Annotated in this window: 118 protein-coding genes and 10 pseudogenes (1 of these 128 running past the window's edge); 52 read left to right on the plus strand and 76 right to left on the minus strand. The window is 33.8% G+C overall.

Going from position 1 to position 115,343, the window contains the following annotated elements:
* A pseudogene (locus BLT48_RS00300) lies at window positions 1-301 on the plus strand (IS66 family transposase); the annotation flags it as partial.
* A 212-nt stretch (window positions 302-513) separates the two neighbouring features.
* Here the strand turns inward: BLT48_RS00300 and BLT48_RS00305 are convergent.
* The 16 genes and pseudogenes from BLT48_RS00305 to BLT48_RS00380 form a co-directional block, all read right to left on the minus strand.
* Window positions 514-1,510, minus strand: a pseudogene (locus tag BLT48_RS00305) (ornithine cyclodeaminase family protein).
* A gap of 119 nt (window positions 1,511-1,629) precedes the next feature.
* A pseudogene (locus tag BLT48_RS00310) lies at window positions 1,630-2,483 on the minus strand (sulfite exporter TauE/SafE family protein).
* Window positions 2,484-2,506: 23 nt separating this feature from the next.
* Window positions 2,507-3,307 carry a TrmB family transcriptional regulator gene (locus BLT48_RS00315; RefSeq protein WP_089974315.1) on the minus strand — a complete coding sequence of 267 codons (801 nt, stop codon included), beginning with the start codon at window positions 3,305-3,307 and terminating at the stop codon, window positions 2,507-2,509.
* Between the two features lie 589 nt (window positions 3,308-3,896).
* Window positions 3,897-4,754 (minus strand): conjugal transfer protein TrbL family protein, encoded by an 858-nt coding sequence (locus tag BLT48_RS00320; protein WP_089974317.1) that lies wholly within the window; start codon window positions 4,752-4,754, stop codon window positions 3,897-3,899.
* Window positions 4,755-4,756: 2 nt separating this feature from the next.
* Window positions 4,757-5,257 carry a hypothetical protein gene (locus tag BLT48_RS00325; RefSeq protein ID WP_089974319.1) on the minus strand — a complete coding sequence of 167 codons (501 nt, stop codon included), beginning with the start codon at window positions 5,255-5,257 and terminating at the stop codon, window positions 4,757-4,759.
* 16 nt (window positions 5,258-5,273) lie between these two features.
* Window positions 5,274-6,791, minus strand: coding sequence for a VirD4-like conjugal transfer protein, CD1115 family (locus BLT48_RS00330; protein ID WP_089974321.1), 1,518 nt, complete (start codon window positions 6,789-6,791; stop codon window positions 5,274-5,276).
* Complete coding sequence (locus BLT48_RS00335; RefSeq protein ID WP_089974323.1) at window positions 6,788-7,249, minus strand: hypothetical protein; 462 nt, start codon at window positions 7,247-7,249, stop codon at window positions 6,788-6,790. Before BLT48_RS00335 ends, BLT48_RS00330 begins: the two co-directional genes overlap by 4 nt.
* A 21-nt stretch (window positions 7,250-7,270) precedes the next feature.
* Window positions 7,271-7,816: a hypothetical protein gene (locus BLT48_RS00340; RefSeq protein ID WP_089974325.1), complete on the minus strand. Its 546-nt coding sequence runs from the start codon at window positions 7,814-7,816 to the stop codon at window positions 7,271-7,273.
* 29 nt (window positions 7,817-7,845) lie between these two features.
* Window positions 7,846-8,901, minus strand: coding sequence for a lysozyme family protein (locus BLT48_RS00345; protein ID WP_089974327.1), 1,056 nt, complete (start codon window positions 8,899-8,901; stop codon window positions 7,846-7,848).
* 17 nt (window positions 8,902-8,918) lie between these two features.
* Window positions 8,919-10,283: a hypothetical protein gene (locus BLT48_RS00350; protein ID WP_089974329.1), complete on the minus strand. Its 1,365-nt coding sequence runs from the start codon at window positions 10,281-10,283 to the stop codon at window positions 8,919-8,921.
* 14 nt (window positions 10,284-10,297) lie between these two features.
* Window positions 10,298-12,268 (minus strand): VirB4 family type IV secretion system protein, encoded by a 1,971-nt coding sequence (locus tag BLT48_RS00355; protein WP_089974331.1) that lies wholly within the window; start codon window positions 12,266-12,268, stop codon window positions 10,298-10,300.
* Between the two features lie 25 nt (window positions 12,269-12,293).
* Window positions 12,294-12,962 (minus strand): TrsD/TraD family conjugative transfer protein, encoded by a 669-nt coding sequence (gene trsD / locus BLT48_RS00360; protein ID WP_007723199.1) that lies wholly within the window; start codon window positions 12,960-12,962, stop codon window positions 12,294-12,296.
* A gap of 11 nt (window positions 12,963-12,973) precedes the next feature.
* Window positions 12,974-13,309 (minus strand): PrgI family protein, encoded by a 336-nt coding sequence (locus BLT48_RS00365; RefSeq protein WP_007723197.1) that lies wholly within the window; start codon window positions 13,307-13,309, stop codon window positions 12,974-12,976.
* 16 nt (window positions 13,310-13,325) lie between these two features.
* Entirely contained in the window at window positions 13,326-13,661 is a 336-nt protein-coding gene (locus BLT48_RS00370) for a CagC family type IV secretion system protein (RefSeq protein ID WP_007723195.1), read from the minus strand.
* A gap of 18 nt (window positions 13,662-13,679) precedes the next feature.
* Window positions 13,680-14,315: a hypothetical protein gene (locus tag BLT48_RS00375; RefSeq protein ID WP_176944019.1), complete on the minus strand. Its 636-nt coding sequence runs from the start codon at window positions 14,313-14,315 to the stop codon at window positions 13,680-13,682.
* Between the two features lie 239 nt (window positions 14,316-14,554).
* On the minus strand, window positions 14,555-15,031 hold the full coding sequence (locus BLT48_RS00380) for a hypothetical protein (protein ID WP_089974335.1): 477 nt from the start codon (window positions 15,029-15,031) through the stop codon (window positions 14,555-14,557).
* Window positions 15,032-15,184: 153 nt separating this feature from the next.
* Between BLT48_RS00380 and BLT48_RS00385 the strand changes: the two genes are divergently transcribed.
* Together BLT48_RS00385 and BLT48_RS00390 are read left to right on the plus strand one after the other, a co-directional pair.
* Window positions 15,185-15,805, plus strand: coding sequence for a type IV toxin-antitoxin system AbiEi family antitoxin domain-containing protein (locus BLT48_RS00385; RefSeq protein WP_089974336.1), 621 nt, complete (start codon window positions 15,185-15,187; stop codon window positions 15,803-15,805).
* A 14-nt stretch (window positions 15,806-15,819) separates the two neighbouring features.
* A complete protein-coding gene (locus BLT48_RS00390; RefSeq protein ID WP_089974338.1) occupies window positions 15,820-16,668 on the plus strand; it encodes a nucleotidyl transferase AbiEii/AbiGii toxin family protein in 849 nt (282 codons plus the stop codon).
* Window positions 16,669-16,715: 47 nt separating this feature from the next.
* Here BLT48_RS00390 and mobQ read toward each other — a convergent pair whose 3' ends face one another.
* Complete coding sequence (gene mobQ, locus BLT48_RS00395; RefSeq protein WP_089974340.1) at window positions 16,716-18,737, minus strand: MobQ family relaxase; 2,022 nt, start codon at window positions 18,735-18,737, stop codon at window positions 16,716-16,718.
* Between the two features lie 265 nt (window positions 18,738-19,002).
* Between mobQ and BLT48_RS00400 the strand changes: the two genes are divergently transcribed.
* The 3 genes from BLT48_RS00400 to BLT48_RS14260 all read left to right on the plus strand — a co-directional run bounded on the left by BLT48_RS00400 (window position 19,003) and on the right by BLT48_RS14260 (window position 19,706).
* Window positions 19,003-19,248 (plus strand): hypothetical protein, encoded by a 246-nt coding sequence (locus BLT48_RS00400; protein ID WP_089974342.1) that lies wholly within the window; start codon window positions 19,003-19,005, stop codon window positions 19,246-19,248.
* Between the two features lie 4 nt (window positions 19,249-19,252).
* A complete protein-coding gene (locus BLT48_RS00405; protein ID WP_089974345.1) occupies window positions 19,253-19,480 on the plus strand; it encodes a hypothetical protein in 228 nt (75 codons plus the stop codon).
* A gap of 91 nt (window positions 19,481-19,571) precedes the next feature.
* Entirely contained in the window at window positions 19,572-19,706 is a 135-nt protein-coding gene (locus BLT48_RS14260; RefSeq protein WP_267462165.1) for a hypothetical protein, read from the plus strand.
* Window positions 19,707-20,092: 386 nt separating this feature from the next.
* Here BLT48_RS14260 and BLT48_RS00410 read toward each other — a convergent pair whose 3' ends face one another.
* The 6 genes from BLT48_RS00410 to BLT48_RS00435 form a co-directional block, all read right to left on the minus strand.
* Window positions 20,093-21,505, minus strand: a complete 1,413-nt coding sequence (locus tag BLT48_RS00410; protein ID WP_089974347.1) for an ArdC-like ssDNA-binding domain-containing protein — start codon at window positions 21,503-21,505, stop codon at window positions 20,093-20,095.
* A gap of 68 nt (window positions 21,506-21,573) precedes the next feature.
* The gene (locus BLT48_RS00415; protein WP_089974349.1) at window positions 21,574-21,780 is read right to left on the minus strand and encodes a hypothetical protein; all 207 of its coding nucleotides are present in this window, start codon (window positions 21,778-21,780) and stop codon (window positions 21,574-21,576) included.
* Window positions 21,781-21,985: 205 nt separating this feature from the next.
* Window positions 21,986-22,561 (minus strand): tetratricopeptide repeat protein, encoded by a 576-nt coding sequence (locus BLT48_RS00420; RefSeq protein WP_089974351.1) that lies wholly within the window; start codon window positions 22,559-22,561, stop codon window positions 21,986-21,988.
* Between the two features lie 521 nt (window positions 22,562-23,082).
* A complete protein-coding gene (locus tag BLT48_RS00425) occupies window positions 23,083-23,739 on the minus strand; it encodes a hypothetical protein (protein WP_089974353.1) in 657 nt (218 codons plus the stop codon).
* A 58-nt stretch (window positions 23,740-23,797) separates the two neighbouring features.
* The gene (locus BLT48_RS00430) at window positions 23,798-24,331 is read right to left on the minus strand and encodes a hypothetical protein (RefSeq protein ID WP_089974355.1); all 534 of its coding nucleotides are present in this window, start codon (window positions 24,329-24,331) and stop codon (window positions 23,798-23,800) included.
* Window positions 24,332-24,837: 506 nt separating this feature from the next.
* Complete coding sequence (locus BLT48_RS00435) at window positions 24,838-26,361, minus strand: IS1182 family transposase (RefSeq protein WP_007722232.1); 1,524 nt, start codon at window positions 26,359-26,361, stop codon at window positions 24,838-24,840.
* A 229-nt stretch (window positions 26,362-26,590) separates the two neighbouring features.
* Between BLT48_RS00435 and BLT48_RS00440 the strand changes: the two genes are divergently transcribed.
* On the plus strand, window positions 26,591-26,992 hold the full coding sequence (locus tag BLT48_RS00440; protein ID WP_089974357.1) for a hypothetical protein: 402 nt from the start codon (window positions 26,591-26,593) through the stop codon (window positions 26,990-26,992).
* 23 nt (window positions 26,993-27,015) lie between these two features.
* Window positions 27,016-28,290: a Y-family DNA polymerase gene (locus BLT48_RS00445; RefSeq protein WP_244885780.1), complete on the plus strand. Its 1,275-nt coding sequence runs from the start codon at window positions 27,016-27,018 to the stop codon at window positions 28,288-28,290.
* A 591-nt stretch (window positions 28,291-28,881) separates the two neighbouring features.
* Here the strand turns inward: BLT48_RS00445 and BLT48_RS00450 are convergent.
* The 4 genes and pseudogenes from BLT48_RS00450 to asnB all read right to left on the minus strand — a co-directional run.
* A pseudogene (locus BLT48_RS00450) lies at window positions 28,882-29,075 on the minus strand (tyrosine-type recombinase/integrase); the annotation flags it as partial.
* A 339-nt stretch (window positions 29,076-29,414) separates the two neighbouring features.
* Window positions 29,415-29,711 (minus strand): bacteriocin immunity protein, encoded by a 297-nt coding sequence (locus BLT48_RS00455; RefSeq protein WP_089974359.1) that lies wholly within the window; start codon window positions 29,709-29,711, stop codon window positions 29,415-29,417.
* Between the two features lie 239 nt (window positions 29,712-29,950).
* On the minus strand, window positions 29,951-30,688 hold the full coding sequence (locus BLT48_RS00460) for a DUF975 family protein (RefSeq protein WP_034536266.1): 738 nt from the start codon (window positions 30,686-30,688) through the stop codon (window positions 29,951-29,953).
* Between the two features lie 405 nt (window positions 30,689-31,093).
* Window positions 31,094-32,986, minus strand: coding sequence for an asparagine synthase (glutamine-hydrolyzing) (gene asnB / locus BLT48_RS00465; protein ID WP_035050558.1), 1,893 nt, complete (start codon window positions 32,984-32,986; stop codon window positions 31,094-31,096).
* 812 nt (window positions 32,987-33,798) lie between these two features.
* Between asnB and BLT48_RS00470 the strand changes: the two genes are divergently transcribed.
* From BLT48_RS00470 to BLT48_RS00490, 5 genes are all read left to right on the plus strand, one after another.
* Window positions 33,799-34,098 carry a type II toxin-antitoxin system RelE/ParE family toxin gene (locus tag BLT48_RS00470; protein WP_218123345.1) on the plus strand — a complete coding sequence of 100 codons (300 nt, stop codon included), beginning with the start codon at window positions 33,799-33,801 and terminating at the stop codon, window positions 34,096-34,098.
* Between the two features lie 47 nt (window positions 34,099-34,145).
* On the plus strand, window positions 34,146-34,424 hold the full coding sequence (locus BLT48_RS00475) for a helix-turn-helix domain-containing protein (RefSeq protein ID WP_244885781.1): 279 nt from the start codon (window positions 34,146-34,148) through the stop codon (window positions 34,422-34,424).
* Window positions 34,425-34,667: 243 nt separating this feature from the next.
* On the plus strand, window positions 34,668-34,952 hold the full coding sequence (locus BLT48_RS00480; protein WP_089974361.1) for a hypothetical protein: 285 nt from the start codon (window positions 34,668-34,670) through the stop codon (window positions 34,950-34,952).
* A gap of 279 nt (window positions 34,953-35,231) precedes the next feature.
* On the plus strand, window positions 35,232-35,405 hold the full coding sequence (locus BLT48_RS00485; RefSeq protein ID WP_081901336.1) for a class II bacteriocin: 174 nt from the start codon (window positions 35,232-35,234) through the stop codon (window positions 35,403-35,405).
* A gap of 20 nt (window positions 35,406-35,425) precedes the next feature.
* On the plus strand, window positions 35,426-35,722 hold the full coding sequence (locus BLT48_RS00490) for a bacteriocin immunity protein (RefSeq protein WP_034536157.1): 297 nt from the start codon (window positions 35,426-35,428) through the stop codon (window positions 35,720-35,722).
* A 49-nt stretch (window positions 35,723-35,771) separates the two neighbouring features.
* Here BLT48_RS00490 and BLT48_RS14095 read toward each other — a convergent pair.
* From BLT48_RS14095 to BLT48_RS14105, 3 genes and pseudogenes are all read right to left on the minus strand, one after another.
* Window positions 35,772-36,039 (minus strand): annotated as a pseudogene (locus tag BLT48_RS14095) (tyrosine-type recombinase/integrase); the annotation flags it as partial.
* 232 nt (window positions 36,040-36,271) lie between these two features.
* The gene (locus BLT48_RS14100) at window positions 36,272-36,595 is read right to left on the minus strand and encodes a DUF1700 domain-containing protein (RefSeq protein WP_244885782.1); all 324 of its coding nucleotides are present in this window, start codon (window positions 36,593-36,595) and stop codon (window positions 36,272-36,274) included.
* Between the two features lie 126 nt (window positions 36,596-36,721).
* Entirely contained in the window at window positions 36,722-36,826 is a 105-nt protein-coding gene (locus BLT48_RS14105) for a helix-turn-helix transcriptional regulator (RefSeq protein WP_226776829.1), read from the minus strand.
* A 356-nt stretch (window positions 36,827-37,182) separates the two neighbouring features.
* Here BLT48_RS14105 and BLT48_RS00505 point away from each other — a divergent pair, with 356 nt between their 5' ends.
* From BLT48_RS00505 to BLT48_RS00575, 13 genes are all read left to right on the plus strand, one after another.
* Window positions 37,183-37,506, plus strand: a complete 324-nt coding sequence (locus BLT48_RS00505; RefSeq protein WP_089974363.1) for a hypothetical protein — start codon at window positions 37,183-37,185, stop codon at window positions 37,504-37,506.
* A 332-nt stretch (window positions 37,507-37,838) separates the two neighbouring features.
* Complete coding sequence (locus BLT48_RS00510; protein WP_089974365.1) at window positions 37,839-38,036, plus strand: leucocin A/sakacin P family class II bacteriocin; 198 nt, start codon at window positions 37,839-37,841, stop codon at window positions 38,034-38,036.
* A 32-nt stretch (window positions 38,037-38,068) separates the two neighbouring features.
* A complete protein-coding gene (locus BLT48_RS00515; RefSeq protein ID WP_089974367.1) occupies window positions 38,069-38,419 on the plus strand; it encodes a bacteriocin immunity protein in 351 nt (116 codons plus the stop codon).
* A 689-nt stretch (window positions 38,420-39,108) separates the two neighbouring features.
* On the plus strand, window positions 39,109-39,462 hold the full coding sequence (locus tag BLT48_RS00520; RefSeq protein WP_089974369.1) for a plasmid mobilization protein: 354 nt from the start codon (window positions 39,109-39,111) through the stop codon (window positions 39,460-39,462).
* Window positions 39,441-40,409, plus strand: coding sequence for a relaxase/mobilization nuclease domain-containing protein (locus tag BLT48_RS00525; RefSeq protein WP_176944020.1), 969 nt, complete (start codon window positions 39,441-39,443; stop codon window positions 40,407-40,409). Before BLT48_RS00520 ends, BLT48_RS00525 begins: the two co-directional genes overlap by 22 nt.
* Before the next feature lie 40 nt (window positions 40,410-40,449).
* A complete protein-coding gene (locus BLT48_RS00530) occupies window positions 40,450-40,737 on the plus strand; it encodes a hypothetical protein (RefSeq protein WP_089974374.1) in 288 nt (95 codons plus the stop codon).
* A gap of 3 nt (window positions 40,738-40,740) precedes the next feature.
* Window positions 40,741-41,259, plus strand: a complete 519-nt coding sequence (locus BLT48_RS00535) for a hypothetical protein (RefSeq protein WP_089974376.1) — start codon at window positions 40,741-40,743, stop codon at window positions 41,257-41,259.
* Between the two features lie 495 nt (window positions 41,260-41,754).
* Window positions 41,755-42,078 carry a PadR family transcriptional regulator gene (locus BLT48_RS00540; protein ID WP_035020759.1) on the plus strand — a complete coding sequence of 108 codons (324 nt, stop codon included), beginning with the start codon at window positions 41,755-41,757 and terminating at the stop codon, window positions 42,076-42,078.
* A 2-nt stretch (window positions 42,079-42,080) separates the two neighbouring features.
* The gene (locus BLT48_RS00545) at window positions 42,081-42,695 is read left to right on the plus strand and encodes a DUF2812 domain-containing protein (protein ID WP_089974378.1); all 615 of its coding nucleotides are present in this window, start codon (window positions 42,081-42,083) and stop codon (window positions 42,693-42,695) included.
* Window positions 42,696-42,982: 287 nt separating this feature from the next.
* Complete coding sequence (locus BLT48_RS00550) at window positions 42,983-43,351, plus strand: hypothetical protein (RefSeq protein ID WP_176944021.1); 369 nt, start codon at window positions 42,983-42,985, stop codon at window positions 43,349-43,351.
* Between the two features lie 348 nt (window positions 43,352-43,699).
* On the plus strand, window positions 43,700-44,245 hold the full coding sequence (locus BLT48_RS00555) for a hypothetical protein (protein ID WP_051923349.1): 546 nt from the start codon (window positions 43,700-43,702) through the stop codon (window positions 44,243-44,245).
* Between the two features lie 297 nt (window positions 44,246-44,542).
* Window positions 44,543-44,818 (plus strand): hypothetical protein, encoded by a 276-nt coding sequence (locus tag BLT48_RS14020; protein WP_034536177.1) that lies wholly within the window; start codon window positions 44,543-44,545, stop codon window positions 44,816-44,818.
* Between the two features lie 1,391 nt (window positions 44,819-46,209).
* Complete coding sequence (locus BLT48_RS00575; protein ID WP_034536279.1) at window positions 46,210-46,563, plus strand: hypothetical protein; 354 nt, start codon at window positions 46,210-46,212, stop codon at window positions 46,561-46,563.
* A 65-nt stretch (window positions 46,564-46,628) separates the two neighbouring features.
* On the opposite strand, the gene BLT48_RS00580 is transcribed toward BLT48_RS00575, so the two are convergent.
* From BLT48_RS00580 to BLT48_RS00605, 6 genes are all read right to left on the minus strand, one after another.
* On the minus strand, window positions 46,629-46,910 hold the full coding sequence (locus BLT48_RS00580; RefSeq protein ID WP_034536278.1) for a helix-turn-helix transcriptional regulator: 282 nt from the start codon (window positions 46,908-46,910) through the stop codon (window positions 46,629-46,631).
* 3 nt (window positions 46,911-46,913) lie between these two features.
* Window positions 46,914-47,174 carry a type II toxin-antitoxin system RelE/ParE family toxin gene (locus BLT48_RS00585; protein WP_411155666.1) on the minus strand — a complete coding sequence of 87 codons (261 nt, stop codon included), beginning with the start codon at window positions 47,172-47,174 and terminating at the stop codon, window positions 46,914-46,916.
* A gap of 144 nt (window positions 47,175-47,318) precedes the next feature.
* Window positions 47,319-47,762 carry a hypothetical protein gene (locus BLT48_RS00590; protein WP_089974383.1) on the minus strand — a complete coding sequence of 148 codons (444 nt, stop codon included), beginning with the start codon at window positions 47,760-47,762 and terminating at the stop codon, window positions 47,319-47,321.
* Window positions 47,763-47,764: 2 nt separating this feature from the next.
* A complete protein-coding gene (locus BLT48_RS00595; RefSeq protein WP_013709769.1) occupies window positions 47,765-47,962 on the minus strand; it encodes a helix-turn-helix transcriptional regulator in 198 nt (65 codons plus the stop codon).
* A 253-nt stretch (window positions 47,963-48,215) separates the two neighbouring features.
* On the minus strand, window positions 48,216-48,638 hold the full coding sequence (locus tag BLT48_RS00600; RefSeq protein WP_034536276.1) for a hypothetical protein: 423 nt from the start codon (window positions 48,636-48,638) through the stop codon (window positions 48,216-48,218).
* Complete coding sequence (locus BLT48_RS00605; RefSeq protein ID WP_034536275.1) at window positions 48,635-48,844, minus strand: helix-turn-helix transcriptional regulator; 210 nt, start codon at window positions 48,842-48,844, stop codon at window positions 48,635-48,637. The genes BLT48_RS00600 and BLT48_RS00605 overlap by 4 nt, the downstream gene beginning before the upstream one ends.
* Window positions 48,845-49,082: 238 nt before the next feature.
* Here BLT48_RS00605 and BLT48_RS00610 point away from each other — a divergent pair, with 238 nt between their 5' ends.
* Both BLT48_RS00610 and BLT48_RS00615 read left to right on the plus strand, forming a co-directional pair.
* On the plus strand, window positions 49,083-49,391 hold the full coding sequence (locus tag BLT48_RS00610) for a DUF6442 family protein (protein ID WP_010728593.1): 309 nt from the start codon (window positions 49,083-49,085) through the stop codon (window positions 49,389-49,391).
* Complete coding sequence (locus tag BLT48_RS00615) at window positions 49,388-49,624, plus strand: helix-turn-helix transcriptional regulator (protein ID WP_002329962.1); 237 nt, start codon at window positions 49,388-49,390, stop codon at window positions 49,622-49,624. Before BLT48_RS00610 ends, BLT48_RS00615 begins: the two co-directional genes overlap by 4 nt.
* A gap of 68 nt (window positions 49,625-49,692) precedes the next feature.
* Here BLT48_RS00615 and BLT48_RS00620 read toward each other — a convergent pair whose 3' ends face one another.
* The 3 genes from BLT48_RS00620 to BLT48_RS00630 all read right to left on the minus strand — a co-directional run bounded on the left by BLT48_RS00620 (window position 49,693) and on the right by BLT48_RS00630 (window position 51,721).
* Window positions 49,693-49,983, minus strand: coding sequence for a hypothetical protein (locus tag BLT48_RS00620; protein WP_089974385.1), 291 nt, complete (start codon window positions 49,981-49,983; stop codon window positions 49,693-49,695).
* Between the two features lie 263 nt (window positions 49,984-50,246).
* Window positions 50,247-50,996, minus strand: coding sequence for a DUF6557 family protein (locus BLT48_RS00625; RefSeq protein WP_034536151.1), 750 nt, complete (start codon window positions 50,994-50,996; stop codon window positions 50,247-50,249).
* 59 nt (window positions 50,997-51,055) lie between these two features.
* On the minus strand, window positions 51,056-51,721 hold the full coding sequence (locus tag BLT48_RS00630; protein WP_226776833.1) for a type 1 glutamine amidotransferase: 666 nt from the start codon (window positions 51,719-51,721) through the stop codon (window positions 51,056-51,058).
* A 1,161-nt stretch (window positions 51,722-52,882) separates the two neighbouring features.
* On the opposite strand from BLT48_RS00630, the gene BLT48_RS00635 reads away from it, so the two are divergent.
* The 4 genes from BLT48_RS00635 (at window position 52,883) to BLT48_RS00650 (ending at window position 56,633) form a co-directional block, all read left to right on the plus strand.
* On the plus strand, window positions 52,883-53,707 hold the full coding sequence (locus tag BLT48_RS00635) for a ParA family protein (protein WP_023176474.1): 825 nt from the start codon (window positions 52,883-52,885) through the stop codon (window positions 53,705-53,707).
* A gap of 68 nt (window positions 53,708-53,775) precedes the next feature.
* Window positions 53,776-54,144 carry a DUF5388 domain-containing protein gene (locus BLT48_RS00640; protein ID WP_087059790.1) on the plus strand — a complete coding sequence of 123 codons (369 nt, stop codon included), beginning with the start codon at window positions 53,776-53,778 and terminating at the stop codon, window positions 54,142-54,144.
* Between the two features lie 115 nt (window positions 54,145-54,259).
* Window positions 54,260-54,985, plus strand: a complete 726-nt coding sequence (locus BLT48_RS00645) for a Fic family protein (protein WP_089974387.1) — start codon at window positions 54,260-54,262, stop codon at window positions 54,983-54,985.
* A gap of 346 nt (window positions 54,986-55,331) precedes the next feature.
* A complete protein-coding gene (locus BLT48_RS00650) occupies window positions 55,332-56,633 on the plus strand; it encodes a M20 family metallo-hydrolase (RefSeq protein ID WP_089974389.1) in 1,302 nt (433 codons plus the stop codon).
* A 230-nt stretch (window positions 56,634-56,863) separates the two neighbouring features.
* Here the strand turns inward: BLT48_RS00650 and BLT48_RS13700 are convergent, their stop codons facing one another.
* From BLT48_RS13700 to BLT48_RS00660, 3 genes are all read right to left on the minus strand, one after another.
* A complete protein-coding gene (locus BLT48_RS13700; protein ID WP_176944022.1) occupies window positions 56,864-57,034 on the minus strand; it encodes a hypothetical protein in 171 nt (56 codons plus the stop codon).
* Between the two features lie 449 nt (window positions 57,035-57,483).
* Window positions 57,484-58,869, minus strand: a complete 1,386-nt coding sequence (locus BLT48_RS00655) for a PTS transporter subunit EIIC (protein WP_089974390.1) — start codon at window positions 58,867-58,869, stop codon at window positions 57,484-57,486.
* On the minus strand, window positions 58,866-60,215 hold the full coding sequence (locus BLT48_RS00660; protein WP_089974392.1) for a glycoside hydrolase family 32 protein: 1,350 nt from the start codon (window positions 60,213-60,215) through the stop codon (window positions 58,866-58,868). The genes BLT48_RS00655 and BLT48_RS00660 overlap by 4 nt, the downstream gene beginning before the upstream one ends.
* 165 nt (window positions 60,216-60,380) lie before the next feature.
* Here BLT48_RS00660 and BLT48_RS00665 point away from each other — a divergent pair, with 165 nt between their 5' ends.
* The 5 genes and pseudogenes from BLT48_RS00665 to BLT48_RS00680 all read left to right on the plus strand — a co-directional run bounded on the left by BLT48_RS00665 (window position 60,381) and on the right by BLT48_RS00680 (window position 66,614).
* Window positions 60,381-61,226 carry an AraC family transcriptional regulator gene (locus BLT48_RS00665; RefSeq protein ID WP_089974491.1) on the plus strand — a complete coding sequence of 282 codons (846 nt, stop codon included), beginning with the start codon at window positions 60,381-60,383 and terminating at the stop codon, window positions 61,224-61,226.
* 68 nt (window positions 61,227-61,294) lie between these two features.
* Window positions 61,295-63,415, plus strand: a complete 2,121-nt coding sequence (locus BLT48_RS00670) for an alpha-galactosidase (RefSeq protein WP_089974493.1) — start codon at window positions 61,295-61,297, stop codon at window positions 63,413-63,415.
* A 396-nt stretch (window positions 63,416-63,811) separates the two neighbouring features.
* Window positions 63,812-64,414 (plus strand): recombinase family protein, encoded by a 603-nt coding sequence (locus BLT48_RS00675; protein WP_089974394.1) that lies wholly within the window; start codon window positions 63,812-63,814, stop codon window positions 64,412-64,414.
* Between the two features lie 131 nt (window positions 64,415-64,545).
* Window positions 64,546-64,707: pseudogene (locus BLT48_RS13610) on the plus strand (IS30 family transposase); the annotation flags it as partial.
* A 1,016-nt stretch (window positions 64,708-65,723) separates the two neighbouring features.
* Entirely contained in the window at window positions 65,724-66,614 is an 891-nt protein-coding gene (locus BLT48_RS00680; RefSeq protein ID WP_089974396.1) for an aldose 1-epimerase family protein, read from the plus strand.
* Between the two features lie 80 nt (window positions 66,615-66,694).
* Here the strand turns inward: BLT48_RS00680 and BLT48_RS00685 are convergent, their stop codons facing one another.
* The 6 genes from BLT48_RS00685 to BLT48_RS00710 form a co-directional block, all read right to left on the minus strand.
* Entirely contained in the window at window positions 66,695-67,375 is a 681-nt protein-coding gene (locus tag BLT48_RS00685) for a DUF4867 family protein (RefSeq protein ID WP_089974494.1), read from the minus strand.
* Between the two features lie 72 nt (window positions 67,376-67,447).
* Window positions 67,448-68,437, minus strand: coding sequence for a tagatose-bisphosphate aldolase (lacD, locus tag BLT48_RS00690; RefSeq protein ID WP_089974398.1), 990 nt, complete (start codon window positions 68,435-68,437; stop codon window positions 67,448-67,450).
* An 8-nt stretch (window positions 68,438-68,445) separates the two neighbouring features.
* Window positions 68,446-69,393 (minus strand): hexose kinase, encoded by a 948-nt coding sequence (locus tag BLT48_RS00695; RefSeq protein ID WP_089974400.1) that lies wholly within the window; start codon window positions 69,391-69,393, stop codon window positions 68,446-68,448.
* A gap of 19 nt (window positions 69,394-69,412) precedes the next feature.
* Window positions 69,413-69,931: a galactose-6-phosphate isomerase subunit LacB gene (gene lacB, locus BLT48_RS00700; protein ID WP_089974402.1), complete on the minus strand. Its 519-nt coding sequence runs from the start codon at window positions 69,929-69,931 to the stop codon at window positions 69,413-69,415.
* A gap of 39 nt (window positions 69,932-69,970) precedes the next feature.
* The gene (gene lacA, locus BLT48_RS00705) at window positions 69,971-70,399 is read right to left on the minus strand and encodes a galactose-6-phosphate isomerase subunit LacA (protein ID WP_089974404.1); all 429 of its coding nucleotides are present in this window, start codon (window positions 70,397-70,399) and stop codon (window positions 69,971-69,973) included.
* A gap of 21 nt (window positions 70,400-70,420) precedes the next feature.
* Window positions 70,421-71,191 (minus strand): DeoR/GlpR family DNA-binding transcription regulator, encoded by a 771-nt coding sequence (locus tag BLT48_RS00710; protein WP_089974406.1) that lies wholly within the window; start codon window positions 71,189-71,191, stop codon window positions 70,421-70,423.
* A gap of 473 nt (window positions 71,192-71,664) precedes the next feature.
* Here BLT48_RS00710 and BLT48_RS00715 point away from each other — a divergent pair, with 473 nt between their 5' ends.
* The 4 genes from BLT48_RS00715 (at window position 71,665) to BLT48_RS00730 (ending at window position 76,426) form a co-directional block, all read left to right on the plus strand.
* Window positions 71,665-71,973, plus strand: a complete 309-nt coding sequence (locus BLT48_RS00715) for a PTS sugar transporter subunit IIA (protein ID WP_089974407.1) — start codon at window positions 71,665-71,667, stop codon at window positions 71,971-71,973.
* Between the two features lie 16 nt (window positions 71,974-71,989).
* Complete coding sequence (locus tag BLT48_RS00720; protein ID WP_089974410.1) at window positions 71,990-73,708, plus strand: lactose-specific PTS transporter subunit EIIC; 1,719 nt, start codon at window positions 71,990-71,992, stop codon at window positions 73,706-73,708.
* Window positions 73,708-75,111, plus strand: coding sequence for a 6-phospho-beta-galactosidase (gene lacG, locus BLT48_RS00725; protein ID WP_089974411.1), 1,404 nt, complete (start codon window positions 73,708-73,710; stop codon window positions 75,109-75,111). Before BLT48_RS00720 ends, lacG begins: the two co-directional genes overlap by 1 nt.
* A gap of 235 nt (window positions 75,112-75,346) precedes the next feature.
* Complete coding sequence (locus BLT48_RS00730; protein WP_089974418.1) at window positions 75,347-76,426, plus strand: IS30 family transposase; 1,080 nt, start codon at window positions 75,347-75,349, stop codon at window positions 76,424-76,426.
* A 430-nt stretch (window positions 76,427-76,856) separates the two neighbouring features.
* Here the strand turns inward: BLT48_RS00730 and BLT48_RS00735 are convergent, their stop codons facing one another.
* The 12 genes and pseudogenes from BLT48_RS00735 to BLT48_RS00790 all read right to left on the minus strand — a co-directional run.
* Entirely contained in the window at window positions 76,857-77,864 is a 1,008-nt protein-coding gene (locus BLT48_RS00735; RefSeq protein WP_089974420.1) for a DNA/RNA non-specific endonuclease, read from the minus strand.
* A 98-nt stretch (window positions 77,865-77,962) separates the two neighbouring features.
* A complete protein-coding gene (locus BLT48_RS00740; protein WP_439328929.1) occupies window positions 77,963-81,001 on the minus strand; it encodes a type I restriction endonuclease subunit R in 3,039 nt (1,012 codons plus the stop codon).
* Between the two features lie 29 nt (window positions 81,002-81,030).
* On the minus strand, window positions 81,031-82,182 hold the full coding sequence (locus BLT48_RS00745) for a restriction endonuclease subunit S (RefSeq protein ID WP_176944023.1): 1,152 nt from the start codon (window positions 82,180-82,182) through the stop codon (window positions 81,031-81,033).
* On the minus strand, window positions 82,175-83,797 hold the full coding sequence (locus tag BLT48_RS00750; RefSeq protein ID WP_089974426.1) for a type I restriction-modification system subunit M: 1,623 nt from the start codon (window positions 83,795-83,797) through the stop codon (window positions 82,175-82,177). Before BLT48_RS00750 ends, BLT48_RS00745 begins: the two co-directional genes overlap by 8 nt.
* Window positions 83,798-83,867: 70 nt before the next feature.
* The gene (locus BLT48_RS00755) at window positions 83,868-84,362 is read right to left on the minus strand and encodes a TIR domain-containing protein (RefSeq protein WP_089974428.1); all 495 of its coding nucleotides are present in this window, start codon (window positions 84,360-84,362) and stop codon (window positions 83,868-83,870) included.
* Window positions 84,362-85,198, minus strand: a complete 837-nt coding sequence (locus BLT48_RS00760; RefSeq protein WP_324199221.1) for a macro domain-containing protein — start codon at window positions 85,196-85,198, stop codon at window positions 84,362-84,364. The genes BLT48_RS00755 and BLT48_RS00760 overlap by 1 nt, the downstream gene beginning before the upstream one ends.
* A gap of 17 nt (window positions 85,199-85,215) precedes the next feature.
* Window positions 85,216-86,043: a hypothetical protein gene (locus tag BLT48_RS00765; RefSeq protein WP_089974430.1), complete on the minus strand. Its 828-nt coding sequence runs from the start codon at window positions 86,041-86,043 to the stop codon at window positions 85,216-85,218.
* Window positions 86,044-86,501: 458 nt separating this feature from the next.
* Window positions 86,502-87,071 carry a recombinase family protein gene (locus tag BLT48_RS00770; RefSeq protein WP_089974500.1) on the minus strand — a complete coding sequence of 190 codons (570 nt, stop codon included), beginning with the start codon at window positions 87,069-87,071 and terminating at the stop codon, window positions 86,502-86,504.
* Window positions 87,072-87,645: 574 nt separating this feature from the next.
* On the minus strand, window positions 87,646-88,998 hold the full coding sequence (locus tag BLT48_RS00775; RefSeq protein ID WP_167554785.1) for an IS701 family transposase: 1,353 nt from the start codon (window positions 88,996-88,998) through the stop codon (window positions 87,646-87,648).
* Window positions 88,999-89,078: 80 nt separating this feature from the next.
* The gene (locus BLT48_RS14400) at window positions 89,079-89,270 is read right to left on the minus strand and encodes a helix-turn-helix domain-containing protein (protein WP_089974434.1); all 192 of its coding nucleotides are present in this window, start codon (window positions 89,268-89,270) and stop codon (window positions 89,079-89,081) included.
* A 197-nt stretch (window positions 89,271-89,467) separates the two neighbouring features.
* On the minus strand, window positions 89,468-89,737 hold the full coding sequence (locus tag BLT48_RS00785) for a transposase (protein WP_167554786.1): 270 nt from the start codon (window positions 89,735-89,737) through the stop codon (window positions 89,468-89,470).
* 66 nt (window positions 89,738-89,803) lie between these two features.
* A pseudogene (locus BLT48_RS00790) lies at window positions 89,804-89,947 on the minus strand (ATP-binding cassette domain-containing protein); the annotation flags it as partial.
* Window positions 89,948-90,202: 255 nt separating this feature from the next.
* On the opposite strand from BLT48_RS00790, the gene BLT48_RS00795 reads away from it, so the two are divergent.
* From BLT48_RS00795 to BLT48_RS00815, 5 genes are all read left to right on the plus strand, one after another.
* Window positions 90,203-90,622, plus strand: coding sequence for a PTS sugar transporter subunit IIA (locus BLT48_RS00795; protein WP_002354802.1), 420 nt, complete (start codon window positions 90,203-90,205; stop codon window positions 90,620-90,622).
* Between the two features lie 12 nt (window positions 90,623-90,634).
* Complete coding sequence (locus tag BLT48_RS00800; RefSeq protein ID WP_089974438.1) at window positions 90,635-91,126, plus strand: PTS sugar transporter subunit IIB; 492 nt, start codon at window positions 90,635-90,637, stop codon at window positions 91,124-91,126.
* A gap of 16 nt (window positions 91,127-91,142) precedes the next feature.
* Window positions 91,143-91,958: a PTS mannose/fructose/sorbose/N-acetylgalactosamine transporter subunit IIC gene (locus tag BLT48_RS00805; protein ID WP_089974440.1), complete on the plus strand. Its 816-nt coding sequence runs from the start codon at window positions 91,143-91,145 to the stop codon at window positions 91,956-91,958.
* Window positions 91,955-92,782: a PTS system mannose/fructose/sorbose family transporter subunit IID gene (locus tag BLT48_RS00810; protein ID WP_089974442.1), complete on the plus strand. Its 828-nt coding sequence runs from the start codon at window positions 91,955-91,957 to the stop codon at window positions 92,780-92,782. Before BLT48_RS00805 ends, BLT48_RS00810 begins: the two co-directional genes overlap by 4 nt.
* 147 nt (window positions 92,783-92,929) lie before the next feature.
* A complete protein-coding gene (locus BLT48_RS00815) occupies window positions 92,930-95,449 on the plus strand; it encodes a sigma 54-interacting transcriptional regulator (RefSeq protein WP_089974444.1) in 2,520 nt (839 codons plus the stop codon).
* Between the two features lie 305 nt (window positions 95,450-95,754).
* Here BLT48_RS00815 and BLT48_RS00820 read toward each other — a convergent pair.
* Window positions 95,755-96,072, minus strand: a pseudogene (locus BLT48_RS00820) (transposase); the annotation flags it as partial.
* Window positions 96,073-96,755: 683 nt separating this feature from the next.
* Between BLT48_RS00820 and BLT48_RS00825 the strand changes: the two are divergent.
* Window positions 96,756-98,015: a cytochrome P450 gene (locus BLT48_RS00825; protein ID WP_089974447.1), complete on the plus strand. Its 1,260-nt coding sequence runs from the start codon at window positions 96,756-96,758 to the stop codon at window positions 98,013-98,015.
* A gap of 367 nt (window positions 98,016-98,382) precedes the next feature.
* On the opposite strand, the pseudogene tnpC reads toward BLT48_RS00825, so the two are convergent.
* The 4 genes and pseudogenes from tnpC to BLT48_RS00845 all read right to left on the minus strand — a co-directional run.
* Window positions 98,383-99,381, minus strand: a pseudogene (tnpC, locus tag BLT48_RS00830) (IS66 family transposase); the annotation flags it as partial.
* 31 nt (window positions 99,382-99,412) lie between these two features.
* Window positions 99,413-99,946 carry an IS66 family transposase zinc-finger binding domain-containing protein gene (locus BLT48_RS00835; RefSeq protein ID WP_089974457.1) on the minus strand — a complete coding sequence of 178 codons (534 nt, stop codon included), beginning with the start codon at window positions 99,944-99,946 and terminating at the stop codon, window positions 99,413-99,415.
* 104 nt (window positions 99,947-100,050) lie between these two features.
* Window positions 100,051-100,383: an IS66 family insertion sequence element accessory protein TnpB gene (tnpB, locus tag BLT48_RS00840; protein ID WP_143019084.1), complete on the minus strand. Its 333-nt coding sequence runs from the start codon at window positions 100,381-100,383 to the stop codon at window positions 100,051-100,053.
* Between the two features lie 400 nt (window positions 100,384-100,783).
* Window positions 100,784-101,743 carry an IS30 family transposase gene (locus BLT48_RS00845; RefSeq protein ID WP_089974460.1) on the minus strand — a complete coding sequence of 320 codons (960 nt, stop codon included), beginning with the start codon at window positions 101,741-101,743 and terminating at the stop codon, window positions 100,784-100,786.
* A gap of 226 nt (window positions 101,744-101,969) precedes the next feature.
* Here BLT48_RS00845 and BLT48_RS00850 point away from each other — a divergent pair, with 226 nt between their 5' ends.
* The 5 genes and pseudogenes from BLT48_RS00850 (at window position 101,970) to BLT48_RS00875 (ending at window position 104,056) form a co-directional block, all read left to right on the plus strand.
* Window positions 101,970-102,164: a hypothetical protein gene (locus BLT48_RS00850; RefSeq protein ID WP_089974462.1), complete on the plus strand. Its 195-nt coding sequence runs from the start codon at window positions 101,970-101,972 to the stop codon at window positions 102,162-102,164.
* Window positions 102,165-102,201: 37 nt separating this feature from the next.
* Window positions 102,202-102,513, plus strand: a pseudogene (gene tnpB, locus BLT48_RS14110) (IS66 family insertion sequence element accessory protein TnpB).
* Window positions 102,514-102,630: 117 nt separating this feature from the next.
* Window positions 102,631-102,924 (plus strand): IS66 family transposase, encoded by a 294-nt coding sequence (locus BLT48_RS00865; RefSeq protein WP_089974473.1) that lies wholly within the window; start codon window positions 102,631-102,633, stop codon window positions 102,922-102,924.
* Window positions 102,925-102,935: 11 nt separating this feature from the next.
* The gene (locus tag BLT48_RS14265) at window positions 102,936-103,232 is read left to right on the plus strand and encodes an IS66 family transposase zinc-finger binding domain-containing protein (protein WP_267462167.1); all 297 of its coding nucleotides are present in this window, start codon (window positions 102,936-102,938) and stop codon (window positions 103,230-103,232) included.
* Complete coding sequence (locus tag BLT48_RS00875; RefSeq protein WP_089974477.1) at window positions 103,229-104,056, plus strand: IS66 family transposase; 828 nt, start codon at window positions 103,229-103,231, stop codon at window positions 104,054-104,056. The genes BLT48_RS14265 and BLT48_RS00875 overlap by 4 nt, the downstream gene beginning before the upstream one ends.
* Before the next feature lie 216 nt (window positions 104,057-104,272).
* On the opposite strand, the gene BLT48_RS00880 is transcribed toward BLT48_RS00875, so the two are convergent.
* The 11 genes from BLT48_RS00880 to BLT48_RS00930 all read right to left on the minus strand — a co-directional run.
* On the minus strand, window positions 104,273-105,265 hold the full coding sequence (locus BLT48_RS00880) for an ornithine cyclodeaminase family protein (protein ID WP_089974479.1): 993 nt from the start codon (window positions 105,263-105,265) through the stop codon (window positions 104,273-104,275).
* Window positions 105,266-105,349: 84 nt separating this feature from the next.
* Entirely contained in the window at window positions 105,350-106,237 is an 888-nt protein-coding gene (locus tag BLT48_RS00885; RefSeq protein ID WP_176944025.1) for a sulfite exporter TauE/SafE family protein, read from the minus strand.
* Between the two features lie 23 nt (window positions 106,238-106,260).
* Window positions 106,261-107,061 carry a TrmB family transcriptional regulator gene (locus BLT48_RS00890; RefSeq protein ID WP_089974315.1) on the minus strand — a complete coding sequence of 267 codons (801 nt, stop codon included), beginning with the start codon at window positions 107,059-107,061 and terminating at the stop codon, window positions 106,261-106,263.
* A gap of 590 nt (window positions 107,062-107,651) precedes the next feature.
* Window positions 107,652-108,509 (minus strand): conjugal transfer protein TrbL family protein, encoded by an 858-nt coding sequence (locus BLT48_RS00895; protein WP_089974317.1) that lies wholly within the window; start codon window positions 108,507-108,509, stop codon window positions 107,652-107,654.
* A 2-nt stretch (window positions 108,510-108,511) separates the two neighbouring features.
* Window positions 108,512-109,012, minus strand: coding sequence for a hypothetical protein (locus BLT48_RS00900; protein WP_089974319.1), 501 nt, complete (start codon window positions 109,010-109,012; stop codon window positions 108,512-108,514).
* Between the two features lie 16 nt (window positions 109,013-109,028).
* A complete protein-coding gene (locus BLT48_RS00905; protein ID WP_089974321.1) occupies window positions 109,029-110,546 on the minus strand; it encodes a VirD4-like conjugal transfer protein, CD1115 family in 1,518 nt (505 codons plus the stop codon).
* Window positions 110,543-111,004: a hypothetical protein gene (locus tag BLT48_RS00910; RefSeq protein WP_089974323.1), complete on the minus strand. Its 462-nt coding sequence runs from the start codon at window positions 111,002-111,004 to the stop codon at window positions 110,543-110,545. The genes BLT48_RS00905 and BLT48_RS00910 overlap by 4 nt, the downstream gene beginning before the upstream one ends.
* Before the next feature lie 21 nt (window positions 111,005-111,025).
* Window positions 111,026-111,571, minus strand: coding sequence for a hypothetical protein (locus BLT48_RS00915; protein ID WP_089974325.1), 546 nt, complete (start codon window positions 111,569-111,571; stop codon window positions 111,026-111,028).
* A 29-nt stretch (window positions 111,572-111,600) separates the two neighbouring features.
* Window positions 111,601-112,656 (minus strand): lysozyme family protein, encoded by a 1,056-nt coding sequence (locus tag BLT48_RS00920; protein ID WP_089974327.1) that lies wholly within the window; start codon window positions 112,654-112,656, stop codon window positions 111,601-111,603.
* A gap of 17 nt (window positions 112,657-112,673) precedes the next feature.
* Window positions 112,674-114,038, minus strand: a complete 1,365-nt coding sequence (locus tag BLT48_RS00925) for a hypothetical protein (protein WP_089974329.1) — start codon at window positions 114,036-114,038, stop codon at window positions 112,674-112,676.
* A 14-nt stretch (window positions 114,039-114,052) separates the two neighbouring features.
* Window positions 114,053-115,343, minus strand: partial view of a VirB4 family type IV secretion system protein gene (locus tag BLT48_RS00930; RefSeq protein WP_089974331.1) — the 3' portion only. 680 nt of this gene lie beyond the right edge of the window; 1,291 of the gene's 1,971 nt are visible here — the last part of the coding sequence; its start codon lies off the right edge, out of view; it ends in the stop codon at window positions 114,053-114,055.

Here is a 115,343-nt window from a genome sequence, read left to right on the forward strand (position 1 = left end):
GGTTTACTTAATGAACTACCTTGAAGATGGGGAATGTCACTCTCAAATAATCTAGCAGAGCGCAGCATTCGTCCATTCGTAGTTGGTCGTAAAGCTTGGAATTTTTCTACCAGTACCAAAGGTGCAACAGCGAGTGGTGGTGTTTATAGTTTAATCCAAACGGCAAAACTAAATTGGTTAAATCCGTATAAGTATCTTCATTACTTATTTGAAGAACTGCCTGATACACATTTAAGAATACCCTGAATTACTTCAAGCGCTATTGCCATGGAGTGTGGAAGTTCAAGAAGATTACAGATAACCCTCACTATAATAAAACATTATAGCAAGGGTTATTTGTCATAGCTAGATACCGTTTCATTTGCGCTTACGATTATCCTATTGATAATCCAAGTATCTCCTTTTAACTGAAACAAGCCAAGATAGGGATGATCAAGAATAAAAAATAGCATCTAAAAGACTATCTAGTTGAGCTTTCCCACTAGTTGGTCTCTTAGGTACTATCTCTATTTTTTATAAAGCGATTTGTGTTCCAACTCCAAGTTTTTTAGCTTTTACAAGAATCTTTTCAGCTGTCACAACATCCAATACCGCTGTTCCAACCGTTTTAAAAACAGTTATGTCTTCTTCATTTTCACGACCTAAAATTTTACCTAACATCACTTCACCAAGATCTCCTTGGTAGTGACTTCTTTCTACTAAACCTTTTTTTAACGGAGTAATGATATCGCCAGCTTCTGCCAGAACACCTTCCATTGTAATCGAAGATAACTTTATCTGCACGAACAATGATTTCGCTTGGTAATTCGTGCATTTCAGGAGTATACGCTCCAACACCATTAACATGAGCACCATTTTTTTACATGTTCTCCAGAAAATGTTGCACGTCTAGATGTTGTCACAGAAGTAATAATATCTGCGCCTTTAACCGCTTCTTCTGAATTGTCTACTGCAATTAATTTCGTATTAAAATGTGCAAATTGTTCTGACATCTCTTTTTACAAATTGTTCACAACGCTCTTTGTCAATATCTACTATCCTTACTTCGTCTAAATGAACGAACCGTTAACATCGCTTCTAGTTGAGAAATAGCTTGTCCACCCGTTCCGATTAAAGCAGCAATTTTAGCATCTTTACGAGCTAAAATATCTGTTGCCGCTCCCTGAACAGCTCCAGTGCGTAGTTGTGTTAGATAAGTGCCATCCATCATTGCTTCTACTATTCCCGTTTCAGCATTTAGTAAAACCATCGTTGCTGGCACACTTGGTAAATTCTTTTCAATATTACCAGGGTAAATCGAAACAATCTTAACTCCCAAAGCTTGGTTGTTGCCAGCGACATAGGCTGGCATATATAAGCTTTGCCCGCCATGTTCAGGAACATCAATATTTGTACGCAACGGAACTGTGCTTTTCCCTTGTGAGAAAAGACGTAAAGCTTCTTTATCTGCTTGAATAGCTTCCTCCATTGTAAAAACAGTTTGCATTTCTTTTTTCGTCAATACAATCATTCTTCTCTCTCCTTCTTAAAACTTATTTCAGATACCTTTTAACCACAATCTCTTTGAACTTATTTTTTTATTTCTTTTGTATCTTTTAGTTAGCACTATCTGTTAAGTCCATTTTAGATTTACGCATTTCTAAAACCATAAGTAACAGCTGTATAAAGCAAAATCACAATAACCAACCATTGAAGCATACCAACGTTTAATGATTTAACAAAGTAAACGGCTGTCAATACACCTAGTACTCCAAATGTAGAGGTAAATAACGTGATTTTACGACTATACTCACCAAATTTAACGAATTGCATACTTCCGATTGGAACTGAGAATGTTGCTGCTCCATCATGATGGGGAAAGCTACTGCTGGATTCATGCCTAAAGCATAAACCGTAGCCATTGTTAGCGCATATGAACCAATACCAATATTGTTTAATGCACCATAAGCAAATAATAAAACACCGGCTGTTACTAATTTTAGACCATATAATTCAGTTGCCGTTCCATTGGAAGGAATTAAATTGAATTTTCCAGCTAAAATTAACAATGCAGCAATAGTCAAACCGATTGAAATAAATTGTTTAATTGTTTTTCTGGTAATTTCACAAACAAAACGTGGTCCTACATATGCTCCAATGACTTGACTGATAATACAAACAGCTAATGTTTTAAGACCAACATCAATCGATGTGATATATAATAGGGCCATTGCCGCTACTGGAATAACACATTGTGCATTTAATGTTCCTGGTAGTTTCTTTAGAGGCACCCATTTCAACTTTCGATACAAGACTGTTCCAATAGCAAAATCTGATACGCCAAAAGTGGAAAGTAAAAACGTGAAGAATGAAGTAAATGGAAGTGCCAATGTACTAGCAGGTTCAGTCATAATTTCATTTTTATGCTTTACCAAATCTTTCACAAAAGAAAATACAAAAAATAAGTTCACAATCACAATCAAAGATAATAATACCCTAGTCATCATAGTTTCCTCCAACAATTTTTTTAGTTTTTATAAATATTTCTAACATCCATTAAATCTTTTCCAAATACTTCTTTTGCCGGATCTTCTAGTTGTTTAATCATGCGTAAATTATAGGCATCATGGATAATGTACTCTTTGGCTAATTTAACCATCGAATGATTTCTTGTCCAGATAACATCTGGCTGATCTGTTGGTAATGTCCCATACACTACTTCTTTTGAATCTGCTACTAAGCTAATCCAACGACTGCCATAATCTTTTAATTTGTCTTCTTCAAAGCCATGTTTATAAAAACGAGTAAATGGTAATTCATATCGCTGTTCTTGACTAAATAAAATAACAATGAAATTCTCTAATCGCTGTTCAGCTTTGGTGAGCAAATCTACCATTTCTATTGTTAAATCTTCTTCCCAAACTTGTAGATACAAATCTTTTTTTGAACTTTCAATTAATTCATTTACTTTTTCAATCACTCGGTTGTATTCAGAAAAATTCCATAACGTTTCTGTTATTTCTGTTTCTTCAATACTGCCTAAAATTTTTTCAATTTCTTCAAAATCACTTTTCATTTTCTTCTTTAATTGCTCAATCACTTTTTCAACTGGCTGAGCCATATACCGCACTGGATCTGTATTGCTACAAATAACTAAACCTTTTTTTAACAGGACATTTAGCGTATTGTATACCTTCGAGCGAGGGACACTTGAATTCTTGCTTACTTCATAACCTGTCTGACTACATTTTTTTAATAAGGCAATGTAAACTAATGTTTCATATTCTGAAAATTGATACTCTTTCATAATCGCTATTGCTCGATTCATTTCCCTCCCCTTTATTAAGTGATTAGCCTCACTTATTCGCTCTTTTTATTTAGGAGCTACCTTCAGTAACTACTATAATCCTAAATCATTTCACTGTCAATCGTTTTGTGAATGTTTTATCTTGTTTTTCTGTTTTTTTTTTTTAGATAGTCACTTATCTCTATAGGTTATACTAGGTTTTAGATAATTTCATATTAATCCTTGATCGATAAAACACAATATCAATAATTAAATCAGGTTTTACCTGTATTCGTTTACAATAAATCACTACATAGAACAGACCAAAAGATAAGTATGAATTATTCAGGTAAGTAGTTAGGGACTCTTTAGGTGAAAAAAAATTTCTATAGCGAAATAAAGTGAAAGAAAATAGTTTTTGAGATTATTGACTTATTTTTCTATTCTCAGATAGGAATTTATTGGGCTGAAAGAGGCCTCCAACACGTTAATTAACATTAATCAAGCTGAATTGACAAAGCCTTAATCCAACAAAAATCGGATCCGCTCAGGGTGCCTGACGATACAAAAAAAATAAATAATCTTTGTATTTCAACTTTTGAAAAAACTTACTTTTTATCCTTTATCTTTTTTATTTTGCTGCAGAAGCTGCACTTGTTACACTTTTTGCTCGCATCATGTACATTCGAGTAGCCATTTTACCACCTTGCATAGTTGCTTTACCAGATCCTGTTCCATACCACATGCTTCTTAAAACACTTGGCCCACGAATAATTAATACGCCAAAACCAATTAGCAACATAAAACTATACCATTCAAACGTTGTACTAGATAATACTTCTACAATTCCGACCATTAAACCCATCTGTACAATAATGCTCACAATTTGGCTCAGAAATTCGCGCCACCATACAGACATATAATTGTATTCCTCATTGATAATAGATATCGCTGCCCAGACACTCAACAACTCCAACAAGACAAGATCCGCATGATAAATACAAATTTTGATTAAGAATGTCGCAAATACAATCAATAAGAATAAAAGTAATATAAGTGTACTGGTAACATTAGGAGCGACTTGCGAGACGTCTTCTATGTTAATAAAAGAATTGATTTTTTCTGCAGTCATACCACCAATTGAACTAAACATCCATTCTCCTAATGGATAGACAATCATATCGAGTGAAAAAATTAAAATTAAAGGTAAAATTAGTACCATTGCACTAGCCTTAAAAGAATCGACAATCAATCCCCATACAGAAGCATCTCGACTACCTTCAGCTTCAGATAATAAGAAAATCAATACTTTTGCTAGAGCAATTGTAACCAACATTACACCACCAAAAGCTATAAAAATTCCATACAGTTGAGAGAAAAAACCACTCAGTGCATTGTGATCAAAAATAAGCTTTCCTAAAAGGTTAAAGGTTGTTTCTAGCAAATCTGTAATCCAGTCTGAAAACATTTTGGAAATCCTTTCTCCCATATTTACCACTCACCTTCTACAACAGAATTCAGTTTCCACTCTCCATCTTCTATATTCATTTCAATCTCTACCAAACTAGGTGTAATTGTAGATATACTTTCAATTGAAGCACTGTGATTTACTACTTCCAATTCAGGATTTACGTTACTTTCCTCAATACTAAACGCTTGCCAAAAAACACCATTATCATAACTTTCTTCACTTTCTCTTAAAAAAAATAAATCTTTACTAAATACAGCATCTGTATTGAATCCATAGTTTTCAACCTCTTCAGTAATTTCTTCTTGATAACTTTCTGTTAAGTAAGGAAAAACATCCTCTTCTAAATGAGCTAGTAAATCATCGTTATCTAAATCAGAAAAACGTTCTCGCTCTTCGTGTAGATTCAAAAAACTTTCTAACTGGTCTGTACTCTTTTCTAGTGCCTCTTCTTCGTTAAAGCCACATCCGGATAAAAATAATAAAACGCTCAATAACATTAACCCTTTCGTTCCTTTAATCATTACGTCACTACCTTCCTCAGTTCATTGACTTAAAAAAGCCGGAAGCTTCAGTTATTATTTCTTGTTCTTTTTGCTCTTTTGCTTTTTCTCGTTCTACAGACTCATCCTTTTCTCGTTCGGTTCGATTCTCAGCGTTTGATTGCATATAGTCTTGATAGTTTTCTTTATCTTGTTCGAATTTTTCTAGTTGTTCAGCTGTAGAATGTGGTGTGTAATCCCTTTGATTCAACAAAAATTTTGGTTGTGGAAACAACTCAAATTGGAAAGCTTTTTTTGCTTGAATGGGGCGTTTATTCTGAAAGACAATTAAACTCGTATCGTCTGGCATCTGCATAATTTCACCAGCCGTCATTAAATCTCTTCCGGTGTAACTTTGATTTTCACTGGAACTACTAGAGTTGTTCTCTTTTCCATGTTGTGTGCTCTCAGACTCGGTTTCAACCTTTACGGTAGCTTTATCCAATAATCGTTTAAAGTACTCCGCAGTAGTCGAATTTGCAGCATTTAAGCACGTTTTCACGGCACAGTTCCCTAAAATACTTTCCGCTTTTTTTTCACCATATTTATCCTGCAATTGCGTCAAAGTTTGGATAATAGTGGCCACTCCAATTCCATACCCTCTACAAGTAGCTAAAAACTCTTCATATCCAGGAAATTTACCTAAGTTTACAAATTCATCTAAAATAAAGTTCACTGATTTTGGCAATTTTGAATGGTTTTCAGATGCAAAATCATAAAGTTCGTTAAATAACTGGCTAAAAAAGATATTGATTAACCCTTCCCAGGATTGATCCATAACCGGAATAATCACGTAAAGCACCATTTTTTTTCGGCCAATATCTCGTAAATTAAAATCACTAAATCGCGTGAATTCGGCAACTTCATCATCCACAAAGTCGGATATTGTTGTTAGAAGGGACATAATGATACTGCCTTGCATGTCTCCTTTGGCTTTTTTATAGCCTAATTCATACGCTCGTCTAGCTGGGTGCTTGCGTTCAAGTTTTAAAAACTCTTCATCTAAGCCACTTTCGCCATCCTCATCTGATTCAGGGTCGAACTCTTGTAAAAAGTCTAAGATGCCCTCCATATTTCGTCTTTCAGGAGGCAATTCATACTTCACGAACAAAATAAGAGCCTTTAACAGTGCTCGTTGTGAGTAATACCAAACGTCTCTTTTACTGTCTTTGTTAGCACTGTCCACAATTTTAGTCGCCACTGTGGTGGCATGAATGTCTTTTTTGACGTAATCAATAGGATTGTGTCGGTCAGAAGCCATCATATTTGCAAAATTCAGGACCCGGACGTCATAGCCTTGCTGCTGTTTAACGGCAGCTGTTTGCTCATAAACTTCTCCTTTTGGATCCGTCACAACGATGCTATTTTCCGTTTCATTATAGACATTTGTAATCACAAAACTTTGGGTTTTAAAAGACCCCGGTCCTCCCATCACCATTATATTTCGATTGGGTTTTGATTCTGTGGGTTGAATAATGACTTTACTATTTAAAATACCTAAAATGGTTCCTGTCATCTGGTTTCCTCCCCTTCAGTTGGTTGATCAAGCGAAGCGGTAAAATTTTTCAGGATCTCTTGCTTAGATTGAGCCAGGTAATTTTTTCCGTCAAAAATCTCTTTTTCACGTGCCCAACGTGCTGAACCATGGTATTGGTTTCGTTCATCGGCTTCCCATCCCTCTTTCTTTTCTTTAGACGCTAATTTGATTTGAATAGAAGCACAATAAAGTAAAAGACCGATGGTTCCCATTATAAATAATGGATTTTTTGTTTCTATCAATATTTGAATCGTTTGAAAAGGATGGAGAAGTGTCTCTTTTACTGTTTCAAGTAAGATAGTGGTCGTTAAAGACAATTTAAACTCGGAAAAGGTCATAATCAATTGAGTCACCACTACTAAACACCACTCCGAAAGGACAAAACTAACGAGAAACCAAATGAGTTTCTTTTTTATTTTGTTTAAAAATTTTTCCACCGAATGCCTCCCTTAACGACTTTAGTTGGTTGCTGTCAAACCTAGATTTGTTAACTGGCTAATGTGATACTCTCCATTAGTTTCAATGAGGGTTACTTGATACAGTTGCGGCAAACGAGAAACCACTTCATGATCCAACGAGTATTCAGTAGTTAATTGAACCAAAAAAATCAGTTCCTCAGTCGGATGAAGATAAATAGTCAGTTCCTTTAACTGATTCTTTACATCTAAAAGAGGCGGATCTGTAGAAGAAAGTTCTTTTAGTCGTTGAATGGTTTCATCTGTAGCCTTGTTTTGTAAGTGGTCGAAACGAGTAAGATAAGTAGCGTTATCGTAGTCTAAATAAGTACGTAATCCCTCTTCAATCACGGTCAGTTTCTTTTTATTCGCTACAGTGTCAGTAAACTTATCCTCTTGATTGATTAGTTGTTCCATTGTTTTTAATTCTTTTTCTGTTTTTGAGAGCTTACTTTCTAGTCCTCGATTCGTTTGGTTTAAACTAAAGAGCGATACAATCAAAATAAGTACCGTTACGGTTCCAGTAACGGTTAGTAGTAATTTTTTCATCTCTATACCTCAATCTTTTAACTCATTCATTACAATCCCAACAAGGGTGCTGGATCGATTCGATTATTGTTTTGATAGACCTCAAAATGCAAATGGACACCAGTGGAAGACCCAGAAGTACCCATATAGCCAATGGATTCGCCTGTTTCAACTTGTTGACCAGGTAAAACGGTGATTTCTTTTAAATGAGCGTAGAGCGTCTCTATTCCATTGCCATTCGTTAGTTTCACGTAATTTCCCCAACTACTGGAGTAAGCTGCTTGACTAACTTTTCCTTTCAATGCCGCAAAAACAGGTGGATTTCCACCATTCATAGGCGCAAAATCAACACCTCCATGCAGTTTATGTTCTCCCGTTATAGGATGGATTCGAAAACCAAAAGCAGATGTAATGGTTTGATCTTCAACGGGAAAGGCTAGTACTCCATTGCCGGGTACCCCACTGTTTAGGGCTTGCTGCACTAAATCGGCATAATAAAAATTACCACCATTCGTGTATAAGTAATTGCCATTTTCATCAGCCACCGGGGATGAGTACGGATACGTTTGACCGGATGTATTGCCTAAAGAAGGTGCGACAACTTCTTTAGAATACACTTCTGCCAATTCAGTTGTGTGAACACCGCCGTTATCTGCAATATATGTTAAATAACCACTACCAAAATTATAGCTCTGGATAGCCGTGTTTAAGTCCACTCCTATTTGATTCATTTGATCGATCACATCTTTAAAGTGCTTAATTCCTATCTGAATGCTGTAAACGGGATCTTGAATAGCATTAGGTGCTAAACCAATGGCTTCACTCGACTGCATGATATCTAACTGAGAACCATCTGACTCAGTAGCTGTAATGGCCAATACAATCTGTATATAATCTTCCATCCCATATTTGGCTAGTTCCTCTTCCATGATGGGTTTCCATTTTAGAACCGATTCAGGTATAGAAGCCAATTCGTTCTCATCAGTTCCAGTAAAATAACTGGAAAAGGCAGTCACTAAGATGGTAATTAAGAGGACTAGTCCCAATACAGACCAAGCAAGAACTTTTCCGATTTTACTTTTAACATAAAACGTTAGTGGCTTCATTTATATCCTCACCAACTTTACTCGTTGTTTTGTAGTGTCTCGATTTCTTTCGTCAATGTTGCGATTTTATCCTTCTGAATCTGCTGTTTTTCGTCCTTTTTCTCATCATCTTCTTTAATGGCTTTTAACTCTTCTTCTGCTTTTGCCAATTCATTATCTGCTTGCTTAAGTTTAATCTTGTTTTCTAAAGAAGCTGACGGAAATTTTTCTAGTACTTTTTGTGCACTGGTCACATCATCATTGGTTAGATAAGCTAATCCCATTCTGACTGCTGTTTCTTCATCTTCTAGAAAAGGCAGAGCAGAGGACATTGTAGCAGTATCATAAGCCACAATAGCTTTTTCAGTTTCTAGTTTAGTGGTGTCCTCTTCTGCAACTTCTGTCAGCGTTAAATCAAGAATCGCTTCGCTTTGATCGTTATCATAGTAATGGGCAATAACCGGCTCCAGAAATGAGACATCTGTATCTATGGCTTGTTGGAATTGGTTATTTTCAAAGTACATAGTGGCAATGTCCTCTTTAGAGTCTCCAGCTTTTTCCATAGCGATAGCCGCTTTTTCATAGTCTCCATTAACAATCTGTTGATTGGCTTCTAGTGAATAGTTTTTCTGTTCCATGTCTTGTTCCATTGCCTGAACAATTTGTTCTTGCTGGGCATTAGCGTATTGCTTTGTCATTCCTACTGCAGTCAAAGAGAAGAGAACACTCGCCACTAAAGTATATAGGGTTCGTTTCTTCAATTTTTCTTTATTGGTTGAGTTGTGTTGAATGTAATCATAGGTCACAAAATCATACGCTTCTTCAATAATCAGCAACATCTCTTGCCTGGTACTAGCCTGAACAACCGCTTTAACCAATTCATTCCCACGCTTTAAGACTTCCTCTTTTTCTCCTAAGCACGTTTCATAGCTAAAGTTCGTCAAAATACATAAAACTAATGCTTTATACCGATCAAGATCAGAATACTTATGTTCTTGAGGCAATACAGTTGTAGCCAAGTAAGTATATTTCACAGTTTGCATTGGATAATAAAAAATTGTAGCCGGATGAATACTCACAAAGTTAGATGTTTGTTGTAAAATGTTCTCTCTTAGTAGTGTTTGGGCAATCGATAACTTAACGGAGTATTCTTCTTTTTTTATCATGGTGAGAGATTTCATGCTTTCTAAACGTTCATAATGAAGGTATAAGGTATGATCATCTTCCTCTACTTGAATTAAATTAAAAAAATGAACATCATTTTGTTTTTTCAGACGTTCTATATCTTCGATTTGCTCATAGGAACAGAGATTTTTTGAAATTTCATACACGATTTTTTCTTTAAACAATTTGATACTTCCAAATTCAAAGTTCATCACCTTAAAGTCTTGCCATCCTAGCATCTTATCCCTCCTTGCTAGTCATATAGAAAGTTTTTAGCTTCTACCAACTCACTAGGTGTCATCTTTATGCGTTCTTCATAGTTGGGTACTTCCATTGCGGACTCTCCATAGTGTTCTTCATACCGTTCTGGATCTTTTAACCGTAATTCTTCTTCTGTTAGCTCGACCTTCATAAATGCGCGTTGCGATCCATGTATAATTAACGCTTCTCCTTGTTTTCTACGCGACAACAATTTCTTTTCTTTTTCACTGAAATTCATATGCAGTTTATCAGTCAAATCTTCTACACCTTTATCATCTAATCCAAAAAAGACCTTTGTGTAGCTGTTTCCGATAATAGCCTCTCCAACATTTTTACTGTCACTCATGGTCCCTTCAAGGACATCTTGAATCTGTTGGGTTCCGGCGATCGCTCCTGCGTTATACTTTCTGAACCGTTTATACGCTTGATAAAAGAATTGTGCAGCTTCTGGATTTTGAGTTAAAAAATGAAATTCGTCGACCACTAATTTAATGTTTTCAGTCTTATTTTTTGTGATTTCATCCCATAAGAAACTAAATGTATTGAGATAAGCTGCTGCTTGAACATCTGCTTCATTTTGTAGAGCTTTCAAATCAAACGACAACAAATTGGCATTAATATTTATATTGGTATGCCCATTGAAAAGCGTCGTTGAACCATGAACATAACTTTCTAAAATGTAATAAAAATCGTTTAATACCTTAAACCGGTCTTGATCATTTAGTTTTAATTTTTCAATTTCATTAAAGACATTCTCCAACGTGGGGTATTGTTCCGATTTGATTTCAGAAATACTGGAATACTTAAAAATACCTGCATTCAGATACGTATTGCGTAAAACAGAGTCCAATACAGCTTGCTCTACTTGAGTAATATCCGGTTTTAAGACTTGAAAAAAGCCTTTTACCCGTTGAATCTTATCTTTCACCAACAACTCTAAATCAATCGTTAAAGTTTCGATATTCTCGCTGATTTCTTCTGAGAAGATTTCTAAAGGATTGATTTTAGTTTGCGCATTTGACGATAAATGAACGACTGTCCCACCTAAGTGTTCCACTATTTGCGAATATTCATTCTCAGGATCAATAATAAAAACTTTAATGTCTCGAGCAACATACCGTAATATTTTTTGAATCATGTAGGTCGTTTTTCCGACTCCACTGGTTCCAATAACGACCATGTTTTGATTCAGTGTATTTTTACGATCTAAGTAATCGATAGCAATGAGACTGTTTGTGTCTTTGTTAATGCCTTCAACGTCGCTCCTGGGTGATAAATGAAGAATCTCAGCGTCGTCAAAAGGAAACATACTAGACGCTACTTCTGTATTCGATTCTTTATACGTATAATCCCCTAATAAATTTTCGCCAATGGGAAGGGCACTCCAAAAAGCTTGATACATCCCTTTTACTGGTATCATAGATTTCATTTGTAATTTAATAAGCGTTTTAGTGATATTTTCAGTCAAGTCATTCAAGACTTCTAACGTTGAAGCATTTAAGTAAATGTACGTGTATTGATAAATGAAACTGGAGTTGCTTTGTAAGTATTTATCCAATTGCCGATTTGCGGTTTCAATTTGTTGCTCTAAACGTTTTCGTTTTAATGGATCGTAAATCTTTAATAGTTCTGCTTCCTTATTCTTAATCGTTTCGTTGTAGTGGTGTATCATTTTTGTTGAACTCGACGACTGTAAGAATTGAGAAATTGTGATATTCCCTTTTTTTCGCTTGAGTTCGGATAACCAATTGCCATATTGAACTTTAGGGTAATCCACAATGGCTATGACGCGAATAAAATTATCGCCACTTTCAATATAATCAGGAAATTCCTCCCAAGAAAACGGATAGACCACATCTAAACTGCTCTTATCTAAAAAGGAATCCAATGAACTTTCCGTTTCTACTTTTTTGACTGGTGATTGATTCCTTTCTTCTTTGGTGCGTTTCTTTCCAAAATACACACGTTTCCCCTCCCTTCTGGAAGCCTTAATGATTGGAAAAATTCATGAGGTGTTTCAGGGTTTTCCGACATTCCATAGAGGATAATTGCCTGGCTTCCATATCGTAGTTTTCTAGGCTATTCTCCAATGTTTTGATAAATTGGGTTACTTTTTCATGAAGATTAGTGGCAGCCAATTCAAGGCTAGTCTGTTTTTTATCCTTTATTTTTTGTCGGATTACGATTAAATGTTTTTTTGTGCTCATTTGGTTCGTCAATTGTAAGTTTTGATAGTAATCCACATAGCTTGCGATTAAGGTAATCTTAGCTTGATTGATAGGATTTTCTTCTTTTACTTTTAAATAGCGTTTCTTCCAATACAACACATACTCGTCAAAAGCGACTGGAGTCGTCATATCTAAATACTGTTGCACTTCTCCTGTATCGCCTTCACCAATAGTCGACATTAAAAAAGCATTGAATTCGTCAAAAACGTCCTCTTGTTCAATTTCATTTAGTAAATCCAGGTTAACCCCGGAACCTTCAATCAAAGCGACGAGATAGCCTGTTTTTGTAATAAAAAAATCTTGATATTGTGCCTGAATTAACGACATATCCTGTAACGTTTGCTTCCCTGTGTCCAATTCTTTTGGTTCATAGCGAAAGATGTAATCATCTAAGGGTTCTTTACGTTGGTTCGTTTTGAAAGGAAACACGTTTCACCCTCCTATTCCATTGGTTTTCGTTTTTTTATATAAAATCGCTTTTGTCTAAAGCGATAACTTTTTTTATGCGTTAAATAATCCTGCATAGTAATGTTTTGACGGTGCTTAACAGGTTTTGCACTAATCAGTGCAAATGCTAGGGTTAACAATATTAGGATAATGATCAGCTTCAAACCCAATAACCATAGATTATAGGGCGGAATAGCCAGCAATATTAATCCAAAGAAAATTATGGGCAAGACATAAGTCGCCAGCTCCTTTAGTGACAGACCTAGAAAAGCCCCATAAGTTGAATTGACGTTATCTGGAAAAATAAATTTCTTCCCTTTTTTAGCCATTTAAATCCCTTCTTTTCTATACAAATAAACCATAAACCCATGGCAATAACCAAATAATGGCTGCAGCTAAAGCAACTAAGCCAGCTACCCGACCAACAGCTTGATAAACTTCGTTTTTTTCATGTGGATTGTCCGCTGCAGGCATCCGTTTGATAATAATGAATAATCCAACGACTGTCCCTACTAGCACCACTAATCCTGTTAAAATGCCTTGTACAATGTTACCAGCATTTTGCAATTTAGCTTCTACTTGTCCAGCCGATGCACCATAAACAATAGCTGGATGACTCATCACCGTTAATCCTGTTGCCACAATGGCCGAAATGATTTTTGATTTTCTTTTCTTCAACATAAAAACCCTTCTTTCACTTTAGTCTTTTCCGGTTGGTTCTTGCTCTAATCCCATTTTGGAGTAGTCCTTTTGTCTTTTTTGTTTCGTAGTTAAAAATGCGGATAAGGTTTCTTGTGCTTGTTCTTCGGAATCTAAACGTGGAGAAACAATAGCCAGATTTCCTTCTGTAAATTTCCCAATATAAAATCCACTTTCATGTTGATCTACTGACTCAAGCTCAATAATATGTAGTCTTTTTTCATATTTTTCAACTACATGACTTAGTTGGATCCCGTAAAAATCTAAAAAACCTTCTGCAAGACTCACCCCAATAAAGGAAAGTTCACTCATGATTTGATTAGGTTTAGTCGAATACTCTTCTATCTTTACTGTTCTTGCTTCTTCAACAAGTTCTGGCTTTCCATTCTGCTGTAAAAATCGTTCAAATAGATAAGAACGCGTCTCAACATTTGGTGAAAGTTCCTTTTTAATGATTTCTTTTCTGAGTGCTTCCAGTGGTTTTCCTTGTTCTCTCAACAGTTCTTCTTTCTTTGAATGACTAAGAGTTACGGACTGTTTGTCTAGGATCACTCCCTTTTGTCGATTGTGTAAAATAGAAGAATTCTCTTTCATACCAGACCATTTTTCAATATAAATACCTTTTCCTCCCTCCATAAAAAACAAAAAAAGTTATTATATAAAAATAGATTTTTTCATCTATCTTTATATGATAACTTTCATACATCATTTTTTCTAATCTTCTGCTCATTCATTTAACTATATTCTCTAATAATTTTATTAATTGCTGTTCAAGCACGATATTGCTAGGATAACCTGTTTCATCTGATAGTTCTTGAATCCTTTTAGAACTCGATTTAGTCAGTTGTATCCCTTGTTGAACACGACTAGTTCCCTTACTTAGCCCATTCAGTAGAAAGTGCACGATAGTCTACGGTAAAAACATAATTTAAAAGAGCGGTATTTGGTATTCCCGTTTTTTCTCTAAAAGACGCTAACTGGTTGACTGCCCCTTGTGACAAAAAAGTGGTTGATACTACTTTGAAAACCGATTTTTCTTCACTTTTCCAGTTAGTATGATTGACAACATAACTTAAATAAGCGGATAAATATTTTCTGAAGGTTAAAAGATACATTTTTCTATTGTCATACTTCAAAAGGATAAAGTCACTTATTTCGACTTGTAATTGCTGATGACTTACTTCTAACTTTTTTAATTCACTTTCTAGTTCTTCTTTGGTTACCTCTTTAAATTGATTCGCATAGAGAACTAAATGCAATAATACAGTAGAAGTCTTGGAAATTCCTAGATAATGACCGCGTCTCTCTAGTTCTTGATAAATCTCATGGGTCAGCAACAAACCAATTTTCAATCGTACACCTCTTTTCCAAATGATAGTAGTCGCATCATTATACCATTGAACTCAGGTCTTTTTATTGATAAATTCTATTTAAAACCCCTTAGTTTGACGATTATACTACAAAAAGTTATAATTGTAGTATAATCGTCAAAAAGAGGTGAGCTTATGACGCAAATAAAAGACAAAGAAGAACATTCAAAAACAAAACTATTGTTGCAATTGATAAAAGAGCAAAATGGGACCGTTACTTTTCAAGACGCTAAAAGGGCTGGTATTCATAAAGAATATGTACTCAAATTATTCCATGAAAATATTTTAGAAAAAGTTGGTCCAGGTTCTTACGTTGCGATTGATCAATTTCCTGATGAATACTATATTTTGCAAAAAAGATTTAAAAAAGGCATTTATTCTCATGAAACAGCTCTCTATCTTCATGATTTAACTGATGTGACCCCTTTCGATTACCATATGACCTTTCCAAGGGGATACAATAATCCTTCTTTAAAGGAAAATAATATCTTAGCTAAACATAGTAGAAGAGACAACTATTTAATTGGATTAATGACTATGAAAAGTCCAAATGGAAACTCAATTCGTGTCTATGATAGGGAAAGAACCATTTGTGACATCTTTTCAAAAAACAATCGGACGGATAAAGATGTTCAAATTAATGCCCTTAAACGGTATTTAACGACAGCAGAGAAAGACCTTATCAAATTAATGCAATACGCACAACTATTTAAAGTAGATCGTGACTTAAGAAGATATATGGAGGTGTTAGTATAAAAACCCCTATTCAATTGAAAACTAAGATTAAAAATAAAGCTCAAAAAGAACAAATAGACGCACAAATGCTTATGAGAAATTATATGTTGGAACGAATGTTAGTCAGAATCAGTAAATCAAAATATAGGCATTCCTTTATTTTAAAAGGTGGTTTTTTGATTGGATCTCTTATTGGAGTAGACAAACGGACCACTATGGACATTGATACGACTATTACCGGTACAACTGTTTCATCCGATGTGCTAAAAACGATATTCTTAGAGCTATGTGAGTTAGATATAGGAGATCACATTCAATTCGAGTTCCAAAATATTCAAGAAATTCGTGAAGAAGATGACTATCCGGGTTATAGAGTAGCTATAGTTGCCAGTTTGCAAACAATGGCTATTCCGATAAAAGTAGACATTACAACTGGTGACATCATTATTCCAAAAGAAATTCACTATAAGCATAAATTAATGTTTGAGGAAGAAGAAATCTCTATCCTTTCTTATCCTATAGAAACAATTTTAGCAGAAAAAATTCAAACGATTTGCTATCGTGGTGTGTTCAATACCCGAGCTAGAGATTTCTATGATGTCTATATGTTAAGTCAATTAGAACCTAGTCGAATTGACTATGATTTATTAAGAAAAGCCTTAACCGCCACTTGTAACAAGAGAAATACACCTAATATTATGCGAGATTATATAAAAACGTTGGAGTTTATACGAACCAATGATGAAATGAGACAAATCTGGTCTAATTATCAAAATAAGACGGATTATACGAATAACTTAAGTTTTGACGAGACATGTGACGCCTTACATCATTTGTTAACCCTTGTGTACACTAATCCTCCAATAAATAATTCTATTGAATAGAGTATCTACCTTGTGTAGGTACTCTATTTTTGCCTTATTCTTTTATTTCAACGCTTTGGTCCTTTAAAAGAACGTTTAGGTTTCTTTTTCTTCAGTTCTTTTTCTAGCGCTCGTAATTTTTCTCTTTCTTCGTAATCTAATGAATCCAGAATTTGATCTAACTGTTGAGGTCTAAATAAATAGTTCAACAATTGGCTGGAAGGCATAGCTTTTTGTTGAGAAAAAGAAAATTCACTCGTTTTTTGTTCTTTTAATGTATCAGCTTGCTCTACAGTCAGTACTCCCGTTTCGATACACTCATTGAGCAATAAATCGTGCAAATCTGGTCTATCTATTAGGATAGTCTTCAATTCCTCACTCATAGTTAAAGAAGAAACGTCTATAGATTCATCGTTGTTGAGATTTCCAGCTTTTCCATAGTCGGTAAAGTACGCGACTGCGATGTGTTGTTCTTCTAGTGTAAACTTAATCAGCGGTCTTTCTTTTAAGTGAATTAAATTGTCAACTGTCAATTGATCTCCATAGTAATCAATGGCTTTAGAAAAGAGTTCTTTAGTCGGAATATCTTGATCATCCAGTTCTAAAGAAGGAAATATTCGAGAGATTTTGTCATCATAATAGTTTTGAATCACTTTCATAGCAATCTTATTTCTTTCTTGCTCTTTGATACTATTTTTTAATGTCGTGTAAACCGTATCCGGAAGATTTTCTACTGTTTTTACATCTTTAAAATTCACCTGGTATTTTTCTACAATGGATACTACTGTTTGATTCAACAGCTTGTTTTTTTCTTCATAGACTGAATAGGAATCATAAGGACGTTTAACAACCTTTGATACTTCATGATACAGTTCTTGTTGGTTAGAATGTTCAAGTAGTTTTTCTACTTCTTCTGGTTGGATCACGCGGTCCTCTTTTACCGTTCGATTCGCTAAAGTTTTCACCTGATAATCAGATAAGTTCTTTTGATCTATGGTTGGATAATAGTTTTTAAGTAATCGCTCAGATTCTTTTAAAATGAGGCTATCTGCTTTCTCTACTAATTCCATTTGAGACTCAATCAAATTCAACGTCTTCGTGTCTTCTTTAAAGAGATTGTTTACTCTCGCAGAATTTGACCAATTGTTCAGCATTCGCTTCTTATCTTCAATCTGATTAAATGAAATGTATGTCTTCAGTTCTTTTGATAAACGAGTAATTTCCTTCTTTTCTGTTGGGCTAAGAGAACGAACAATCGTCTCCGTATCTTTTATTTCTTCAGCGTCTTTTTTTAACGTATAAACAATAGCTGCTTTTGCATTAGACTCTTTAATTTCTTTATTGATTTGAATACGGTCGCTATTTTTTCCTTTGGCTTCCATCTCTCTCGCAACAAATCCTTCATGAATGGTAGGCTGCTTTTCTTCCCCTAGATCAGCGTAAGATTTTTCTGAGATTGTTTGATTAATCCCATTTTCTTTTAAATAATGATTAGCCATGGTGGCCCAATTTTCTCTCCATTTTTGCATCCGTTCCTTCGAATCCCAGTCTGTTACATTTGCTTTTCTATTTTGACGGTAACCACTTTTCGTATAGAGTGGCTTCCCTTCTTCATCATTAATATAAATTTTACGCGATTTTACGTCCCAATTGCCATTTTCATCGAAAGGGCGAGTCGTCAACATGACGTGAAAATGAGGGTTCATTTCATCGTCTCTATGAATAGAAATATCCGCCACCATTCCAAGGTCAACAAAGTTTTTTTGACAATAGTCTAAGGTTAATTTTTCTTGTTCGAAATCTGATAATTCAACGGGCAATGCGACATTAAATTCTCTAGAGAGTTGAGCATTTTTTGATTTTTCGTAATTCTCAACTTCATTCCACAATCGTTCACGATTTAAACACCAGTCAGGAGCATGAGTAGGCTTCAATATAAACGTAACAGGCTGTATATCTCGACGGTAAAATTTTGTTTCGTTATACCGTTCACTATACAATTTATCACCTGAACGATAAGCTGCACTTGAAATGGCCGATTGGCCTTTACTTCTAGAAATAATTTTTGCAGATAAATGATAAATAGCCATGATCTCATCTCCTTTCGTATTTTATTTTCTTAACATGAGCGAGAGCGAATTTTATCACACGGAATTTTTTAAGAGAACGATAAGTGAACAAAATAAAAATTTATTTCTATGAGCACAACTCCAAATTTTACGTAGTAAAATAATGGAGTATAAGTGCGCCCTTTACAGGGAATATTTTACCACCTTGCTTTTTCTTTTACAATTATTTATCTTTCTGTCATACTAGTTTGTATAGTTATTTAAAGATTAAGGGAGGAAACACACCATGACAAACATTTCAAAAAAATTAGAACAAATTGAAAAATTAAAAAAAGAGTTATTAGAGGAAAAAGAAAAAATTGAAAATACTTTAGGAAAAGAATTGATTAGCCAATTTGATTTAAACTACGAATCTTTAACAAAAAATGAAATAAAAGAATTTGTAGATAATTTAAAAGATAGCTATGATTTAATGAATGAAGACCAATCTTTAAATTCTAGTAGTTCAGTTGAATCACCTAAAGTAGGTTAAACCTATGAGTAATCACTTTAAACAACTGCAACAAGAAATCAATCGAGTCGAACGATCTATTCAATTAGATTCTCAAAAGGAACGAAAAGAACGAACGAGAAGACTCATTCAAAAAGGCGCTTTACTAGAAAATTATTTTGAATGTGAACATTTATCTGTCGAAGAAACAGAAGAATTATTAAAGATGTTTTCAAGTTATGTGAATGCGAATAAGACTAATAAATTTAAATAGTTAACTACTCTTTAAAAAATTGAGAGAATTAATTTTAAAAGTTATAATGTAGAAGAAAGGTATTTAAAAAAAACAAGAAAGGATGATAAGAATGACTAATAAACAAGCTTTAGGCTATATGTTATTGGCTTGCAAAGATCTTAAATTAGATAAAGATCAAGCTGATAAATTATGGGATGCTATGTTTCAAAATATGGATGAATTTACTGAAGAAGAAGCTCAATAAAAAGGGCATGAATGGTTAAATTCTCATTAATTAGTATACGTTTAAATACATTCATTGTGTAGTAGTAAGTCGGACAATTAACTTACTACTACACAATGAATACGCGAAACCCATCTAAAATTTTACATATAGTTACAAAAGGATACATTCAATTTTTTTCAATCCTTTGATAGCAATAAAAAAAATAAAGGATGAGGCTGGGACAAAAGGTCTCTCAAAAAAATACACTCCCAAAACTATGAACTATTTTGTTCAGTAGTGGGAGTGTATTTTTCTATATCTCTATCAAAACAAACGAAAGTGGGACTACTTTTTTCACAAAAGTAGTTTTGTCCCAGCTTCATCCTTTTAACCTTACTCATTTAATTTTAAATTAATAATTATTTTCATAATGATGGAGGAGATACTTTCTTAGTATTTGAGTTAAATTGAGTTGAAAAAATATTCATCGGTACTTTTTCATTTTCGGCTAGTTTAATTAAATCCTTTATTTTTTCCGTATTCAATTCTTGATTCAGATCCTTATCTAACACGCGATATTTAACGTCTTCTTTTAACCATTCATCAGCTGTCTTTTCTCCTACCCAAGTGGTTGCAATCTCTTTTTTATTTTTACCCGTAGCTATAACATAATTAAATGTCTGTTCCTTAGAAACAAGTTCAATCGAATAAAGAGTTAACTTATCGTTAGGGTTATTTTTTAATAGTTGAATGGTGTTTATTTTAAGAGTTGTATCTTTCAATTGATTGTATTGATTTTGATTGTTTTGATCTGTCAAAAATCCTAACTTTGTAGCAATTACTTCGTCCTTATCGGGACTCAGTCCTTGTTTTCTTTCGGTTGTTTGTTCAATAATCAAATCTAGTTGATCAATTAATTTTCCAGAAGCTTTTTTCACTTCTGATAAAGAGTTTATTTTATCCTCAACTTTTTCTAAATTATCCGTCCAATTGGATATGTACCGTAAGGAATGATTTTCTGTATCTAGTCCGTAATATTTCCCTACTACATACGCTGTCATTTCTGCTTGGTATTCAAGAACAGGAGCTGCCTGCATAGTTAACTCTTTATTTTTCAATTTTTTATCATTATGCATCTCAGCATGTGCTAATTCATGAATTAACGTGTGTACATTCTCGGTTTCTGTATTTTTAGTATTAAGGGTAATAGAATGTGTAGACGGCATATAATACCCCTTAGCAGCCGAATCACGAAACGGCTCTTTAATTATTGGAATATTAGTGCTATTTGAATACTCCAGTAGTGATTGATTCAATAAATCTAAGTCTTTCCCTCCAAAATCAAACTGATTCTTTTTATTTGGGAAAATATCTGGATAATCTTCTGGTTTCGCATGTGTTTGTGTCACGTCAAAAACCGTCCCTAACTTAAAACGCGTAAATGTTTTGACGTTATCTGTAGACTGATTTTTCTTTATCCATTCTTTTTCTTCTTTCGTTGCTTTCGATTGATTTTTCCATTCACCATCTTTAGTTTTAAACTGGGTAACAGTCATTGGAACCCAAATTTTAATCCCTTTTTCTCCTTTTTGAACTGGAAAGCCTAATTCTTTAAATCGTTGATAGGATGCTACTCCATTTGCTCCTTTATGCTGCGAGCGAATCATGAATTGATTCCGGATAGAGTAATCTCTGAACTGGCTCATAAAATTAAGTAATTCCGCCATCTGTTCAGGTGTTTCTGTGTAGGTTTGCACTTGCGTAGTCATTTTTTCGGTTAGTTGGTCAATTTCTTTCTTCTTTTCAGCTTCTGAACTTTTTTTATACTGGTTGGCCATTGCTATACTCCCCTCTTGGCTAAATTAGTTTGACATATATTTATTCAAAAGATAGACATTTTTTTTTATTAGATCAGTTCTCCATGTTCAATAATTTCATCAGTTTCTGTTTCTAAAAGTAAATAGTAGTCTTCTTCATTGTCTATAATTGCTTTCAAATCAGTAAAAATGTACTCTTTCACCAGAACTTCTACTTCTTTTTTTTCTTCAGGAAGGTAAAAAAGAACTTTATTACCTTCTAAAATTCTTAAAGCTAACGCTAAACGACCAGACATAATCATCCCACCTTTCTTAACGATTCTTCTTTAAGCATAAATAAAAGCTAGTTATAGGGCTAAAAATATGCCTACAACTAGCTTTTATGATTCAAAAAATATTATTTATAAAGTTAACCGAAATTACCACTATCTTTGTATACCGACAAAAATATTTACTTTTACAATTGGATAAATACATGTATTTTTGTTAATTGGTATGATTTTAATTTTGTATAAATTTGCTTGTTATTACTTTGAGAGGATAGACACCCATATCCAAGCTCATTCCAAGTAAGTAGTCTAACCCTATATCAGTTATTCTTTCTTCTGTCATATCTAACACGTCTTTTTCTACATCCATAAATTTAAGTTTACCGTAAGGGTCAATTTCACTTCTGTATTTATTAATTGCAGCTTGTACCGGTGTTCTTTTTGATTGATCATCATTGTTAGCGGCGACTAATGAAAATCCACAGTGTCTCCCAAAATTTAATAATAAACTTCTACATTGAGACTCTACTGCCATTTTTTTTACATAAAGGTTTACATCAGTATTGTGTTCAATTGAAAGCATACTATGGTCTATAAAGTTTGCACTCAATGCTGCAGCCATGAAAAACTCAGCAAGAGCTTTTTCATAATCTTTTGTTATAAATAATACCTTTGCAATAGCACTCCTAACTTCGGGGTTGTCCTCATTATATTCTAGCGCTTGCTCATAATAACTCATTGCTTGTTCGTATTTACCGTTTCTTTTTGCTTCTACCCCTAAATTTACAAGTCTTTTTATATCATCCATTTTTCCCTTGTCTCCTACCTATTATTCATAAACAAAAAAGCTTATGGTTTAGCAATATGATATATTTATTTCTGTTTAGTAAAACTTCGAGTTTTTTCAGATAAGATCTAGAGCCAGTAAAGGGTAAATAGCACTCGTACCTCGCCCTTTACAGTCTCTATCCCTCATGCTAAGGGATAAACAGGCGAAAGAGTGACATACTTGAAAAAGAACATAAAAAGAAAGGAGCTAGATTATGAGAAGAAAAAAATTAAAAGTAATTAAGGATGGGCTTCCTGACAAACTCCAAGAATATGGTTAGTAAGAAAAAGCGGAACAGAAAAAATCAGACAAATAACTGTTGAAGTGAAAATTTGGGCTAAACGCTTTTTAGAATTAGAGAGTTAGAAGTAATCAAACTATAAAATCCTGTAAAAACCACATCGCAAATGATGTGGTTTTTAGTAAAATATATGAATAGGGTATTACCTATTTAAAATAATTGTTAAGTAAGATAAAAATAATAACTTAACTTTACTTTGCTATAGTAGAGAACTGATCATATCTGGAGCATGCAAAGATAAAAAATCGTCGATTATGGGATACATTAAATCGCTATATTCTAGACTAGTTTTATTAATTGAGAAACGATCAGTACTATTAAAGGTAGTTTTTAACTTTATATAAATATTTGATTTTTTAGTAGCTATTACGTTCATGACATGCCTTAGGATAAGTTCTAAGAAAAGATAAAAAGCTTCATAATAATATGATTCTCCAATAATTTCATTAGATCTATTTCTATCAGTTTTATATGAGTTTAATAAATAAACTTGTGTATCGTTGATCTGACCTTCAAATATTCGCATAGTATTTTCATCAAACTCTTTTGGAAATAATAAACCTCTAGTTTCTTCAATAGTAAAATTTTGAATATTATTAAACGTTTGAGAGTGTCTTACACCATTGCTTTCGAGAGAAAAAATGTGAGAAAATAAAATTTGTATATTCTTAGAAACAATAGTAGATACATATGCTGCTCTAAATGTTAGTTTATCAGTGTCTAAATTATTATTTTTTTGGTAACGATTGATATCAGACGTTAAATTAAAAAGATGAGGTTTGAAATCGTACTCTTGAAGAACAATTTTTGATTCACGCACTAAAATATTTAGAAACTCTTTTTCCGAATTATTCATAATGAACTCCTTTAAATGTTAGAATTATGAAATATACTGTTAGTATTATTTACGAAGTTTACTGCACTTTATGGTTTGCTACTAAGTTTTCAAAAAGAGGAATGATATCGTCATAAAACTCCCGAGCTAATTCAGTTGCTTGAATATCTGAAGTGTGAGGAGGGACTATAGAAATTCCAGCATAATCTAAGTGTGCATATTTTTGTATTTTTTTTAGAGGATTAGGATGAAGATACAAAAAATCTAAGTGGCCACCCTGAGCGGTGGCAACTCTATTACATAAAATACAAAATGAACTTAGATCAAATTTAAAAACATTCGAATTATTTGTTTGAGTGTCAAGGGTTCTGATTTCTAAAATACTGGATTCTAGGTATTCGGAAATTATAAAATAATTATGTAGATAAGTATCTGTATACCCAATAATTGCATGATAATCACCTACTTCTTTCGTAGATCTATTTATTATTCCAGGAAGATATTTAGAATTTAGATGATCAACAAATTTGTTTGGCGATATAAGTTTCGATGTGAAACTATACTTTCCTTGCGAGGTTTCTTTAAATATAAAATATTGAATTTCTTGATTCATTACGTGCACCTCATATATTTTTTTGTAAAACCTTCATTCTATTAAACAATTAATTTAATAAAATAACTTTATCAATTGTTTGTTTAATAGATTATACACTAACCACTAAAAAAATACTCGAATATTTATAATTAATTTGAATTAAAGTCTATATTAAAATGGCGGATTTTATAATGAAGTTAGCCACCGCTAACTAAAAAAAACGCCACGTGAATTTCATGTTATATTAAAGTTACCACTAACTCTCAATAGACAGTATTAGTAAAAAAGGATTTATTAAATCAAGCTAAAGAAGTATTAGAGTATTATATTCGGAACGATAATAGTTTAAAAATATACATTATTGAAAAAGAAGAAAACAAAATAAAAAAAATTAAGTTAAAAGACCTATTGTCATTAATATAAGAGGCTGGGACAAAACCTCCCAGTAACTAAAAAAACGTTAATTGCATTTTTGCAATTAACGTTTTTTTATTTTTTTCAACTGATTAAGTAAATTCTTTAGGCTAAATCGCCTTTGTTTTTCTATATTTTTTGAAGTTATTAGCCATAAAAGCCAAACCTATATCGACTTTAATTTTCTCTTTCCCACGCAAATGGAAGCGAGTGAAACCTAAATTAGCTTTTACCTGCCCGAAAACTGGCTCTACCTCGATTTTGCGTCTCGCAAAAATCTTGGAGCCTTCAGGTGATAAAAGCTTAGTCGCTTCTATTTCTTTTAAAGCTTCATAATGCCAATTGTAATAGAAGGCTTTTTGTTCTGCCTCCTCTGGATTATCCGGTCTATAAACATGACTATCCTGATGAAATCCACTACTGTTTTTCTTGTGACTTATATAGTTAAAATAATAATTTGTACCATCTGGATGTATAAAGTAATTTCCTTCGGAATGATAAGTCCAGTTTTTTCTATTTCTTGAAGAGCTACTATAGGATCGTGTTTGTTCTTTATCAAAGAGGTTATATTTTATGAGATGATTTACTCCGATATCATTCAGAAAATTTAGGTTCTCTTCACTGCCATAACCAGCATCTGCAATAATCATTTTTGGCAAGTAATCTAATGATTCAACAAACGGAATGAGTGTCCGTGTATCCGTTGGATTTGGAAAAGCATCATAAGCTAATACAAATTGATTTTCAGTACCGATTTGAATATTGTACGCCGCTTTTAACTGGCCGTTCATCATATGATCGTCTTTCATTCTCATAAAAGTAGCCTCTAAATCAATCTTAGAAAAGCTATTACGACCATTAAACACTTTATCATGGGCTTCATAATTTCTTTTGCGTAGGATGAAATCATTTTTCAATTTACGTAAATGTTTTTTTAATCTTCGTCTCTTTTGTTTCTTGGGGTTCTTTCCATGAACAGGATGATCTTCAATATCAGTAGTCAATTGATTGATTTCTTTTTCGATTAGGGTTGTCAAATCCTCAAGTTCGCCAATAGAAATATCCTCTAAATCATCTATCACCATAGATTCTTCAACCAGTGGTTGAATTTCGTCTACAAAATATTGTTTCGTCTTCATTCTGAGAGAAGTTGCATATCTGTCTATAGCTTTTTTCCATACAAAGGAATATTTATTGGCGTTAGCCTCTATTTTAGTTCCATCTATAAATAGTTCATTCATAGAGATAAGATTTTCTGTTTTGAGTTTAACCGTAAATTCAGTAAATAATTCAGGTAATAACTTTTGGCAATTTTCAGAAGAACGAAATCGGTTGATTGTTCGATAGGAGATAACTTCGTTACTAACTGCCCACATCATGGCTATGTTTTCCGTCATCATTTTTTCAATTTTCCGGCCAGAATAAATCCCTTCTGAATAAGCAAAGAGAAGTGCTTTTATTAGTAACCTTGGATGATAACCAGGTCTTCCCTCGGAAGAATCAAGTTGAGAAAACAACGTGTTGTCCATTGATTCAATAAATTCATGAATTTCAAAAATAATATGGTTTGGAGACAATAAACAAGACAATTCTATTGGCAAGCTTGTTTGATTCGTGGTATATTTTTTATACATTAGAAACCCCTCCGATAATTGTATTTGTGGTTATTTACATTATATCAAAGGGGTTTCTTTTTGTATTATAAAAAGCATCCAGAAAAGTCATTTAAACTTTTCTGGATGCTTTTTAGCTAGGTTTTGTCCCAGCCTCAGGTCTGTTAATCTTTTAATAACACTTTTATTGCTTTACAAAGGGAACGTGTGTTCGTATAATAAAAGAATCAGAAGAAGTAGGTGTTAATAAATGAACCTCGATATAGAAGAAAATATAATAATAAATCCTAATACATCTGGATATGTTGATAGAAAAATGGCTAAGTGGCAAGGATTGATATTATCAGAACACACAGAAACCGTAAATGATAAAAAGAAAAACAATAGAAAAGTAAATATTGAAAAAGAGAAACAGTCTGTAGATGTTATATATAGCTTAATTGATTTTTCTTATAGTCAAAAAGTAATGGTATCTATTCAAGTAGATTGTTTATTTAATGGCTCTTATCAAGACGATATTATAGGTGTTGTTTTTGGGTATCTTGATAACAATATTTATATACAAACCATAGATTCTGGTTTGGTAGTTTGCGAGTTAGAATTAATACGCAATATTGAAAACCATAAACAAAAGAAATGGTTTAAAGTATAAAATCCTAAAGGAGTGTATAAGTTATGAAAAGAATGGATTATTCCTACCAACCAAGACGTGATATTCTTTGTATTGACGTGAAGTCTTTTTTTGCTTCGGTAGAATCTGTTAAAAGACATATACACCCTTTAGAATCTTATATTGTAGTAATGAGTAACCCTGACTTAGAAGGAGGTTTAGTTTTAGCAAGTTCTCCTAGAGTAAAAAAAGAATACGGTATAAGGACAGGTTCAAGACGTTTTGAAATTCCAAAAAGTTCAAAAATTCAAATTGTTGAGCCTAGAATGGCTTTATATATAAAGGTTAATATGATGATAAATGAAATATTTAGAGAATTTGTTGCGGATGAAGACATACATATTTATAGTATTGACGAAAGTTTTATAGACGTTACCCACTCTCACGTACTTTATGGATCAACAGAAGAAATAGCGAAACAGATACAGGAGACAATTTTTCAAAGATTGAAGTTGGTTACAGCAATAGGAATAGGCGATAACCCATTACTTGCTAAACTAGCATTAGATAATGAAGCTAAAAAGAACAAATCACAAATAGCAGTTTGGCATTATGAAGACGTTCAGGAAAAATTATGGAAAATACATCCTATTACTGAAATGTGGGGTATTGGAGGAAATACAGGCAAAAATCTATATAAGTTAGGAATCGATTCTGTCTATAGTCTATCTCAATATAACGTAAACTCTTTAAAAAAAATTCATGGAGTTATTGGAGAACAATTATTTTATCATGCTCATGGAATTGATCAGACGATATTATCAGAAAAGTATGTTCCAAAATCAAAAGGTTTTGGAAAAAGTCAGATTTTAAAAAGAGATTATCTAGAGCAATATGAAGTTGAAATAGTTATTCGAGAAATGGCTGATGAAATTTCCGCACGATTAAGAAAGTATAAAGCAGAAACCGGAGTAATTCATTTATCAATTGGATATTCCAGAGATATATTAGATAAAGGGTTTAGCCAACAAATGAAAGTTTTTCCAACGTCTTCTAATATGAAAATAATAGAAACATGCTTACAAATATTTAGAAGTAATTATACTAATCAGCCTGTCAGACAAATATCGATTCGTTGCGGAAAGATTGATTATAAAAAAGAGCTACAATTAAATTTATTTGAACCTCCTGAAAAAACGATCCATAACGAAGAACTAGAAATGGTAGTAGATAAAATAAGAGATAAGTACGGTTTTACTTCCTTAGTACACGCAAGTAGTTTAACGAAAGGTGGCACAGCTATTTCAAGAAGTGGAATGGTTGGAGGTCATAAGGGATAAAATAATATGATTAAATTACATGAAGTAATCCAAGATTATGAAACACATAAATTATCCTTAGAAGATTTACAAGACTATTATCACGAAGGTATTCTATTAAATACTATCTAAAAAATTTCTCGGCTAAAATGGCTAAAGAAGATCTTTTTATTCCAATTATTGAAAATCATTTTTCAATCTAAATATGAAAAATGAAACAGAGAGGATAGCATTTTTTAACTTCACAGTGTCACACTTCATATGGAAGTTATACCGACTAAAGATAAAAATTTTCCAATCATTTTCATATATGTTTTTTTTTTAGAAACGAGGAGGATTTAAATCTTCATCAAATTTGAGCAAAATTTTAATTTTTGCAGATCTGCAGTATAAAATTCACTAATGCTTTTGATAATTCAATAACAAAAAACTTATCAGGGCAAGGATATACCTTGCTTAATTCAAGAAAGCTAAATTCTACGAAATAGTGTCCATCTAGTTCATACGTATTTAGAACGAAACCTTCATTAGTAGTAATAGAAACAAAATGTTCATATGTAATCTCCTTAAAATGTGATACTTTTAGTATACGCAGATAAATTTGAATGATTTACTACTCAAATACAAAATACGGGTTTTCCCTTTTTTTCTCGACGATTCGGGGATTTTTTTGAGGCAATCAGGTCTTGTTTCTTTAATTTAACGGTATCAGACATACGTAAACCGCTATTAATGCCGATCAAAAACAGAAAAACATCCGGATGCGCGTTTTTTTTTCTTCTCAAAAAAAATAAAAAGTCGTTTATTTCTTGCTAGGTCCGTAATGGTTGGAGGTTGTAACTCATTTAAAAGACCTCTCCTCTCACAAAAGTGATACATGATTTTATTCAGCATGCCTTACAATCATGTATTGGAAGATAATATGAAAAAGAACCCTATTGGAATAACATTCGGGATACACGTTTATATCCAATTTCATGTATTTAATATTTATAAAAAGCATTAGATAACTTAAAGGAACGATTGGCTATATAATTTAATTGATCTTTCCATATTGACTAAACAAAATAAGGTCACTATAACTACTGTGACCTTATAAATTAATTTAATTAGGAATAATTGAATTTATCTATTTTTGTACACTGTTAATATCCATATCTAATATTGGATATGGAAGTCAATTCTTTTAGTTTTTTAGATTGATAGTCTGATAGAGTAACTCCATCATTTCTGATTGCTTTAGAAATATCTAAGTTCATACGACTTAAAATCATAGGAATAGAAGCGCCCATTTGTTCTAATTCTTCAAAATAATTCTCTAATACATTTTGTAGCGACTCGTTTTCTAAGTTTGTTTTTAAATCATCTAATAGATCAGTAATAATATTTGCTGCTTGTTTTGCTCGTTCATTTCCTCCGGAATACCATTTTGTTTTGCCCATAAAATATCGCTCCTTAATTATAGTCACACGTGAGTTTAGTTGCTATTGTACTTTCTTTATAGTCTATTGAAGTTAAACTATTTTTGCTAATATAGCGCAATTGTCGACACCTTAAATGGTAAGCATACTCTATTATAGTTCTGTATTAATTGTCCCTTCAATAAACTTATTTATTGATAATAAACAATTTAGAACTACTCTTTTTTTTAGTCTAGCTATTTATACATAACTTAAGTAGATTAAAAGTCATCTAATGACTCGTCAAAATGACTATTTTCAGTCAGATTGTTATAAAATGCTGCATATATACAATATACATATGGTTTTAACCATAGAAATCCGATTCCTAGAGATAGAATGCTTAAAATGCCCCAGCCAATAAAGCTTAACTGTAATACAAAGTATTCCCACTTATGGCCATCCATCATTTTTCTACTTTCTGTTATGCAATCGAGAGCAGATACTTTTCCATTTTCAGTTAGTATTTTTTGATCTTTATAAATGAAATAGGCTTGAGAATAAGATATTGTTTTTATAATTCCTGGTACGATAAAAAGAAATGCCCATAATAAGGTAAAAAATCCGGTGAAAATATAAATTAAAAACGTACCTAAAAAGTATTTTTTAGTGAATATTTGAAAAGCTTGTTTAACTGGTTCAATACGCATAGTTGGGTTTCTTAACCAATCTAAAAAAGTATATGAAATACCAATAGCAATAAACGTAGATAAGGCTCCAAAGATGGTAGACCAAAAGTCTTCAGTATATGATGACTCATACCTGTTAATATTCGTCCCTATATCAGAAAATAAACCGATTCTTTGCTGAATAAAGGAATAGGATAATAAAGTAATCGCTACCCCTATTATTGTTAAAATTATTGGTATAGCACTTAATAAAATGGCTTCTTTCCATCTGCCACGTAATACCTCTTTCACCTCCGCTTTTAATTCTTTTCGACTCTTATATCTTTCCAAAAAACCATTCCTCTCGCTACTTGTTTTTACCTATCTGTTTAGATTGAAATAATAGTAGGTATAAAATATTATTTCGAAGAAAATAAGTTATCTATTATGTGTACCATTCAAGAATAACCTTTCTAACCCCCTTCTAATCGACACCTTATTATCTACCAAATAGTCCTAATTTAATAGAACTTATTGGTTTCCATAGTAGCAACCAGTGGTTGCTACTGCTATTTTAGTTATTATTTCTTTCTATAAGAAAAATAATGATTGTAAAAAAGTAACTCTGTATTAACAAGGTTCTAGATACATATTTCTATGTAAAATAATGTATTTTAGACCATAAGTACACAGGATACTTGTGTACTTATGGTCTATATTTATCAATACAAATTTTTATCTAATTTCATATATTAATTATTGCTGTACAGAAGATTGTAGCGGTTCTGTTAAAAATTCTTGTGATTCTTCGACATAAATACGGTGCCAAACCATAAAAGTTAAAGCTGTCCATATTTTACGCGAATAATCTATCTTGCCTATGCGATGATTAATTAAGAGGTCTTCAATATAACCTTTATTTAATAAATGCTCTGTTTGAGATTCCCGTATAATCGTCAATGCCCAATCATACATTTCATCTTTTAACCAATGACGGATTGGAACTGGAAAACCTAATTTTTTACGGTAAATAACATTTTCTGGAACAATGCCTTCTACGGCTTTTCTTAAAATATATTTAGTCGTTCCATGAGCTAGCCTTAAATGTGCTGGTATTTCTTTAGCAATATTAAATACTTCTTTATCTAAAAATGGTGTTCTCAACTCTAAAGAATGAGCCATTGTAGTTCTATCTGCATTTAAAAGTAGATCTCCATTTAGCCAAGTATTAATATCAATTAATTGCATGCGATCCACTGGATTACGCCCTACTGTTTGCTGATAAAATGAATCAGTCACATTTTTGAACGGGTAGTTAGCATTATAATTGGTTAACAATTTTTTCTTTTCAAGCTCTTCAAAAATCTTTGCATTTCCAACGTACCGATGTTCTAAAGGAACGGTTCCTCTAAGAAGAAAACTCTTCCCTTTTACTCCATCAGGCATCAGCTGAGCTAACTGATGGATAGCTTGGTTGGTATACTTACCAGTAAGATTAAACATTCTCAACGCATGTGGTTCATTATAAATACCATACCCTCCAAATAATTCATCAGCTCCTTCACCAGATAACGCAACTTTTACATGCTTTCGAGCTAATGCTGACAAAAAGAATTGCGGCATTGCTGCAGGGTCAGCTAAAGGATCGTCCATATGCCAAACAAAACGTGGAAATTCAGCCATGAATTCTTCTACAGTAATCGTATGACTAAAGTTTTCTACTTTTAACTCTTCTGCCGTCTCTTCAGCTAAATTAATTTCATTGTATCCGTCTCTTTCAAATCCAACGGATAATGTCTTAAGCTTAGGATTAAACTCGCGTGCCATTGCTACAATGATTGACGAATCAATTCCTCCTGATAAGAAGGAACCAACTGTAACGTCTGACCTCATATGTTTTTCAACGGAATCCCATAAGCTTGTTCGAATTTCTTTTGTAAAAAAATCTTCTGATTTGTTAATGGGTGAAAAATCAGCCTGCCAATATCTCGTAATTTTTACTGTCTCATTTAATTTCTTTGTCATAAAATGACCAGGAAGTAGTTCCTTAATTGATTGGTGCATCGTTTCTGATCCTGGAACATATTGAAAAGTTAAATAATTTTGTAAAGCAATTTGATCTAATTGTCGGTCTTGAACCACTTTTAGAATAGCTTTCTTTTCAGAAGCCACATATAGGCCTTGTTCTTCTACTGCATAATAAAAAGGTTTAATCCCAAAATGATCACGAGCTCCAAAGAATGTTTTTTCTACTTTGTCCCAAATCACAAATGCAAACATTCCTCTTAATTTATCCACTACTTCTTCTTTATAGGCTGAATAAGCTGCAATGATAACTTCGGTATCACTATCCGTTTTAAATAAATACCCTTGACCACTTAGTTTTTTTCTTAACTCTATATAATTATAAATTTCACCATTAAAAATAATCCAATACCGTTCATTTTCATAAGATAATGGTTGGTGCCCTTTTTCAATATCGATAATACTTAATCTTCTAAAACCTAAAGCAATCGTATTATCTTTATAATACCCTTCTTCATCTGGTCCTCTATGTACAATCATTTTATTCATCTCATTAATATTGTTCTCTATTGTTTTTTGTATTGCATTTTCCACATTGGAAATATACCCAACAAATCCGCACATATCAATTCTCCTCTTTTTGAGTTCCTTTTTATTGATTAGTTCTTCTAGTTAAAATTTTTTAAAGACTTTTAAACTAGCGACATTTTCGAATTTATGTATTTTTATTTTGATTAGTGAAAAATAGATTTTAATTAAGCACTATTAAAAGTCTAGTATTTTTAAATTCCACAATTGATAGTACAGCTATTATCTTCGAATAGCAATCACTTTAAGCGATTGCAGATTGATATTTTAAGTCCTAATTTTTTGTTAAAGAACCAAAAATTAGGCATTTGTCTCATCTTTAAACCACCAACAGATAATCAGATAGAAATTATTGAGATTGTTACCATTGGTAAAAGAGAAGAAAAAAAGTATTTTTAACCGCTAAAAAAAGTATCTCTGAAATTGAAATAAAAAATCTTTTACAGATCTAATTTTAAGAGAGTCGCTCGCTTGTTTTTAGCAGCTACCTATTTTCTTCAATATATGATTTTATAGAATCTCATGTATTCATAACATGAAATTGGATGTCTAACTCTTAAACACAAGTTTAAATCATTACTATCCTCCTTAACTTAATAACTATATTCTCTCAATTTCCGCTTAAAAAGTAACGCACCTATTCGTTTACAATTAGCAACCACTGGTTTACATACACTAAAAATCAAATAAAAAAGTACTTCAGTTATAAATTTTTAAATGAAACTGTAGTTTTATCAATACACGTTTTTAAACAATTTTATGTATTCTCATAAAATCAATAGTACCTAGTATTCGATTTCCTAAATAAGATTGTTTACACATTATCACTTATAAGTTATAATAAAAGTATGAAAAAATATAATTTCGATGTCTATGAAAAAGAAAACGGTGAAGCTCCCTTTTTGGAGTATTTAGATAGTTTAGATGTAAAAGCTAAAGTATTAAGAGCAATAACTATTGTGGAAGATTTTGGAGTCCATTCTCCACCAGGATATATCGATCACTTAGATGATGGCATTTACGAACTTCGAGTAAAATTCTCAAGCAACATTTTTAGGTGTTTATATTTTCATTTTAGTCATAATAAATATATTATCACATGGTTTCACGAAACAAACACAAAAAACTCCTTCAAGAGAAATTACTAAATCCAAAGAGTATCGTAAAGACTATCTAGAAAGAAAGGGTGAAAATGATGGAAAATAAACTAAAAAGTTACTTCGACACCCAAATGGAAACACCAGAGTTTGCTGAAGCGTGGAAAGAAACTGAAGCTAGCTATCAAGCTGCAAACATTCTTTTAAGAATTAGAGAAGAAAAACATCTAACTCAATCTGAATTAGCTACTCTAACTGGAAAAAAACAATCTTATATTTCTCGAGTAGAAAAAGGGTCACAAAACATTAGTGTACAAACATTAAGTGACATCATGGAATCTGTAGGCGGAAAACTAAAAATGGAAGTAGTCGTTTAACTTTGTCACGATTTCTAAAATAACACCTATAAAAAGTTTAATCTGATATGTAATTAAATAAGACTAGTAGTAGATAAACACAATAAAAAGGGTCACAAAACTCACATATGTTTTATGTGAGTTTTGTGACCCTTTCCTTTTCGATACACGATTATATGCAATTCCATGTATTGATAAGTCATAATACTTAGAATAAGATACTTATAACACTGAACACAATTTAAAAAAATTGGAGGAATAATTATGTTTCTAGTATTAGGAATTATTGCTATAGTAGCAACTGTTTTAAATCTTTATTTATATAAAGTAGGCAAAGATTATAAAGTAGCAATGTCAGTGGGACTGTCATTCACAGCACTGACGCTTGTTGCAGAGCACAGCATAATATCCGATTGGGTAAAGGTAAAAGATTGGGCTGCTTTATTAGATGTAGTACCTACTATGACAACAGTCCTATGGGTTTTAACGATTATATCAATATTATTAAATACAATTCCGATACTTTTAGAACTAAAAAAACATGATTAAAAATAATCAAATGTCTGATAATAATCACCCAAAATCGACAGTTAGTAGGCATGGATTTGGTTGCTTTTTCTATGTCGTTTATAAGTGTTGATTGTCTAATCATCTCGTTCGTTTCAAAAAGACCCTATAAACATAGATAGCTATGCTTATAGAAGATGAAATTAACTTTATCCGTTTGGGGAAAAATAGTTAAAATAATTTTGTTTATATAATACCTAAAAAAATACATAGGGGGTTCGTTATGAAAAAAAATTAATTAAGTTTGCAACAGTTTTTATTTTGGTAAGTGGACTAGGATTGTTATTCAGTTCTATAAATGTAGAAGCTGCAACGGCTTATCCAAATGGTGTTTATTGTAATAAAACCAAATGTTGGGTAGACTGGAATAAAGCACAGAGTGAAATTGGCAAAATCATAGTTAATGGTTGGGTTCAAAGTGGTCCATGGTCTTAAAACTAGAAAGGAACTAATTTATGAATAATAATGAAGGAAAAATTATAGATGCCATTAGCAAAGCCTATTCAGATCCAGAAATAAAAAAAGACAGTGAATTTTCTCAATCATTATTTGACTATGCTAAAAAGATTTCTGATGGTGATGATTATAGACTTGTTTGTGTAAAGTTAAGTAGAAAAATCAACTCTTACTTAATGGCTAACGAATTTAAATCTCCTCAGACATTAACTGATTTAAACGCGATTGTTGGCAAAGAAGTTGCGAATTACAGAGGAGCTTCTTCTGTTAGTATGTGGGGTTCTAACCTCTTCTAATAAAGTTTGACTGTCCTAATTTATCAGAAAAAAAATACAATGGTATGAATTAAAATCCCAAACGGAAATTTAATAATGTCTCACTAATTTCATCTTCATTAATCCCAATATAGCGCTTCGCAATTTTCTCGCTGCTAAGACCAAAAACGTAGCCACGTCTTTGGTCTTTTTGTAAAGTGGTAACCAAACGTCTTACGCAGCGTGTGCATGCCAATATCGTCTCTTCCCAATAGCTTAGCGACCATTTGAAACATCTGATAGACCGTATTGACTTCTACATGTCCACCTTTGGTACTGGGAAACAAATAACCCTCCGGTTATAGGTCTTTTGTATAATTATTTTAAAAAAACAACTTTGATCTGATAAGGTTATAGATACACTATTCTAAGCAATTTCATGTGTCAAAGTTTTTAGTTCCCAAAAGTATATTAGTCGTTATAAAAAAAAGGAATCCCTCTACCAAAAAGGTAGAGAGGATTCTTTTTTAATTTTCCTGTATTAGGGTTCCCAATACAGGAAACTATCCAATTAATTTTTTTGATAAAAGATTACTCCTCACTATAAACCATTTTTTTGTTATATTTTACATATTTTTTAAAAGAATCCACTAAGGTTTGAGTAGTCTTTTTAGCTAACGGATAAAGAACGAGTCCAGCGAGACATAAAAGGATACTTGCGAACGATTGGAAAAGGGAAAAACTCTGTGCTCCCGTTACGTTAGCGCCTAAAAGGATGATTGGCGATAAAATAAAGGTTCCTGTAATTAACCAAAGAGCAAAAACGAGTAAGATAGCGGTGAGAGCTACGACTGAAACTAACAGTACATTGAACAAGAGTACCCCAGCTAACGCAAACCAATTGAATTTTTTCATAGAAATTTCCTCCTCTTTCTTTTGGATAGATTTTTTTGTTTCAGAAATCAGTTCATCAATCGACAGCCCATAGAGGCTTCTTAATTCTTGTAAAACAAAAATATTAGGAAGTGTTTTATTTTGTTCCTACCTCGAAACAGTTTGTCGAGTAACGTATAATCTTTTGGCACTATCTTCTTGCGTGAGATCCAATGCTGCTCGTGCTTCTTTTAGCGATTGGCCTAATGACATTTGGCTTATCTCCTTTATAGTAAGTAGCTTACTTAATTTTAGAAGAAAATAAAAGCAACAAACCTGTTACACTGTTGGTACAACAGTATTCTTATCGTAAATCAATAAACTATTTACTTGTGTTTTTGTGGTGTGTTTTTGTCAATACATGATTTTATGTAATTTAATGGATGTATTTAAATCATTTTAACATTTACAGAAGAGTTTTATTTAGAAGGAATAGTATTTTGAAGAATAGTGTTATCTCTTAGCAGAGTCTCAAAGTACCGCTATACTGACCATATTTCAAAATACTTAGACAACAGACTATTAATTATTGTAAACTATAGGTAATCAGAATGTGAGGTAAATAGAATATGTTAGAATTAATACCGTTTACAGGTACAATATGTGGCTTAATTTTATTCAATAATATTGAATGGAAAGGTTTCGTAAACAAATTATTATTTTATATGTTTTGGTTTTCATTAATAGCAGCATTTATTTTAGGTGGACTTAACCAATTTATAGGAAACTTCTCAACTATTATCAAAATTTTATCTATCTTAAATTTTTGTTCAATCATTGTCTTTTCAGTGAAACTAAACTTTAATCGTTTAACCATTTTAAAAAAAATATGTGTTGTACTTGTATATTTAAGTGCGTTTATGTCTATATTGTTATTTTTTTTGCTTATGTAATAAAGTATAAAAAGAGCATTAGCTAATAAAATGAGGCTGGGACAAAACTACTTCCGTTTGTTTTGATAGAGATATAGAAAAATACACTCCCACTACTGAACAAAATAGTTCATAGTTTTGGGAGTGTATTTTTTTGAGAGACCTTTTGTCCCAGCCTCATTTTTTTATTTGAAGAACACGACTTTATGTAATTTCGTGTGTTATTTGCAAAAATGATATTTTTATAAAAAATAAATATTTATTTTTTTTACACTTAATAATATAAGTTTTCTTTTGAAAAATACTTGTGTTATGTTATAAACGTATTTAACTAATTCAAAGATGAGAAACACATGGGTAAAAAAATTTTAAAAGGTCTGATTGTTAGCATTTTTCTATTAGGTATCGTTCTATTTATAGCACCCCAAGAAGCAGAAGCATCAACTTATTATGGGAATGGTGTATCTTGTACTAAAAAAAAGTGTTCTGTTAATTGGGGACAATCTTGGACAGAAGGAGTCCAACGTTGGGGTGATCATTTATTTGGCTAATGCTAATTAAATACTGAAAGTAGGAATTGTTTATGAGTAAAGATAATAATGCTAAAGAACTGATTCATGAATTGTATAATTATTTAATAAAACGATCAAATACTTCTACAAGTTTGTTAGATATTACGGATGTTTTACTACAAGTTTATACTAAAATTGAAACCGTAGATAACCCAGAAGCGCTCGTTAATCGTTTAGTTAATTACATCTACAGTGTAGGATTTAAGGGACGTATTAACTTAACACCTGCAGAAGAACGCCTACTAACTGAATTAGGTGTAATTGGTCAAAAAGCTGGTTTAAATGGTTTGTATAAAGCAGATTTTTCCGATAAGTCACAATTTTATAGTTATTTCGATAACAATAAAATGCCTAGACGCTAATGATTAATTTCCAATACTGCTAACCACTAATCATGAAATTTTTATTCAATGTTTTTTTGATACCTGAAAGCTCTAAAATGAAGGACGTTTCCGAATAGGAAATCGACCGATTCATTTTAGAGCTTTTGTTGTCTTGTTGATCATTTTCTAATGAGCAGCAAGACCTTTATTACTCAAAAATCCCATGCGAAAAATGATTAATTCGCATAGGATTTTTGGAGGGGAAATCTGACCGCAAACGGTCAGATTTATTGAGGAGCAACGTTGAAAAACGGGGCTCTTTTTTTGTCCGTTTGCGAACAGCGAATCGGACGAAAAAATCCGCTACGTTACCTGTCGAACAGACAGATAACGGCGGACTCCTTTGGGGGTCTTAGGGGGAGCAGCGCATCCACCTAACAGGGAGTATTTGGGTACCAAATACGTAGCCTGTTGTATCTGGTGTTAGTGTATTTCTTGTTTTATGACCGGATAGGGAGTAACATAAGAAATACACTAACACCTTTTTTTGAAACGTTTTGACAAGGTGACCGCATAGGGAACGTTGGCAAATAAGTGGAGAAAAAAAGCACTGGTCTTAGGTCTGAAAGGCGACTGAATAAGGAGCGTTTTAGACCTAAGACCAGTTAGTCATGCAGCGAGGAACTGAGACCGAATAGGGAGCCGTTTAGAGAGGAGAGACTACGTCCGTGAGCGAACAAAAAAAAGAGAACCGACGTGAAGAACGTCAAGTGAAATTTCGCGTGAACGAAGCCGAATATGAGAAGCTCAGCTACCTAGCGGAGCAACAAGGCATGAGCGTGCCCAACTTTGTTAAAAGCAAGGCGAAAGGGACTCGCATGCGAAACCCGAAAATCGAGATTGAAGGAGCCAAAGAAATCGCTCGACAGCTGCGGTATTACAATTCCAATTTGAATCAGTTAGTCAAATGGATCAACACCAACAAAACGTTTTATGAACCCAACGAACTAAAAGGGATGGAACAGCAGCTATCCAGTATTCAGGAAGGAGTGAAAGGCCTTTGGGAGCAATTATCAAGATAGCGAGTGCCACTAAAAATGGTTCAGCGACGGTCAACTACATTGCGAGACAAGGAAAAATTGACGTCAATTTAACCAGTGCTCACCTCACTCCATTAGATTATCAAGCAGCGAGAGAACAAATGCGCCAAACGCGAGACTTAATGGGCAAGACAAAAGGGCGTCAAGGCTATCACTTAGTCCAGTCTTTTGACGCGACCGATCAGTTAACGCCTATGAAAGCCCATCAGTTCGGACAAGAATTCATGTCCGAATTAAGCAAAATGTATCCCGATCATGAAATTTATATGGCCACACATACCGATACCGACCATCCACACAACCATTTTATGATCAATGCGGTCAATAGTGAAACGGGCGCTAAAATGGCCATTAATCCTCCTGATATCTATGAAATGCATGAAATTAATAATGACATTTCAAAAAAGCATGACTTGGTAGAATTGACTAAAGCTAAAAACAAGGTCTATCCGACTGAAATAGCGGCTTATACTCAAATTGGGAAGCAATATGAACGGGATTTAGTCAAAGAAAAAATTTATCACGCGAGAGATCAAGCCCATTCCTATCCGGAATTTGAACACTTACTATCTGAATCAGATGTAACCCTTACTTCTGAGATTGGAAAAAGGGGCCAAACGATCCGACAAAAGTATGTGACTCACGATTCAGAAGGAAAACAATGGACGTTTACCGCCTCAAGATTAGGCGAAGACTTTAAAAAGGAGCCGATTACCCATGCCATCATGGAACACCAACGAAAACGAGACAAACAACAATCTGACAGAGAACAACTTGAGCGCAGCAACACCGAAAGATTACGAGGACTTACTGCTAGCGTACGAGAAGTTGCGGACGAAGTACGAGCAGAGCGCAGAACACATGAGTCTGCTCGTCAGCCACCTCAAAACTCTCCAAACGTCAATCGAGACTTCGGACCAGAACGGTAAAGAGCAACTGGCGTATCATCGGAGACAAGAACAAAAAAGAGTGGAGCAATTTCAAGCTTTACTGACTGAAAATGAGCATTGGAAACAACAAACAGCCGTTGATTTAAAAGATTATTCCCCTGAAAAAATGGAACAAAAGTTAGATAAAATCGTCCACCAACATTTAGGCAACTACCAAGAAAAATTAGATGCGGTCTTGCAGCAAGCGGACCAACAAGCAAAAAAAGAACGTCGGACCGATTGGATCGAACGAATCAGTATTTTAGGCATTGGGGCCGTTACCCTTTTAGCTATTTACGGGATGTTTTCGTTCTTTATGGGGATGTAGCTGATGGGATTATTTTTTATGAAACTCATGTGGCGTATTTTGCCCGTCTTAAGCGTTTTGGTCGTGTTGGGGTGTTCTTATCTGATTTGGAGAGTAAAACTTCACCAGTGGTGGAATTCTGGCCATTTAAAGCGCGTTAGCCTTGTATCTCTTACTTCTTTAGTGCTTTGTTTCAGTGTGCTGCTGTTATTAGGGTATTCAACTCAATCAAAACTGCCGTTTGGATCAAAAATTCAAGAAATCTCTGCTCAACAACAAACAGTAAAAGAACAAAAACAAGCAATTGAAGCGGAAAAAGTAGCAACTGAAGAAAAAGATGATCAAATTGAAGAAAAACTAGAAGCTGCTTTAGATGTGGCGGATAAAGAACGAATCTATCTTACTAATAAAAATGAATCAACTATCATTACAGAGGATTGGTTTTTAGAAAACAAACAATTAATTGATCAGTTATCAGAAGATACCGATCGTGAAGAGTATACGAACCGATTTAAGTCCGTTAGAGACGTTTTCTTGAACTAAAGGTCCTTTTTATCTGGGGTACCATTCAAACGTTGAATAGCGCTGTTTTTTGAAGTGTGGGGTATGCAACGATTCGAACCGTCGATCATAAATAGAGTTACAACAGTCTGTTAATAGTTAATAAGACTTTTCAATTTTTTTTACTAATTTATAAGAAATTGAAGGGCTTTGCTATCAAAATATTTTGTATTTATTGCTATTGGTATTATTCTTGTCTATTATTTGTATCCCTTTTATTATGGATCTGCTCCGTAGAAATATTTGTTATAACTATAACCATAAGTAAAGGCAGCAATCAATTTTGAGTGATTACTGCCTTTATTATTTCCAATACACTATTTTATCTAATTTCATGTATCGTTTCAATTAATTTGCAACTAGTTATTTTTATCTTTAATTAAATAATTGACATAAACAGTTCGACTGTATACAATGCAAGTATATAGTTTGACTGTTTATTTTTTAGTGTTTTATTTTAAGAAGGGAATGAACTAAATGAAAAGAAACAAACATTTACCGCTGACAGAAACTGTTTATTATATTCTATTATCTTTATTTGAACCAGCACATGGTTATCTCATTATACAAAAAGTTGAAGACTTGAGTAATGGTGAGGTGAGGATGGCTGCTGGGACATTGTACGGAGCTATCGAAAACTTATTAAAATTGAAGTTTATTAAGCCGGTTGAGAGTGAAGATAAGAGGCGTAAAGTTTATGTCATTACACAAGAAGGGAAAAACATTCTACTTCTTGATTATGAAAGAATGAAACACATCGTAGCTATTACTGAAGAAAATTTGACTCAGGAAGGTGTATGAATATGAAAAAATTTAAGTTCTTTTTTAATCTTGATAAAGAAGAGAAATGGTTAAATGAAAAATCCAACGAAGGTTGGGAATTATATGATAAAAAAATGGAATATAAATTTCGTAAAACAGCCTATTTTCCTACTATAAAAATTGATTATCGCACGTTTAAGTCAAAAAACGATTTTCAAGATTACAAGACCCTTTTTAAAGATAGCGGCTGGGAGCATATTATAGGTAGTAAAACATCAGGCAAACAATATTTCAAAAAAACAGAAAGGAATGCTAGCACAGATATCTTTTCTGATAACTTTTCTAAAGCTGAAAGGTATCATAGAATGGCTCGCGTATGGGTGTCCTTAGCACTAAGTTATATTCCTCTCACTGTTGCTTTATATATGACTAGGATGGTTGATTTCAAAGCATTAATCCATCCAAAATCTTTGTACTACACACCTGGATTATGGGAAAAGACTGGATCTATTTTTTGGAGAGCCTTTTTATTTGAAACTCCTTTTGTATTTCTTAGAGGATTTTTTTGGATACTTTTTCCCATCTTGATTATTTTATACATTGTCTTTGCTATCAAAGCTCATTACCATTATAAAAATGCTATTTCAAAAGATTAATGATAGAAATTATAGTGCAACATTCCGAAATTAAAGAAGGACTCTAATTTCGCGAAGTGCTGCACTATTTACCTTCACTATCATTAATTTATCGTCTCAATTTTAGTTATTATCTGAAGAGCACTATAATGTCTTTTTGTATTCGTACCAAGCAAACAGAATCTTATTAAAATAAGGTTCTTGATTCACCATTCTATATCATTTTATGTATCTAATATTATGTTACCAAACCTATATGCTTTTACATAGAAACACTTTTTATTTAAATCTACGTATTTAAATATAGTATGATAAAATTAATAGTGTTTGGTAAAGAAAAGAGGCCCATTAATTATAGTATTACTATTTCTGCTTGTCTTCTGCAGCTTTCATTTCTCTTCCTTTGGATAAGAAAATTTATTGGTTTACAAACTATCCATAATGAAGGGTTTGAAAGGTTTGAAAGATTTGCTACATTCGTTAATGTTTCATATTTTGTGTTGCTTATCCCTTTATTACTTATTTTTGCATGGTATGGAGTAAAAAAAATATTAGTACAAGATCAGTTCTTTATATTAAAAATAGTATTCGTTTTTGTTTATTTAGGTGCATTAATTGGAATTTTAATATTGGGACAACCTATTTTTGAAATTTTATATTATGGATTTGCTCCTTGAAATAGACTGATTAAAAATCCCTTTAATACAATAAGGTTTTCAATACACTGCTTTATCTAATTTCATGTATCATATATTTATGAAAAATAGTCTTAAAAGAATAATAGTAATAAACGCTGGAAAAAGCTAAAATTAAATTACATGTAGAAGGTAACTTTAGTATGAATAACCAAATAACCAGAATTTTTAAATCGTTTAATAAAAAAAGACATTAATTTAATAATTTTCTTAATAGACTATTAACGAATTTATGTATCTATTAAAATTATTGATAATTTTTTAAGTTTTTTCGTTCTACTTAAATATTTATTTAAAATTGTGATAGTCTAATTCATGGGAGGTTTTAAAATGAAAAATAGAAAGAGTTTAATTATTTTTTTTATAGGATTATTATTTGTAATAGGAGGTATTTTTTACATAATTGGCAACACTAACACCTCATCTGTCAACCCATCAGAAGCAAGTAATAACTCCATTATCTCAACAGAGTCATCCGTTACTAGTGAATCAAGTAACTCACTTGATTCAACTATAAATTCCGAATCAGCTAGCATAACCAACAGTATTAAGGAAAGTGCTGAAGTAAGTAGCTCTTCAATTAGCTCAGAAGAAACAGAGGCTACTTCTGAACCTGCAAGTACCAATTCTGAATCTAATCCTGTGGCCAACAGTTCTATAAAAAGTAGCACAGAAGAAGGAGTTGCAGATCAAACAGAATCCAGCGCGGATTGGAAAATTAATTTTGAAAAAGAACTTAAAGAATCATATAAAGTTACTGTTAAAAGATATGAGGATTTTGGAGACGGTTTATATGGTGTTTACGTAAATGAAATTGAAACAGGTGAATTACCTTATGTAACCGTAGATTCTAAGACCGGAAATTTTCATGGATAAAAGAATTTAAATCAACAGTAGCAACTACTTATTAGTTGCTGCTGTTGATTTAAAGATGACATTTGTAAAATTATCATTTGATACTGAGATTGGTGCAGACGGTATTAGATATTTTAATTCTATTACTCATTAATTAAATAAGATTCTCAATACACTATTCTATGTAATTTCATGTATGACATTTACTAAATAACGAAATTTAATCAAACATGGTTTCTTGAATAAAGTAAAAAAATTAGCGACAATATCAATATCTATAAAGTTACATAAAAATAATACTTATAAGGAGTTTAAAAAATGAATAATATAGTTATTTTTTTACTTATTGCAATAATAATATCCCTTACTTCAAGCATTAGACAGTTAAAGACAGAAGTTGATCTTATAAAAATGAAATTGACTACTATCAGTAAGCATGTTGATTTACCCGATCCAACAAATAATGAACTAAAAATAATTGTTTTAGAGCTTATCTCAAAGGGAGAAAAAATTAAGGCTATTAAAGAATATAGATTGGCTACTGGAGCTGGGTTACTTGAAGCTAAACAGTATATTGATCATTTGAGCAAATAAGAATCCCTATTTTATAAAGGTCTTAGATACACGTTTTTAAGCAATTTCATGTATTACAATTTTTTTGTTTTAAGCAAAATATAACATAAGGAGTGCACTTTATATGGCTTTAACTTTAGTATGTTTCTTGTTTATAATTATGGTTATTTCCAAGAATAAGGACAAATATCAAAAATAAACAGAAACTTGGTAAATTAAGGTTCTGTTTACATGATTTTATGTAGAATCTTGGATTTAATGTAATAAGGACTCTATTGCTTTTTAAACAATAGAGTCCTTATTTGATAAATGTAAACCAATGGTTGCTAGTTGTAAACCAAGGGGTGCGTTACTTTTCAATTAAGATAAGAGATAATACTGGAGACAAAGTAAGTTTTTCTATAGTTGAGAGGATGGTTACATATGAAGCAAAATTACTTTAATTTTATACAACTTTTTTTTGAAAAAACGTCGAGCCTTATGGCAAATTTTTTTCTTCTTTTAATTTTATATAACTATTTCTTTGTAAAAAACAACTCAATCATTAGTATTACTTACAAAGAATTATATATTATTGTATTCGTAAGTATTATATTAGGTATTTTTTCACTACTATCTAAAAGAAATAAGATCAGTAAATAAAACTATTTTTTAGAATATGTGTGTTAAATATAATGAGATAAAATTAATAGTGTTTAGCTAAAGAAAAGAGGCGGTATTATTGTTCATCTTTAAACCATTTTACGCGATTCTATTAAGTATCATTTATATTGGAATTATTTATTTATTAGTCAGAAAAGAAAAGAAGCCCATTAATTATAGTATTACTATTTTTGCTTGTCTTCTGCAGCTGTCATTTCTCTTCCTTTGGATAAGAAAATTTATTGATTTACAAACTATCCATAATAAAGGATTTGAAAGGTTTGAAAGATTTGCTACATTTGTTAATATTTCATATTTTTTGTTATTCATACCCTTATTACTCGTTTTTGCATGGTATGGACTAAAAAAAATAGGCGCACAAGATCAATTCCCCTTATTGAAAAGAATCTTCCAGTTTTTTTATGTAGGTGCAATAGTTGGAATTTTAATACTGGGACAACCTATCTTTGAAATTTTATATTATGGATTTGCTCCTTGAAGCATACTAATATAAAAAAAAATTAGTAAAACAGGTTCTAAGTACATTAATTCAAGCAAATTTATACGTGTATTAAAATTAGTGATAATATAATTAAGATTTTATCGTTCTACTAATTACTTTTTTAATTGTGATAGCCTTATTTATGGGAGGTTTTAAAATGAAAAATAGAAGGAATCTAATTATTTTTTTCCTAGGATGTGTAGTAGGAGGTATTATTTATCTACTAGTATCATTATTACCTATTTTAAATTGAAAAGGAGGCTTTATTTTGATAGATTACATAGTTTATCTTCTTGTTATACTAATGATAAGTTGGGATTTAGTTAGTATTTTCAAAGTTTTGTCAGGAAAATACACTTCAATTTTTGTACGTTATTTCACTGTGGCTTCTATCTTTCCAGATCAACTCAAAAATTTATCAGAAAATAAAGAAAAAGAGAAAAAATTTAAATCGTTAGTCATTTCAAACGAAATGTTACATATTTTAATTACTTTATTTTTGCTAGGTGGCTCTTTATCAAATCGTATTCCCAACATAGTATGGATTTGTCTTTTCTCTTATTATGCTAGCTCTATGTTCTTTCGTTATCGTACCCGTAAGTTATTGGAAAGTGATTCTTAAATAACTAGAAAAAGTTCCTCACAATCAGTCTCTTTAGTCTGATTGTGAGGAACTTTTTCTATTAGCTATACAAATTTAACTTCGATAACTTTATCAAATGCTTTAGCGATGTCATTCATCGTCTTAAACGTCACATTCATATTTCCGTTTTCAATACGTGCAATCGTAGATTGGGGTTTTTCAACTTTTTCGGCCAATTGTCGTTGCGTCAATCCTTCGGTTTCTCTCAACGTTTTTAAAGCAACAGCGACTTCTAAGCGTTCACTTTCACCCACAAAGGCTTCTTCAAAACTCTTGTCTTTTGCACGTCGACGAGAAATATAGCTACTTACTGTACTTGTCTCCATTAGTTATTCCTCCATAAATTTTTTTCGGATCTCTCGTGCACGTTTCTTCTCATTTTCGGGTGTTTTATCGGTTTTTTTCGTAAAAACATGCGTAATAACATACCGGTTATCAACCACATGAAAATAAAATACCCGTTGGATATTTGAACTTACTTTTGAGCGAAGCTCATAAAGATTCGTTTCTAGTTTTTTGACCCATTGATTTCTTGCTGCTTCGGACATGCCATATTTTTCCGACATCAACGACGAAAAAAACGCCTTGATCTTGCCCCAAGCCCTTTAAAACCATCGTGTTAGTAACCATCGAAAATCTTTTAAAGATAATTAGAACAATATAAAACTATAATTCTATAAGTTTAATGATACACGAGTATGTCTAATTTCATGTATTATTTACTTTCTGAATATTTACCCTTCTTTTCTCTCTCTTTTTTCATCTATTTTATTTTTTATAAAGTAAGTAATGGGGATAGATACAAACAGAATTCCTGAAAAAAATTGAGTAGCGCCTTCATTTATTTTTCCATTTATCATTATTTCTTCAGGTCTAACTAAAAAAGTTTGATAAGTTGTATATAGGCCTAACAATCCTACAATTAAAAGTAGCCAAGAGTAGCCTTTTTTATCATCTTTTTTACGAAAATAGGCATTATGATAGACACTTATATTCGCAAAAAAGATGGCGACTACAAACATTATAATCAACATCTCTGTCTCTTTGGATGCTCCCCATTGAAAATTAAAAAATAAGCCAAGGATATAATTTAGTGCTAATAGACTGATTAAATAAATAAACGAATAATAGCCATATTTATATCTCATTAATTTCTGGTATTCATCGTATTGTTTCATGTTTATTCCTCCCAAAATAAATCGTTTAAAGTTAAATCCAATTTTTTACAAATCTCTCTACACAAATTGATTGTCGGATTGTAATCTCCTCTTTCAATAGCGCTGATGGTCTGTCGAGTAACATTGACAGCATCTGCCAATTGCTGTTGAGATAGATCATTCTTTGCTCGTGCTGCCTTTAATCTTAAATTCTTAGCCATATTATTCCTCCTGATATGACAAATATATATTGCAACAAGTAAATTATATCATTCATTAGAGTAGATACAATAGTTTAAATGAATTAGCAGATTTTTTTATCGTTTTACTGTGGTCATAACCATTAAAAATTTTGAAATGGTAGAATTATCGTATAATTCTATAAAAAAAGAACCCTGATAGAACAAGGTTCTGAACACATAACTTTATCCAATTTCATGTATTAATAAAAATTAACTATTATCTTAAACGCGACTACTTTCTTTTAATGATAAGAGCTCCTATTCCTACAATCCAGATGTAAGAGAAGAAAAGAATCCATAAATAAAAAATTGAAATAGATTCCTTACCTAAAAGTGTAAAAACTCCTAGAGAAATAAATAAAATACTTGTAAGAATATGTGACGTATATGCAAAAAATCGAGAAATATTTTTAATAACTCGTTCGTCTGCGTCAGGGATATTATTTTTCTTTTTCTTTTGCTTTATTACTTCAATGACTGTCAAAAAGAGAGTTGCTACTAGGCCAGCAGTAAGAACTTCATATGGAAACTCACCTTGAAAGTAGTAAATAAGAAATGAACCCAAAACTGCACCTAGAAACGTACAGGTAATAAGATAATATGGTACCCATTTTGTTAATTGTTGCACACTTACTTCTCTGTCTTTTATGCTCATTTATTATCCTCCTCTAAAATAAATATTTCATCGATTGGCATATCAAAATATGCTATTAATTTTAGTGCTAACTCTAAACTAGGATTATACTTATTCTTTTCAATTGCATTTATAGTTTGCCGAGTAACTTGTAGATCCTCAGCCATTTTCATTTGAGTTATTCCTTTCTTTTGACGGATATCTCGTATATGGTTAATCACATTCATTAATTGAACCTCCTAAGTTTAAGTAAAGATATCTTTACATATATAATGACAAAACACCAAACGAGTGTAAAGATATCTTTACACTCGTTTGGTGTTTTTTACTATTCTCGATATATGAATCTATCTAATTTCATGTATCAAAAGATTGTTCAAATAAAGAGCAGCATTGACAAGCGTACTTGTCTGAGTTATTCTTTATTCAGACAAATAAACTTGTCATTATAAAAGGAGGATAATTATGAAAAAAGAAAAGATATTAAACAGTTACCGAAATGAAAAAAAAGATGAAGGCAACGACCATATCAATAATATGAGTGATGAGAAAGGTTTCTTTGCTATGGCTATGTTAATCATGCTTATAACTATCTATAAAATATATATGAATTTGCCGTTTGGAGATACTGGTGCAATCCCATTATCTTTTTTATCTTTTCATAGCTTTAATCGTTATAAGCAAACGAAAGAAAAAGATACCTTGGTATATGGTATTGTTACTGGTTTTATTGGAATTGCGTTCTTAGTTTGGTATGTGATCGAAACAATATGAGTAAACAAGATAAAAATTATTCAGAAGAGACAGATTTAGTACTGAAAAATCATTTAAAGGACACCCGTAGAGAATTAGGGCTTTCTCAACAACAACTCGCAGATATGATCGGTGTTTCTAGAAATACGATTGGTTCAATAGAGAGATGTGTGTTTGTTCCTACAGCAAAATTAGCATTGATATTATGTATCGCTTTAGATAAAAAATTTGAAGAGTTGTTCTACTTTGATTAAATATAAAAAAATTAAAGAACCTTGTTAATACAAATTTCTAGATACACGATTCTATGTAATTTCATGTATTAATAGGTTGTTTTTGAATTATTGTTAAGTACAATAACCGATCCAACAATTACAAATATAAGAGATAATAACATATACGCAACTGCATGTGTACCATTGATTATGTAGTTATATGCATCTCCTCCTACAATAGCATTTGCTCCACCTATCATATCACCATATATATCTTCTTCCATGGGTGTATACACCCATAATTTATATAATCCAGTACATCCAAACACGGCAGCTAAAGAATACGATAAAAATGCCATGGTGTGTGTCTTATCATTATTTAATTTTATATTATCCAATTTTTTTCCCTCCTTTATGATTTTATTCTATATTAAATACCAATTTCATGTATCAATAATAAATTTATCTGTCGCTATATGCTTCTAACCAATGATGGGATTGTAATTCTTTTAATGTTCTAAATGGTACAATTCTGCTTCAAAATATTAAAAGTATAGATTCTACAGCTAAAATTATTGGTAATCCTATTCATCACTTAGAACAAAAATTGATCGAAAAATCACCGCTGAAGTTTTTAAACTAATCTATATGCATTTGTATCTTATAATTTCTTTTGTGACTTCTGATCAACAAAAGAGTCATATTCCTCTTTGAAAACTTGAAGAAATTCTTCTAATAGCTGTTCATCTTGCTTTTGCACAGCTACATTTGACCAAAAAGATACTTCACTTGATTCATCCTCGGTTTCATCAAAAATGTCTGACCAGTCTTCAATAACAGAATCCGTCAGTGGTTGGAAGTGGTCAATTATTGATATGCGTTTATCAGTTGAACATTCTTCTTTAAAAAAGACAATGAACGCTTTAACATCAGCCATTGATTTTTGAACTTCATCAGATTCTTGAATTCTATTTTCTAACTCCCTGCGACTTTCAGTCTTACTTTCCTCAGTAAACCCCTCGAAAGTAATCTCCCATAGTAATTCGCTTAAAAAATCGATTTTAGGTATATCCAATGGAAATATAACGTTATAATGGAGCATCTCTTTAAAAGAAAGATAATCAACTGAGTAGTGCTTTCCATCTTCATTAAAGGTACAAAAAATATCCATCACTATTTCGTCTGTAAAAGCATCTTCAATCCATTTAGCGGTAAAAGTATATCCACCCCTAGAAACAGCATCCGTTGTGTCTGCTCTATCCAATTCTTCTCTCAACTGAACTAACTTTTTTTCGATATTACCAACAGTAACCTCTTCCTCTTGGTAATAGTGTTTCTTCCAGTAGTTAGCGATAGTCTGTATTATTTCATCGTTAAATAAATAGTTTGTTACAACCTCTTTTAAGATCATCCTTTGTCTTCCTCCATTCTTTTATTTCAAGCCCGATCCATGAAATAAATACAATGTACTTATTTCACTTCACGTTCCAATGTATTTAGGATCGAAAATAGAATGTCTTTATTCTCATCAGGGACGGGAAAATCTATTGTTTCTCCTTTTGTCACAGAGAAAACTGACTGACTAAGAAACTGTGAATCAGCTTCTACAATCTCTTTCACAGTTTCTTTGGTCGCTTCAAAATGAAATTGTAATCCTATCGCATTGAACAGGCGAAACCCTTGGTTTTCCCACTTTTCAGTAGAATATAAAAGCGTAGCATTGCAAGGTTTTTTAAATCCTTCACCATGCCAATGAAGGACAGTATATTCTTTACTCGGATGAAAGATTTGCGTTAAAGAGGTCACCGAGTGCCAACCAACTTCTTTAGGAGTAGAAATAATGTCACTTCCATAAGCTTTAGCTAATTGTTGTGCACCTAAACAAATTCCTATCATCGGTTTCCCACTATCGACGACTTCTTTTATCAAATGTCGTTCATCTTGTATCCAATGTTCTGTATCATTCGCACTCATCGGTCCACCTAAAACAATTAAAAAAGACACTTCTTCCGCTTTGGGAAAAGGCTCTCTGTTAAATACTTTAATCATTTCGACTGTATGATTATTCTCTTGTATCCAGTCCATAATTCGACCAGGTTTTTCAAATGAAACATGTTGAATAATATGTATATTCATACTACCCTCCTTACTAAATATAGCAATTCATCTTTCCATAACGCTTTTTTATTAAACACTTATATTTTTTTGTATGTTGTGTTTCTCAATAATCTATTTTAACTATTATTAAAAGTTATCTAAACTATAATCAAACTCAATTTCTATACATTATTATTTTACTCATTTATTCGTTACCTTCATACGATATCCTTCCTTTTACTTAAGATATATAGTAAATAAAAGGGGTTGACCTAAGGTTTCTCATTTGCTAGCTGAGGTGAGAGAAAGTGGTGAGATGAGCATAGTTGTACCCTAGCAAAGCCTAAAAATATATCTAAGCTGAACTAGAGTACGAATGTGTCTTTTATGTATGTTCTAGCCTCGGATCGAGTCGGAGCCTGCTTCACATGCTATATCGTCGGTGTTGTTGTCTCAACACGCTTAAAACACTCTTAAAATCCACCCTAAGAGTATTGTTTTAAGCTACCAGCCTAAATCAGACCTGGATTACCGCCCCCACCAGTTCAAATCGGTCGTGGTCACCATTCAGAACAATAGAGGATATAGCGACCCTATTTGATTGTTCCTAGCATTCCTTATTGCAGCGGCGTATGCTTAACCTGTCCACTTAAATGCTGTCACGCACACAGCTTGGCTCCTGTGTTGGTAAAAAAGCCACTACTAATTGCCAACAGTTTAAATAGTTGGTATAATAGTAGTACAAAACATTGAATTTAGTTGTCTCGTAGATTGCCGTCTACGGGGCTTTTTTTTATTTAATTATATTATTACTTTTGAATTAATCTAAATTTACTACACATTTTTTTTTTTGTAAAACCTTATTTTATAAGCAATATAAGGTTTTTATGTAGATACGTCTACATGTAGATTTGTAGATGTGTAGATACGTCTACATGTAGATTTGTAGATGTGTAGATGCGTCTACATAAGTCTTGAAACCGTTGTCCTAAAAGGATTCCTAGTTGTAGATGTGTCTACATGTAGATTTGTAGATTTGTAGATACATCTACATGTAGATTTGTAGATTTGTAGATACATCTACATGTAGATTTGTAGACATGTTTTTTTTGATAACGTTTGACATCTATATACAGCATGGTATATTAACTATATAATACAACATGTAGATTTGTAGACGAATTAGAAAAGAGGGGTAGTATGGCTAAAGTAATAACATATGGTAATTTTAAAGGTGGAACAGGAAAGACCACAAATAGTGCAATGATGGCTTACATGTTATCTAAATTGGGGTACAAGACATTGTTGGCTGATTTAGATCCTCAAGCAAATGCAACATCTTTGTATTTACATACTAAACAAAGAATTACAAATAATATCGTTACTTTTGATAAGACCTTAATGTCTGCTATAGCTGATGAGGATTTGTCTGATATCATCATCGAAATAAAAGACAATTTATATTTGCTTCCTAGCTTCGCTGACTTTACGTCTTTTCCTTTATTTTTAGAAAAGAAATTTCCCAATAGTCAGTTAAAACGAGTTACTTTTCTAAAAGGACTAATTGAAAAAATTAAAGATGATTATGATTTCATTTTGATAGACGTCCCACCTACATTAAGCACCTATACAGATTCAGCATTATTAGCATCTGATTATACAATTATTGTATTACAAACCCAAGAACGTTCTCTAGTAGGGGCAGAAGCTTATGTAGGATATCTACAAGAGTTAGTTGACAACTACGATGCAAATTTCGATATTCTAGGTGTTCTACCGGTATTATTGAAAAATAATTCTAAGGTAGATGAAGCCACGCTTGCTACTGCAAAAGAAAAATTTGGAGAAGAAAATCTCTTTAAAAATTTAGTGAAAAATATGGAACGATTGAAACGTTATGACATTGTAGGCATAGTTGATTCCGATTTAGACAATAAATATGATATACATGATAAAAGAGTAATGGCACTTTATAAAAAAGTTACCGAAGAAATGCTCAGTCGCTTAAAAGAGTTTGATTCTTAAAGATATATTAAACCATTTTAAGTGATTAAAAATAATGCTCATGCTCATAAGAAAGGAAGAGGAATATTATGGCTGACAGTCTATTAAATAAAAATAAGAATAAAGGTAAACGTAATCTTCTTGAACGAAAAGAAGAAGTAAAACCAAAAGAAGCTTTTAATCGAGCTAGCTTATTTACAGTCGATGAATCTCAGCAAGATCAATTTGACAAAAAAAAAGAACCTATTCAAAAAAGCTCAAAAGGAAAGACGACAACTATTCGATGTGCAGCAGATACCTCACATCGATTAAATGCAATTATTACTTCATTTAGTTTAAATAGTGTAAATGAATTATTAGAAATTTTATTAGACAATTACGAAGCTTCTTTAACTCAAGATGAAAGAAGAGAAATTAAGACTTTACAAGAGGTTTACCAACGAAAGTCTATAAAGTAGACTTGTAGATTTGTAGACGTGTCTACATGTAGATGTATTTAAATTGTTCATGAATTCAATATGGTTAACATATTCTAACAAATTTTTTTATTTTTAGAGGTTAGGAGGTCTTCAAATGAATAAATTTTTCAAATCCATAACTAGCGACTACTTTGAAGATATTTTAGTACGATTAGCTCATCATTCGGCAGGGATTGAAGGAAATACGATTTCTTTACCTGCTACCGTTTCTATCATTGTAAATGGTACTTTACCAATTAGTTCCGGCGCTACAGTTAGAGAATTTTATGAGATTGAGAACCACAAGCAAGCTTTTGATCATATGATAAATCATTTAATAAATGAAGAGACCCTTTCTACCACAATTATTAAAGAGATACACGCTGATTTAACAGATCGATTACAATACGATAAAGGTCAATTTAAAAAGAATGAAAATATGATTTTAGGTGCTGAATTTCAAACATCTTCACCATCAGAAACACTTTTGTTCGTTTCTCAATTAATTGATAATTTAAATTATCGTTTAAGTATATCTAAAGATAGGGAAGCTAAGTTAATGGCTATTTTGGATACTCATATTCAGTTTGAACGGATTCATCCATTCTCAGATGGGAATGGCCGAACTGGTCGGATGATGATGAACTATTCTTTATTACAGGAGGGATTTCCTCCATTAATTATTGAAAAGGATACAAAAGCACAGTATGTTGAAATTTTAGCAACTCAAGATGTAGATTCTTTTTTAACTTTTGCTAAATCAATCCTAGATAAAGAAACTAAACGAATGATAGCATTTCAAAATATGGATCAAGAAAAAATCAAAGAAATTGAAGAATAAGCTTCTTAGGCTTTTATTCTTCAATTTCTTTGATTTTAAGTGTCTCTCAGGAGCATTTTAAGACCATTTTAATTTGTTTGTATGTATATTTATCTATATAGTTGCCTGAGTTACATTCATTTCTAAATATATAATACATAACAAATTTTTTATGCTATTTGTTATACCGATAACCCTATTGGTGATTCTTAACCGGGGTTTTCTTTCTCTACTTAATCTAAATAAAGATTTCCTGAAAATAATCATTAGTGTATGAACCAAAAACTGACACTCGAAAAAGTGTCCTTTTTAGATGAGGTATTTTATAGTGAGTCATCTGTTATAATTATGAGTAGGAGGGATTTTTATGAGCCAAAAAACAATTTTTAATTTAAAAGAAAATTTACTTGAAACATATAACGTTTCACTTGATTATCATGGTGTCTCCGGTAAGCGATTAGCCGAACGGTTAGGAGCTTTATCAAAAATCGGATTAACAGAACAGAATGGGTCTTATCGTACTGGTTTTTCTTTTGAAGAAAAAGAAGCAAAAGAACTGGTCATGAAATGGATGAAAGAAGCCGGACTTTCTGTACATCAAGATGGAGCAGGCAACGTATTTGGTCGGCTGGAAGGCAAACGCCCAGGTGTACCTGCCGTATTAAGCGGTTCTCATGTCGACAGTGTCCAAAATGGTGGACACTTCGATGGTCCATTGGGAGTATTATCTGCTTTAGAAGTTGCAGAAGCTTGGAGAGAGACAGGTTTTACACCAGAAAAACCTTTTGAAGTCGTTATTTTTTCTGATGAAGAAGGATCGAGATTCCATGGTGGCTTGAATGGAAGTGAAGCTTTTATGGGATCAGGCGACTTAGACGAGAAGATAAAGAAGAAAGACATAAATGGGGAAAGTTTTGAAAAAGTATTGCAAGATGTGGGGTTAAGTCTAGAAAGTTACTCTAATGCCAAACGGGATTTGGATGATATCGAAACCTTTATTGAAATACATATCGAGCAAGGAAAACGTTTAGAAAAAGAAGAACTTCCTTGTGGAATTGTGACAGGAATTGCCGGACCTCAATGGTTGGAATACACCTTTCAAGGAGAAGCGGGTCATGCAGGAAATACACCGATGAATGACCGGAAAGATGCCTTACTTGCTGCCAGTGAGTTTATAATCAAACTCAATCAAATTCCACAGCAAATTAATGATACCGCTGTAGCCACAGTAGGAAAACTTCATGTAGAACCTAATGGAGTTAATGTCATCCCTGGTAAAGTTACCTTGTATGTCGATATTAGAGATATCTATGAAGAATCAAGAGATACCTTAGTCAATCGCATTATTCAACTTGGAGAAGAAATTGGAGTATCACACAAATTGTCTGTTACGTATAAAGAAACCTTAAAGAGCCCACCTGTGCCAATTTCTGAAGACCAGCAAGAGCTACTTGAAGAGGCTATGAAAGTAAACGGCATCCGACCTTATCGTTTGCCAAGCGGAGCAGGACACGATGCAATGGTTCTCGGAGCACAAATACCCATAGTCATGCTGTTTGTTAAGAGTAGAGATGGCATCAGCCATAACCCGACAGAATGGTCCGACTTAAACGACTGCATCCAGACTATACACGTACTAAAAACCTATATAGAAAAATTGCAGTACTAAAATTGAATAAAAAACATAACTTTATAGTGCAAAAAAGAATACAAATTTTTCTGTGTAGTTCATACTACTCCGTTTTTTTGTACTCTCGACTCTTACTCTGCTTTACATGACACTATTAACTTATTTATATCCAATTTACCTTTTTTTACACTGGTTTACTAGTGTAGTAAGCGACATTCCAAACATATACCTAATTAAGCATTCCTATAGAAAAGTATTTTTATAGTGTTTTATTTTGTACTTAAATCATCTATTGTTTCTTTTAGTAGTTCATATTCTGATATCGATATAGTGGTTTCTTCCATATTTTTGTCTAGTAGTCTATTTAGAGATTCCATGCGGCCTTGCAAAGTACCATTATTGTAGTGGTTCATTATTATTTCTTTTATCACACCAAACATAATAATCATCTCCTTACATCTGTAATGAACAAATTAGTTTTTGCTTTATTAATATTATCATAAATTGACGTCTTCCATTTTATTAAAATTTTCGCAAAAAAAAAAGCAACAGCAGATTGAATTATTAGCAATACAAGATGTCTATTCTTTTTTATCTTTTGCTTCAGATAATTTAGAAAAAGAAAGCAAAAGAATGGTAGTATTTCAGAATATGGATAAAAAATAAGACTTCTAACACTTTATTAAAAAAGTTAGAAGTCTTATTTTGTAAATAGCAGTGCTCCTCTATATAATAAATTTAATTCTATTTCTCATACAGTGGTGTGTTTTCTTCTTTCACTATGCAGATTGTACTGTTGTTCAAGTAAATAAAAAACATAGATTCTCTAGTTCATCCTAGAGAATCTATGCTTAAGTCTATTTATTTCAGAAATTATTTAATGCGCTTTTTATAATTCTTGTTCTTTCTTATAGCCAAATGTCCAAGTCAACCCAAATGATACCGCAAAGGCTACTATATTTACCAAAATATATAATGGTAATTGCTCATTAAGATAGAGCAATGTTCCTGGTATACCGGTTAATGCCATACCTGTTGCACGTAAATTAAAAATAGAAGCTAGAAAACCACCAACTCCGCCACCAATCATTGCCATTAAAAATGGCTTTACTAAACGTAGCGTAACTCCAAAAACAGCTGGTTCAGTGATTCCCAATGCTGCTGAAAAAGCAGACGGAAAAGCAATTTGCTTCATTTTTGGTGAGGTTGATTTAATCGCAACAGCTAAAACGGCCCCAGCTTGAGCTATATTTCCACAAGTTCCAATAGGATTCAAATAGTTCCAACCATCTTGCCCTAACATACTAATTTCGAGAAAGTTTAAGATATGATGAATACCAAAAATACCTAACAATTGTCCAAAGCTACCATAAATCAGTCCACCAATTCCGAATGGTAAATTTAATAGAAATTCAACTGCATGTAAAACACCTAGTTCTACCTCATGGAAGATTGGTCCAATAATAAATAGTGCTAAGATCAATCCTATTAATAAAGTTAGAAAAGGAGTAAGAATTAAGTCTAAGGAATCTGGAATTTTTTTTCTTAAAAAGATTTCAATTTTTGAACCTAAAATACCTGTGACAAATGCAGGAAGTACCGATCCTTGGTAACCAACTACTTTAATAAAACCGAAAAAGATAAGTGGTTCTGCTGTTTGTTGCCCTACTTCATAAGCATTTGGAATTACTGAGCTTACTAGCATTAATCCTAAAACGATTCCCAAGACAGGTGTACCACCAAAAATTCTAAAGGTAGACCAGGCTACTAATGCTGGTAAGAATGCAAATGCAGTATCCGTTAAAATTTGAGTAAACATTAAAAATTGTTGTGGAATGGCTTCCGGAGTTAAACCTATAAGTCCTAATACAGCCTCCTGCGTAAGCAAGCCTCGTAATCCCATGAACAAACCAGTTGCGACCAATACAGGTATGATTGGAACAAATACATCCCCAAAAATTCGAATCGCTTTTTGAAAAGTCATTTTTTGATCTTCATTTGAAGAATCCATTACTTGATTACTTGGTTTATCTATCAAACGAACAAATTCATCATATACTTTATTCACTAAACCAGTACCTAAAATCACTTGATATTGACCTGAATTAAAGAAGCTGCCTTTTACTTTGTCAATAGCTTCTACGCCTTTCATATCAATTTTATCCTTATCATTAGTACTAATTCGAAGTCTTGTCGCACAGTGCGTTACAGATTGAACATTTTTAGTGCCACCAATCAATTCTAATATTTTTTCAGCGATTTCCTTGTTATTCATTCGTTCTCCTCCTCATAAGAATAAAAAGTAATGTTACCACCTTCATTCAAATTTTTATATTCTATTTCACACTTGGGCTTATCACAGAAATACCTCATAGAAAAGACGTACTGTCCACCGTTAACAAAAATTTCTATAGCAGAATTATCACAAAAAATCTGCACCTTCGTTAGTTCTGTTATTTTAAGAGTTTTTATTTCTAATTCCTTAGTGACCCAGTTTATTCGTCCAATCTCAAGGTAGCCATCACGGTATGAAATTGTATTAGAATTTAGTGACAACGAAAAATTTTCTACTGGTTTGTCAAAAGTAATAATTAGTTCAAAAACTTTACTGTTATCAGAAATAATACCGCATTCATTTTTAAATTGTTGTTTTTTCTTTCTCAAAACCTCGTATTCTTTCAAGGGAATTTGGTAAAGATGATCATTTATCCATTTTAGTTCTCTTGGCATGGTTAAACAATGAAGGTAACCTTCTTCGATTGTAGGGCAATTATTTTCTTGATTATCATCCATTCTAGACATCCAACCGACAATAATTCTTCGGCCTTTCTCATCTAAAAAAGATTGAGGAGCGTAAAAATCAAAACCTTCATCTAATAATTTTATTAAGGATGTCTGACTAAATTTTTTTGTTTCGTAGTTCATCTTTCCCACTATATATCCAGCATAGCTTGAAATCGGTTGATCATCTTCTTTATAAGAAGTTCTTTTTTGTGGACATACAGTTAAGATGTCTACTTCTTTGTCTAAAGAGAAATAATCAGGGCATTCACACATTTGATCAAGATTAGGATCTGTATAAAACACCCCTTGATACTTCCAGGATAATAAATCGTAGGATTGAAATAAAGTGATTGCCCCTTTGTTCTCAACAGTTTGAGCGCCAACAATCATCCACCAAATATCATTGTATTTCCAAACTTTTGGATCTCGGTGGTGTTCAGAAAAACCTTCAGGAGTTTTTATAATATTTTCTTGTTTAATAAATGTTTGTCCGTCATTAGATACAACAATTTTTTGGTAACTTCTTCTAGCCCCATTTACCTTAGTATTTCCAGTATAGAAGAGATACATTTCTCCATTTTTCTCAACAGCACTTCCAGAATAGACACCATTTTTATCGTCAGATCTATCTGGCAAAATCGCTGATTGTCTATTTGTCCAATGAACTAAGTCCTTGGATGTAAATAATCCCCATTCTTTATAATCATGATTCAAGTTAAAGCGATTCCATTGGTGAAAAAAATAATATTCCCCTTTGAATTGAATTAATCCATTAGGATCATTTAGTAATCCTTTATCTGGTTCAATATGGAAGTAATTCTTATACTGATTTAACAAATTATTTTATCCTCTCTCATCATATTGAAATTAATGCGTTTTCATACCCTTCATTACTGAAATGATAGCATTTCACTCAACGTTTATAATATGGAAAAATTTAATAGAAACATGGAAATTTCTAATAATATTATTTTTTTAATCATTAGCAGATATAATAAAGATATGAATAATAACTTAAGAGAATATACCGATAGGTTTACTGATTTTACCAAGAAAAGCATTTCAGACTTTATCCTTTATAACTGTGGTCTTGAATATTGTGAACCTGGCTATAGTTATGGACCGAAACGACGAGACTATCACTTTATTCATTTTGTAAAGGAGGGCAAAGGGTTACTGGAAATCGGAAATCAAAAGATTGAAGTCCATGAAAATCAAATTTTTATTGTACCTGCAAATGTCGTTTCTACCTACACAGCAGACCAGTATGAACCTTGGAAATATTCATGGATTGGTTTTATGGGTATCCAGTCTGGAAACTTTGTTCAAACATTGCTTCAGTCCAATAAAGAAAAATTTGTGATGGACTGCCAAGATGCTGATTTCTATGAACGTAGAATCAAAGATATCATTGAATTAAATAGAAATAACTTAGCTTCTTATTTTAGAATTAATGGCATTATGTACGATATTGTGGGAAGTCTATTAACTGAATACCCAATTGAACAAATTATGAATAGTTCTACTTCAATTTCGTTTCAAGCAATGCGTTATATGGATCTTCATTATCATGATGATATTCAAATTTCTGATATTGCTAATTCTATTGGCATTCACCCAAATTATTTGTCTTCTATGTTCAAAAAAGAAATGGGCATTTCTCCCAAAAAATATCTATCGAATTTAAAAATTAACAAAGCAAAAGAGTTGCTTGCTGAAAGCGATAATCCCATTAACATTATTAGCAGCTCAGTTGGGTTTTCTGACGCATTGTCATTTTCTAAATTTTTTAAAAAAGAAATCGGGATTTCTCCCTCCGAATACAGAAAGGAACATTACTTATTGTGAGCCAATTAATTCATTATGATGAAGAAAAGAAAGTATTTCATCTCACTAATACCTATGTTAGTTATATCATGGAAATCGTAGAAGACACCTATTTAATTCATCGCCATTGGGGTAAGAAGCTTACTCATTACAACTTTAGCAATCGTCCGAAGCTGAAAAAAAGGACCTTTGCTGCAACCCCAAATGTTCTTAAGCCAGAACTTTCTCTTGAATTCTTACCTCAGGAAATTTCTCTGCCTCATCAAGGTGATTTCAGAAATTCAGCCGTAAAGATTCAAAACCAAAATGGGCAAAGCATAAGTAGATTTTCTTATGTCGGATATGAAATTCATGATCAAGCTATAGAACTTCAAGATCTTCCTTTTGCAAGAAGCAATGAATCTTTTGGTCAAACATTGATCATTCATTTATATGATAAAATTGCAAAAATCACTCTAGATTTGTTTTATACAATTTTTGAAGATTCACCAATTATCGTACGCTCTACTAAAGTAATCAACGAGAGCACTCAAATTGTGAAAATAGATAAGCTCTTAAGTGCATCACTTGATACCCATTATGATAACCAGCTCCTCACAACATTTTACGGAACGCATCAAAAAGAATTTCAAATGACTAGAAGTGATATTCAACATGGCTTATTTAAAATTGGGAGTACTAGGGGAGCAAGTGGTCCACAATACCCACCCTTTCTTGCGCTATCAAAAGATGCAACAGAGTTTCAAGGAGAAGTTCATGCACTTACCTTGCTTTACAGTGGGAATCATGAAGAAAACATTGAACGAGATCAATATAATAACTTAAGGGTACAAATTGGCATAAATGAAGAAACTTTCTCATGGACTCTAAATCCAAAAGAAGCTATTCAAAGTCCACAAGCATTGCTGGTATATGGTAGCCAAGGGTTTAATAGTAATTCTCAAGCATTTCATACTTTTTTCAATAATCATTTAATTAATCCACTTTGGAAAAAAAGAAAAAGACCTATCGTAATCAATAGCTGGGAAATGACTTACTTTAACGTTTCTGAAAGATTACTATTAGAAATGATTGATTCGGCAAGTTCTTTAGGATTTGAAACTGTCGTTTTGGATGATGGTTGGTTTGGTAAACGCAATAGTAGTAAAACTTCTTTAGGGGATTGGACTATAGATGAGGAGAAGTTTCCTAATGGCATTAAGCCTTTGGTGGATTATGCAAAGGAAAAAAAGATTGGATTTGGAATTTGGTTCGAGCCAGAGATGATTTCACCAAATACCGATCTTATTGCCCAACATCCTGATTGGGTAATGAAAAGCAAAAGCTACGAACCAATTTTAGGTAGAAACCAATTATTTTTAGATTTAACCAATAAAGAAGTACAAGACTTCATTATAAAGACTTTGTCAGATACCATTACTAGTCTTGGCGTGAATTACATTAAATGGGACATGAATCGGCACATGACTGATCCCTTCTCTCCTACTAAAATGGAGAATCATTCAATAGATTTTTCTCATAGATATATGCTCGGACTTTATCATATTGTTAACACTTTAACTTCAAAACATTCTGATGTGCTTTTTGAAAACTGTTCGAGCGGTGGCGGAAGGCTAGACCCTGGCATGCTGTTTTATTTCCCTCAAACCTGGATTAGCGATAATACCGATGCTTTAGATAGACAGCAAATTCAGTATGGTGCTTCTTACATGTTTCCTATTGCTTCTATGACTGGTCATGTTTCTGAAGTTCCCAATCATCAGACAGGTCGCAAAATTGCATTTGAAACAAGAGCTGCTTTAGCTTCTTCAACAAATATGGGTTACGAAATGGATATTATCAATATGTCTGGAAAAGAAAGACAGAAGGTAGCTAATCATTTATCAACGTATAAAAAAGAAAGAGACCTCATTTTTGAAGGGGATTTTTATCGATTAAGTTCTCCAAATGAATCAAATATGTGTGGATGGATGTTTGTAGATGAAAAGAAAAATAATGCAATCATTTACGTATTCCGAAATATCTATGAAGTCTTTGACTTATCCTTGCTTATTCGCATTCCTTATTTAGATACCGAAGCTAATTATCTCGAAATGAATACCAATACTGTTTATAGCGGATCTGAATTATCTGCTTGTGGAATCTCTCTTGAAAATCCACCTGGTGATTTCATCGTTCACAAACTAATTTTAGAAAAAGTAACTGATTAAACATCTACAATAAAGAATAGACATATTTGGGAACTAATCTTATATCCAGGACTGGATTATATATTTAACTATCCATCAGAATAAGTAGAAACTATTAATAAAAAAATATGTTTAATAGACCGAACATTTTTAAAATATTCGGTCTATTAAAGTTAAAAACGAATTCCCAAATACAAGTGTTTTTGGGAACTGATTTTTGTAGAAAGAAAAACAATCAAAAATCCTTATATAATCAACTTACCTAGGATTACCAAAATCAATGTCCATAATCATTACCAAATACCCTTACATTTAAATGCGTAAATGATATAATAAAAAAGAGTTATATTATACAAACTAATCTATGAATTTATTTCAATATATTATATAGAAGGATTAGTGTTAAGGAGTGAAATGATGAAAATTGCTTATGCTAGAGTATCGACAGACAAACAAGAACTTCATCGTCAACTAGATGCTTTAGAAAAAGTTGGTTACGATAAACTTATACAAGAAAAATTTACCGGTACGCAAAAGAAACGCGCTGGACTAGATAGCTTATTTAATACTGTTCGTTCAGGTGATACAGTTATTATTGAATCGATTAGTCGTTTAGGTAGAAAAACGCTAGATATTTTGTCTACGGTTGAAGAACTTAAAGAGCAAGGAGTAGAAGTTATTTCGTTAAAAGAGAATTTAGATACTTCTACTCCAACTGGCCAGGCCATGTTTCAGATGATGGCTGTAATTGCTCAATTGGAACGTGATTTAACGGTACAGCGAGTGAATGAAGGTTTAGCATCAGCTAAAGCACGTGGCGTGAAGCTTGGTAGACCGACAATGGATAAACAAAAAGTAACAGATGCTTTACGCTTATATGATTCAGGACATTATTCGGTTAAAGATATCATCCGAATCACTGGTATCTCTCAAGGATCATTATACCGAAAGATAAAAGAAAGAGATTCCAAACAACTTTCATCTGACATTAAGTACAAAGTAAAAGAAACTGAAGATTAGAGCTATTGAGCTACTATCCTTCAGTTTCTTAACTTGAAATATTTATTTTTAATTAACTAAAATGATTGTAAGTGACTTAATGCTTTTTATCTTGATATTTTTTTAAAGTTTCTCCTGCTTTTGATTTTGCTGGTTTGCTAAGAAAAGACGCTCTACCAAAAGAAATGGATTTTAACCAAATCGATTAATTCTTTATTTCTTCAGTAGCTTCAAGAAGGAACCAAATCCCAGTAAAATCTTTACAGTATCAGACACCGCTAGAAGTATTTCTGAGTTACATTAATAATGTGTGAACTGCCTAACTTAATTTGACAAACAAAGTAATTTATAAAATAGTTACCTCTTTTTCCCACTAAATTTATTTAAAGAGAATATTATGAATATTTTAGGGTTTCTTATTTAGATGATAGGAAGTATTGCAACAATTAGTTTTTAGTTATGAGCTTTGTAAAAAAAGACAAAAGTTTTATGAAGAAAGCAACAATATCTTTTATCGTTGAAACCATTGGACTTTTTTACTTGTTTCCAGCACCAGTTTAGAAAATCCAAAAAAAGAAGTATCTCCTAAAAAAAATTCAGTGGAGCATTCTGAGGCGATTGAAAAACATAAGTTGTTTTAATATCAAATTGGTCTTTTAAATATTTTCCAAGAAAAAGTATCTTATGTTGAATTATTAGCAACTCAAGGCGTTGATTCTTTTTTAACTTTTGCTGAATCTATTTTAGGTAAAGAAAGTAAAAGGATAATAACTTTTCACAATATGGATCAAGGAAAACTAAAACACTCTAAGAACTAATAAATTTAATAGGTTCTTTTTTTAACTTACTATTGCTGGAGAAAGGGTCCACCACAAACCAATTCCGATGCTGCTCAAAAGTAAAGGAACAAAATCTGGATTCGAAAATAAATTCAACATCACTAAAACTCCTTCACTCACTTTTCCGTTTTTTACCACCATTACTTAAATATAAACATAGAGGTATTCCCCATAAAGCACTTTGACTCCTTTATTATTTATTATCTTAAAACTATCTGTTCTGCTCTAATATTTTTTTTAGTTATCAACTCGTTTCTATTTGTCCTTATTTGTTTGACTTTGTTTGTTTTTAATGATACGTTTTACTATGTAGAGTTTTAATTTATTAACCCTTAACTTTAATTGTGAGCGCATTCGAAAAAGACCAGTGTAAAGATTAGAATAAATAAAGCTTCACTAATGGTCTGCTTATATTGATCTTAGACTGTTATCCTAGTAGGTTATTTTTAAAAAATCTATCAGTATTTTAAACTAAACGAGGAGGACTTTAAGTGATTACTATTGAAAATGATTATTTATCCATTGCTATCAAAGAAAAAGGAGCAGAGTTGGCAAAAGTTTACAATAAAGTAGACACTTTTAACTACTTATGGACCGGAGATAGCCAATACTGGGGAAGACATGCTCCTGTGTTGTTTCCAATTATAGGTAAGCTGAACCAAGACACGTATACTATCGGTCAAAAAGAATACACAATGAGTCAACACGGTTTTGCTAGAGACTTTGATTTCGAATTGATCAGCAAAAGCGACGATCATGCGCTATTTTGTCTATCAGATAATGAGCAAACTCAAAAAATGTATCCTTTTAAATTTAAATTGGAAATCAATTATGTATTAGAAGGGAAAAAGCTTTCTGTTCAATACACTGTTGAAAACCTTAGTGAGACAAACAAATTGCCTTTCGCTTTAGGTGCTCACCCAGGGTTTAATGTTCCTTTAAATGATGAAGGTGGCTTTTCTGATTATAACTTATCCTTTGAACCTGATTTAAAAAACCCAGTCCAAGTCTTAGAAATTGATGATGGTCCTTTCCCATTTATTACAGGAAATAATAAAAATTTGACCTTAGTAAAAGATAACGTCCTCAATTTAGAGTACACAACTTTCGACAATGGACTGCTAATTATTGATGAAGCAATCAAGACTGTTACCTTATCTAGCAAACTTTCTAAAAGCAGTATTACATTAGAAGTAAGTGACTTTCCTTATTTAACGTTATGGACACTTGAAAATAAACAAGCTCCATTTTTATGCATTGAACCTTTTTATGGATTACCTGATAAAGTAGGTAAAATGGGCAATTTGTATGATAAAAAAGGCAACTGTATTTTAGCTCCTTTGGATACTAAAGAAATGCAGTTTTCAATGATCTTTGAGTAGAATATTTTATCTATTCAAATAGTTATTTTAGAACAAATTTTAAAATAAAAACCATTACTCACTTCATTTTAAATTCATTATTAAATAGGGTTAAGTACTATTAATTCTCCGATTAAACCAACTTTAATACCATCTGCTATTTTATCTGTTCTTGTTTCATGTACGAATTGAAATTTATTTTTTTTAACGATTGCTTTATTTTTACTTTCAAAATTATCTTCAAGTGGTTCATTTGACCCTTTTATTAAGATGACAATTACTTTAAAACCAGTATCATCTACAATACAAGGGCTATAATGAAGCGTTGCACTGTACATTTCAATGATTGTACCTGCTGGGACAAAAAAGATTTTCGCATCCTCTTGTGCGTTAAAAATACCATCTGTTACTTGCTCTCTTTTCCCTAAAACCATCAGTACATCCGTTAGCACAATATTTACCTCGCTTCCTTGATGGTATTCATATGCTGAAAAAGATGCATTATTGCCTACACATTCGCCAGCTTGTACTGGGAGTCCCGCATAAACATCTGATTCAATTTCTTTAATAATCTTGAATTCATCTAAAACATTATTAAATGGAGAGTAGCTATTTCCTTCTTTAGGAATGGCAATATTTTTTTCTGTGTACTCTTTGATTTCGGTTAGGTCATAGCCTTCAAGAATGTTGCCGTAAGCTTTAAAATCTAAACTTGTTACATCTAGTATCTTATATTTTTTATTTTTTTTACAAATAGCCTTTAATTTATCCAATTTTTTCATCCTTTTTAAAAAAATATCTTTAAGAGATAGCCAGACCAAAACGGTCACTTAATCTCTTAAAGTCTATTTAATCTATTTTATTTTATCAAAATATGGAACAGCTGTTTCTTTTAGTACAGCATTTAATTCTTCAATGTTTTTCTTACCGACTGTATTCATCCACTCTTTACCAGCTTCTTCGCCATCTTTAGCAAACACTTCAATACCATTAGCCCAAGTTGCACGGCCACATAAAACTCCGTTGAATTGAGAACCTGCTGCATGCGCAAATTTCAATGTATCTTGGAACATTTTAGCTGATACTCCAGCACTTAAGAAGATAAATGGTAAGTCTGTTGCTTCACTTTGTTCAACAAAATATTTTGTTGCTTCTTCTTTCGTATAAACAGGCGTGTTGTCTCCATTGTATCCTTCAACATAAGCCATATTTACTGGTACTTCTACTTTTAATACATCTACTTTGTATTGTGGTTTAGAGAACTCTTTCATCATTTCGTTTACTTTGTGAGGTTTTACTTTTGCATATTCTGGACTCTTAGCATCGTCATTTTTTGCATCATAAGACACTAATTCTAAGAAAAATGGAATATCTTCTGCAGCACATTCTGATCCAAGTCTTTCCATGTAGACATGTTTGTAATCGTTGATTTTTTGATCTTCGTCCACGTCATAATACAAGAGGAATTTAATGGCATCTGCTCCAGCTTCTTTCAAGCGGTAAACAGACCATTCTTCTAATAAATCTGGTAAACGACCTGGTTCAGTAGCATCGTAACCAGTTTTTTCATAAGCTACTAATAAACCTGTTCCATCAGCACGTAATTTAGCTGCTGGTAAACCGTATTCTGGGTCTAATAAAATAGAAGTAGAATAAGGTGTCAACTCTGAAGAAATAACTTTTTTGAATTCAACGATATCTTCTTCGTTAGCTGGCTTGTTTGCTGCTGCAGCCAACATTTTTTTAAGTGAACCACGTTGATCAATTGCTAATGCTGCGATTACGCCTCTTTCGTTTGATAATGCTTTTAGACTTGCTAATTTATTTGGTGTCATTACTCTCATCCATCCTTTTAGTTTAGTTTTTTTAATGTAACTTTTTTATAATACTCATTAAACAAATCGTTGTTAATAAATCCAGTTTTTTTCTCCATAGTATTTAACATCCCTGTTGTCATACCGGTTTTCATGACCTCAACATTGTCAGCGCCAGTTGCAATTGCACTAGCTAGCCCGGCAACCGTTGAATCACCTGATCCAACAGGATTCACGACGTCTATTTTAGGAATGGTTAAGCGGAAAAATTCTGTGTTGTGTTTCACTAGTGCACCGTCTGCTCCTAAAGAGATAACAACCCATTCTACACCTTCAAATAATGGATTTGTTGCTAAAACTTCTTGCAATTCAACGAAATCATTGATTGGTTTTGCAATTAATTGAGCAATTTCTTCTTGATTTGGTTTAATCAAGAAAGGTTTATGTTTTCTTGACAAACTAACTTTCAACGGTTCACCAGAACTATCTAGTAAAACTGGTATTTCTTTAATTGAAGCAATCTCAATCATTTTTGCATATAACTCCATACTTAGCCCTTTAGGTAAGCTTCCAGATATCGTTACAACAGATATACCATCTAAGCTATTCTTAAAATGCTTTAAATAGTTTGCTTCATCTTTGTCCGTTAATAAAGGTCCTGTTTCTAATAGTTCTGTTTGTTGCATATCATCATGTAAAATAGCGATACAATTACGCGATTCTTGATCAATTGGCATGAAGTTATGTTTTATATTGGTTTCATCTAGCTTTTTTTGGATAAACTGACCAATTGTTCCTCCCAAAACACCAGATGCAACCACTGGAGAATTCAGTTGGTGCAGCACACGCGCGACGTTCAACCCTTTTCCACCAGCCGTTTTAGTTACTTCTGTTACTCTATTAACACTATTTAACTGCAGTCTTTCTAGTGGATAAGAAATATCTACAGATGGGTTCATCGTAACTGCTAAAATTGATTTAGCCATGATCACAGCTCCTTTTTAATTAATCGTGGTAATAGCCTTCATCCCATAAATCTAATTCTTTTTTAAAGAAATCCGGATTGTTGTTTTGATCTGCATTTTTTGGTGCAAGGTTGTCAATTTTTTCAATCAATTTTTTATTTTCAGCTGTTTCTTTGTATTCAGCATTTAAAAATACGGATACGATATCTTCTGCTAAAAATTTACCGACTGTTGTTCCACCAAAACCAATAACGTTTGCATTTAATTCTTCTGTTACGTATTTAGTGATAGCAGCATTGCTTACTAATGCAGCACGAACACCTTCATTTTTGTTCGCAGCTACTGTGATACCTACACCTGTTCCACATAAAACGATGCCTCTATCAGCTGTTTTATTGCTTACTAATTCTCCAACTTTTTTACCATATATTGGGTAATGGGTGCGACTTGTGTCGTAAGCTCCTACATCAATAACTTCGTGTCCTTGTTCTTTTAAGAAATTTGAAATATCAATTTTCACATCTGTTACAATATGATCGTTTCCGATAGCAATAATCATTTTATAATTCCTCCTAGTTTGTTTACGTTTAGACGTTTTTTAAATCATTTTTTCCAGCATATCTACACGAACTTGGTGACGTCCGCCTGCATACTCGATTTCTAAATAAGAGTCTACGATACTTTTTGCTAATGACGGTCCAACGATACCCGCTCCGATTGCGATAGCTTTTGCTCCGTTGTGCTCTGTTGTCATATGAGCTGTTCTTTCTTCTGTAACATTCGCTGTAATCATACCTTTAATCTTATTGCTTGCCATAAATGAACCTGCGCCGAATTCATCAAACATAATTCCGCGGTCTGCTTGTCCTTCCAAAACTGCTGCAGAAACTAATTTTGACGATTCAATAAAATCCTCAGCTGCTTCTTCTGTTGTATCAATAACAGTGTACTTTTGTTCTTTTAAGTAATTTTTGATAACTTCTTTTAATTCAAATCCTTTTTTATCTGAACCCAATGCAATTTTCATTTTTATAATCTCCTTTAATTTTTATTTCTTTTTATTCCCTGTTAATTTAACTTTGGTAAATTGTTGATAATGTGACAATGTCTCATTCGTTAATTGACGGTTTGTAATGAGATAATCAATATCATACAGACTATAAAATTGATAAAAATCATCTGTATTTAATTTATGATAGTCGGTTAGAATATATTTTATCTGGGCATTATTCAACGCTTTTTTTTGTGTTTGACCTTCTTCTGTATCAGCCGTCATAACACTTTCATTTCGTATACCATTGACTCCAACAAATGCTCGATTAAATTTTAATTTTTCGATTGTTCCATTCGTCAGTTCTCCGACAAATGCTCCAGAGCGTTCGCGAAACATACCACCTGTTAAAACAATTTCAATTTGCGGACATTCTGTTTTGAATTTTTCAAACACAGGTAGACTATTTGTTACGACTCTTAAGTAATCTACTTGAATATAACTTGCCAAAAATTCTAACGTTGTACCAGGACCAATGAAAATAGTTTCGCCCTCTTGGATTTCTGTAGCTGCGATTTGAGCAATTTCTCGCTTTTCTTCTATATGAAGTTCACGTTTCTCAATATGAGATGCTTCATAGAGGATATTACTTTTAACACTTTGAGCACCACCGTGAAGACGAATTATTTTCCCACTTCTGGCTAACTCATCTAGATCTCTTCGAACCGTCATATCCGAAACATTTAATCGTTTTATTAAGTCAGCCGTTTTTATAGTACCACTCTTATTCACTTCATCTAAAATGGTTAGTAATCTATCCCTTTTCATTAACTTATCCTTTCTTAAATAAATATACTTTTTTTAAAAAAAAATCGAATAATTTATTTATCTATCTCATAATAAACATAATCTAACATTATTGCAACCAAATGTAAACATTTTTAAAAAACCGACTTTTTTTATTTACTGATAATCAAAAAAACGTCTATATAGAGGGTTTTATAATAAAAAAATTTAAACACTATTATTTTTATTATTATAATAAAAATTTAATCTTGAATTATTTCAGTTTTAATTTAAAAAAAACCAAAAAGAAAGCGTTGACTTTTGCTTTTTGTAAGTTATACTAGGGATTGTAAAACAAAAACAAACATTATTATTCATTAACAAACAGGAGGTTGTTACTAAAAGAATAGTCATCTAAATTAAACAAATAAAATTTTAGCTCTTATTTATTTTATTTTAGATATATAAATATAAAATAACTAGACATTAATATAATGTCTCAAAGGAGAATTACATTGAATAGAGAAGAAGCAAATATGATTGGTTTTGAAATTGTAGCATATGCTGGTGAAGCAAGGTCAAAATTACTAGATGCCATGAACCTCGCTAAACAAGGTATGTATGACGAAGCTAATCAATTAGTAGAAGAAGCAAATGAAAGTATCAAAGAAGCGCACAACACACAAACAACAATGCTAGCTCAAGAAGCTTCAGGAGAAAGTGTCGAGGTTGGATTTATTATGGTGCATGGACAAGATCATCTTATGACTACTCTTCTCTTACGAGATTTAGTTCATCATATAATTGAGCTTTATAAAAAATAATGAAAGGATGTTTTAAATGGATAAGTTAATTGCACAGATAGAAAAAATGAAACCTTTTTTTGAAAAAGTTTCTAGGAATATTTACTTGCGGTCGGTTAGAGATGGCTTTATTGCTGCTATGCCAGTAGTCTTATTTTCAAGTGTTTTTATGTTAATTGCCTATGTTCCAAACATTTTTGGATTCTTTTGGAGTGAAAACATCGAAGCTCTTATCGTAAAGCCGTATGATTATTCAATGGGGATACTCGGTTTATTAGTGGCCGGAACAACTGCAAAGTCATTAACAGATTCTTTCAACAGGAACTTACCTAAGAATAATCAAATAAATAATATTTCCACAATGCTAGCTGCTATAGTTGGATTTTTATTACTTTCTTCAGATCCAATCGAAGGTGGATTTGCTAGCGGTTATTTAGGTACTACTGGTCTATTGTCCGCATTCCTATCCGCTTTTATTGTAGTAAATATTTATAATCTTTTTATAAAAAATAATATTACTATAAAAATGCCTGAAGAAGTTCCACCCAATATTTCTCAAACGTTTAAAGATCTACTTCCATTCGCTGCTTCTTCCTTATTATTGTTAGCCGTAGATATTATTATAAGAAGTATTGTCGGAATAAATTTTGCTCAAGCTGTTATTCAAATGTTTCAGCCTCTATTTACAGCCGCAGATGGTTACTTAGGATTAGCCCTAATTTACGGAGCAATGTCATTTTTCTGGTTTATTGGAATTCACGGTCCTTCTATTGTAGAACCAGCAATTTCAGCTATTATTTACCTGAATCTAGATGCCAATTTAAGATTGTATCAAGCTGGCGAACATGCTTCTCATGTTTTAACACCTGGTGCTCAGCACTTTGTTGCTACTTTAGGAGGTACTGGTGCGACACTTGTTGTTCCTTTTATGTTTATGATATTAGGTAAGTCAAAACAAAATAAAGCAATTGGAAAAGCTTCGTTTGTTCCAACATCTTTTGGAGTTAACGAACCAATCCTTTTTGGAGCACCTATAGTTCTCAACCCAATATTCTTCGTTCCCTTCATGTTAGCTCCAATAGCGAACATTTGGCTATTTAAAGGTTTCATAGACCTTCTTAACATGAATAGTTTTCTGTACTTCTTGCCATGGACTACTCCAGGTCCAGTTGGTTTGGTTCTAGGTACAGGTTTTGCTCCTTTAGCTTTTCTTCTAGCTATTATACTTTTAGTAATGGATGTATTGATTTATTATCCTTTCTTTAAGGTTTATGATAAGCAAATGGTTGAAAAAGAAAATAAATTAGTAACAGATACAGGTGAATCTCAAAATGAAAATACTCCTACAAAGAGCATTGATGATTTAGTTTATGCTATGAATGAGAATGAAGATAGTAAAGAAAAAAACGTCTTAGTATTGTGCGCTGGTGGTGGAACTAGTGGTCTGTTAGCAAATGCGCTTGCCAAAGGTGCAAAAGAATACAATATTCCAATAAATTCTGCTGCAGGTTCTTATGGTGCACATCATGATATGATGAAAGACTTCGACTTAATTATTTTAGCTCCCCAAGTTGCTTCTAATTATGAAGATATAAAAAAAGATACCGATAGACTAGGTATTGAATTAGTTAAAACCCAGGGTAAAGAGTATATTTCCCTTACAAGAGATCCTAAAGGGGCTTTAAACTTTGTAATGAATATATTAAACACTAGTAATAAAGAAATAGATGTAAAAAATATTGAAGGAGGAATATAATGTTGAAATTACCTGAAGACTTTATTTTTGGTGGTGCTACAGCTGCTTATCAAGCAGAAGGTGCGACTCACACGGATGGTAAAGGCCCAGTTGCATGGGATAAGTATCTTGAAGACAATTATTGGTACACAGCAGAGCCTGCAAGTGATTTTTACCATAAATATCCTGTTGATTTAGAATTAGCTGAAAAATATGGCGTTAATGGTATTCGTATTTCAATTGCCTGGTCTCGTATTTTCCCAACTGGCTATGGCGAAGTAAATGAAAAAGGTGTTGAATTCTACCATAATCTTTTTGCCGAGTGCCACAAACGTCATGTTGAGCCATTCGTGACTTTGCACCACTTTGACACACCAGAAGTTCTTCACTCAGATGGAGATTTCTTAAACCGCGAAAATATAGAACACTTTGTAGATTATGCCGCTTTCTGTTTTGAAGAGTTCCCAGAAGTAAACTACTGGACAACTTTCAATGAAATTGGCCCAATTGGAGATGGTCAATACTTGGTTGGTAAATTCCCTCCAGGCATTCAATATGATCTTGCCAAAGTCTTCCAATCACACCACAATATGATGGTTACTCATGCACGTGCTGTGAAATTGTATAAAGATAAAGGTTATAAAGGCGAAATTGGTGTAGTACATGCGTTGCCAACCAAATACCCTTATGATCCAGAAAATCCAGCAGATGTTCGTGCCGCTGAGTTAGAAGATATCATCCATAACAAATTTATCTTGGATGCAACCTACCTTGGACACTATTCAGATAAAACGATGGAAGGGGTCAACCACATCCTAGCTGAAAATGGTGGAGAACTTGATCTTCGTGATGAAGACTTCCAAGCACTTGAAGCAGCTAAAGATTTGAACGATTTCCTTGGTATCAATTACTACATGAGTGATTGGATGCAAGCCTTTGATGGTGAGACTGAAATCATTCACAATGGTAAGGGTGAAAAAGGAAGTTCTAAGTACCAGATTAAAGGTGTTGGTCGCCGAATCGCACCAGATTATGTGCCTAGAACGGATTGGGACTGGATTATTTATCCTGAAGGCTTGTATGACCAAATCATGCGAGTGAAAAATGATTATCCAAACTACAAGAAGATTTACATCACTGAAAACGGTCTTGGATACAAAGATGAGTTTGTAGATAATACCGTTTATGATGATGGTCGTATTGATTACGTGAAGAAACACTTGGAAGTTTTATCAGACGCAATTGCGGATGGTGCAAATGTTAAAGGTTACTTCATCTGGTCACTTATGGATGTCTTCTCATGGTCAAACGGATACGAAAAACGTTATGGACTATTCTATGTAGACTTTGACACGCAAGAACGCTATCCTAAAAAGAGTGCCTATTGGTTTAAAGAGTTAGCTAAAACTAAAGAAATAAAATAAGTTTCAGTTATGAATAAAATATTTTTTTAAAAAAAGTGTTTAACAGTTAGTATATACCAACTGTTAAACACTTTTTTTTGTTTTGTCTAATTAAATGAATTGTATACTCAATTCAGAAATAAAATAATTGGTGGATTATATAATGAAGTTAGCCACCGCTAACTAAAAAACGCCATGTGAATTTCATGTTATATTGAAGTTACCACTAACTCTCAATAGACAAGGATGAATTCACATGACGCAAACTAAGAATAACATAGATTCACGTAAGGGAAAACACCTTTCTTATGCGGAACGCTGCCAAATAGAGGTTCTAAAAAAAGAAGGCTATTCAAACCGACAGATTTCTGGAGTTATTGAGCGAGCTCCACAAACCATCCATAATGAAATCAAAAGAGGGACAGTTACACAATTAAAACGCCAAAATCAAAATGGCAAAGTGTATGACTATTATGACTCTGTTTATAGCGCTGACGCAGGACAATCTCACTACGATAAAGAGCGTCTGAACTCTGGTAGACGGCCCAAATGGGCCGATACAGATGCTTTTACTAACTGGGCTGATGACAAGATGATCCATGAAAAGTGGTCCCCAGATGTTGTAATTGGTTTTGCCTTAAATCAGGGATTGTTCAATCCTTCAATCATTCCTTGCACCACCACTCTTTATCAGTGGATTGATCGAGGCATCATGAAAACAACGAACTTAGACTTGCTCGAAAAGCTGTCTCGCAAAATAAAAAAACAGAATCATAAATCGAATCTTAACAAGCGCATATTAGGAAAATCCATAGACGAGCGTCCAGAAATCATCGGAACTCGAGAAACATTCGGCCATTGGGAAATCGATACTGTTGTAGGAAACAAGGTGAAATCAGATGCCGTTTTACTGACGTTAGCCGAAAGGCAAACACGTTTTGAAGTCACCTTAAAATTGAATGGAAAAGACGCTCATTCAGTTGACCAGGCAGTTCATGTATTGCGAGAGCGTGCTGGTGAACACTTTAGCTGCCTGTTTAAAACGGTAACCTCCGACAATGGATCAGAATTCACAGGACTGCACGAAGCCTTGCAAGATGTAGTGGATGTCTATTTTAGTCATCCTTATACTTCATGGGAACGCGGGACAAGCGAGAACCAGCATAAATTGATTCGCCGTTTCCTTCCCAAAGGGAAGCCGATGACTGATGTGAACGAAGCTCAATGCTTACGAATTCAACAATGGATGAATGACTATCCTAGAAGAATCTTAGATTATCAAACACCACATGACTGTTTCGTGAAAGCATTCCAACAAGAACGTATGGCCACTTGATTCGTGAATTTTTGACAAACAGGACTCATTACAGTTCGATAGCTAGATATTAAAACGTAAAACAGAGTAACTACAAGTGGCTAACTTAAACTTGAAATTTACGAAATAAAATAATTGTAATTTTGAAGGGAGTAGGAGATAAAATGTTTTCGGAATTTTCTAATATCCTTTGTAGGTTTCGCTCTTGTTTTAATAGATATGTTCAATAAAAATGTTTCGCGTTCGCTTAAAATAGTTATTATGTCTTTTATTCTTGGTATCATGTTTATATCATGTTTATATTAATTTCACTAATTCTTTTATTACGAGGGAGCTCAGAAATTTTAATTGGTAATTTAATGGAGAAAAATGTTGATTTAGAAATCTACTGATCTCATGTGGGTTTACAAGTAGTATATGACATATTAAATCTGTAATAATTTTGTTCTTTTTATTCTCCAATCATGCCATCTCCATCGTTATCACGCATATAGATATAAAGCCAATGGTCTTTTGTAATGGGCATGGAGAAGCCAGCATCTTTTGCTTCTTTAATTGTTACCATTCCGTTATTATTTGTATCGACTGAAGAAATATCTTCACTAGGTTTTTCTGGTTCTACAATAGAACTTTCTGGTGAGGGTTCACTTTCAGTTGACTCACTTGTTGTTAACCCTTGTTCTTTATTATATTCATCAGGATTTCCGTTCACGAATTCATCAACAATATCATTTCCAAGAATCGTATACGTATACCTATACTTGCTTGGAATTTGTGTTTCAGTGTCAGGATAAGTGATAATGGCTTCGAAGTTCGTTGCTCCGCCTGCTTGACGAATATTTCGTTCCATATAGGCTTGATCACCATGTCGATTGAGTACACTATCTTGCGGAGTAATATTGTAGGCGTTAGATACTCCACCTAAAGAATCTGCAATCACATGTCCTTCATCAAGGTTTGAATTTTCAACACCTGAAACTTTCGCTTCATCATGGTAATATCTGCCATTCGATTTAATGGGTTCCGTTGTATCATCTTGAAGGACAATAGCGTCTGCTGTTACACGAACAAGTTGTCCATATTCATTGGTAAATCCCCAATACTCTCGATCATCAAAACCAATATTAACACGTACATTTGGTTCTCTATGCCCTGATAAGTCGCCACCGTCAACACTAATCGTTTTGTAGCCATCTATCGGTTCCTCTGATGCTACTTCTTCAATCTGGCTTTCCTTAACGGATTGTTCTTTTGTACCTTCGGTTTGACTGGAAGAAGCTGCTTCAGAACTGCTCTCTTTTTTTACTTCTGTACTCTCACTCGTTTGAATACTCTTTGCTGTTGTTTCTGTACCTAAATAACTTTCTGTTGCTCCACTCTCATCTGCTGAAGGACTACAAGCCCCTAGCAAAAGAGAAGTAGCAATCAAAAAGGAAAGCATGTGTTTTTTGACGATCATTTCATTGCTCCTAAACTTTGTATATTTTTCATTTTTAAACGCTCGTTAATTAACGAACGTTTATTTTATTCATTTTTTTATAGGTTTACGTCGTTAAACTAAGGTTTGCGTAAAGGTAAAATCGTTTCGTTAATCATATCTGCAACAGCGTTCTTTATTTCTCTCCAATACGTTAACCGTTTTACAGGATTTTCTGTCGTAGCTTTATATGCCTCATAATCACTTGTTCGTTTTAATTCGGATTCCCCGTTTTGTCTTTCTTTTTTAGGGTTGTAATGATTGACATAAAAAGTTAAGACGCTCTCTTTCATCGCCCATTCTTTTGAAAGACGATTTACTTGGTAAGCGATCGCTTCTTGAATCATTTCTTCCAATAGACTAGAGACTTGCTTGCCACGGTACTGTTCTGGTTCTTCTTGAATATCTTTCCATAATTGTTCCATTAACTCTGCAAGTTTTGGATTCGTTCGTTTCAAATCGTTGATATAGCTATCAATTTCTTCTGAATCAGACTCTAGTTCAGAGCTCATTTCAGATTCTATATAGGTTGGAACCAATGCTTGAATCAGTTGTAAAATATACTCGTAATTGATATCTTCTGTCTTAACAGACTCTAGCTCATATTCCATATCCATATCTATTGGCTCGTCTATTTCTTCAGGATCTGGTTTTATTTCTTCTAGGACATTTTCATACTTTCCATGGTAATGTTCTATTTCTTCTACAGTGACATGATACTCTTTTTCTAGTTCTGCTTCTTCATATTCCGTATACACTTGAATGGCCGCAAAAGCTTTGTCTACTTCTTGAAACGCTTTTGCATACTTTTTCTTTTGTCCTAAACTTAATGCATCAACAGATTCTGGTGAAGAAGCAATTTTTCTTAAGCCCGCTAAAGCATCTTTAAAGGCCTGATGGGCTTCTTCAAAGACCGGTGCTAATAACTCGTTCTCTCCCCCATTTGAATACAACACGAGAGCATCCTTTACTTTTTGCGTATATAAAGCAGGCGTTTGGAACGTAACGACTTGTCCAAAGTGTTTAGAACGATCAAATAACCGATTGGTTCGTGAAAAAGCTTGAATCAAGTCATGTGGCTGCATCGGTGCTCGATCGATAAAGAGTGTTGATAAGCAAGGGGCATCAAAGCCCGTTAACAAACGATCCACTACAATCACTAAATCCAATTGTTCTTTTCTAAATAAGTATTTTTCTTGTTTTCGTGCTAAGCGATCATTAACGTTTTTATTGTACGCCCGCATGGTCTCGATAGAAAAGTAGGTATCAAACATCTCATTATAGTCATTAATCGCTTCTGTCATCTTCTCTTGATTGGTAACAGAAGTCGATTCATTTTCTGAAATCGAATAAGTAATGGCCACTCTTGGAAAAGTGGGCAAAACACTTTTGGTTTTGTCATGAATCGTTACTGGTGTTTCTTCAGCAACCACTTTTTTAAATAAGTCGTAGTAACGTTGGGCTTGTGCAATAGAAGATGTCGTTAACACAGCATTGTACGTTTTACCTGGACCATTTTGAAAGCCTAATTTTCGTCGAGATTTGTTTACAATTGAATGAATGACTTCTAACATATGCTTTTCGTCTTCATAAACGGATTTTGGAATCATGCGTTCCTTTTCTTGTTCAGACAAACTTGCTAGGTCTATACTTGGATCTAGTTTTAAAACCAAGTCGTCTAATTCATCATCCGAAAAAGTGCTCTTGTATTCAATTTGAAAGCCTAAGACCGCTTTATCGTGAATCGCTTCCTTAACGGTGTATTCATGTAGGCGGCTGCCGTATTGTTCTTCTGTCGTTCGTGCTAAGTTTCCTAAAGCTTGTTTAGCATTTTCAGCAAAAATAGGCGTACCGGTAAACCCATACCAAAGAGACTGATAGAAAAATTTCTCGATCTCTTTTTTCTTTTGAGGAGAGACTGCCCGGTGGCATTCATCGACTACAAAAGCGACATGCAAGTGTTTCAATTTTTTATACCGCGGAGTCGATTCCTTTCCTTCAAAACGCTTCATTACATGGTTTAATTTTTGAATTGTCGTCACAATGACTGAACGATCAGCTGAGAGTAATTTTTTAATCAAATCGCTGACATTATCCGTCTCATCGATTTGGACCACATCATTTTCTGCATAAGAAGTAAAGGATGAAGTGGTTTGTTGGTCTAAATCAACACGGTCAACGATAAAAATAGTTTTATCTAATGAGGGAATTTGCAACAAGTTACGAGCTGCTTTGTAAGACGTCAACGTCTTACCTGAACCTGTTGTATGCCAGACATACCCTGATTCTTGTCGTTTTGAGGCTTGTTTAATGGCTTCAATAGCATGTATTTGATACGGTCTTAATAAAATTAATGCTTTTTTATCGCTATCGATAACCGTGTATTGAGTTACCATCTTATGGGCTTGTGGAATCGATAAAACGTGTTCAGCAAAGTCTAAATAACTCGTAACGGGATCATTTTTTGAATCCACCCAAGTCGATAAAAATTGCTCATTTAATTTTGTGTCTTGTGCAGCAGCTATGTAGCGTGTATCGCTGCCATTCGACACAATAAACATTTGAAGGGCTGAAAAAATTCCGTTAAACTTGCCTTGTATTAAGTATTTTTTAATCTGTCTAAAAGCATCCATATAAGAATGGGCTCTATTTTTTAATTCAATATGAATCAGTGGCAAACCATTGATCAACAAAGTGACGTCAAAACGTCGATTTCGATCGTCTGTGCTTTGTTTAAAACTCTGAAATTGATTAATCACTTCGTAAGAAGACATTCCACCCGCTATATCTGCTCGGTTCAATACTTTCAAACGAACCGTTCCAAGAGACGCATCTTCGCGTTGGACTTGCACTTTCGCAACGCCATTTTCACCAGCCAGCCATTTAGCTGCGTCATAGAAGTTCGCAAAGGTTAATTGGTTTTGAACCTGACGGAATTCTTGTTCCGTCAGGTTCACTTCATTTAACACGTCTTTATTGTTTCGTTCTAGCTTTTCTCTAAGATTTCTCCATAATTTTTCTTCTGTGTTTAAGTCTTTCCGATAGGTCCATTGCGAATCTCCACTAATCAATTGGTTAATGAGATTTTGTTCCAACTCTGATTCAGAAGTAAACGTGATTGCCATCCACTCGCCTCATTTCCTTAATCTTAAACAAACATTTTTTGTAGCATAGCTTTTTTAAAATTTTGATAGGTTTTTAATTTTTGTTCATGAAGTTCAATGGTTTCATCTAGTTGTTTAAGAAATTTACCTATCTTAGCCTGTTCCATGCTATTATCAGGATAAAATACATCTTTACTCTTTAATATTTTAAAATGCCGTTTATACCCCTCACTCTCTGGGTTGTTAATTTCAAGCAGATAATAAGTAAAGAAGCCGTTGAAACTATCAATACTGATAATTTTTAGTCCGTCAGTTGAAACAAGAAAAGGACTTGTAGGTTTATATAGCGAAAGTGTATGATCTCCAAATAAAGTAACATCTTCAAACCCTATAAATGGTGCATCATTAGAGTAACCTACGATTGAATTATTTCCTTGCTGAATAATAGGATACTTTCCGTTTTCTATTGGTTCAGAGATATATTTCTTAAAACTATGAGATACAATTATCTTTCCTAGCCTTTCTTTTTTCCAATCATCAGTAAATCCAGCAAACCTAACTCTTGGAACACTTTCTCCTTTTTGTGGAAACATCTTTTGCAGCATAGCTTTTTTCAGTTGCTCATAGTTGTTAAGAAGTTGTTGCTGAAGAGTGATAGTGTCGTCTAATTCTTTGAAGAAACTTCCGGTTTTTTCTTGTTCAAACTTGGTGGGAAAATTAAATTCCATTTTTTTAAAATTCCCTGTTGTAATTTGGTTTATCGTTGCACCAAGGTTTTTATGAATCTCAATCTCAAATTGTCTCGTATCTAGTAGAGCATTTATAAACGATGAAGTCTCTGAATGAATACCTGTCATAAAAGCACCTATAACCGTGTTTTCCATTGGTTTTTTAATAGCTGCATGCTTACCAATCAATGATCTAGAACCGTTTCGAACTACAATAACAATATCTCCAACTTGAACGTTAGTACTATTTACTGCTTCATGCTCTACATATACATTATCTGCTTCTACAATTTCGCCGTTTTGTACATTTGATGAACGAAGTACAAAAGTGCCACCTTCTTTAACAATATTATCAGGTGAGTAGGTTAGCCCTGAAAAAAAATCTACTTCATCTACTAACCTTCGTTGTGCCCAACCATCGGTGAATCCATGGAAGCGAATATTCGGTATAAATTGTTTTTTATTCATTTTTATCACCATCATTCATCAACTGTGAAATAAAGGCTTGCAACTCTTTATCAGCTTCCTCTGTTGTTCCGTGCAATTCATTCAACATATCGAACAATTCGTTTTCCGCATGAGTGAGATCTTTTTTTGTTTGTTGAATTTTTGTAGAAATGATTTCTAATGGAATGTCTTCCTCTTCTTCAAAGGTATCTACGTAACGAGGGATATTTAAGTTATAATCATTTTCTACAATCTCTTCAAATTCTGCTACATAAGCATACTTCTCTTTATTTTCTTTTTTAGCATAGGCTTCTAAAATGTCATCAATGTGTTCATCCGTTAACGTATTTTGATTCTTCGCTTTTTCAAATCCTTGAGAAGCGTCAATAAATAAAACATCTTTAGTTGGACGGTCTTTCTTCAAGATAATAACGGTCGTCGGAATAGAGGTATTAAAGAAAATATTAGCGGGTAAGCCAATCACTGTGTCGATTGCACCATTCTCTAATAACACTTTACGAATTTTTCCTTCTCCACCACCCCTAAAGAGTACTCCATGTGGCAATACAATCGCCATAACACCAGAATCTTTTAAATGATAATACCCATGTAACAAGAAAGCAAAGTCTGCTTTTGATTTTGGTGCTAAAACGCCATAGGTAGAAAAACGAACGTCTTCTAAGAAACCTTTATCCGCTGACCAATTTGCTGAATAAGGGGGGTTCATAAGGACAGCGTCAAAGTTCGTTGGTTCTTCTGTTGGCCAGTCTTGGTCCAACGTGTCCGCATTACGAAGGTCTTGGTTTGCAGTCGATACACCATGAAGAATCATATTCATTCGTGCTAAGTTGTAGGTTGAGGTATTGAGTTCTTGTCCAAAGTAAGAAATCGTTCCAGGTTCATTCGAATATTTCTTCGCATTCAACAATAGCGAACCCGATCCCATTGTTGGATCATAAACAGAAAATCCTTTTTGATTTTCTTTTCCTTGTAGAACGATTTGAGTCATTAATTTTGCAACAGGTTGAGGCGTGTAAAATTCTCCCGCTTTTTTACCGGATTCAGAAGCAAATTGACCGATTAAATACTCATAAGCGTCCCCTAATACATCTCCTGCATGTCCAGCCATGTTAAGGACTGATAATTCTTTCATAACATCCGCAATCGTTTTATTTTGTTTTTGTGGCGATACACCTAGTTTTTTAGAATACAAATCAATGTCTTCAAAAAGATTTTCAAATATTTCACTAGATTGCTCGATATCACGAAATCCTTGTACTAAATCTTCTAATTGAAAAGAACCGTCATGAATTGCGTTAACTTGTGCTGTAAACGTTAATTGAGGTTCAATAGTATAAGAAAATTCATCTTGTAATTCTTCTAATAGATCTTCTTTAATGTCACTATCTTCACAGGCTTTTACATATAAACTCTGGGCTACTTGTAAATCTTCGGTTTCTTCTTCTAGTAATACGGAAACATAGCGAAGCATGTTATCTGAAAGGTATTTATAAAAAACCAATCCTAATAAATAACTTTTATATTCGTTTGCATCCATTTTTGAACGTAAGATATCCGCTGAATTCCATAGAGCTTGATACAAGGTCGTTGAATTTTTTTCTATTTTTTCTGTCATTATGTGCTCCTCTTTAATCTTTTTATATTATTATCGGTTTCTATAGCCTAATTATTATTAATTACAAAATTTATAATTTATCATATACTGATTCTTTATAGAAATAAGGGCCACTTTTCCCAAGTAATTTATACTTCTTATAGCTATCAGGCCAATTTTCTAAAGCATGCTGCATAATCTTCTTTTCAAAAGGTATAAAGATAGCTAATTTATTTTCTAAAGAAACAGGACAAAGATTATCACTCGATCTGCTCTTATTAAGGTTGACACAGATTATTGGTAGATTTAAACGAATGGCCGTTTCTATTTCCCACTTTACAAATTTTCGTAAATATCTAGTATTACTACCTATTAAAAGAACAAACACCTTAGTATTCATCATCCTTATACTTAGTTGTCGCTTAATAGAAATTTCTTGGCTACTGTCACGTGCAGTATTAAGATCATGAGCATCATAAAAATTAAAAGTAGAATTATCTCTTTGGCGCCAAGCTCTCATTAAATGATAATAGCGTATATCATTATCTCCATCAAACGCTACATATGTTTTATTACGATATGCCATTATTTTTCAATCTCCTTCATTTTAAAAATATTAATTCTACTTATTTTCTCTTTCTGAATAATAATCGATAATTTAGCAGGATGTTTAAATTTATGTTTACTTATTTTAAAGGTCCATAACATGATACTAAGAAGCTCATCATCATTAATGTCTTCAAAACCATTTTTAAAACGAGTTATACCTGAACCAAAAATAGGAACGGAAACATCTTTTTGGGCATAAATCTTATTTATCTCATCCCAAAAATATAATAAAAAATTAAGATATTCATACATCGTTAATTCTGCTTTATTCTTATTAGTGAATCTAGTAAAAGCAGTTAATACATATTCATTTATAACTATGCTACTACCTAGTTTATATTTAATATTATTCCCTTCACGTTCAATATGCTTCTCAATAATATTATCACTAATATTTAAGTCCACATCATTCTTGATTATTCTATTCAATACTTTTGGATTCTGGTATTCTCTCACTACATATTGACCATTTAAAGATTTTTTAGATATAATTCTATCATCAACTTGCGTATCAAAATATTCATTAAAAGGAATAACCTTTAAGCCACTTTGCTCGAACAGATTTCCAGTTCTTATCTCGACTTTAGAACCTTCAATATTTAATTTAATATTAGTTTTTTTATTCGCACAAACCCATATGAAAAAATAAACTACTAAGAGAAACGAAACAAACATAAGAGCTAAACAAACTTTAATGTCTTCAGGAATTTCAAAAAAAATCAATAATAGCGTTAAGATTGTCACTATTATTGAAATAAACTTTCCATATATTTCTCTAATCATTTTATCGAAAATATTAATTTTTATTGTCATTATAAATAAATCTCCCTTTATAACCTATTATCAAAATATAAAATATCTAAGGGATGGGTACTTTTATCAGATAAATTATAATTTAGTAACCACTTTTTAATTTTAGCAGAGTCTAAGTTCTCGAAGATATTAAGTTCTTGCTCAACTCTATATAGTATTTCTAATTTATTTTTACTTTCTTCATTAAAAACCGCTGTCCTTTTTTCAATATTTTCTTTTAAATATGTTATACGAGGATTTTTCTTTTCTATTATAGATGCAATTTTCAATTCGTTATATATCCATGGAGAATTAGTTTTCTGCTTTTTCACTTCATTAATTGCTAATGATTCAGGAGTATTTAAAAATATTAAGCACTCTGTAGAATTAATAATGTCATTCAGGGCTGTTGAAAGCATCATATGTACGTGGCTTGTAGTATAATTACGAATATTATAATCATAGATAGGCTCTCCATATTTGTCTCTACTTGAGATACTATATTTGTTATCAATATCTCTGAGTAAGTCATTAGCGCTACCCCAAATAACCGAGTCTATAAAGGTTATCAATCCAAAATTTTTATTAAGCCAACACGCGAGCCTCTTTGCAGTTCTTGCATCGTTATGTGAATGAGAAATAAAAATATCCGCGTGGTAATTTGGAAATAAGTTGTTTATTAACTTAGATCCATCAATTTTATTGTCAGGAGTTTTAGGTAATAATGTTATGTCTTGCATATTATTTTTAATATTATTTTTCAAAATTTGTGTTTCTTTATCAAAAATATCAATTTCTGAATCAGTAATATCAAAAAAAGACTGATCATCTATCATTGTTAAGTCCAAATTATAACCTTTAAACATTTATTCTATCTCCTTTTAAAAATGTAATAGTAGATTATTCAATTATTTACAAACCCATTTATTACGATAATTTAATTAAAATAGTAATTTTTTTATAATATCTTTTAATTCTTTTTTTATTCTGTAAACTTTGTCTCTTATAACACAGTTTCTTCTGCAATCTTTTTTCTCGGCAATTTCGATTTCTTTTTGCTACTTACGCACTTAATCTATTCTCCTTTATTTTCGACTGTACAAGAGAGTTCTTAAATAATTAAATAATATAACTGTAGTTTGTTCCTAGGCGATTTAATCACTCTACCACTAGTATATCTCTTCCACGCAAAAATAAGAGAGATTTTTTATTTTCTTTAGTTTGTTATGTCTTTTCCGGTACTTTTTTTCTGTATTTTCTATTGATTCAAGTTGCCCGTTTTTTTTTTGATACGTCTTAGATAATCATCCATAAATTTGTGGTTTTATTCCTTATTAAGTAAATAGTATCTCTTTCGTTTATATCTTGTTAATGTGCTCTTACTAATCCCAGTCATTTTCTCTACCTGCGTGTAAGAGTGAGTCTCTAGTAGACTCATTGCCAGATTGATCTGCTGTTGAGAGAACTTTTTAGGACGACCTTCTCGGTATCCAGGTCGTTGCTTGGCTATTTCTTTTCCTTCTTGAGTTCTTTCTACGATTAAGTCTCGTTCAAAATCTGCGAAAGCACTAAAAATAGTAAAAATGAGTCTACCAGTAGATGTATTCTCAATCACACCTAGATTTAATACATTAATTTTAACACCTTTTTCAAAAAGCAATTTAATCGTATTTAGAGCATCTTGAGTACTTCGAGCGAATCGATCGAGTTTTGTCACGACCAGTGTATCTCCAATCTGGATATTCTGAATTAACTTCTGAAATTCCGGACGATCTTTTTTTGTGCCAGTAATTTTTTCAAAATAAATTTTGTCACAATGTTCCTCTTCTAATTGACGCATTTGTCCTTCTAAATCCTGGTGACGAGTACTCACTCTTGCATAACCATATTTCACACTTTTCACCCACTTTTCTGATTTACTTTCGAACATAAGATATGACACCATTGTATGTATTGATTTTACTGGATTAATAATTCATAGTCAATACTCTTAAGTTATGAATATAGAAAACAATAAAGTATATTAATTAGGTACACTTAGATTACAATCATCTATTCAAGACATAAATTACATTCATACAACTTATCAATGAAGTGTAGAAAAGATAAGCTTTATCCAATACATACCTTAAAAAGTAGCTGTTTGGATAATACTCCTATGAAATCTTTTTAAGTCATATAAAGGCCTTAGTCCTTTTTGAAAGACAAAAAAATTTTTAAAAGCTGTGAAATTCAGTAAAGAATATATTTCATTATATAATTATTATTAAAAAAATAAAAAAAGATGACCCTATAATTTATCGGGTTCATCTTCTTTGAACTGTATTGTATCATTTTTTTAATATTCTAGTTTAAAGGTACTAATTTAAAGTATCAATAACCTTGTTTTATTAGTTTAAATTATTTCCTATTTTAATGGCGGAAGCAATATTTTGTGCTGTTTTACTTATATTACACCACTTTACAAGTTATTGAAGGTATCGTTTTTTCTTACACCATTGGTCAAAAGCTCTTAGGATGCCCAATGAATTAATCTTATTTTCGAGAGAAGACACGAAAGTATAGAAAAATACTTCTTCTTGGATCGCTGAACCCAGCAGTTGTTTCTTTACTTGTGTGCTTTCTTTCTTCAAATGGACATACTGACCCTGTTGATAAGGAAGCAGCTGCATACAACTATATACAATTGCCGTAAAGTTGATATAACGTTCGATTCCTACCTTGCTTCTGATTCGGTATTCGCCAAAGGACCAAAATGTTTTTTGTTCATAAAAGATCGTTTCAATCCGCCAGCGAAAGCCGTATAAAGTAAACGGCAGAAGGGCTTGATCGATATCCTCTTTTTCGATGATCTCTTCTTCCCAGGATTCTTCCAAAGCTGCATTCGAGAAGATGTCCTCCGGCATAAGGGTACTGATAAACAAACGATAGGTAGATGGATTGTCTGTGTTACCAGCAGAAACCATTGCATAGACAGGAACTGGAAAGAGATTAGTCATGACCTTTCTCGTTCCAATATAATAATCCCCTAACTGATGGATCAATTGAAAGTCCTCTTGTATCGTCAATGGTTGGCCTTTTTTGGGTGGTCTTCCTCGTTTTCCAGTTGGCTCGGGTGGTAAATCGTACAGCTTTGTATCGACTCTTACATTCGCAACCAATTCTAGTTGTGAATGAGCAGAAACAGCTTTTCGTACAGCGCCTTTTGGGTACCAACTGTCACAAAGCAGAATGACTTGTTTTTCCGAAGGAAATGACGGAAGAGATCGCACGATCATCTCAGCAGCTATATCCAATTTGTTTTCGTCTTTTGAGCGCAAACGATAACGGATCGGGACACTTAGATAAGTCAGCTTACCTTCATTCAGTACCGGAACGCAAAGCACTAAACCAACAAAACAGTGACCTTTCAAGTAGTTGTTTCCGTTATGAGCAGCATGATCGAACATCACTTGGTATTCTTCAAAATGAGTGCCAAATTTTGGCTGTAACGTGTCGTCGATAATCAAAAAGTAAGGATATTCAGTCAATTCTGCTGGAACGCAGGAAAGAGCGATCTGAATGGTCGTTCGGCATAAAGCATCCAATGAGATTTCTCCATAAGAAAGAAGATAATAGTATGCGTTTAGTTTGGCAGAGCTGACTTTTTGTAAAAACCAATGATACAAAAACCGAATCGACTGAATGCCTTGCATGGACAAAATAGCAAGTAAAAGAAGAAAAACTTTCTGTTCAGTTGGTCGGGTCATTCCAATAAAATAAGGTGAAAAATAGGACTTCAAACTATTTATTGTGTGGCTCTTTTGGTATAATGAGTTCATAACAAACAACTCCTTTTTTGTTGGTTTTTCTCTCAAATCAATCATACAAAAAAGTTAGAGTTGTTTGTATTTTTATGTCTTCAATGACTTAAAAAGTTGTAAAGTGGTGTCATTTTCAATTTGCTTTTTATCATAACCTGTCGTTTCTTCCGCCGGTTTATCATACGAGACTGAATCCCTAATTCTTTCATTAAGCGATAAATTAAACCTGCACTCACGTTAAAACTGAATTTCTGATTTAGTAAAATCGTTAAGCGTGGATAGCCGTACATTGGATGGTTGATCCATAGCTATAATAGGCACTTTTTTATAGCTTCACGTCTAATAGCTCGCTTGCTTTTTTGCCATTTAAAATACGCATAATAGGTAGAACGTGGAATGTGAAGAACTTTTAAAATGCGAGTGATACGGTGCCCAGCTTTCAAACTAAGACGAATAACTTTTAATACAGTGTCTCGCCCTTTATTTATTAATCTTTTGCCAAAATCACCGTTGCTCGCTTTAAAATATCAAGTTCTTCTTTTAACCTCTTGTTTTCCATAATTAATTCGCGCTCTTTCACTGAAATAATATTAGAATCTTGACTTTTACTTGCTTGTTGAACCCATTTGCATACGGTTGAGACATTAATTGGATATTCTTTGACAAGTGAAGTGGTAGACCGACCGGTCTGATAGAGCTTAATGATGGACTCTTTCACTTCTGGTGCATATTTTGTTTTTCTTTTTTTAGTTGTCACAATAAAAAACCTCCTATAATGTATTTATCGAACATTTCTGTCCATAATTACATTATAGGAGCCCTCAATCGTCGTTGATTTTCCTGCGCCATTCGGTCCTAAAAGAGCATAAAAATCGCCTTCTTCGACTGTTAAATCAATCCTCCGCAACGCTTCAACACCTGAAGCGTACACTTTTCGTAAATCTTGTATCACAAGAGCATCAGTCATTCGTAACTCTCCTTAATGTATAAATATTCATGAGTATTATTGTAACACTTCTCGATAAAAACGGGGGTTATTTTGATTAAATTTCACAGTTTTACTTAGCTGTTTTTCAACAACAAACTAGCCAACGAGCAACGTGTTTATTTTGAATCGAAACTGTTTAAACAGTTTCAAGAACGTCAAAACCTTTTCAAATCAAGGATTTAGAGTTCTCTTTTTTTGGCACAGAACTTGCTTTATATAAATGAGGTGAAAAGAATGAAAAGAAAATTTTTAATTGCTAGTCACGGAAACTTAGCGAAAGGATTCCAAAGTTCCTTGGATATTCTCGCAGACAAAGGAAAAGAGCTGGCGGTCATCAATGCCTATGTGACTCCTGAGGACTACACGCCAATTATTCAAACGTTTCTTCAGTCCCTTGGCGCAGAAGAACAAGCTATTATTTTAACAGATTTATATGGTGGTAGTGTCAATCAAAAAATTGTTCAAGAAGTCATGACGACAAAACCAGACAATGTTTTTATCATTTCCAATGCCAACTTAGCCATTGCCTTGTCGCTGATTTTCTTAAAAGAAGGTGAAAAGCTAACCAAAGAAGATATTCAAGCAGCAATTGCTGAAGCACAAATTCAATTCGTTGAATTAAACCCATCAAATGAAGAAGAAAACTTTTTTTAGGAGGAAATTAAAATGATTACACAAGTACGAGTAGACGACAGATTAATTCACGGCCAAGTAGCCGTAGTTTGGACCAAAGAATTGAATGCCCTCTTATTATTTGTAGCGAATGATGAAGCATCCAAAAACGAAGTAATGCAAATGACGTTAAAAATGGCGGTCCCCAATGGCATGAAACTATTAATTCGCTCAGTCGATGATGCGATTGATGTCTTCAATGATCCTCGTGGTAAAGACAAACGAATTTTTGTAATTGTGAACAGTGTAGCGGATGCTACTAAAATTGCGAAAAACGTGACAGATATTGAAAGTGTAAATGTTGCCAACGCTGGCCGCTTTGATAAATCAGATCCAGCCACCAAAACAATGGTTTTCCCAAGTGTCCAATTAAACCCTGAAGAGTTAGAAGCTGCCAAAGAATTAGCCAGTTTGAATCACGTGGAAAGCTATAACCAAGTACTGCCAACCAACTCAAAATTAAGTCTAAAACAAGCCGTCAATTAAAAGGAGGAAATGAACAATGCTTATGCATGCAACAATGGCAGCCTTAGCTGTATTTATCTGTTTTGCTGGGAATTATTTAACTGGTCAAAGTATGATGGAACGTCCCTTAGTCGTTGGATTAGTCACAGGAATTTTAATGGGCGACATGAAAACAGGGGTCTTAATGGGGGCCTCTTTGGAAGCAATTTTCTTAGGAAATGTTAATATCGGTGGTGTTATCGCAGCGGAACCTGTAACTGCAACTACTTTAGCCACAACGTTTGCAATTATTTCAAATGTCGAACAACAAGCCGCCATGACGTTAGCCGTACCAATTGGGATGTTAGCCGCTTTCGTGGTGATGTTTTTAAAAAATGTCTTTATGAATATCTTTGCTCCTTCTCTTGACAAAGCAGCACGTGAAGGCAACCAAAAAATGGTTGTGACACTGCATTACGGAACGTGGATTATTTATTATTTAATCATCGCTTCGATTTCATTTATCGGAATTTTAGCAGGAAGCGGGCCAGTAAATCTGTTTGTTGAAAGTATTCCACAAAATTTGATGAACGGCTTAAGCGCAGCTGGCGGACTTTTACCTGCCGTTGGGTTTGCTATGTTAATGAAACTATTATGGGATAATAAATTAGCCGTCTTTTACATTTTAGGCTTTGTTTTAACCGCGTACCTACAATTACCAGCCGTTGCGGTGGCGGTCATCGGGACAGTAATTTGTGTCGTGAGTGCCCAACGGGATGTAGAATTTCGCGATATTCTAAAAAGAAAACCTGCGGCGTCTTCTGCGGTTGAAGGCAGTACGAAAGAAATCGAAGAGGAGGACTTTTTCGCATGAAGTTAAAAGAGAATTTATCTAAAGAAGAGAAAAAAATGATGCGCTCTGTTTTCTGGCGTTCTTGGACGATGAACGCTAGCCGGACAGGAGCTACACAATACCACGCAGTGGGTGTCATGTATACTTTACTCCCAGTTATCAATCGTTTTTATAAAACCAAGGAAGAACGGGCCGAGGCATTGGTGCGTCACACCACTTGGTTCAATGCAACCATGCATATCAATAACTTCATCATAGGGCTCGTTGCTTCGATGGAAAAACAAAACAGTGAAGACGAAAACTTTGATGCTAGCTCTATTACAGCAGTTAAAGCCTCATTAATGGGGCCACTTTCAGGCATTGGTGATTCCTTCTTCTGGGGCATCTTACGTGTTATTGCTGCTAGTATTGGGATTTCATTAGCCAGCACTGGTTCGCCATTAGGAGCGATTGTCTTCTTACTTTTATACAACATTCCTGCGTTCCTGATTCACTATTATGCGTTGTATAGCGGCTACTCAATCGGTGAAAGTTTTATCCAAAAAATGTACGAATCAGGCGGAATGAAGATACTCACAAAAGTATCGAGTATGCTAGGCTTAATGATGATGGGCAGTATGACTGCTTCAAATGTAAAATTCAAAACGATTCTTGAAGTTTCCGTTAAAGGAAGCGAAGACGTAGTTAAAATCCAAGACTATTTGGATCAACTATTCGTCGGTATCGTACCATTAGCCGTGACATTACTTGCTTTCTGGCTATTACGCAAAAAAGTCAATATTAACGTGGTGATGTTTAGTATCATGTTCTTAGGTATCTTGCTAGGATTACTAGGCATCTGTTAAAATTGAAACAATAAACATTTAATTATTAAACACTTAGAGCCTGAGACAAAAATCCAAAGTGATTTTTATCTCAGGCTTAAAAGCTGATAAACGGCGGGAACAGAAGCAACCCCTGTCCCGACCTCTCTTTTGGAAGGACGATGAATCATGCGCTTGGAGACCTACCAACACTTAGTTGATATTTTAGAAACCAGCGACACCCCGATGAGCACACAAGAAATTGCCACAAAAATTCAATTAAGTCGCTCGGTAACCAGCTTATACTTAAATAAATTATTGGAAAAAGGTGAAGTCCAACAAATGGGAAAAAAACCCGTTTATTGGCAATTAACCCGTGCAACAACCCCCACGACCGATGTGTTTCGACAATACATCGGTAGCCAAGGCAGCGCCAAAAAAGCCATTGAACAATGCAAATCCGCTATGTTGTATCCCCCATTGGGTATGCCTTTATTAATCCATGGAACCAGTGGCGTCGGCAAAAGCTTTTTGGCAAAACTGATTTATGAGTATCTGAAAAATGAACAAATCATTGGCCTGGAAAAATTCTACACCTTTAACTGTGCCGATTATGCCAACAATCCCGAATTACTGTCATCCATTCTCTTCGGCCATACCAAAGGTGCATTCACTGGGGCTGAATCAGAAAAACAAGGACTCTTGGCCCAAGCTAATAATTCTGTACTCTTTTTAGATGAAGTACATCGATTATCCAACGAAAACCAAGAAAAACTCTTTCAGTTTATGGATACAGGGACCTTCCGCCCCATTGGTGAAGAAGGAAAAATGGTGCATTCCAAAGTCCGGCTACTATTTGCGACCACCGAAAACCCGAAAAAAGTCTTATTGACAACCTTTTATCGCCGAATTTCCGTAATCGTCTCACTTCCGAACTTCAAAGAGCGCCCCATTCGAGAACGGATTGCGATTTTGAAAAACTTATTCCACCGAGAAGCGAAACGAATGACCAAAGACATCAATGTGGACGAAGAAATCTTTACAGTATTATTAGAAAATGACGAACCTGGTAACGTGGGAAGTTTATCCAACAAAGTGCAGCTCCTTTGCGCGTCGCAATTACGAAAAACTTTGCCCAATCAACCCGTCGTCATTGGCGATGCGACTCAACCAATGATTACGATTCCTTTAGACAAAGAAGTGTTAGAAGAAGACACACTTTCTTCCGATATTTTCGCAATATTTGAAGCCTTATTTACAAAAGAAAAAACACTGGCCCACTTAAAAACAGAACTGACACAATTCATTAAATATTGTTTAGACGATAAAATAACCTTGGAAAATGATTACTTTTTACAAAATCTAGTCACGGAAGTCCAAACCAAAAACAAACTAATTATTAACCAACCTGAGCAAACTGAAAAACCGATGAAAGATGTTGCCAAATTGCTGAAAATTTTACCGCCAACATTTAACGAAACAGTGCTCCTCCCAATCCAAACACAGTTAAAGGAACACTATCCACGAACGGTTTCCCTCGTGAAAAACTTAGTCAGTCCGCTGCCAGAAGAATACCGTTTCTTTACAGAGGTACTCTTATCTGTATTACTTAGCGGAGAAATTTCTGAAACGATTCCTTACCAAGCGCTCCTCGTGGCGCATGGTGAATCGACTGCCACAAGTATTCAAGCCGTTGCCAACAAATTATGTGGTGCCTATATTTTCGATGCGATTAACATGCCCTTAACCTCCTCCGTCCGAGATATCGTCGCCGAAGTTAAAGACTGGCTTTCTCAGCGGGACACATCACAAGGCGTCATTATGCTCGTCGATATGGGTTCCCTGACACAACTTTATAAAAGTTTGAAACCTCAAATTCTTGGAGAACTTTTGGTGATCAATAACCTGACCACTGCCTATGCGTTGGAAATTGGTCATCAATTAATGAACGAACAACTTTTCTATGGTATTGCTAAAACCGCTGAAAAAAAATTTAAAACCGATGTACAGTACTTTGAAGGCTTTTCAGTGGAAAAAAATATCATTGTCTCTAGTATTTCAGGTCTGGATATTGCCAAGCAAATCAAACAAATCTGTCAAAAATACCTGTATACTGACATTAAAGTCATTACCCTAAAATACAAAGATTTGGTAAACACGTTAGACATTGCCAACGCCGAAGAAAATTATTTAAAAGAAACCTCGCTCATTTTGACGACGTCTTACTTAGACAACCATACAAATGTTGCTAGCGTGAATCTCTTAGACATGTTAGACGAAGATGCAGGAACCCAGTTGATGGAACCTTTCCAAAACTTGATGCATCCCAATAACATTGATAGCATGATTAACGAATTTGTTCACTTCTTCTCGAAAGAGGGCTTGTCAGAAAAACTAGAATTTCTAAATCCTGACGTCATTATTAAACAAGTCGAAAACGTTACAAAAAACATTGAAAAGCGCTTCGACCTCACACTCAGCGGCAAAATGAAATTCAACTTAATGATGCACAACGCGCTCATGGTAGAGCGAACAATGCTCGGCGTTGAAGATTATGAAGTCCCTGCTAACCTAGAGGAACTAACCATTAACCAAAAACCATTTTTCCAAAATGCTAAAAACATTTTCTATACCCTAGAACAGTTTTATCGAATAGAGATTTCCAACTGGGAACTCTATGTTATTTATGAAATTTTGTCTTCTCGATGAGGGGGGATGGGAAAAGCCACTTTCTAGAGGAAAGTGGCTTTTTTAGTTTGTGTTCTGCGTTAAAAATTCATACATATTAGGTTCTACAGGTGTTTCTAAGGTAAAGTCTAGTTTAACGACGCTTTTTTTCTTACCCTCTTTGTCTTGTTTTTCGACTTGTTGGATAGGGCTCATATGTCAATCATTTGGACAAAAGGATTCGATTTATTTATTTAAAAAATTAAACTGAGTAATGATTTAAAAGTACCCAGCACAAATAGACTGATTTAAAACAATTTTAAATCAGTCTATTTCATTAAAATCAGTTATGAAACAATGACTGATAGCCTCTCAGAGTTATACCACCTAATATAGGAGTCGATTCCAACTATGGCTTTCTCTAAAGTTTTAAAGGTTTGAAAATGAACATATTCTCTCTTAAGAATAGAGTGAAAACTTTCAATTCGAGCATTATCGCCAGGACATCCCTTACGGGAATAAGAATGTTTAAGCCCATATTTTTTAAGTATTTCTTCAAACAAATCTCTGGTGTATTGGCTTCCCATATCACTATGGATAATTATGGTACCTAGTTTTTTTATGACAGCCTCATCAATAACGCTAGCCGTTAATTCTTGAGTCATATGTTTTAAGTTCAAACGAATCTACAAAAAGCGAACCTCTATTGAGCGAGTAAATGGACGAATCGATCGAGATTACCTATTTGAGAATCATACGATACGAGGAAAAAAGAAACTGAATCTTTTTGTGACGATGACTTTTCTCATTATGTTAGCCTTTGCGAAAGATAAGATCAGTAAAAACCATCTAGCTTATCTAACTGCTTGGGTAGCTTAATTTTTTTAAAATTAGAAGGGATCGTTTGTTTGACGTACGCAAAAATAAAAGCGGAGTAAAAAAACAGACACTTTTTTTACACAAACCATGGAATGAACTGACTACTTTCCGCTATTTTACAAATAAGGAAGCCTACGGCTTATTTCGATGCTAGTTATTTTCACAAAAAATGGTACAACGTAATTTATTCTAAAAGAAACTTATTTTAAAAGAATAACAGATGGCGGTTTTTCATTATCTTGAATATGAACAAGATTATTCTGGGAAAGTCCGAATGCTGGGCTATTGAATAGAAACCAGTTAAGGCAGTGGTGTATAGGTTCTTTTTGGACGCTTAAAAAATGAACTGTTTTATATGGAGTATTCTGGAAGGATATTAGTATAGACCCAGTGAGCAGTATTTTTGACACTGAGTTGTTTAAATAGTACGTTTGTATTAGTAGAAATAAAACAAATAGGAGATGAAATAATGAAACAAGTACCAGAAACAAAAATCAAACTAACGGATGTAAAGGAGTTGATTAATAAAGGGTATAACCTTTTAGGTGAGCTTCGTGAAGAAGCAGATGCTCCAGTAGCAAAAGCAGAATTTCTGACAGAAGAAATTACAACCGTTTATGGAGAAGAAGCAGCGCGTAAATTTTATAATCCTGAAAACTTCAAGCGGGAAGGGTCTATGCCAAAAGTAGTATTGAAAACTTTATTTGGTGAAGACGGCGTACAGACGATAGATGGAAAGAAACACCATCAACGTAAAAATTATTTCATGGATTTGATGACTCCAGAACGTATGGAAGACTATAGAGCTATTCTAGATCAAAATCTTGCAACCGAACTCGATCAGCAACATGGCACTTTTGAGTTATTCGACCTTTCTAAAAGAGTTCTCTTTAACTCTATTTGTGAATGGGCTGGAATTAATCTAGCACAGTATGATCCGAAAGAAATCGATAAGCTTGCTAGTAATCAAATATCCATGATTAGCGGAGCCATCACTTCTCCAACGGACCACTTAAAAGGAGTAAAAGACCGTAACGAATCAGAGGGATGGGCTCAATCATTAATTAAAGAAGCTCGCAAAAATCCTGTACCAGGCAAAGAAAATCTTGCCCTCTATACATTCGCACAAGCAGAAGACCTAGAAGGAGAGTTATTACCAGTAGAGGTTGCAGCAGTTGAATTGCTAAACATCATTCGTCCTACTGTAGCACTGACGGTTTGGATGGCCTTAATGGGGCATGCGCTTTTCAGTAAAACGAACTTGTATGACCAATTAAAAGAAGACTTTGATACCCTACAAGATTCCTTTATTCAAGAAATGCGTCGCTACTATCCATTCTTTCCTATGTTACCAGCAATCGCTCTTCGTGATGTAGAAATTGATGGTTACGAAATACCAAAAGATAGCTGGGTTGTCTTAGATATTCATGGTACAAACCATGACGCTCGTACGATTGATCATCCAGAAAAATTTGATATCAAGAGATATATTGGAAAAACAAAAGAAATTTCTTATGAAGAAGAATACGAAATGATTGCGCAAGGTGGAGGAGAATTTAGAAATATGCACCGTTGTGCAGGAGAATGGATTACTCTTCACAGTATGCGTGTCTTTTCTGACCAATTAGTAAATAAATATAACTTTAGTATTCCCGAACAAGACTGGACCGTTCCAATGAACCAATTTCCTACGTATCCAAATAGTAAAGCATTGTTGTTTAAAGAATAATTTAAAAATAAAAGTTTGGTAGAGAGCTCCCGATAAAATGGTACCCATGTCAAGGACACAATAAAAAAAGAGATTAAGCTGCTTGAAGATGCCTCCTATATTGAATAGGGGTCATCTTTTTTAAATTCCATTGATAACGGTAATTGTTAGAGTAACGTAAGCGCCTAATAGAAAGGTACCTAGAAAATGAAAAAGAGGCTGGGACAAAAGGTCTCTCAAAAAAATACACTCCCAAAACTATGAACTATTTTGTTCAGTGGTGGGAGTGTATTTTTCTATATCTCTATCAAAACAAACGAAAGTGGGACTACTTTTTTCACAAAAGTAGTTTTGTCCCAGCCTCAAATGATTGAATATCATGTGCGTTTTAACGACAATTTATCTGCACTTTTGGATCCCATGGCGAATAAGCCTCCAAAGATGTATTTTTTTGATTTGGCAGGTGCGTCAGGAGATAGTCAAAATATTTTTGTGGATTCAATCCATTGGCTTTTGCTGTTTCTTGCAGACTCAAGATGGCTGCGTTGGCGTGAGCACCTTCGGTGGTAGCCGCAAACAGCCAGTTCTTCCGCCCCATGACGAGGGATTTTATGCCGCGTTCTGCTAAGTTATTGGAAAGCACTAAGCGACCATCCTTCAGAAAATTCATTACTTTTGCTTCCTGTTTTAATGCGTAGGAAATAGCTGTTCCGATTTTTCCTTTGATCATCGGATTCAGTGTTCGAAGCCACCCAAAAAATTCTTCGAGTTTCGGCTGAACAAACTGCTCCCTTTTTAATTGCCGTTCCTCGACCGTCAGGTCAGCCAGTTTCTTTTCCTCCTGAAAGATAACATCGCATCTTTCCACGGCTAACCGCGAAGTACTTTTCTTTTCTCCTTCTTTGGCGGGAAGAGCATCATAGAATTTCCTTCGAACATGAGCAAAACAGCCAATGGACGTAACATCCGTGAGTTTCCCGTAAGAGGAATACCCATCCGAGTGAAGATACCCTTTGTAACCGGCTAAAAGATTTTCGAGAACCTCGCTTCCTCTGGAAGGCCCATGTTTATAAATGTGTATTTTCTTCTCCGCATACCGTCCCGAGCTGAAGAGCCAGACGTAGTCCTTTGTTCGGTGGCTATCCAAAACATTGAAAGTTGTCTTATCCGCATGAAGCACCTCTTCTTTCAATAAGACTTTCTTCAATAGCTGAACCAACGGTTCAAAATAATACTCACTGGTTTTCTTATGCCCATTGGAAATGTTGGTTCGTTTGATATCGAAATTCATCATCTTCCAATGGGCTTCCTGACGGTAAGTAGGTACTTTTTGTTGAAACTTTTGGTAAATGGTTTCCGCAATAAGAGAAGCAGAAGCGAAAGAGCCACTGAGTGGAGAGCTTTCGGTACTTCAGCTTTTATGAAGATGTTTCTCCGTATTTTTCGCAAGATGGGCAGGAATAGGCCAATCGAATATGCCGATGATTCTCTAAACCGGCAGGAATGTATACGACCTCTTCACGTACGACTTCTTTTCCCATATCTTTCATGGCAGAAGAACATTGAGGACAAGTACAATTCTCTTCACGGTATAGGTGCTCAACGACTGGTAAGTGAGCGATTTTTTCTTTTTGATGACCTTTCTTTTTATGATGACGGACAGTAGTTTCTTCGATTATTTTTTCTTTGCTTTGACCGCCAGTCTGCTCTGGCCAACTAAAAGACGGATCATCCTCAAAGAGGTCCGTTTGGTTGGGATGGACTTTTTCAGGAGACAAAGTCTCCTTTTTGCGTCCAAACAATTGTTGGAGAAGGTACTGGTTCTGTTCGCGTTGAAGGGCCAATTCTTCATGTACGTGTTTGAGTTGTTGTGTTAACTCAGTTAGATTTTGAGCCATTAACTCATTTTGTTGTAAGGCTTTTTCCAACTGCTTTTCTAACGACTTCGACATGAAGAGACCCTTCTTTCTGTTTTTTTCGATAGATTAATTATAATCGGTTTTCATCAGAAAAACTAGCCTAGAAAGGAAATTATTCTCCATTCCAGACTAGTTTTTTACGTCACGATTTCTTCAGTTGCCGGTTGTATGGTAACTTTCTGGTCAATTGACAATCCTTCCAGCAGCCAACGTAGTTGCTGGGAAGTCAGTTGTTTGATTTCTTGTTGATCTCTCGGCCATTTCAAACGGCCATTTTCGAGTCTCTTATATAAAAGAATAAATCCGTCTCTCTCCCAATATAGGGCTTTGAACCGGTCTCTTCTTCCACCGCAAAATAGGAATACGGCATCATCGTAGATATTCATATCGTATTCTTCCACAATTGTTGCAGCTAACCCATCAATTTGCCGGCGCATATCAGTTTTTCCACAAACGATCGATAAATACATTCTTCACTTTAGTAAGGTCAATAATTTTCATAAGCACTCAACTCCAATAAAAGAATATGCACTATCTCTTCTTTGATCTCTTCATAGAGAAATAACTCTGCTCGGGAGAATTTGACACGAGCCACCAATGTAGAGGGGGGAATCCTTCGGCTTAAATGGCGTGGTAGATGGAGCTTTTGAATCACCGGTTAACGTCACTGGGACAATATCTTGTTTTGCTTTCAAAAATAAACCCTCCTGTAAACTTGAATTGTTTCAAGTTTACCAAGAGATTTTGTATTTCGGAAGATACCTTTCTATTAGGCGCTTACAAATAAGAGGTGCTTAATGTCAAAAAAGAACCTTGATTAATCAAGGTTCTTAATACATGAATTTATAGAATTTCATATATTTTCGTTTGTCAAATTAAGTTAGACAGTTCCCACTCATTAATGTAATTTAAAAATACTTCTAACGGTGTCAGATACTGTAAAGATTTTCTTGGGATCTGATTTCTTACTGAAGCGACTGCAGAGACAAAAGATTGATCAACTTGGTTAAAATCCATTTCTTTCGGTAAACCGTCTTTTCGAAGCAGTCCATTAGAATGCTCGTTTAAAGCTCGCTGGGATGGAGTTCCTGGATCAGCAAAGTAAATAGCAACATCATTTAGATTACTAATGGTTTTCCAGTTGGAAAACTCTTTTCCACAATCAAACGTAATGGATTTGAAGAGATTTCTTGGAATACATTGGAACCAGTTGTTTATAGCTTCTTCAACATCTTGTGCTTTACGCCCATTGGGCTTCAAAGTAATAATGGCTTTTGAAATCCGTTCAACCAATGTGATTACAGCACTTTTATGATGAATGCCAACAATAGTGTCTCCTTCTAGATGACCAAACTCGTCTTCAAATTGAGGATAATCCGTTAATCTTTCAGATATATTTCTTTTGAAAGCTTGTTTCCCTCGTTTTTCTTTATGACCGTTTGGTTTACGTTTTCCTTTCATAGGAAGAGTTGTTTGATCAAAGAGCCCTTGTTTGAACTGTCGGTACAAGGTGCGTGAGGAACAAGCGATGAAACTTTCTGCACGACCAATAATCACATCTGGAGTCCATCCTTGAGCAACCATCTTTTGAATATATTCTTGTTGGTCATTGGGTAAGGTAATAGGATGTCGACCGCAGCGCTTCTTATTTTCTTTGTATTGTTTAAAGTAATCAAGAGCCGTGTAACCTTTCCTTAGGAAAGTAACTACGTTATAAATCGTCTGACGTGAACGGCCAATGTAGGTGGCAATTTTCAAAACAGAAATTTTTTGATGGAAATAAGCTTCTATCATTACAAGTTCTTCAGTGGTAAGATGGGTGTAGGTCATTCGTGATCACTCCTATGTTTTCTTTGGTCGGAAATACATTTTGAGTGTACCACGAATGGCTTTTTTATTTGTCTAGCTTAATTTTACAATCGGCGTAATAAAATTAAAGTTATTAAACGCATTGCTTTTGGTTTTAGAATGTAAGCGCAAAATGAACGGGTATCTTTAACAGACCTCAATTTCACTCTATACTTGATTCTATAGTAAACAAGTTGGAGGAATGATGATGAATGAAAAACAAGATATCGTAGCTGTTTCATTGCACCAAACGGGTTCAACCGCTAAAGAACCTGGTAATAAAGTACTACAAAAACCTAAATTAGCGTGTAGAATCAAAGATGTCACGAACAATCGGGATCTTAATATCTACAATGGAATTGACAAGTACATTCTTTACGCTCTTTTGAAGGAACTAGAATGATAGGTTAATCGATTGTTCTAAAGTCAAACAAATCTATATCGTTTGCGGTAAAACAGACATGCGTAAATCGATTCATGGACTCGCGTCCATTATACAAGATCACTATAATATAGACGTTTTTGGTAATGGCCTATTTTTATTTTGTGGTGGAAGTCGAAATAAATATAAAGCTCTTTATTGGTAAGGTGCTGGCTTTATCCTGCTTTACAAGAGTCTTGAAAATGGTGTGATTCAATGGCCCCGAACCAAAGAAGAAGTTCGAACGATTACCCAACAAGAACTGAGATGGATTTTGGAAGGGTTGAAAATTGATCAACCAAAAGCAATAAAGAAAGTGAAACATGGGTAATTAAACTAATTTTAAAACAGCCAAAAACGTTGTGAAATCAACGATTTTAGCTGTTTTTTAGTATGTGTTTCCTGGTATAATAAGGGTATCGAAGTGAAAAAAAGGCAGGTGTGGAAAATGAATGAATTAGAACAAATCTTGATCAAAAAACTAGAGTTAGCAAATGAACAAAACAGACAGTTAACTGAGCAGTTAGCATTATTAACGGAACAAGTGCAGCTGTTAACTCAAAAGTTATTTGGTCGTTCTAGTGAAAAGTCTAAAATAACACCAACTGTTGAAAACCAGCTGATTTTATTTACGGACGAAGATCTAAACCTGTTTAATGAGGCAGAGATCGATCAAGACAAAAAAGCACCTGAAATCAGTCAATTAGAAGATCTGAAAGTGAAAAGACATACGATGGGATAAAAAAAAAGAGGATAAAAGAACTCCCAGTCGTCAATGTTAAATTTCTATTACATGAAGAAGAATGCCATTGTGACTGGTACAATACAGAATTAAAAATAATAGGAAAAGAAGAAGTTCGACAAGAAGTTGAATTTATTCCTGCTCACCTGAAGGGGAGAAAAATTATGCGCTATGCTTATGAGTGTCCAACTTGTAAGAAAGATGGTGCAGACGCTATTGTAAAAGCTCCAACACCTGCGCCTGTTATCCCTAGAAGTTTAGCTTCTGCAAGTTCAGTAGCCTGGTTAATGCATCAAAATTTGAATTGAGTATCCCTTTCTATCGTCAAGAAAAAGAATGGGGAAATTATGGAATCGTACTTAGTCGTGCCACTATGGCCAATTGGGTTATCACAGTTTCTAACCTATGGTTAAAGCCTATGTATGACTTATTACATAAGCAGTTACTGCAATCACGAGCGATCCATGTAGATGAAACGACGATGCAGGTTTTAAAAGAGCCAAATAAACCGGCTACCTCAAAGTCCTATATGTGGCTTTACCAAAGTAGCAAAGATGCCTCTGAGCAAATGGCGCTTTACCACTATAAATCTACTCGAGCAGGAGAAAATGCGCGTAATTTTTTAGAAGGCTATCACGGTTTTATGCATTGTGATGGATATGAAGGCTACAATAAAGTTACGGATGCCACACGTGTCGGCTGTTGGGCTCACCTACGGAAAGAAAAAGCAATGCCAATCTTAACTAATTTTTGGAATTGGGTAGAGCAGACAAATGCGTTAAAGAATTCCATACTTGGAAAAGCATTGCAGTATGAAAAAAATCAAAAGGTTTACTTAATGAACTACCTTGAAGATGGGGAATGTCACCTCTCAAATAATCTAGCAGAGCGCAGCATTCGTCCATTCGTAGTTGGTCGTAAAGCTTGGAATTTTTCTACCAGTACCAAAGGTGCAACAGCGAGTGGTGGTGTTTATAGTTTAATCCAAACGGCAAAACTAAATTGGTTAAATCCGTATAAGTATCTTCATTACTTATTTGAAGAACTGCCTGATACACCATTTAAAGAATACCCTGAATTACTTCAAGCGCTATTGCCATGGAGTGTGGAAGTTCAAGAAGATTACAGATAACCCTCACTATAATATAAAAACATTATAGCAAGGGTTATTTGTCATAGCTAGATACCGTTTCATTTTGCGCTTACGATTATCCTATTGATAATCCAAGTATCTCCTTTTAACTGAAACAAGCCAAGATAGGGATGATCAAGAATAAAAAATAGCATCTAAAAGACTATCTAGTTGAGCTTTCCCACTAGTTGGTCTCTTAGGTACTATCTCTATTTTTTATAAAGCGATTTGTGTTCCAACTCCAAGTTTTTTAGCTTTTACAAGAATCTTTTCAGCTGTCACAACATCCAATACCGCTGTTCCAACCGTTTTAAAAACAGTTATGTCTTCTTCATTTTCACGACCTAAAATTTTACCTAACATCACTTCACCAAGATCTCCTTGGTAGTGACTTCTTTCTACTAAACCTTCTTTTAACGGAGTAATGATATCGCCAGCTTCTGCCAGAACACCTTCCATTGTATCGAAGATAACTTTATCTGCACGAACAATGATTTCGCTTGGTAATTCGTGCATTTCAGGAGTATACGCTCCAACACCATTAACATGAGCACCATTTTTTACATGTTCTCCAGAAAATGTTGCACGTCTAGATGTTGTCACAGAAGTAATAATATCTGCGCCTTTAACCGCTTCTTCTGAATTGTCTACTGCAATTAATTTCGTATTAAAATGTGCAAATTGTTCTGACATCTCTTTTACAAATTGTTCACAACGCTCTTTGTCAATATCTACTATCCTTACTTCGTCTAATGAACGAACCGTTAACATCGCTTCTAGTTGAGAAATAGCTTGTCCACCCGTTCCGATTAAAGCAGCAATTTTAGCATCTTTACGAGCTAAAATATCTGTTGCCGCTCCCTGAACAGCTCCAGTGCGTAGTTGTGTTAGATAAGTGCCATCCATCATTGCTTCTACTATTCCCGTTTCAGCATTTAGTAAAACCATCGTTGCTGGCACACTTGGTAAATTCTTTTCAATATTACCAGGGTAAATCGAAACAATCTTAACTCCCAAAGCTTGGTTGTTGCCAGCGACATAGGCTGGCATATATAAGCTTTGCCCGCCATGTTCAGGAACATCAATATTTGTACGCAACGGAACTGTGCTTTTCCCTTGTGAGAAAAGACGTAAAGCTTCTTTATCTGCTTGAATAGCTTCCTCCATTGTAAAAACAGTTTGCATTTCTTTTTTCGTCAATACAATCATTCTTCTCTCTCCTTCTTAAAACTTATTTCAGATACCTTTTAACCACAATCTCTTGAACTTATTTTTTTATTTCTTTTGTATCTTTTAGTTAGCACTATCTGTTAAGTCCATTTTAGATTTACGCATTTCTAAAACCATAGTAACAGCTGTATAAAGCAAAATCACAATAACCAACCATTGAAGCATACCAACGTTTAATGATTTAACAAAGTAAACGGCTGTCAATACACCTAGTACTCCAAATGTAGAGGTAAATAACGTGATTTTACGACTATACTCACCAAATTTAACGAATTGCATACTTCCGATTGGAACTGAGAATGTTGCTGCTCCCATCATGATGGGGAAAGCTACTGCTGGATTCATGCCTAAAGCATAAACCGTAGCCATTGTTAGCGCATATGAACCAATACCAATATTGTTTAATGCACCATAAGCAAATAATAAAACACCGGCTGTTACTAATTTTAGACCATATAATTCAGTTGCCGTTCCATTGGAAGGAATTAAATTGAATTTTCCAGCTAAAATTAACAATGCAGCAATAGTCAAACCGATTGAAATAAATTGTTTAATTGTTTTTTCTGGTAATTTCACAACAAAACGTGGTCCTACATATGCTCCAATGACTTGACTGATAATACAAACAGCTAATGTTTTAAGACCAACATCAATCGATGTGATATATAATAGGGCCATTGCCGCTACTGGAATAACACATTGTGCATTTAATGTTCCTGGTAGTTTCTTTAGAGGCACCCATTTCAACTTTCGATACAAGACTGTTCCAATAGCAAAATCTGATACGCCAAAAGTGGAAAGTAAAAACGTGAAGAATGAAGTAAATGGAAGTGCCAATGTACTAGCAGGTTCAGTCATAATTTCATTTTTATGCTTTACCAAATCTTTCACAAAAGAAAATACAAAAAATAAGTTCACAATCACAATCAAAGATAATAATACCCTAGTCATCATAGTTTCCTCCAACAATTTTTTTAGTTTTTATAAATATTTCTAACATCCATTAAATCTTTTCCAAATACTTCTTTTGCCGGATCTTCTAGTTGTTTAATCATGCGTAAATTATAGGCATCATGGATAATGTACTCTTTGGCTAATTTAACCATCGAATGATTTCTTGTCCAGATAACATCTGGCTGATCTGTTGGTAATGTCCCATACACTACTTCTTTTGAATCTGCTACTAAGCTAATCCAACGACTGCCATAATCTTTTAATTTGTCTTCTTCAAAGCCATGTTTATAAAAACGAGTAAATGGTAATTCATATCGCTGTTCTTGACTAAATAAAATAACAATGAAATTCTCTAATCGCTGTTCAGCTTTGGTGAGCAAATCTACCATTTCTATTGTTAAATCTTCTTCCCAAACTTGTAGATACAAATCTTTTTTTGAACTTTCAATTAATTCATTTACTTTTTCAATCACTCGGTTGTATTCAGAAAAATTCCATAACGTTTCTGTTATTTCTGTTTCTTCAATACTGCCTAAAATTTTTTCAATTTCTTCAAAATCACTTTTCATTTTCTTCTTTAATTGCTCAATCACTTTTTCAACTGGCTGAGCCATATACCGCACTGGATCTGTATTGCTACAAATAACTAAACCTTTTTTTAACAGGACATTTAGCGTATTGTATACCTTCGAGCGAGGGACACTTGAATTCTTGCTTACTTCATAACCTGTCTGACTACATTTTTTTAATAAGGCAATGTAAACTAATGTTTCATATTCTGAAAATTGATACTCTTTCATAATCGCTATTGCTCGATTCATTTCCCTCCCCCTTTATTAAGTGATTAGCCTCACTTATTCGCTCTTTTTATTTAGGAGCTACCTTCAGTAACTACTATAATCCTAAATCATTTCACTGTCAATCGTTTTGTGAATGTTTTATCTTGTTTTTCTGTTTTTTTTTTTTAGATAGTCACTTATCTCTATAGGTTATACTAGGTTTTAGATAATTTCATATTAATCCTTGATCGATAAAACACAATATCAATAATTAAATCAGGTTTTACCTGTATTCGTTTACAATAAATCACTACATAGAACAGACCAAAAGATAAGTATGAATTATTCAGGTAAGTAGTTAGGGACTCTTTAGGTGAAAAAAAATTTCTATAGCGAAATAAAGTGAAAGAAAATAGTTTTTGAGATTATTGACTTATTTTTCTATTCTCAGATAGGAATTTATTGGGCTGAAAGAGGCCTCCAACACGTTAATTAACATTAATCAAGCTGAATTGACAAAGCCTTAATCCAACAAAAATCGGATCCGCTCAGGGTGCCTGACGATACAAAAAAAATAAATAATCTTTGTATTTCAACTTTTGAAAAAACTTACTTTTTATCCTTTATCTTTTTTATTTTGCTGCAGAAGCTGCACTTGTTACACTTTTTGCTCGCATCATGTACATTCGAGTAGCCATTTTACCACCTTGCATAGTTGCTTTACCAGATCCTGTTCCATACCACATGCTTCTTAAAACACTTGGCCCACGAATAATTAATACGCCAAAACCAATTAGCAACATAAAACTATACCATTCAAACGTTGTACTAGATAATACTTCTACAATTCCGACCATTAAACCCATCTGTACAATAATGCTCACAATTTGGCTCAGAAATTCGCGCCACCATACAGACATATAATTGTATTCCTCATTGATAATAGATATCGCTGCCCAGACACTCAACAACTCCAACAAGACAAGATCCGCATGATAAATACAAATTTTGATTAAGAATGTCGCAAATACAATCAATAAGAATAAAAGTAATATAAGTGTACTGGTAACATTAGGAGCGACTTGCGAGACGTCTTCTATGTTAATAAAAGAATTGATTTTTTCTGCAGTCATACCACCAATTGAACTAAACATCCATTCTCCTAATGGATAGACAATCATATCGAGTGAAAAAATTAAAATTAAAGGTAAAATTAGTACCATTGCACTAGCCTTAAAAGAATCGACAATCAATCCCCATACAGAAGCATCTCGACTACCTTCAGCTTCAGATAATAAGAAAATCAATACTTTTGCTAGAGCAATTGTAACCAACATTACACCACCAAAAGCTATAAAAATTCCATACAGTTGAGAGAAAAAACCACTCAGTGCATTGTGATCAAAAATAAGCTTTCCTAAAAGGTTAAAGGTTGTTTCTAGCAAATCTGTAATCCAGTCTGAAAACATTTTGGAAATCCTTTCTCCCATATTTACCACTCACCTTCTACAACAGAATTCAGTTTCCACTCTCCATCTTCTATATTCATTTCAATCTCTACCAAACTAGGTGTAATTGTAGATATACTTTCAATTGAAGCACTGTGATTTACTACTTCCAATTCAGGATTTACGTTACTTTCCTCAATACTAAACGCTTGCCAAAAAACACCATTATCATAACTTTCTTCACTTTCTCTTAAAAAAAATAAATCTTTACTAAATACAGCATCTGTATTGAATCCATAGTTTTCAACCTCTTCAGTAATTTCTTCTTGATAACTTTCTGTTAAGTAAGGAAAAACATCCTCTTCTAAATGAGCTAGTAAATCATCGTTATCTAAATCAGAAAAACGTTCTCGCTCTTCGTGTAGATTCAAAAAACTTTCTAACTGGTCTGTACTCTTTTCTAGTGCCTCTTCTTCGTTAAAGCCACATCCGGATAAAAATAATAAAACGCTCAATAACATTAACCCTTTCGTTCCTTTAATCATTACGTCACTACCTTCCTCAGTTCATTGACTTAAAAAAGCCGGAAGCTTCAGTTATTATTTCTTGTTCTTTTTGCTCTTTTGCTTTTTCTCGTTCTACAGACTCATCCTTTTCTCGTTCGGTTCGATTCTCAGCGTTTGATTGCATATAGTCTTGATAGTTTTCTTTATCTTGTTCGAATTTTTCTAGTTGTTCAGCTGTAGAATGTGGTGTGTAATCCCTTTGATTCAACAAAAATTTTGGTTGTGGAAACAACTCAAATTGGAAAGCTTTTTTTGCTTGAATGGGGCGTTTATTCTGAAAGACAATTAAACTCGTATCGTCTGGCATCTGCATAATTTCACCAGCCGTCATTAAATCTCTTCCGGTGTAACTTTGATTTTCACTGGAACTACTAGAGTTGTTCTCTTTTCCATGTTGTGTGCTCTCAGACTCGGTTTCAACCTTTACGGTAGCTTTATCCAATAATCGTTTAAAGTACTCCGCAGTAGTCGAATTTGCAGCATTTAAGCACGTTTTCACGGCACAGTTCCCTAAAATACTTTCCGCTTTTTTTTCACCATATTTATCCTGCAATTGCGTCAAAGTTTGGATAATAGTGGCCACTCCAATTCCATACCCTCTACAAGTAGCTAAAAACTCTTCATATCCAGGAAATTTACCTAAGTTTACAAATTCATCTAAAATAAAGTTCACTGATTTTGGCAATTTTGAATGGTTTTCAGATGCAAAATCATAAAGTTCGTTAAATAACTGGCTAAAAAAGATATTGATTAACCCTTCCCAGGATTGATCCATAACCGGAATAATCACGTAAAGCACCATTTTTTTTCGGCCAATATCTCGTAAATTAAAATCACTAAATCGCGTGAATTCGGCAACTTCATCATCCACAAAGTCGGATATTGTTGTTAGAAGGGACATAATGATACTGCCTTGCATGTCTCCTTTGGCTTTTTTATAGCCTAATTCATACGCTCGTCTAGCTGGGTGCTTGCGTTCAAGTTTTAAAAACTCTTCATCTAAGCCACTTTCGCCATCCTCATCTGATTCAGGGTCGAACTCTTGTAAAAAGTCTAAGATGCCCTCCATATTTCGTCTTTCAGGAGGCAATTCATACTTCACGAACAAAATAAGAGCCTTTAACAGTGCTCGTTGTGAGTAATACCAAACGTCTCTTTTACTGTCTTTGTTAGCACTGTCCACAATTTTAGTCGCCACTGTGGTGGCATGAATGTCTTTTTTGACGTAATCAATAGGATTGTGTCGGTCAGAAGCCATCATATTTGCAAAATTCAGGACCCGGACGTCATAGCCTTGCTGCTGTTTAACGGCAGCTGTTTGCTCATAAACTTCTCCTTTTGGATCCGTCACAACGATGCTATTTTCCGTTTCATTATAGACATTTGTAATCACAAAACTTTGGGTTTTAAAAGACCCCGGTCCTCCCATCACCATTATATTTCGATTGGGTTTTGATTCTGTGGGTTGAATAATGACTTTACTATTTAAAATACCTAAAATGGTTCCTGTCATCTGGTTTCCTCCCCTTCAGTTGGTTGATCAAGCGAAGCGGTAAAATTTTTCAGGATCTCTTGCTTAGATTGAGCCAGGTAATTTTTTCCGTCAAAAATCTCTTTTTCACGTGCCCAACGTGCTGAACCATGGTATTGGTTTCGTTCATCGGCTTCCCATCCCTCTTTCTTTTCTTTAGACGCTAATTTGATTTGAATAGAAGCACAATAAAGTAAAAGACCGATGGTTCCCATTATAAATAATGGATTTTTTGTTTCTATCAATATTTGAATCGTTTGAAAAGGATGGAGAAGTGTCTCTTTTACTGTTTCAAGTAAGATAGTGGTCGTTAAAGACAATTTAAACTCGGAAAAGGTCATAATCAATTGAGTCACCACTACTAAACACCACTCCGAAAGGACAAAACTAACGAGAAACCAAATGAGTTTCTTTTTTATTTTGTTTAAAAATTTTTCCACCGAATGCCTCCCTTAACGACTTTAGTTGGTTGCTGTCAAACCTAGATTTGTTAACTGGCTAATGTGATACTCTCCATTAGTTTCAATGAGGGTTACTTGATACAGTTGCGGCAAACGAGAAACCACTTCATGATCCAACGAGTATTCAGTAGTTAATTGAACCAAAAAAATCAGTTCCTCAGTCGGATGAAGATAAATAGTCAGTTCCTTTAACTGATTCTTTACATCTAAAAGAGGCGGATCTGTAGAAGAAAGTTCTTTTAGTCGTTGAATGGTTTCATCTGTAGCCTTGTTTTGTAAGTGGTCGAAACGAGTAAGATAAGTAGCGTTATCGTAGTCTAAATAAGTACGTAATCCCTCTTCAATCACGGTCAGTTTCTTTTTATTCGCTACAGTGTCAGTAAACTTATCCTCTTGATTGATTAGTTGTTCCATTGTTTTTAATTCTTTTTCTGTTTTTGAGAGCTTACTTTCTAGTCCTCGATTCGTTTGGTTTAAACTAAAGAGCGATACAATCAAAATAAGTACCGTTACGGTTCCAGTAACGGTTAGTAGTAATTTTTTCATCTCTATACCTCAATCTTTTAACTCATTCATTACAATCCCAACAAGGGTGCTGGATCGATTCGATTATTGTTTTGATAGACCTCAAAATGCAAATGGACACCAGTGGAAGACCCAGAAGTACCCATATAGCCAATGGATTCGCCTGTTTCAACTTGTTGACCAGGTAAAACGGTGATTTCTTTTAAATGAGCGTAGAGCGTCTCTATTCCATTGCCATTCGTTAGTTTCACGTAATTTCCCCAACTACTGGAGTAAGCTGCTTGACTAACTTTTCCTTTCAATGCCGCAAAAACAGGTGGATTTCCACCATTCATAGGCGCAAAATCAACACCTCCATGCAGTTTATGTTCTCCCGTTATAGGATGGATTCGAAAACCAAAAGCAGATGTAATGGTTTGATCTTCAACGGGAAAGGCTAGTACTCCATTGCCGGGTACCCCACTGTTTAGGGCTTGCTGCACTAAATCGGCATAATAAAAATTACCACCATTCGTGTATAAGTAATTGCCATTTTCATCAGCCACCGGGGATGAGTACGGATACGTTTGACCGGATGTATTGCCTAAAGAAGGTGCGACAACTTCTTTAGAATACACTTCTGCCAATTCAGTTGTGTGAACACCGCCGTTATCTGCAATATATGTTAAATAACCACTACCAAAATTATAGCTCTGGATAGCCGTGTTTAAGTCCACTCCTATTTGATTCATTTGATCGATCACATCTTTAAAGTGCTTAATTCCTATCTGAATGCTGTAAACGGGATCTTGAATAGCATTAGGTGCTAAACCAATGGCTTCACTCGACTGCATGATATCTAACTGAGAACCATCTGACTCAGTAGCTGTAATGGCCAATACAATCTGTATATAATCTTCCATCCCATATTTGGCTAGTTCCTCTTCCATGATGGGTTTCCATTTTAGAACCGATTCAGGTATAGAAGCCAATTCGTTCTCATCAGTTCCAGTAAAATAACTGGAAAAGGCAGTCACTAAGATGGTAATTAAGAGGACTAGTCCCAATACAGACCAAGCAAGAACTTTTCCGATTTTACTTTTAACATAAAACGTTAGTGGCTTCATTTATATCCTCACCAACTTTACTCGTTGTTTTGTAGTGTCTCGATTTCTTTCGTCAATGTTGCGATTTTATCCTTCTGAATCTGCTGTTTTTCGTCCTTTTTCTCATCATCTTCTTTAATGGCTTTTAACTCTTCTTCTGCTTTTGCCAATTCATTATCTGCTTGCTTAAGTTTAATCTTGTTTTCTAAAGAAGCTGACGGAAATTTTTCTAGTACTTTTTGTGCACTGGTCACATCATCATTGGTTAGATAAGCTAATCCCATTCTGACTGCTGTTTCTTCATCTTCTAGAAAAGGCAGAGCAGAGGACATTGTAGCAGTATCATAAGCCACAATAGCTTTTTCAGTTTCTAGTTTAGTGGTGTCCTCTTCTGCAACTTCTGTCAGCGTTAAATCAAGAATCGCTTCGCTTTGATCGTTATCATAGTAATGGGCAATAACCGGCTCCAGAAATGAGACATCTGTATCTATGGCTTGTTGGAATTGGTTATTTTCAAAGTACATAGTGGCAATGTCCTCTTTAGAGTCTCCAGCTTTTTCCATAGCGATAGCCGCTTTTTCATAGTCTCCATTAACAATCTGTTGATTGGCTTCTAGTGAATAGTTTTTCTGTTCCATGTCTTGTTCCATTGCCTGAACAATTTGTTCTTGCTGGGCATTAGCGTATTGCTTTGTCATTCCTACTGCAGTCAAAGAGAAGAGAACACTCGCCACTAAAGTATATAGGGTTCGTTTCTTCAATTTTTCTTTATTGGTTGAGTTGTGTTGAATGTAATCATAGGTCACAAAATCATACGCTTCTTCAATAATCAGCAACATCTCTTGCCTGGTACTAGCCTGAACAACCGCTTTAACCAATTCATTCCCACGCTTTAAGACTTCCTCTTTTTCTCCTAAGCACGTTTCATAGCTAAAGTTCGTCAAAATACATAAAACTAATGCTTTATACCGATCAAGATCAGAATACTTATGTTCTTGAGGCAATACAGTTGTAGCCAAGTAAGTATATTTCACAGTTTGCATTGGATAATAAAAAATTGTAGCCGGATGAATACTCACAAAGTTAGATGTTTGTTGTAAAATGTTCTCTCTTAGTAGTGTTTGGGCAATCGATAACTTAACGGAGTATTCTTCTTTTTTTATCATGGTGAGAGATTTCATGCTTTCTAAACGTTCATAATGAAGGTATAAGGTATGATCATCTTCCTCTACTTGAATTAAATTAAAAAAATGAACATCATTTTGTTTTTTCAGACGTTCTATATCTTCGATTTGCTCATAGGAACAGAGATTTTTTGAAATTTCATACACGATTTTTTCTTTAAACAATTTGATACTTCCAAATTCAAAGTTCATCACCTTAAAGTCTTGCCATCCTAGCATCTTATCCCTCCTTGCTAGTCATATAGAAAGTTTTTAGCTTCTACCAACTCACTAGGTGTCATCTTTATGCGTTCTTCATAGTTGGGTACTTCCATTGCGGACTCTCCATAGTGTTCTTCATACCGTTCTGGATCTTTTAACCGTAATTCTTCTTCTGTTAGCTCGACCTTCATAAATGCGCGTTGCGATCCATGTATAATTAACGCTTCTCCTTGTTTTCTACGCGACAACAATTTCTTTTCTTTTTCACTGAAATTCATATGCAGTTTATCAGTCAAATCTTCTACACCTTTATCATCTAATCCAAAAAAGACCTTTGTGTAGCTGTTTCCGATAATAGCCTCTCCAACATTTTTACTGTCACTCATGGTCCCTTCAAGGACATCTTGAATCTGTTGGGTTCCGGCGATCGCTCCTGCGTTATACTTTCTGAACCGTTTATACGCTTGATAAAAGAATTGTGCAGCTTCTGGATTTTGAGTTAAAAAATGAAATTCGTCGACCACTAATTTAATGTTTTCAGTCTTATTTTTTGTGATTTCATCCCATAAGAAACTAAATGTATTGAGATAAGCTGCTGCTTGAACATCTGCTTCATTTTGTAGAGCTTTCAAATCAAACGACAACAAATTGGCATTAATATTTATATTGGTATGCCCATTGAAAAGCGTCGTTGAACCATGAACATAACTTTCTAAAATGTAATAAAAATCGTTTAATACCTTAAACCGGTCTTGATCATTTAGTTTTAATTTTTCAATTTCATTAAAGACATTCTCCAACGTGGGGTATTGTTCCGATTTGATTTCAGAAATACTGGAATACTTAAAAATACCTGCATTCAGATACGTATTGCGTAAAACAGAGTCCAATACAGCTTGCTCTACTTGAGTAATATCCGGTTTTAAGACTTGAAAAAAGCCTTTTACCCGTTGAATCTTATCTTTCACCAACAACTCTAAATCAATCGTTAAAGTTTCGATATTCTCGCTGATTTCTTCTGAGAAGATTTCTAAAGGATTGATTTTAGTTTGCGCATTTGACGATAAATGAACGACTGTCCCACCTAAGTGTTCCACTATTTGCGAATATTCATTCTCAGGATCAATAATAAAAACTTTAATGTCTCGAGCAACATACCGTAATATTTTTTGAATCATGTAGGTCGTTTTTCCGACTCCACTGGTTCCAATAACGACCATGTTTTGATTCAGTGTATTTTTACGATCTAAGTAATCGATAGCAATGAGACTGTTTGTGTCTTTGTTAATGCCTTCAACGTCGCTCCTGGGTGATAAATGAAGA

Origin of the sequence: Carnobacterium viridans, assembly GCF_900102725.1 — a bacterium.
GTDB lineage: Bacteria > Bacillota > Bacilli > Lactobacillales > Carnobacteriaceae > Carnobacterium_B > Carnobacterium_B viridans.

Excerpts from the sequence above, each read along its gene's own strand:
- BLT48_RS00535 (WP_089974376.1), top strand. The coding sequence starts at position 40,741 with ATGGGATTATTTTTTATGAAACTCATGTGGCGTATTTTGCCCGTCTTA.
- BLT48_RS00330 (WP_089974321.1), bottom strand. The coding sequence starts at position 6,791 with ATGACAGGAACCATTTTAGGTATTTTAAATAGTAAAGTCATTATTCAA.
- asnB (WP_035050558.1), bottom strand. The coding sequence starts at position 32,986 with ATGTGCGGATTTGTTGGGTATATTTCCAATGTGGAAAATGCAATACAA.
- BLT48_RS00865 (WP_089974473.1), top strand. The coding sequence starts at position 102,631 with ATGAATGAATTAGAACAAATCTTGATCAAAAAACTAGAGTTAGCAAAT.
- lacG (WP_089974411.1), top strand. The coding sequence starts at position 73,708 with ATGTTGAAATTACCTGAAGACTTTATTTTTGGTGGTGCTACAGCTGCT.
- BLT48_RS00665 (WP_089974491.1), top strand. The coding sequence starts at position 60,381 with ATGAATAATAACTTAAGAGAATATACCGATAGGTTTACTGATTTTACC.
- BLT48_RS00635 (WP_023176474.1), top strand. The coding sequence starts at position 52,883 with ATGGCTAAAGTAATAACATATGGTAATTTTAAAGGTGGAACAGGAAAG.
- BLT48_RS14400 (WP_089974434.1), bottom strand. The coding sequence starts at position 89,270 with ATGTACGGCTATCCACGCTTAACGATTTTACTAAATCAGAAATTCAGT.
- BLT48_RS00615 (WP_002329962.1), top strand. The coding sequence starts at position 49,388 with ATGAGTAAACAAGATAAAAATTATTCAGAAGAGACAGATTTAGTACTG.
- BLT48_RS00345 (WP_089974327.1), bottom strand. The coding sequence starts at position 8,901 with ATGAAGCCACTAACGTTTTATGTTAAAAGTAAAATCGGAAAAGTTCTT.
- BLT48_RS14020 (WP_034536177.1), top strand. The coding sequence starts at position 44,543 with ATGAATAATATAGTTATTTTTTTACTTATTGCAATAATAATATCCCTT.
- BLT48_RS00595 (WP_013709769.1), bottom strand. The coding sequence starts at position 47,962 with ATGGCTAAGAATTTAAGATTAAAGGCAGCACGAGCAAAGAATGATCTA.
- BLT48_RS00775 (WP_167554785.1), bottom strand. The coding sequence starts at position 88,998 with ATGAACTCATTATACCAAAAGAGCCACACAATAAATAGTTTGAAGTCC.
- BLT48_RS00410 (WP_089974347.1), bottom strand. The coding sequence starts at position 21,505 with ATGGCCAACCAGTATAAAAAAAGTTCAGAAGCTGAAAAGAAGAAAGAA.
- BLT48_RS00845 (WP_089974460.1), bottom strand. The coding sequence starts at position 101,743 with ATGACCTACACCCATCTTACCACTGAAGAACTTGTAATGATAGAAGCT.
- BLT48_RS00475 (WP_244885781.1), top strand. The coding sequence starts at position 34,146 with ATGGAAAATAAACTAAAAAGTTACTTCGACACCCAAATGGAAACACCA.
- lacB (WP_089974402.1), bottom strand. The coding sequence starts at position 69,931 with ATGATTATTGCTATCGGAAACGATCATATTGTAACAGATGTGAAAATT.
- BLT48_RS00895 (WP_089974317.1), bottom strand. The coding sequence starts at position 108,509 with ATGGGAGAAAGGATTTCCAAAATGTTTTCAGACTGGATTACAGATTTG.
- BLT48_RS00325 (WP_089974319.1), bottom strand. The coding sequence starts at position 5,257 with ATGATTAAAGGAACGAAAGGGTTAATGTTATTGAGCGTTTTATTATTT.
- BLT48_RS00795 (WP_002354802.1), top strand. The coding sequence starts at position 90,203 with ATGAAAAGAAAATTTTTAATTGCTAGTCACGGAAACTTAGCGAAAGGA.
- BLT48_RS00835 (WP_089974457.1), bottom strand. The coding sequence starts at position 99,946 with ATGTCGAAGTCGTTAGAAAAGCAGTTGGAAAAAGCCTTACAACAAAAT.
- BLT48_RS00850 (WP_089974462.1), top strand. The coding sequence starts at position 101,970 with ATGAATGAAAAACAAGATATCGTAGCTGTTTCATTGCACCAAACGGGT.
- BLT48_RS00815 (WP_089974444.1), top strand. The coding sequence starts at position 92,930 with ATGCGCTTGGAGACCTACCAACACTTAGTTGATATTTTAGAAACCAGC.
- BLT48_RS00900 (WP_089974319.1), bottom strand. The coding sequence starts at position 109,012 with ATGATTAAAGGAACGAAAGGGTTAATGTTATTGAGCGTTTTATTATTT.
- BLT48_RS14260 (WP_267462165.1), top strand. The coding sequence starts at position 19,572 with ATGACTAATAAACAAGCTTTAGGCTATATGTTATTGGCTTGCAAAGAT.
- BLT48_RS00685 (WP_089974494.1), bottom strand. The coding sequence starts at position 67,375 with ATGAAAAAATTGGATAAATTAAAGGCTATTTGTAAAAAAAATAAAAAA.
- BLT48_RS00515 (WP_089974367.1), top strand. The coding sequence starts at position 38,069 with ATGAGTAAAGATAATAATGCTAAAGAACTGATTCATGAATTGTATAAT.
- BLT48_RS00505 (WP_089974363.1), top strand. The coding sequence starts at position 37,183 with ATGTTAGAATTAATACCGTTTACAGGTACAATATGTGGCTTAATTTTA.
- lacA (WP_089974404.1), bottom strand. The coding sequence starts at position 70,399 with ATGAAAATTGCATTGGGTTCAGATAAAAAAGGATTTGAATTAAAAGAA.
- BLT48_RS00490 (WP_034536157.1), top strand. The coding sequence starts at position 35,426 with ATGAATAATAATGAAGGAAAAATTATAGATGCCATTAGCAAAGCCTAT.
- BLT48_RS00925 (WP_089974329.1), bottom strand. The coding sequence starts at position 114,038 with ATGCTAGGATGGCAAGACTTTAAGGTGATGAACTTTGAATTTGGAAGT.
- BLT48_RS00605 (WP_034536275.1), bottom strand. The coding sequence starts at position 48,844 with ATGAATGTGATTAACCATATACGAGATATCCGTCAAAAGAAAGGAATA.
- BLT48_RS00750 (WP_089974426.1), bottom strand. The coding sequence starts at position 83,797 with ATGACAGAAAAAATAGAAAAAAATTCAACGACCTTGTATCAAGCTCTA.
- BLT48_RS00915 (WP_089974325.1), bottom strand. The coding sequence starts at position 111,571 with ATGAAAAAATTACTACTAACCGTTACTGGAACCGTAACGGTACTTATT.
- BLT48_RS00765 (WP_089974430.1), bottom strand. The coding sequence starts at position 86,043 with ATGTTTAAAGGTTATAATTTGGACTTAACAATGATAGATGATCAGTCT.
- BLT48_RS00760 (WP_324199221.1), bottom strand. The coding sequence starts at position 85,198 with ATGACAATAAAAATTAATATTTTCGATAAAATGATTAGAGAAATATAT.
- BLT48_RS00400 (WP_089974342.1), top strand. The coding sequence starts at position 19,003 with ATGACAAACATTTCAAAAAAATTAGAACAAATTGAAAAATTAAAAAAA.
- BLT48_RS00810 (WP_089974442.1), top strand. The coding sequence starts at position 91,955 with ATGAAGTTAAAAGAGAATTTATCTAAAGAAGAGAAAAAAATGATGCGC.
- BLT48_RS00470 (WP_218123345.1), top strand. The coding sequence starts at position 33,799 with ATGAAAAAATATAATTTCGATGTCTATGAAAAAGAAAACGGTGAAGCT.
- BLT48_RS00645 (WP_089974387.1), top strand. The coding sequence starts at position 54,260 with ATGAATAAATTTTTCAAATCCATAACTAGCGACTACTTTGAAGATATT.
- BLT48_RS00920 (WP_089974327.1), bottom strand. The coding sequence starts at position 112,656 with ATGAAGCCACTAACGTTTTATGTTAAAAGTAAAATCGGAAAAGTTCTT.
- BLT48_RS00695 (WP_089974400.1), bottom strand. The coding sequence starts at position 69,393 with ATGGCTAAATCAATTTTAGCAGTTACGATGAACCCATCTGTAGATATT.
- BLT48_RS00610 (WP_010728593.1), top strand. The coding sequence starts at position 49,083 with ATGAAAAAAGAAAAGATATTAAACAGTTACCGAAATGAAAAAAAAGAT.
- BLT48_RS00480 (WP_089974361.1), top strand. The coding sequence starts at position 34,668 with ATGTTTCTAGTATTAGGAATTATTGCTATAGTAGCAACTGTTTTAAAT.
- BLT48_RS14100 (WP_244885782.1), bottom strand. The coding sequence starts at position 36,595 with ATGAAAAAATTCAATTGGTTTGCGTTAGCTGGGGTACTCTTGTTCAAT.
- BLT48_RS00440 (WP_089974357.1), top strand. The coding sequence starts at position 26,591 with ATGAACCTCGATATAGAAGAAAATATAATAATAAATCCTAATACATCT.
- BLT48_RS00825 (WP_089974447.1), top strand. The coding sequence starts at position 96,756 with ATGAAACAAGTACCAGAAACAAAAATCAAACTAACGGATGTAAAGGAG.
- BLT48_RS00375 (WP_176944019.1), bottom strand. The coding sequence starts at position 14,315 with ATGGAGGGAGGAAAAGGTATTTATATTGAAAAATGGTCTGGTATGAAA.
- BLT48_RS00805 (WP_089974440.1), top strand. The coding sequence starts at position 91,143 with ATGCTTATGCATGCAACAATGGCAGCCTTAGCTGTATTTATCTGTTTT.
- mobQ (WP_089974340.1), bottom strand. The coding sequence starts at position 18,737 with ATGGCTATTTATCATTTATCTGCAAAAATTATTTCTAGAAGTAAAGGC.
- BLT48_RS00320 (WP_089974317.1), bottom strand. The coding sequence starts at position 4,754 with ATGGGAGAAAGGATTTCCAAAATGTTTTCAGACTGGATTACAGATTTG.
- BLT48_RS00540 (WP_035020759.1), top strand. The coding sequence starts at position 41,755 with ATGAAAAGAAACAAACATTTACCGCTGACAGAAACTGTTTATTATATT.
- lacD (WP_089974398.1), bottom strand. The coding sequence starts at position 68,437 with ATGAGAGTAATGACACCAAATAAATTAGCAAGTCTAAAAGCATTATCA.
- BLT48_RS00445 (WP_244885780.1), top strand. The coding sequence starts at position 27,016 with ATGAAAAGAATGGATTATTCCTACCAACCAAGACGTGATATTCTTTGT.
- BLT48_RS00755 (WP_089974428.1), bottom strand. The coding sequence starts at position 84,362 with ATGGCATATCGTAATAAAACATATGTAGCGTTTGATGGAGATAATGAT.
- BLT48_RS00630 (WP_226776833.1), bottom strand. The coding sequence starts at position 51,721 with ATGAATATACATATTATTCAACATGTTTCATTTGAAAAACCTGGTCGA.
- BLT48_RS00365 (WP_007723197.1), bottom strand. The coding sequence starts at position 13,309 with ATGGCTAAAAAAGGGAAGAAATTTATTTTTCCAGATAACGTCAATTCA.
- BLT48_RS00555 (WP_051923349.1), top strand. The coding sequence starts at position 43,700 with ATGAAAAATAGAAAGAGTTTAATTATTTTTTTTATAGGATTATTATTT.
- BLT48_RS00405 (WP_089974345.1), top strand. The coding sequence starts at position 19,253 with ATGAGTAATCACTTTAAACAACTGCAACAAGAAATCAATCGAGTCGAA.
- BLT48_RS00880 (WP_089974479.1), bottom strand. The coding sequence starts at position 105,265 with ATGATTGTATTGACGAAAAAAGAAATGCAAACTGTTTTTACAATGGAG.
- BLT48_RS14105 (WP_226776829.1), bottom strand. The coding sequence starts at position 36,826 with ATGTCATTAGGCCAATCGCTAAAAGAAGCACGAGCAGCATTGGATCTC.
- BLT48_RS00545 (WP_089974378.1), top strand. The coding sequence starts at position 42,081 with ATGAAAAAATTTAAGTTCTTTTTTAATCTTGATAAAGAAGAGAAATGG.
- BLT48_RS00800 (WP_089974438.1), top strand. The coding sequence starts at position 90,635 with ATGATTACACAAGTACGAGTAGACGACAGATTAATTCACGGCCAAGTA.
- BLT48_RS00340 (WP_089974325.1), bottom strand. The coding sequence starts at position 7,816 with ATGAAAAAATTACTACTAACCGTTACTGGAACCGTAACGGTACTTATT.
- BLT48_RS00735 (WP_089974420.1), bottom strand. The coding sequence starts at position 77,864 with ATGATCGTCAAAAAACACATGCTTTCCTTTTTGATTGCTACTTCTCTT.
- BLT48_RS00720 (WP_089974410.1), top strand. The coding sequence starts at position 71,990 with ATGGATAAGTTAATTGCACAGATAGAAAAAATGAAACCTTTTTTTGAA.
- BLT48_RS00420 (WP_089974351.1), bottom strand. The coding sequence starts at position 22,561 with ATGGATGATATAAAAAGACTTGTAAATTTAGGGGTAGAAGCAAAAAGA.
- BLT48_RS00580 (WP_034536278.1), bottom strand. The coding sequence starts at position 46,910 with ATGGAGACAAGTACAGTAAGTAGCTATATTTCTCGTCGACGTGCAAAA.
- BLT48_RS00710 (WP_089974406.1), bottom strand. The coding sequence starts at position 71,191 with ATGAAAAGGGATAGATTACTAACCATTTTAGATGAAGTGAATAAGAGT.
- BLT48_RS00650 (WP_089974389.1), top strand. The coding sequence starts at position 55,332 with ATGAGCCAAAAAACAATTTTTAATTTAAAAGAAAATTTACTTGAAACA.
- BLT48_RS00350 (WP_089974329.1), bottom strand. The coding sequence starts at position 10,283 with ATGCTAGGATGGCAAGACTTTAAGGTGATGAACTTTGAATTTGGAAGT.
- BLT48_RS00415 (WP_089974349.1), bottom strand. The coding sequence starts at position 21,780 with ATGTCTGGTCGTTTAGCGTTAGCTTTAAGAATTTTAGAAGGTAATAAA.
- BLT48_RS00590 (WP_089974383.1), bottom strand. The coding sequence starts at position 47,762 with ATGAAACAATACGATGAATACCAGAAATTAATGAGATATAAATATGGC.
- BLT48_RS00885 (WP_176944025.1), bottom strand. The coding sequence starts at position 106,237 with ATGACTAGGGTATTATTATCTTTGATTGTGATTGTGAACTTATTTTTT.
- tnpB (WP_143019084.1), bottom strand. The coding sequence starts at position 100,383 with ATGTATTTATCGATCGTTTGTGGAAAAACTGATATGCGCCGGCAAATT.
- BLT48_RS00315 (WP_089974315.1), bottom strand. The coding sequence starts at position 3,307 with ATGAATCGAGCAATAGCGATTATGAAAGAGTATCAATTTTCAGAATAT.
- BLT48_RS00600 (WP_034536276.1), bottom strand. The coding sequence starts at position 48,638 with ATGAGCATAAAAGACAGAGAAGTAAGTGTGCAACAATTAACAAAATGG.
- BLT48_RS00510 (WP_089974365.1), top strand. The coding sequence starts at position 37,839 with ATGGGTAAAAAAATTTTAAAAGGTCTGATTGTTAGCATTTTTCTATTA.
- BLT48_RS00890 (WP_089974315.1), bottom strand. The coding sequence starts at position 107,061 with ATGAATCGAGCAATAGCGATTATGAAAGAGTATCAATTTTCAGAATAT.
- BLT48_RS00905 (WP_089974321.1), bottom strand. The coding sequence starts at position 110,546 with ATGACAGGAACCATTTTAGGTATTTTAAATAGTAAAGTCATTATTCAA.
- BLT48_RS00675 (WP_089974394.1), top strand. The coding sequence starts at position 63,812 with ATGAAAATTGCTTATGCTAGAGTATCGACAGACAAACAAGAACTTCAT.
- BLT48_RS00655 (WP_089974390.1), bottom strand. The coding sequence starts at position 58,869 with ATGAATAACAAGGAAATCGCTGAAAAAATATTAGAATTGATTGGTGGC.
- BLT48_RS00625 (WP_034536151.1), bottom strand. The coding sequence starts at position 50,996 with ATGATCTTAAAAGAGGTTGTAACAAACTATTTATTTAACGATGAAATA.
- BLT48_RS00640 (WP_087059790.1), top strand. The coding sequence starts at position 53,776 with ATGGCTGACAGTCTATTAAATAAAAATAAGAATAAAGGTAAACGTAAT.
- BLT48_RS00425 (WP_089974353.1), bottom strand. The coding sequence starts at position 23,739 with ATGAATAATTCGGAAAAAGAGTTTCTAAATATTTTAGTGCGTGAATCA.
- BLT48_RS00550 (WP_176944021.1), top strand. The coding sequence starts at position 42,983 with ATGATAAAATTAATAGTGTTTGGTAAAGAAAAGAGGCCCATTAATTAT.
- BLT48_RS13700 (WP_176944022.1), bottom strand. The coding sequence starts at position 57,034 with ATGTTTGGTGTGATAAAAGAAATAATAATGAACCACTACAATAATGGT.
- BLT48_RS00670 (WP_089974493.1), top strand. The coding sequence starts at position 61,295 with ATGGAAATCGTAGAAGACACCTATTTAATTCATCGCCATTGGGGTAAG.
- BLT48_RS00745 (WP_176944023.1), bottom strand. The coding sequence starts at position 82,182 with ATGAATAAAAAACAATTTATACCGAATATTCGCTTCCATGGATTCACC.
- BLT48_RS00385 (WP_089974336.1), top strand. The coding sequence starts at position 15,185 with ATGACGCAAATAAAAGACAAAGAAGAACATTCAAAAACAAAACTATTG.
- BLT48_RS00730 (WP_089974418.1), top strand. The coding sequence starts at position 75,347 with ATGACGCAAACTAAGAATAACATAGATTCACGTAAGGGAAAACACCTT.
- BLT48_RS00455 (WP_089974359.1), bottom strand. The coding sequence starts at position 29,711 with ATGGGCAAAACAAAATGGTATTCCGGAGGAAATGAACGAGCAAAACAA.
- BLT48_RS00370 (WP_007723195.1), bottom strand. The coding sequence starts at position 13,661 with ATGTTGAAGAAAAGAAAATCAAAAATCATTTCGGCCATTGTGGCAACA.
- BLT48_RS00430 (WP_089974355.1), bottom strand. The coding sequence starts at position 24,331 with ATGAATCAAGAAATTCAATATTTTATATTTAAAGAAACCTCGCAAGGA.
- BLT48_RS00435 (WP_007722232.1), bottom strand. The coding sequence starts at position 26,361 with ATGTATAAAAAATATACCACGAATCAAACAAGCTTGCCAATAGAATTG.